Genomic DNA, 92006 nt, shown 5'->3' with positions numbered 1-92006 from the left:
GAATTTAGTTTTTCATTCAAAGTTGGTTAATATTACAGATAGGATTGTATTGAATACAACACCACCTATGCTATAATCTGTTAGTGACTTCATTGCAATCTTAATTATTGACATTTTAAATATAAATATGTTAAACTGAATTCTGTACTAATAAGATGGAGAGGTGTCCGAGGGGTTTAAGGAGCTGGTCTTGAAAACCAGTGACTCCGAAAGGGGCCGTGGGTTCGAATCCCACCCTCTCCGCCAGTTAGAAGTTAGAGGATAAAATCAGATTGCCGGAAAACATAAAAATGAGTTGAATTTCTTTACGAATTCACACCTTGAAATCAGGCAAGCTGACCTCCGATATCCGACATCCAATATGGAGAAGTACTCAAGTAGGCTGAAGAGGACGGTTTGCTAAACCGTTAGATCGCGCAAGCGGTGCGCGGGTTCGAATCCCGCCTTCTCCGCCATTTAGAAGTTAGAGGTTAGAGTTGGCAGTGGCTTAAAAAGACATGGGTAGATTTAGCTGTGAAACTTCTTAGATATCATGTAACCCTATATATAAGGGCCTTTAGCTCAGTTGGTCAGAGCGTCCGGCTCATAACCGGCAGGTCCGGGGTTCGAGTCCCTGAAGGCCCACCATTTAATTTTATGATATCTAAGTACATGGTTCCTGATGAAGCTAACGCCAGTCTAGAACCATTTGTTTATTGGATACTATTGATGAGGGCTCATAGCTCAGCAGGTTAGAGCGCACGCCTGATAAGCGTGAGGTCGGTGGTTCGAGTCCACTTGAGCCCACCAGAAACATGCCCAGATAGCTCAGTCGGTAGAGCAGGAGACTGAAAATCTCCGTGTCGGTGGTTCGATTCCGCCTCTGGGCACCAAAAAAAGAAGGATTAGCCTTAATTAGGGCTAATCTTTTTTTGTGTTCTCTGAAGCCTTTAAAGCTTTATCTATAAGCATCATCACAATTTCTTTTATCACATTCTCGGAAACTATCAAATATCGATCATTATAGAGGCATTTAGATAAATTAGAAGGTAAACAGCCGTAAGGGATCCTTAAGGCATTTAAGTCCAAGTAGTTCAGTTTATTATCATCAGGTAATTGGAGGGTTGAAAAAATTATTTCAAGCTGAAAGCTACCCTTTGATGGATTCCAATGGAGGGTATATTCACTGCTGAAGAATTTAACTGGTAGAAGGCCATTAATTATAGAAGTTCTTCCCTCAAGCTTTAGAATATTTTCTGTTCGTACCAACTGTTGTTGTGAAAAGGAAAACTCTATGTTGCAGCCTTGAAAATTTATTTCAAAATCAATCCTTTGCCACAGCTCTTCGGGAATTAAATTAAAGACCTCTAAGGTTTTGCCCAAATAGTAGATATCTTCATAATTGTGAAGTAGTATTTTATCTATTATAGAAGTGGATCTATTCTTTAGATACAAATGATATAGTAGGACACTTTCCCTTCCAGATATAGTGTCTTTTCTATGAATGCCTAAGAGCTTTTCTATGGATTTAAGCTTTAAATCGGGAGTATTAAAATAAGCCTTGTACTTTTTAATATGTCTTAGTATATCAATATGATTTTTATCATATAAAGAATAATGAACGCAATTAATCTCCGATCTAATTTTTAGGAAGGGTAGATCGAAGGAAGCACCATTATAGCTAATAAGATTGTTAAAGGTTGATAACTCAGTAAAAAATGCCTCCAAAAGGAGGGCTTCATCCTCTAAGGCTTCTGCAAAGAACTGTTTTATATGGATTTTGTGGTCCTTTTCATATAAATAACCAATTAGTATCACGGGGTGATGTTGTCGGCTTAAGCCAAGGGTTTCTATGTCGAATATTGCAGTATCTCCTCCATGCAAAAGGTTACCTACAAACATAGGAAGTAGGATCCTTTCATTTAGTACATATTCCTTGATTATCATAAGAAGCCTCCTTATCTTAATAATATGATAACAAAAACATTTCTTGAATCAAAGAAAGAACTTTTATTTAACTAGCCAGTGGGTATTAAATAAATGTCGTAATTGTAATTGTATTGTAAAAATTATCTGTTAATACTTGTGATATGATAGTAATAGAAAGATTTTACAGCATATGGAAGGGGGCTCATCCGTGAATATGAAAAAGTCGAGGGTTTTAATTCTCATACTGGCGGTTATATTGAGTGTACAGTTTACTTTTGCAATTACAATATACAAAGATACTGAAAATCACTGGAGTAACGATTACATACGGTGGGCAACAAATGAAGTGAAAATCCTCAGTGGATTTGAAGATGGTACCTTTAGACCCAATAATGTAATGACTAGAATAGAATATGTAACGGCACTGAACGATTTGATCGATAACCAGGGTCTTATGAACATTTTTGATTTAGAGACAGATGAAGCTACTATAGCATATAAGGATATTTCTGCGGATGACTGGCAGTATGATGAAATACAGCAACTAGAATCCTATATCCTGAATAACAAAAATAACAGTATCAGCATTAAAGATATTTTAGGCGAAGAGGACTTTCAACCTGAGAAAGCCATTAATAGATACGAGGCTTTACTCCTTTCAACAGCTATAAGCCTTCCTCCTGTTGATGAAATCGTTAATACCTTCACCGACTTAGATATGAATACACCTAATTACACTTATATATTAGAAGGAATTGGGAATGGTTTTCTGAAGGGTTATTCTGATAATACCATAAGATTAGAAAAGGAGTTAACTAGAGCAGAGGCGGCAACCCTTTTGATGCGTGTAGGTAAAGAACTAGAACAAGTAAATATAAGCTATCTTACCTATGCAAAATTTGAGCCTCAAGCCTTTGCTAGAAATCTGCCACAGTTTCAAAAACCTTCAGAAGAAGACTCTAATCAACTAGAACTTCATGATAGATTTATTAAGGCTATTGCTTCTTTGCAATACATTGAATTCGTGGGACATATCCCCTATAGTGAAAGACATCTTTATGATGAAAAACCTTTAGTCACCCTATGGCAACTAAAAAATGAGAGTTATCTAAACTTGATTGGAAATAACTACTATATCATCAAACATGATAAATCTTTGGATAATGAAGAAATCTTAGGGCTGGTTAATGAAGGAATCACCCATTTATTTCAGCATACAACCGTAGAAATAGAAGGCCTAAATAAGTTTCTATCAATAGCTATGGAGGTTCTGCCCTTAGATGAGGCTATTAATAGAATTGAGGGATATTTTGAAAAAGTGGGGAATGACCATATGAAGCTTTCTACAGGTATTCTATTAATTGATTATTATCATGCCAATGAAGATCATGAAAAGCTGATTAATATCTACAGAGCCATGGTAAACAATAGCGAAGGCCTTACTGAGGAATTGCAAGCCAATATCATTCAAAACTATATTTATCTAATATACGAGGTGGTAGGTAAGGATGAAGCATTGAAGGAGTCACAAAATATTTATGATCGTTTAGTTAATGAGAATGCAAGCAATAAAATGCACCTAGATTTTGTTATGAAGGGATTAATAAAGGAACTAATGCAGTTGTAACTGAAATCTTTTGTTGAAGATAAAACTTGTTAAAGACCCAGTAATCATGCATGCAATAGCTGACTTGATTGTTGGGTTCTTCTCAAGTACAAGAAGGGTGGACTAAGAAAATGGTCTGCCTTTGTTATTTGTCAGGAGAAATGAATTATGATACACTTTCTAAGTATAGAAATAAAGCAATCTTGAGGTGTGAAAAATGACAGGTATAGATAAAGGATTAAATGATCAACAAATGAAGGCGGTAAGCTATATAAAAGGTCCATGTATGGTTTATTCAGGTCCTGGTTCAGGTAAGACTACCATAATCGCCCATCGAATAAAGCATTTAGTAGAGGTGGCGGGAATAAGTCCATCCAAAATTTTGGTAATAACCTTTACCAGGTCTGCAGCAGAAGAAATGAAAAAACGTTATCATTCAATAGCTTCCCAAGGGAAGGGAAGGGATGTAGTTTTTGGTACCTTCCATTCTATATTTTTTAGGATCATAAGACGATATTATAACTATGAATTAAGTGATATTCTACAGGAGGGTGATAAATACAAGGTTATAAAAAATATTGTAAAGACTCTAGGGGTAGAAAATCACCTTGATGATGACCTTATAAAGAATATCCTTTTAGATATGAGCATGAGTTTGTATTCTATAGATAAGGCTTCGATTATTTCTAGTACAATAGCTCCCGAGACCTTGGAGGCCATTATAAGCTCCTATGAAAATTACAAGACTGATTGTAGAAAAATTGATTTTGATGATATGATTACGAAATGCTATGATTTGCTATTAAAGGAACCCAAAGTATTAGATAAGTTAAGAAAGCAGCATCAATACATTCTCATTGATGAATTTCAAGATATCAATGAAATACAGTTTGAAATCATCAAAATGATAGCCCATCCTCTAAATAATCTATTTGTTGTTGGTGATGATGATCAGGCTATATATAGCTTCAGGGGTTCAAATCCTGAGTTTATAGTAAATTTTCATAAGCTTTACCCTTCAGTTAATAAGATCTTTGTAAATATAAATTATCGATCTCAGGCTAGAATAATTGAGGCAGCCAATGGACTGATTGCAAATAATAAAATGAGGGTTGGTAAAGATATAGAAGCGGTATATCCTGCAACAGAGGCTATAGCCTATGAAACACCAGAGAATAGGTATAAGGAAAATGAATGGGTAGCTACTATCATAGAGGATAGTATAAAAAAAGGTTATAGCTATGGAGATATAGCTATTTTATTTAGAACCAATATACAGGCCAATAGCTTAGCAGATTATTTATTAACAAAAAAAATGCCCTTTTATAGTAAAGAGAAGCTAGAGGGAATCTATGACCATTGGGTAGCCAGAGACTTATTTTCTTACTTTAATGCAGCAGAGAACATGAAGGATTATAACTCAATCCTTTCTATTATAAATCGGCCCACAAGATACATTTCTAATAAGTCAATAGAGGCTGCAAAGGAATATCATAAGGACTTACTAACCTCTTTAAAGGTTAAAGGAAACCTGATGGCCTATCAGGTAAGGTTAATAGATAAGCTGGCTACTGACTTAAAAACTCTGAAACACCTTACACTAAGTGAAGCCATAGGATATATCAGAAGGGATATTGGTTATGAACAATATATTGAAGGCTATTGCATGGAGAAGGGTATTGCAAGTGATGGATACTTTAATATTTTAGATGAGCTAGAGGAACTTTCAAAAAATTATAAGGATTATCCTTCCCTTATTAAAGGGATAGAGAAACTTAAAAGGAACCAGAGGGGCAGTATTGAAGGAATAAATTCCGAATCAGATTGTGTAACACTACAAACGATTCATGGGGCTAAGGGTTTGGAATATAAGGTTGTCATCATTGTAGGAGCAGTTGAAGAGGTTTTACCCTACAAAAAATCCATAGACTCAATGGAATCAATTGAGGAAGAAAGAAGACTTTTTTATGTAGCAGCTACACGGGCTAAGGAAAAGTTGTATATCTCTTCTCCAAGATATTGGTACAATAAGAAATCCTATCCCTCTCGATTTATAATGGAAATGAAGAGCATTTCATCTGCATTAAAGTATTTTGAAAGGGGTAAGGAGATTTTCCATAGAATTTTTGGCAAGGGCAGGGTCTTGGAGGAAGGGGGAGGCTCTATTAAGGTGGCCTTCGATAGGGATGGAATAAAGGATTTGGATGTTGAAACCTGTATGAAAAATAATATAATCAAGTAAAGATAAAAGATAAAGGCGTCTTTCTAAGCCTTTATCTTCTTTCTTTTTATCTACGATATTGATTAAACTCCATAATATTTTTAATATCCTGTAGGTCTGTAGAAACGCTTAAGGCCAGCATCAGCTTAATTCGTAGCTTTTGCCCTGGTACATCGCCACCAAGAATTATCCCCATATTCCTTAAATGCTTACCGCCACCTTCATATCCATATGTATCTAGAACTCTACCGGTAGGACATCTGGATGTAATAACAACAGCAACGTTTTTATCTATTGCATATTGGATACCTTCAATCATGGTTGGTGGTACATTACCCCGACCCAATGCTTCAAGAACTAGGCCTTTTGCTCCGGAATCAACGCAAAATTTAATGATGCGAGAATCCATTCCAGCTGCACATTTAATTAAGTCCACCTCTGCCACAATACCTTCAGTATAGATTTGTTGTCGGTTAACGATATCCCGATGATAGATCACCTCATCATTGTCTACAATGCCTAAAGGTCCAAATTCTAAGGATTTAAAGGTATCAAGGCTTAGGGTATTAAACTTCGTTACTTCACTGGCAGCATTCACTTCGTTATTCATGACAACTAAAACCCCTTTACCCATAGACTGGGGTGATATAGCTGTACATACGGCTGCTGCTAGGTTACTGGGTCCATCATAGCCTAACTCTGAGCTGTTTCTCATGGCTCCAGCAATAATGATGGGTTTAGGTGAGTCTATGCTTAAATCTAAAAGGAAGGCAGTTTCCTCAAGGGTATCCGTTCCGTGGGTTATTACAACTGCTGAAATATCTTCCCTCTGTAGGTTATCCACCACTACCCTCCTAAGGTCCATCATCATCTTGGGATGTATATGGGGTCCAGGTAGTTTAGAGAAATTTACAGTTTCTATTTCAGCATACTTATCGATATTCGTTACCAGAGATAAAATTTCTTGGCTAGAAAGGGAAGGGATGGCTGCACCAATCCTTGGGTCCACCGTCATAGAAATTGTTCCTCCAGTAAAAATCACTACAACTTTGGGTTTATTCATAATAACCCTCCTTATAGATTATTTGGCTGCAACAATATTATATAGTATTACAAATTATTTGTGAATTAGAAGATTAAAAATTTTTTCGCAGGTTTTCCAGATTATTAATTAAATAGTATTAATATTCAGACAAAAAAGCATAAAAAAATGGCTAGGTCTCCGTCAACCTAGCCTCACATCAAAGGATGTGATTTTCAAAAGGGGTATTGGGAATAGAGATTATATAATCGAGGTTACCAGGGGGATAACCACGTATTTATTATAACAAATACCGACATAAAGTGCAACAAAATAAAATTGTTTATTTTATAACAATCGGAAATAGTACGTATAAATATACATGTTTTTATTGTTAATCAATTGATGTATAATTGATATATTAAGGAAACTCAATAAGGAGGAGCGGGTTGCATATGGAGCGGATAAAGAAACTAATTAACAACTTAAAAGGCAAAAGAATTGATGCTGAATACTTTGAAAGCGCTGAAGCTGTAAAGGCCAAGATAATATCAGAAATCACTAAGGAAGATACCGTTGGTATTGGAGGATCAATGACGATATTTGATCTTAAACTACATGAAGAGTTAATAAAAGCTGGCAATGAAGTATATTGGCACTGGTTGGTTGAGCCGGAAAAAAGGGGACAGGTTAGACAAAAAGCAGCAACAGCCGACATTTATCTAACCAGCACCAATGCCTTAACGGAAGCCGGTGAGCTTGTAAATATTGATGGTGTAGGCAATAGAGTAGCATCTATGTTCTATGGGCCTAAAAAAGTTATTGTAATCTGTGGTATTAATAAAATAACCACTGATATCATTTCTGCAATCGATCGAATAAAGGAAAAGGCCTGTCCTAGCAATGCAAGGAGATTAAACTTAAAGGTTCCTTGTGCCTTTACTGATTTATGTAATGATTGCACCAGTGAGGAAAGAATGTGTAACATTACAACAATCATTAATAACAAGCCAATGACAGTAGACTTAAAGGTTTATATAGTAGGGGAAGAATTGGGATATTAGAAGATCAATGAGTAATTATTAATGAGTAATGAGTAATGAGAACAGGAAATTTGCTGAAGTAAATTTCTTCGTCAATTCAACATTCAACATTTAACATTTAACATTAAGAAAAGATACATATATTCTTCATTCTACATTCTTCATTATTATTTTTTCATCATACACTACCAAACAGTTTAATAGGCTTCCTGGATATATAAAAACCTATAGAGTAGGGTATTTTAATATTGTACCTTGCTCTATTTCTATTTTTTAGATATGATAAAAACTGTAATCCCGTAAAAATGAGGTGAAATATATGGAGGTTTATTTAGATAATGCAGCCACCACTAGGGTAAAGCCCAAGGTAATACAGGCTGTTACAATGGCAATGAATGAAATGTACGGAAATCCATCATCTTTACATAAAAAAGGCGTTGAGATAGAAAGAAAGATCAAGGAAGCTAGAAAGCTTATATCCCGAAGCTTAGATTGTAGAGAGGAAGAATTGTTTTTTACTTCCGGAGGGACAGAAGGAAATAATATTATCATAAGGGGCTATGTAGAGGCCAACCAAAGAAGGGGTAAACATCTTATAACTACTAAAATTGAGCATCCATCGGTTCTTTCAACCTTTGAAGCCTTAGAAAAAAAGGGCTATAAGGTTACCTACTTAGATGTAGACAACAATGGCTTTATTTCTTTAAGGGAATTGGAAGATTCCCTACAGGAAGATACGATATTGGTAAGCATCATGCATGTGAACAATGAGGTTGGTTCTATACAGCCCATTGAAAAAATATCTAAAATTATCAAAAATAAAAATAAAGAGGTTTTTTTCCATGTGGATGGAGTACAATCCTTTGGTAAAATTCTTTTTTCTTTAACGGATTTAGCGGTGGATGGTTTTTCGATAAGTGGACATAAAATACACGGTCCAAAGGGGATTGGCTGCTTATATATTAAGAAGGGTTGGAAGGTTACTCCAATAGCCACAGGAGGAAGTCATGAGTTAGGGATCAGACCAGGCACCGAAAATACCCCTGGAATAATGGGTATGGCAGAAGCCGTTAAGTTGATTTTTTCTGATCAACAAAACTATATTCGTAAAATTGCTTCCTTAAAGGAATATTTTTATCAAATGCTGATGGCCAATGTGGAGGACATTAAAATCAATGGTGGGGATCCCCAAGGGACTTCCATTAACATATTAAATGTCTCCTTTAAAGGTGTTAAAAGTGAGGTTTTACTCCATAGTCTAGAAGAGGATGGTATATATGTATCCTCTGGTTCAGCCTGTTCCTCGAAAAAAAGAGGCTACAGTCATGTATTAATGGCTATGGGTTTAAAGGATGAATACATAGACAGTGCTATACGCTTTAGCTTTAGTGATTTTAATACCAAAGAGGAATTAGACTACGGGATAGAGAAGATTCAAAAACAGGTGAATTACCTGCGTAAAATAATGAAGAGGTGAAGAGGTTGGAAAGAATAATCATAGTCCGCTACGGTGAAATCATGATGAAGGGCTTGAATAAGAGATTTTTTGAGGATAAGCTGGTTAAGCATATACGTCATGCTTTGAAGGATTTGGGCAACATTAGGGTATATAAAAAAGAGAGTCGGATTTTAATTGACTTTGAGGATTATAATGAGAATCTAATAATTAAAAGACTAAAGAAGATTTTTGGTATTGTACTAATTAGTGGAGCATATCGATTTCCCGTGGATTTAGATAAAATCAAAGAGGTTGCCCTGAATGAAATCAAAAGAAGAATAGAAAATGAGGGCATTAAAACCTTCAAGGTTGATAGCAAAAGAGTAGATAAAAAGTTCCCATTAAAATCCCTAGAAATTAGCAGTGAAATAGGTGCCCATATACTAAGAAATGTACAAGATATTAAAGTGGATGTCCATAACCCAGATGCAGTGGTATATGTTGAGGTAAGGGATGAGGCCTATGTCTTTTCTGACAAAATATATGGTCATGGAGGTTTGCCTGTTGGTACCGGTGGGAAAGCCTTACTACTATTATCCGGAGGAATTGATAGCCCTGTTGCTGGGTGGCTTATGGCTAAAAGGGGATTAGAACTTGATGCTGTACACTTCCATAGCTATCCCTTTACAAGTGAAAGGGCAAAGGAAAAGGTTATGGATTTAGCTAAAATCCTATCCATATATGTAGGAAGGTTTAGATTATACTCAATAAATCTTTTGCCAATACAAAAGGAAATTAATGAAAAATGCCCTGAAGATGAGATGACCATATTGTCAAGACGGTTTATGATGAAGCTGGCCCAAAGGGTAGCAAAGCTCTCTGGATCCAGTGCCTTAGTAACTGGTGAAAGCTTAGGGCAGGTGGCCAGTCAGACGATAGAAAGTCTTCATACCACCAATTCAGCTGTGGAGCTACCGGTTTTTCGCCCCTTAATTGCCACCGATAAGGTAGATATTATCAATATGGCAAAGGAAATAGAGACCTATGAAACCTCAATTCTTCCCTATGAGGATTGCTGTACAGTTTTTCTTCCTAAAAGGCCTGTAACCAAGCCCAGGTTAGACAAAATTCTTAAGTCTGAGGAAAAGCTGGATGTAGAGGCCTTGATTGAAGAAGCATTGGGAAATATGGAAGTTGAGGATATTATATTAGATTAGCGGTAGTAAAGGAGGAAGGATTATGGATGAAAAGGTTTTAACGCATTTCGATGAGGAAGGCAGAGCAAAAATGGTAGAGGTGGGAGAGAAACTAAACACCAGAAGAGAAGCAGTAGCAAGGGGTTCAATCTATATGAAGGAGGAAACCCTTTTAAGGATAGTCGATCGAAATATAGAAAAGGGTGATGTGCTGGCAGTTTCCCAGGTGGCAGGTATTATGGCGGCCAAGAAAACCAGTGATATGATTCCAATGTGTCATAATATAGTCCTAACTGGAGCAGATATCAGCTTTCATATAGATGAAAAAAACAATAAAATAGATATAGAAGCCACAGTAAGAACAACAGGAAAAACTGGTGTGGAGATTGAAGCCCTAAGTGCAGTTTCTGTTGCAGCCCTTACGATTTATGACATGTGTAAGGCCATTGATAGAGGTATGGAAATTACAGATATCCGCCTAGTCAAAAAGACCGGTGGAAAATCTGGGGATTATATACGGGAGAAATAGAGAAGACTACATTTACTATTCAAACAGGTGCAGATTGAAGTGACCAATTAAATCATTTTAAGCTGCACCTTATTTTTATAACCCTTTGGATAAATTTTAAAAAGATCAAAATGGATGATATAATAACTGTATAAGCTAAGAAAAAGCAAATTTTAGGAAATTTATCCCTAGACGGGTTTTTGTAAATTTTCTTTTATAACCTGAAAGGTTTTTACCGTTAAATCCGTTGCTTTATCTAAGTCCTCAGTTTCAATTGGGTTTGAGAAGATGATCTTAACCTTTGCTGGCTTAATTTTATTGTTGTTGGCCTCCATAATTTTATAGGAATCTATAATCGTTACTGGAACAATTTTAACTCCAGCTCTGGCTGCCATCTTTAAGCTACCAGGCTTAAAGGGCTGTATCTCACTGGATTTGCTACGGGTACCTTCAGGGAATATAACCATTGACTGTCCAGACTTTAGTATTTCAATGGCAGATCCAATGGTCCTTAAGGATTGCCGCATATCCTTTCTATCGATAAAAACACACTCCATATACTCCATCCAACTACTAACCAGAGGAAGTTTTTTTAATTCTATTTTGGCAACAAAGGCCACTGGCTTAGGAATGTTGGCAAGTAGTAAGGGAATATCAAAGTTTCCCTGATGATTACTGGCAAAAAGAACTGGACCCCTTGGGATATTTTCAAGGCCTTCAACCTCAATAGTACTACCTGTAAGCCCAATAAGCTTCCTTGACCAGTTATAGGCAATTTTTTGAACTAACCTTCGTCTTTCATCTATAGCACCCTTTTTCATCAGCCTCTTTACTGAGGGTATGTAAATGGATACATATATTAAATGTAACCAAAAATAAACAAACCAAATAATCGTTCTCATGATTTTTGCCCCCTTAATTGAATTATATTATATATTTTAATGGGTATATCAAAAATAATCAAATAAACCTATAAATATAAGGAAGGATGATTTCTGTGAAAAAGCTTACCCTTTCGGTGTGTCAAATGATGGTGTCTGATAAAAAGGAAGATAACCTTAAAAAAGCAGAAGATATGATTAGAAGGGCTGTTAACGATGATGGAGCTAATTTGGTTGTCCTACCAGAAATGTTTAATTGCCCCTACAATAATTCCTATTTTCCTGGATTTGCTGAGGAATATCCAGGGCCAACAGCTGGAATGCTGTCGAGTTTGGCAAAGGAGCTGGGAGTCTACATAATAGGTGGGTCGATTTCTGAAAGGGAAGGGGATAAAATATACAATACCTCTTACATTTTCAATCAGGAAGGGAAGCTTCTAGGCAGTCATAGAAAGATGCATTTATTTGATATTGATATAGAGGGAGAAATAACCTTTAAGGAGTCTGAGACATTGGGTCGAGGTAATATACCCACAGTGATAGAAACAGATTTCTGTAAAATTGGGGTGGCTATATGCTACGATATGAGATTTCCAGAATTGATGAGATTAATGGTACTGGAGGGGGCAGAAATCATAGTGATTCCAGCAGCCTTTAATATGACCACCGGGCCAGCCCACTGGAAGGATTTAATTAAGGTTAGGGCAATAGATAATCAAGTATATTTTGTAGCAGCATCACCGGCAAGGAATATGAAGGCCAGCTACCAGCCCTATGGTCATTCTGCTATAGCCAACCCATGGGGGGATTTTATTGCTATGGCAGGTGAAGGGGAAGAAATCATAACTGGTGAAATTGACTTAGATTACCTAGAAAAAATAAGACAACAGCTACCCTTATTAAAGCATAGGCGTACAGATGTTTATCATATTACTTACTAATTTCTAAAAACCAATACAAGTATCATGGACAAAGAAAACAATTGTAAGGAGGCAGCTTATGAAAAGAGGGATAATCGATAGGTTTGAGGGTGTATACGCTATAGTAGAAATAGATGGAGCTTTCGAAAGAATAGATATGAAAAAATTACCTTCCAATGCAAAGGAAGGAGATGTAATTATTATAAATCCAATAAGCATTACCCTAGACAAGGCCGAGACCCTAAAGAGACGAATAAAAATTAAGAAATTGATGGAGGGTTTATTTAAATAAACCAATAGTGGTAAAAGTTACAACCCTTGAAAATATGTACACTGCACCCCTTTGTATGCTAAAATCTTAGGATAGAAGGGGGGCTTATAATTGAATAAATATTTAAAAGGAACAAATAAATATATTATTTATGCCATCGTAACAGTATTTTTAGTATCACTTTCTTCCTATGCTCTAATGGTGGGTACTACTATCCATTCTCAAAATTATGAAGATACATTGAAGGAAGACCTCATCATTGAAGAAAAGGACCATTCCCAGGGATCTAATTCATCAGATAACAATGAAGATCGTGAAGTGGATGTAAAGGAGCCTAATACATATCCTCCGTTTACTCAGGAGGAGGATAAGAAAGATGAATTGGTGGAAGAGTCTAAAGATGAAAAAGTAATTGAACCAGAGAAAAAAGAGATAAAACCAGAGAATAAAGAGCTAGAGCCAATTACAGGAAGTGAATATACAGTTAAGGCAAATGATACCCTTTATTTTATTGCTATAAGGTCGGGCTTATCTATTGAAACCCTTAAGCAATATAACAGTCTTTACAATGATTCAATAAAGGTTGGTCAGGTATTGGCTTTAACGGACCAAAGACAGCCATCTAGGGGTGGAAACCGTGACAGTGAGGACTTATATTGGCTAAGTAGAATCATTCATGCCGAAGCCCAAGGAGAGCCTTACATCGGAAAGGTAGCAGTAGGGAATGTAGTTTTAAATAGAGTAAAGAGCAGTATCTTTCCCAATACCATAAAGGGTGTAGTTTTTGACAAACAGCATGGCTATACTCAATTTTCACCTGTAATTGATGGAACAATCTATAATAACCCAAGTCAAGAAAGCATAGAGGCAGCTAAAGCGGCATTAAAGGGTGAAAGACCAGTGGGAGATGCTTTGTATTTTCTAAACCCAACAAAATCTACAAACTTTTGGATTTTGGAAAATCGAAAATATTCTATGACCATCGGAGATCATGATTTTTATCATTAAGATATTTAAGACCATTTTATGAGGTTATTCTCATAGGATGGTCTTTTTTAAGAATAGATAATAGGTATTTAAGTCAAAATAATATAAGGAATTAACAATATATTAGGAAAGGATGGTTGAATGATTGAGGCTTATTTTAATAATTTAAAGGCAGCCAATGATACAATTTATAAGCTTAGGGTTATGGGTATCGATGCAACGTTGGATTTAAAGGATGATCACATGGAAAATTATAATGCTAGGCAAAATGTTGCTGGAACAGCTACTGGAGCTACCCTTTCTGATTTAGTCCTAAAATCAGGAGCATCGGCTGTGGAAAGCCATCAATCCCCCCTAATGGCTGCAAATCCAATGGTTAGCGGTATGGCTGGATTTGAGGAAACTGTCAGTTTGGATTACAAAATAGCAATTACTGCTGGTCCAAGGGATAACAATCGTATTGCAAAAATCGTTGAAGAGGCAGGGGGAGCAATATTATAGAATTATGGGTATTGATGGAAGGGTTAAACTAAAAACAATCAATGAAGGGAGCATATGAATGGTAGATTTAATCATTAAAAATGCTAAAATTCCAAAGGGTGAAAATGACACAGTAACAACAAACATCCTGGTAAAGAATGAGAAAATAGAAGGGTTTATCCAGGATGCAAGTAATATTGAAGCAAAGGATGTTATAGATGCAGAAGGGAATTTAGTAATCCCAGGAGGCTTCGACTCCCATACCCATTTTATGGATCCAGGATTTACCCATAGGGAGGATTTTTTTACAGGTACTTCCTCGGCGGCTGCTGGTGGAATCACAACAATCATGGATATGCCCTGCTGCTCAAAGCCTTCTGTAAGAAGCGTTGATCAATTACACAATAAAATTAATGCTATCAAGGATAACGCCATAGTAGATTATGCCCTTTGGGGTGGAGTTACCGGAGAAGATGTAAAGAATGATGATCTTCAAGTGGTTCAGGAGCAAGCTGATGAAGGGGTATGCGGATTTAAGGTATATATGACACCCTCTGTACCTACCTATCCAAGGGTTACAGACCCAGAAATGCTTGAGTGCTTTAGGGCAGTAGCTAAAACCGGACTGCCAATAGGTGTTCATGCTGAAAATTTCGCATTAGCTGATTTTTATACTAAGAAGTTTGCAAGGGAAGGAAGAACAGATGCTCCTGCTTGGGCTGAGGCTAGGAACCAGCTTGTAGAGAAGGTTGCTATCGAACTTGTTATTAGCTATGCTGAGGATACTGGTGCAAGAGCCCACATCGTCCATATGGGTAGCGGTGTTGGTGCAAAATTAATAGGGGAGGCTAAAAAGAGGGGGATTGATGTAACCTCTGAAACCTGTCCACATTATCTAATCTTAGATTATCAGGATGCCATGACTGAGCACGGGGCCTTTGCAAAAATAGCCCCTCCTTTAAAATCTAAAAGAGATAATCAAGAGCTTTGGGAGGGCTTAGCCAACGGAAGTGTAGACTTTATCGGTACAGACCATGCTCCCTATGAAATCATCACAGAAAAGGCTAAGGAAGGAATGACTATATGGGATGCTTTCCCCGGAATCCCTGGAGTAGAAACCATGATGCCTATTATGATTAGTGAAGGATACAATAAGGGAAGACTGACTCTAAGACAGCTGGTAAATGTAACTAGCACCAATGCTGCCATTCATTATGGATTATATCCTAAGAAGGGTGCCCTAGAGGTTGGTTCAGATGCGGACTTTACTATAGTAGATCTTGAGCATGAGTGGACCATTGATCAGGAGCAAACCTTCTCAAAGGCAAAGTACAATCCATTACATGGTACTAAGGTGAAGGGTCGCCCCATTAAAACCATCCTTAGAGGAAAAGTAATCTTTGATTTAGATAAAGGTGTAGTGGGTAATAAAGGGTATGGACAGTTTGTTAAGAGACAAAACATTGCCATGCTACCAAAAGATTTACGATATTCCTCAAGGGGTGTTAAAAACTTTATGAATGAGCCCCACCTATGGATAAATACTAAATAAAAATCATCCGATACATTCAAAATCCCCGTCAAATTATTGGCGGGGTTTTGATATTATAAGAAAATACTTTCAGCCAAGCAAAAGTATTATTACGGTATTCAGTAAAAGCCATTGACAAATTTAGCATTATATACTATACTACATTACATAGGTAATGTAGTATAGTAGAAAGGGTGAAGGACCGTGCAGGTTAATTTTGATAGCATAAAGCCCATATATGTTCAAATAGCTGAAGCTATTGAAGATGATATAATCGCTGAAAGCTTAAAGGAAGGGGAAGAATGCTATTCCCAGCTGATCATTGCTAGAGAACTAAATGTGAATCCTGCTACTGCGGCCAAAGGTATAAACCTTCTTGTTTCTGAGGGAATTTTGCATAAACAAAGGGGTTTAGCAATGACTGTAGCCGAAGGGGCAAGGGAGAGGATCTTAAGAAAGAGAAAAAGTGAGGGCTTTGAAGTGATGGTTAAGGAGTTGATTTTTGAAGCCAATAAGCTTGGTATTACAAAGGATCATATATTTGAAATCATAAATAAATATTTTTAGTATAGGAGGGAGTGAGTATAATGGATGATTTTATAATAAGGGCGAAGGAACTAACAAAATCCTATGGAAAGGTTAGAGCAATAGACAACTTATCAATTAATATAAATAAAGGCGGATTAATTGGTCTAATTGGTAGAAATGGTTCTGGAAAAACAACATTTATGAAGCTTTGTGCTGGGTTGCTTGATAAGAATGAAGGAGAATTAATGGTTTTGAATGGGGAGCCAATGAATAACCTAGAGGTTTCTGAAAAGCTTGTCTACACATATCATAACATTGAATATTCAAAGAAAATCAAGCTTATCGATATTATATATAGCTTTAAGATAATGTATAAAAACTTTGATGAGTATTTTGCACTAAAGCTTCTGAAGTTTTTTGATATCAATTCAAAGGATAAATACATACAGCTTTCTCAGGGTATGATGAGTACATTTAACTTTATATGTGCATTAGCCACTAGAGCAGAGTTAACAATGCTGGATGAACCGGTTTTAGGAATGGATATAACGGTGCGAAAGGCCGCCTATGAAGTTTTACTACGGGATTACAGTGAGTATCCTCGTACAATAATCATCTCAAGTCATATTCTTTCAGAGCTAGAAGGGATGTTGTCAGAAATCCTTCTGATTAACAAAGGTAAGCTTTTGTTCTATAAGGATATTGAAGAAATTCAACAAATTGCCTATCGTGCTGATGGTAGAGGAGATGTTCTGAAGGATTATTGTAGGGATAAAAAAGTTCTCTATTCAAAAATTGGTGAATTCGACAGCTTTAGCATTATTTATGGTAAATTAACAGAAGAATTAATTGATATGACAAAGGCAAGGAACATAGCCCTTTCAAAGGTTAGGCCAGAGGATTTATGTGGATATTTGACCCAAGACCATAAGGAGGATGAGCTTAAATGTTTATGGAAAAAATAGAAAGAGAGCATACAATTAATCTAACAAAAGTTAAATTAAGGATGCAGAAAAGGGACATGATAAGACCATTTTTTATATTGGCTTTTCTGTTGCTGCTAAATATAATTCTTACCTTTAGTGTAGTATTTAATAGAATGGATAGTGTCCAGACAATAGATGGATTAAATTTCTCCTACCTGATATTCTTAGTAGGGGTTATTATGTCCTTATATATGACAGTATCCTATACAACAAATAATCACTTTTATTCAGTTTACCCCCAAAATAATACCAGCAGGTTTTTATCATCTCAGCTAATAAACTATTTCTACTTACTACTTTTAAGTATTGCCTCATTAGTAATCTATTTTTTACAACATGGAATCTATGGTATTTTAGCTAATATGAAGGATAATTTAGTGATTGTATATGGCTTTGATATTGAATATACCCTAGTAGGTTTTTTAGTTTATTTTATGTATTTATCACTAATTACCTCAGTAATAACCTTTATAGCTGTGATTCTTCGCAGGTTTAAAATATATGGTTTTATTATTTTGACTACTGCCCTTTCTTTTTTTGTATACAATGATTATGCTAAAAGTTTCTTGATAGAAGTTGTTAAGCTTATAACCCATGAAAACAAAATTCTGTTCTTTTTTCTTAAGGGAATTGTAATTTGACTTTCATTAATGTTAATATCCTTTACAATTAATAAAGATACCCTCTACCATAAATCAGAAAACCCTTTTTCAAAGGCCATTGTTGTAGTGGTGATGGTTATTGCCATATTTACCTTCATAATCATACCTTCCCAAAGGGTATCAAAAAATTATTCTAGTAATATAAGTATCAAAGAAGAATCGGTAGTAATAGACGATTATATTAAAACAGAAATTGATATATCCCACCTACAAGCAGATGAAAGGATTGAAGTTCATGCTCTTGATGAGGATAAACTAAGAAATTCTAGCTTAAGCATTTTTGGTGTTGACTTTGAGAATTCTCCTGAAGGAAAAATAATCATAGAAACACGGTTACCCATTAATAATTATAATGGATATGATCTAAATGAATATATTAATCCAAAGGTTTTGGGGAGACTAGAGGGGAATAAGCTTTATATTGATTATAGCTATAAGGAAAACGTAAAGGTAATTTTTACATCTTCATGGATAAACATGTGGCAGTTTGATCGATATCAGGACAGAGGCTTAACCAAGGATAAAGCCGGCAGTGCTATGGCAAAGGGTAGTGGACATATTAAAATTTCAGCCCCTGAGGGGATAACTCTAGACTTTAAAACTAAATAAAATAAAACAAGGTGCCGAAGACGTGGCACCTTGTCTTGTACTATAATTTATTCTATTACTCTTTTAATTCTTCAGGAATTTGCTTTGATTTCTAAGATATTTTAAATTTTCTGTTTTCCACCTCATTATCTTACCTTTCATTATAATCTATCTTATTCATAGTTTTTAATCCTTCATTCTTAATCCCTAATCCTTAATCCTTCATTCTGAATTCTTCATTCTTCATTCTTAATTTGATTTTCCCTAGCTTGCCATTACACCCTCAAAATAGCTTAATAACAGCTTGCGAACACCTCCGATAAGATATAAAGACCCAGTAAATATCGTTACCTCATTCTCTTTAACTGACTGTAGGACAGTAGCCACAGCCTCCTCAAGGGTGTTGGTGATAAGTACCTCCCTTTGGTAGGGTAGGGCTTCCATTGCCAATAGAGAAGGGTCGGTGGCTTTACGGTTATTTGGTTTTGTAAAGATCACCCTATTGCAGAGGGGTAAAAGAGTATGTAAGACTCCAGTTACATCTTTGTTATAAAGAATTCCTATGACTAAGGTGATGGACTTATTAGGAAAATACCTTTTAATAGCTGCTGATAGAATTTCACTACCCGGTAAATTATGGGCTCCATCTATTAGCATAAGGGGATTAAAGGATAAGATCTCAAGTCTACCTGGCCAAAAGTTAGTTGAAATCCCCCTTAATATGGCCTCCTTTGATACCTTCATTAGGCCATGATGATTGAGTGCCAGTATGGTTTCTATTGCTACAGCAGCATTATACAGCTGATGTTTACCCAGCATCCTTGTTTTCACTTCCGGTAAAATGGCAAAGCTTCCCTCAAAGAAGAAACTCTGACCACTAAAATCCTCCTCTAGTAGCTGTAGCATCTCCTGATTAATTTTATAGGCTTTAGCATTTTGATCCTTTGCAGTTTGCTGAATAACCTCTTCCACAGCTGGTTCTTGCCAATGATAAATCACTATACCTTCCTTTTTAATGATACCGGCTTTATGGGCTGCAATTTCTTCAATGGTTGAGCCTAAGATGTCTACATGATCTATACCGATGGGAGTTATAACAGAAGCTAAAGATTTTTCAATCACATTGGTGGCATCATTCAGGCCCCCTAAGCCAACCTCAAAGACTACATAATCCACTCTTTTTCTATGGTAATAAACGAAGGCTACTAGAGTAATCAGGTCAAACATGGCAGGGTATGGCAGCCCAGCCTCCAGCATTGGTTGAAGAGTTCTTTTGATTTGGTATAGGATATCTGCAAACTCCTCTTGGCTAATGTTGACTCCATTAATTCTAATTCTGTCGGTATAGCAGTGGAGGTGGGGGGAGGTATATAACCCTACCTGATAGCCTTCACTGGATAAAATACTATGAATAAAGGAAGAAGTAGAACCCTTGCCATTGGTGCCTGCTACATGAATAAATTTCAGTTGATTGTGGGGGTTCCCTAAAAGAGATAAAACCAGACGGATGTTCTCAATGGTTAGTCTAGTACTATGGGATTGACAAGTTTCAATAAATTGAATGGCATCAAGATAGTTCAAAATAATTCCTCCTATTTACTAAAATATGTTTCATATCTAAGTAGGCTAATTATACTATCAAAGCCATCAATGCTACAATAGCGAAAAAGGTCGAAAGCCAGTATTTTAAACGACATTATTATACAAGTCACTATTAAATTAAATCCTCATACTCTAGTAATATAGGCTTTTTTATAGGGGAAATTTAGAAGATAATTTAGTTGACAGGGTATTTTAACTTATGATAAACTACCTACAATGAAGAATTACATAACCATTAATAAATAGAGGCGCACCGAAGATGAGTATATATCAGGTGATCAGGAGGAAGGTCTCCAAAACTGATGTAGAAAGGCTGACGTGCCGAAACAGTCATGCTACCTTGCGGTATGATTGTTGGGTGCTCTGGTGAATAACTAGGCAACTGTCATGGAATAATTTCTATGGAGTGCTATTTGTTAATTTCGATATTGCTACGATAAAATAATACATTTTATTCGTCTGCTTTTATTGTGTTAACAAAGCTCCTGAAGTTATTTAGGAGCTTTTTATTGTACCAAATGTTCTTATAGCATTTTTTGCAATGTAATTAGCATTATATACAATATTATTTGCAAATAATTATAATATAATAGAATGAAGATGAAGATAATGATTTTATAAAATATTTTAATTAAGGAAGGAGATTATACATGGGTTTAACAGTAGGAGTAGTTGGTGCAACAGGAGCAGTAGGAAGTAAAATGATTGAAATATTAGAAGAAAGAAAGCTAACCATCGACAAGCTACGCTTATTTGCATCTCAAAAATCAGTAGGAAATACCGTGGATTTTAGAGGAGAAAAAATTGAAGTAGAGCTTTTGACAGAAGATGCTATGAAGGAAAAGTTTGATTATCTGTTGTTCTCAGCTGGTGGTGGGGTATCAGAGAAATATGCACCTATAGCAGCAGAAGCGGGAAATACAGTAGTAGACAATTCCTCCCAATGGCGGATGACAGAGGGTATTCCATTGGTGGTTCCAGAGGTTAACCCCCATGTTTTAAAGGGATATCAAGGTATAGTTGCCAACCCCAATTGCTCAACCATTCAAATGGTGGTGGCCTTAGCCCCTCTACACAAAAGATATGGAATTAAAAGAGTTGTGGTATCCACCTATCAAGCTGTTTCAGGCAGTGGACACAAGGCAATAGTGGAGCTTCAAAACCAGGTTCAGGATGAAAACTATCCCAATAAGGTTTATACAAAGCAGATATTTGCCAACTGCATACCCCATATCGATGTATTCTATGATAATGGGTATACTAAAGAGGAGCTAAAGATGGTTTATGAAACCCACAAAATCCTCGAGGATGACAAGATTCAGGTTAACGCTACGACTGTAAGAATTCCAGTTTATTATGGTCATAGCGAGTCGGTTTACTTGGAATTTAACGAAGCTCCAGAGATCAATGAGATTAAAGAGATTTTAAGGAACTCTCCAGGGGTGGTTTTAATGGATAATCCTGCGGAAAACTGTTATCCAACGCCAAGGGAGGTTGCAAACACCGATGAAACCTATGTTGGAAGGATTAGAAAGGACTTATATAATCCCAACGCAGTATCATTATGGGTGGTGGCAGACAATTTAAGAAAGGGTGCAGCCACCAATGCAATTCAAATTATAGAGGTAATGGAAAATTATAAAAGGTAAGAGAGGAGAGGTATGAATGTTTAATGGATCTGGAGTAGCAATAGTAACACCCTTTAAGGAGGGTCAGGTGGATTTTCAGGCCTTTGACAGACTACTAGACCTTCATCTAGAGAATGATACCCAAGCAATTATCGTTCTAGGTACTACTGGTGAAGCAACAACAGTAAATCATGAGGAAAGGGTAGCTTTGATTCAGGCAGCGGTAAAAAAGGTTGCAGGAAGAATACCCATAGTAGTTGGAACAGGCTCTAATAGTACAGAAATTGCAATTAACTATACGAAGGAAGCAGAAGAGCTAGGGGCAGATGCAGTATTGGTGGTTACTCCATATTACAATAAGGCCACCCAAAAGGGCTTAATTACCCACTTTACAGCCATAGCCAATGCAACAAAGCTTCCAGTAATTTTATATAACGTACCAAGTAGAACCGGAGTAAACATCAATGCAGAAACGGTGGCTGCTTTATCAGAGATTGAAAACATCATAGCTGTTAAGGAGGCCAGTGGCAACATTTCTCAGATTTTAGAGATCAGAAGACTGGTTCCAGCGGACTTTAAAATATATTCAGGCAATGATGATCAAGTGGTTCCAATCTATAGCTGTGGAGGAAATGGAGTAATTTCAGTATCCGCCAATGTAGTACCAAGGGCGATGCAGAGGATGTGTAGAGCCTTTGAAGAGGGCAATGTAGGGGAAGCTCTAGAATTACAGCTTAAATATAAAAAGTTCATTGATTTACTCTTCTGTGAAGTGAACCCTATACCTGTAAAGGCTGCCGTAAGCATAATGGGTTATATAGAAAATGAATTAAGACTTCCTTTAACTCAGATGGAGGTAGCCAACTTAGAAAAGCTTAAGAAGGAAATGGAGCTACAACAAATTATTTAAGGGGGGAGTTTGATGAATCTATTAATTTGGGGAATATCAGGGAAGATGGGTCAGCACATTTTTCATCTGGCTAAGGAAGACCCAAGCTGGACAAATATTGATGGAATCAACTCTAAAAAAAATCCTGAGGAGCTGGAAGTGAAGCCCCATGTAGTGATTGATTTTTCCCACCCAACAGCTCTAAAGAAGGCATTGGATTACTGCTTAAAAAACAGTCTACCCTTGGTTATTGGAACAACCGGCTATAATGCTGAAGAAATCAACCTGATAAAGGAGGCTGCCACCAGAATTCCAATACTTCAGGCAACCAATATGTCTATGGGTATGAATCTAATGTTTTCCCTGGTGGAAAAGATTGCAGCAGCTCTAAAGGATAAGGTTGATATAGAGGTTATAGAAGCCCATCACAATCGCAAAAAGGACGCTCCATCCGGTAGTGCTGTTACAATTATTCAGTCAATTGAAAAGGGCTTAGGTCATACAGCTAAAAAGCAGTACGGTAGAGAAGGCCAATGCCCAAGGGATAAGGGAGAAATTGGCGTTCATGCCATTAGAGGAGGAAACATCGTTGGCCTCCATGAAGCTCATTTTATAAATGAACTAGAAACCATAAAGCTGATACACGAAGCCCATGATCGATCGGTATTTGCCCAAGGAGCTTTAACAGCGGCGAAATTCATCGCAGATAAGGGTATTGGCTTATACAGTATGAGGGACGTATTAGGATTAGACTAAGGAGGAAACTAACAATGGATGCAAAAATGATTATAGAGTACATAGGAAATAGTGTGAAAAAGACCCCTGTTAAGGTATATTTGAAGGGTGAAATTAACAGGATTGATTTTTCTCAATACCAAGTGAAGGACTTTGTAACAGGTGGCACTGCCATACTATTTGGTGAATGGAAGGAAATTTCCCGCCTGTTGGAGGATCATAAGGCTTTTATTGAGGATCTAGAGATCGAAAATGATAGAAGGAATTCTGCAATCCCGATGCTGGATTTAAAGGATATAAATGCCCGGATCGAGCCAGGAGCCATTATTAGAGAAAAGGTTGAAATTGGTAATAATGCAGTCATTATGATGGGTGCTGTAATCAACATTGGAGCAATTATTGGAGAAGGCACCATGATTGATATGAATGTGGTTGTTGGCGGTAGAGGAACAATAGGTAAGAATTGTCATATTGGAGCAGGGTCGGTTATTGCAGGAGTTATTGAACCACCATCGGCCACCCCTGTAATCGTGGAGGATAACGTTGTAATAGGTGCCAATGCAGTTGTTTTGGAGGGTGTAAAAATTGGAAAGGGCTCTGTTGTAGCTGCTGGAGCAGTTGTAACTGAAGATGTTCCGGAAAATGTTGTGGTGGCAGGAACCCCAGCCAGAATCATAAAGGCCATAGACGAGAAGACCAAATCTAAAACAGAGATTGTTGAAATTCTTCGAAATCTTAAGGAAGCATAATATGAAAATTGTTGTTCAAAAATACGGAGGAACCTCAGTAGGTTCCATTGAAAAAATTAAAAGGGTTGCAGATAAGATCATCCAGAAAAAAAATGAAGGCTATCAGGTAGTTGTAATAGTGTCTGCTATGGGTAAATCCACCGATGAGCTTATTGATTTAGCCAAGGCAATTACTGACAATCCAGAGCCAAGAGAGATGGATATGCTACTGACAACGGGGGAACAGGTTTCTATTTCCCTGTTGTCAATGGCTCTAATTTCTAAGGGTTATCCTGCAATTTCCTATACTGGCCCTCAACTCAATATACAAACCACCTCATTACACCAAAAAGCAAAGATCAAGGATATAGATGTGACAAAGGTCTTGAAGGCCTTTGATGACGATAAGATTGTGGTAGTTGCTGGTTTCCAAGGAGTATCAGAAAATCATGAATATACCACCCTTGGAAGGGGCGGAAGCGATACCTCGGCAGTAGCCCTGGCGGCAAAGCTAGATGCCAGGTGTGAAATCTATACCGATGTTGAAGGGATCTATACAATGGATCCTAGAAAACTAAAGGGTGCAAGAAAAATTGATAAAATCAGCTATGAAGAAATGATGGAAATGGCCAGCCTAGGTGCGGGAGTAATGCATTACCGTGCTGTAGAGCTGGCTAATAAGTATAAAATACCTTTGTACGTGGCATCTACCTTCTCGGAGGAAAATGGCACCATGATTGAATTTAAGGGGGAAGATGGGATGGAAGAAACCTTAGTAACAGGGATGGCCACAAGCCTAGATGATATACAAATTACAGTGATAAACCTGACAGCCACTACCGGGAATCTTTCTAGGCTCTTTGGACAATTGGCAGAAGAGGAAGTAAATGTAGATATGATTTCCCATATGATTACCCTCGATGGCAAAATGTATGTAAGCTTTACCATTCCTAAGGAGGATCTGGCTATTGCTGAAAGAATTTTCAAGGAATGGCAGATAGAACTTCCAGACATTAGATGGGAAATCAATAGAAATATCGCAAAAATTTCAGTGGTGGGTTTGGGTATGCGAACCCATTCTGGTGTAGCGGCTAAGGTTTTTAAAATTATGGATGATCATAATATTGAAATTAAAATGGTTACAACCTCAGAAATTAAAATTTCATGGGTGGTTGAAGACCATTTAGAAGAAAAGGTGGTGACCCTTATGGGTAAGGCCTTTGGGTTGGTGATGGAGGAATGAAAAGGGATTGGATGGAGCTAGATAAAGAATATCTGTTGCCAACCTATGGCAGAATGCCTGTGGTAGTTAAGCAGGCAGAGGGAATGTATATAACCGACGAAGAGGACAATCGGTATCTAGATATGTTTTCAGGCTTAGCTGTAAATATATTAGGCCATTGTCATCCACTGCTGGTGGAGGAAATTAAAGGTCAAGCCCAGCTATTTTCTCATATTTCTAATTTTTTTTATAATAAGCCTGCAATCCTATTGGCTGAAAAGCTTGTTCACTATACCTTTCCTGGAAAGATATTCTTTACCAACTCTGGAGCAGAAAGCACAGAGGCGGCTATTAAATATATCCATAAGTATGGTAAGGCTCATGATAGAAAAGGCATGATGGTTTTTAAGAACAGCTTCCATGGTAGAACCTCCGGAGCTCTTAAGCTCACCAGAATGGCCAGCGTTCAGCAGGATTTTGACACCATAGAAGCTCCAGTTTATCAATTGGATGGCCAGGATATTGATCAACTAAAGGATTTTATTCAGAAACATAAACCTGCTGCCTTTATATTTGAGCCCATTTCAGGATCTGGAGGAATTCAAGTAATTACTAAAGATTTTATGGAAGCTGCGGAAAGGCTGTGTAAAGAGAATCAAGTTTTATTCTGTGTAGACGAAATTCAAACCGGAATGGGCAGAACCGGTAAACTTTTTGCCTATCAGCACACTGATGTAAAGCCTGACATACTATTGTTTGCTAAGGGTATTGGTGGAGGACTGCCCCTTGGAGGAATTCTAGTGGCAGAGGAATTTTCCCACTATTTTAAAAGTGGCGATCATGGAACCACCTTTGCACCAAATCCCATCAGCTCTGCCTTAGGGCTTAAAACTCTGGAAATCCTAGAGGGTGGCCTGTTAGAGCATGTAGTTGAGATGGAGGCCTATCTTATGGAGGGCCTAAGGAAGGTTAGAGAATCTTTTCCTACTCTTATAGGGGATATTAGAGGCCTAGGGATGATGATGGGTATGGATATCCTAGGAGATGTTACCACTTTGAAGGATGACTTTATGAAGAAAAATATCCTAATTAATATAACCAATGGCAACATCTTGAGGTTATTGCCACCATTAATTATTGAAAAGGGAGATATCGATATTTTTATAAAGGCTCTGACAGAAATTTTAACAGAATGGAAGGATTAAAATGCTAGAATATATAAATCATCAATTAACTGTAGAAGGGATTCCCTTAGAGGAGATTACCAAAGGAAGGCCAACACCCTTTTATCTCTACTCCTGGAGACAGATTGAGAGGAATATTGAAAGGATTGAATCGGTTTTTGAGGGATTAAATTATCATATTTCCTTTGCTGCAAAGGCCAACAACAATCTCCATTTAATAAAGGGCTTAAAGGATTTGGGAGTAGGGATAGATGTGGTTTCCTTAGGGGAGTTTTACTCGGCTAAAAGGGTGGGCTATAATCCCCATAACGTAATTGTTAATGGCAATGGTAAGTCCCTGGATTTTTTAAGGGAGATGCTGGTATATCAGCCTAGGGCATTAAATATCGATTCCTGGGAAGAATTGGAGCGGCTGGTTGAACTGGCTGAAGCAGAAAAAAAGGAAATAACCGTTGCCTTAAGGGTAAACCCCGATGTGGACCCCATTACTCACCCTTATATATCTACAGGTCTTAAAAAGAGCAAATTTGGTATGGATCTGGATATGGCTAAAAAGTTGATTGGGATTTATTATAAGCATCCCTATATTAAAATAGAAGGTCTTCATCTTCATATAGGATCCCAAATTCTAAAGGTTAGTCCCTATGAGGATGCCTATAGCAAGGTGGATAATTTTATAAAAGGCCTAGAGGAGCATCAATTGACCTTTATGAATATAGGTGGAGGCTGGGGAATTGATTACTATAAAGATGGCAATGAGTTTCCCTTAGAGGAATATAAGAAGAAGGTTATACCAATATTGAAGCAGATGAATATGGAGATTATTTTGGAGCTTGGTCGATTTATCGTGGGTAATGCCGGTATGCTGGTGGGACAGGTGGAATATATTAAGAAAACCCCCCATAAAACCTTTGTAGTTACCGATGCCTCCATGGCAGATTTAATTCGACCCAGTCTTTATAATAGCTATCATCATATTTATCCTCAATTTAATCAAGGCCAGGAGAAGGAATTTGATATCGTTGGACCCATTTGCGAAACCGGGGACCGTTTTGCAGAGGGGAGAAGCCTAAAGTCTCCTATGCCTGGAGATTATATAGTGATTGCCGACACCGGAGCCTATGGAAGGGTAATGAGTTCAAATTATAATTTTTCTCTAAGGTCTGCTGAGTATTTGGTTAAAGATCAGGAAGTAGTGGAGATTAGGCCAAGGGAAGACTTCGAGGAGATAACTTCATATTTTAAGTAACTGAAAAGCTACTGAACTATAGTTTGTATATAGTTCAGTAGCTTTTGTTTGTTCCAGCAGGTTCAGTTATGAACTTTTGGCTTTACAATATTATAGTTTCCCTTTTATAATCTTCAATTTAATTAATCAAACTTATCATAGTAAATCCTATCCTCTGGAATCCCTTTGGCCTTTAAGGCTTTGATGGTAGATTCGATCATTGGAGCACTACCACACAGATAGGCCTCCTTATTTTCACCTTCACTAAGGTATTCAGCAATTGCATCGGTAACCCTACCTACATCCCCTTCCCAATTGTCGGTTTCCAAAGGTCTCGAAAGGCTTGGTATATACATGAAATCCAGCAAGTTATTCTGAAGCATTTCCATTTCCTCTAGCATAAAGAGATCCTCTTTACAACGGGCACCAAAGAAGTAGGTTGCCTTTCTATTAATACCCTTATCCAGCATTTCATATAAAATACTTCGTATTGGAGCCATACCTGTTCCAACAGCCACCATTACCATTTCTCGATCACTTTCTTCATCCAGATAGAAATCTCCATAGGGGCCATTGAAGGATACCTCGTCTCCTTGGGAAAGGTGCTTGTGGACATAGGTGGTTAGTATTCCACCTTCAACATAACCAATGATCAGGTCTACAAAATTATTGTTTTTTGTTGAGGATGCAACTGAATAGGCCCTATAGACCTCCTCTTGATTACCTGGATAGGGAGGGGCCAGCAATTGAATGTATTGACCAGCCTTAAAGGAAATCTGCTGACCATCAGTAATTCGAAGACGTAGATATTTGATTTTAGGGGTTAAATCCTTAGCGATTTCCACCACTGCTTTGTATTGTTTTACATTAAATAATTCTTCAGGAATTGTAATGTCCATATCCTCTTTAACCTTTACCTGGCAGGAGAGTCTTACATTATTGGCAATATCATCCTCTGTAAGATAGGAAAGCTCTGTTGCCAGCACCGGACCGCCACCACTATTAATGGTACATTTGCAATAGCCGCAGCTGCCCTTACCTCCACAGGCAGAAGGAATGAAGATATCATTACTAATCAGGGAGGATAGAAGGCTATTACCACCATCCACCACCAGCTCCTTATCCTTGTTTATAATGATTTTTTTCTCACCATAGTCTGCAATATAAACATCGGCTAAGGATAAGATTATTGCAAGGATCGTAGCTATACCTGAAATTACTGCGATTGTTATGATTATATTTAACATTTTGCCACCTCCAGGGCTACTGAATTTTTACTATACCAGAAAAACCAATAAAGGCAAGGGCCATTAAGCCAGTTATAATAAGGGTAATTCCTGGCCCCTGTAACCCCTTAGGTATAGGAGAATTCTTAAGCCTTTGTCGTATGCCTGCCATGGCTACTATAGCCAATGCCCAACCTAAACCTGAACCAAAACCAAAGACCACTGATTGAATAAAGCTGTAGCTACGGATAACCATAAAGAGGGAAACCCCTAGTATGGCACAGTTTACAGTAATCAATGGCAGAAAGATTCCCAATGAGTAGTATAGTGTTGGCATGTATCTTTCTACAATCATCTCAACCAGCTGAACAAAGGCAGCTATTGTAATAATAAAGACGATAAACCTTAGATACTCTAATCCAAGGGGCATTAATATATAATGATATACTAAGAAATTAATAATGGTGGTTCCTGTAGTAACAAAGATTACTGCCTGGCCTAGACCCAGGGAGGTTCTGATCTCCTTTGATACTGCTATAAAGGAACACATACCAAGGAAATTACTTAAAATCATATTGCTGGTGAATATTGAAGCAAACAATATAACAAAGGGATGTACTGTCATTATTCTACACCTCCTGCTTTAGCTGTTGCTGGTACTTGCAGCTGATCCTCTTCAGATTTTGCTGATAATGTGTTGGCAACCCAAATGACAATGGCTAGCATGAAGAAGGCTCCTGGGGGCATAATCATAAAAATCCATCTTGGCCACCAACCCCCTAATACCTGATAGCCAAATAAGCTACCAAAGCCTAATAATTCTCTAAAGAAGGCTATTATTAACAAGATCATGGTATATCCTACTCCTGAAGCAACACCATCCATAAAGGCTGGGAGGGGAGGATTATTCTGAGCATAGGATTCGCAGCGGCCCATAATAATACAATTGGTTATAATTAAGCCTACATAGGGTCCTAAGGCTTCGCTTATGGTTGGGTAATAGGCCTTAAGTACGATGTCAACGATAATAACATATGCAGATATAATCAGAGTTTGGACCATCATTCTAATATGCCTAGGTGTATATTGACGGATAATGGATACCGTCAAGCTTGAAAAGGATGTTACGAATATTAAACCCAAGCCCATTACGAAGGAGTTTAGCATAAGGTTGGTCACCGCAAGGGCAGAGCATATACCTAGTATTTGTCTAAATATAGGGTTATCTTTAAAAACTCCCATTGAAAAGATATTTTTATATTCCTTTAGTTTTAACATTCTATAGACCCTCCTTTGCTTCATCTAAGATTTCCCTTAGATTGTCATTGATGATTCTCTTAACAGCATTGGAGGTTCCGGTAGCCCCTGATATGGCATCCACCTGACCTCCTGGATTGGGTCGATATTTGATGAATTCTTGAAGATCCTCTGTATTTAAAACAACCCCTCTAAATTGCTCCTTGAAGCCTTCTTCATCAATTCTACCTCCAAGTCCAGGTGTTTCACTATGGGATAAGAAGTCTATTCCTATAATCTTTGTTAAAGAAGGATCTAATGCAATAAAGCCCTTCAAGAAGCCCCAAACTGCATCTCCCCCAAAGGGAAAGACATATCCAACTAAAGAGTCATCCCTATAGCCTAAATAATAAGTTATATCTTCACTCTCTTTTACTTCGATGGCTTCATTATACAAATTACTAACCTCTACTGCCGTTTGATTCTCAACGGAAAAACCTAATACATATAATAGCGATTTTTGTTGCTTCATTTCTAAATTCATTTCTATTTTGTTAGCTGTTAACTCATTGATAATTGCTAAGCTACCAGTAAATATAACTGAAATAATTAACATAAACATAATGGATTTATAATTAAAGGCCTTCATGCTGTCTTCACCTGCCTTCTTTTTTTCAATTCCTTAAAGGCTACATCTATGATTGGAGCAAAGGAATTCATAATGAGAACTGAGAACATGACTCCCTCTACAAATATTCCAAAGACCCTTATTAATATGGTTATCATACCAATTAAAAGCCCGTAGAGGATCTTTGCACTGGAGTTTTTAGGAGCGGTGATGGGCTCAGTTATAAAGTAAACTGAGGCAAAAAGAAATCCTCCAGAAAGCAATCCAAATACTGGGCTAGGAGCATTGTTGACCCCAATAAGGGTTAGTATGCTGCTGGTTGCAACAAAACCAACAGTTGGGGATAGCATCAGCTTCCAGTCAATTGTTTTAGTAAGGATAAGAATAATTGCACCAAGAAGGATCAATGCACCACTGGTTTCACCCATGGAACCTGAAGCATTGCCAAATAAAAGCTGCTGCAATGAAGTAATGATTCCAGACTGCCTTAAGGATAAAAGGGGAGTAGAGCCAGAAACTGCATCAACTGCAGGTGTGATATATCTAGTAAAGCCTCCGGGAAAACTACTAGCAGCAATGTTCCATCTCACCGTTAGATATTCTGGGAAGCAAACATAGATAAAGGTTCTAGCTGCAAGGGCTGGATTAAAAATATTATGACCAAAGCCGCCAAAAACCTCCTTAGCAAAAGCAACACCAAAAATGATTCCAATAATTGCTACCCAAAAGGGTGTAGCAACAGGAAGGGTGAGGGAAAACAATACTGATGTAACGATTACCGCTTCACTTATTTTCTTGTTTTGTCTTCTCTTAAAGATTGCTTCTGTTAAGATACCAGCAACTGTTACTACCAGCATTAAGAGAAGAGTTCTCCATCCGAAAAAGAAAACAGCTCCTACAATTATAGGAATGAGACTAAGCAAAACCTTTCTCATCATCAGCTGTTTCATAAATAATTGGTTGTATTTTGACACACATAGTCCCCCTTACGTTTCAATGATAATACTTTTTTACCCACATTACTCTAATCAAAACATATTCACATACAGTTATATATATGAGGGAACCTTTACCAATATTTAAAGAGACCTTCTTATCAGTCCCTCTTCACCAGCAATTTCTTGTCACCTTACAATAAATGGAAGGAAAATTCCTTCGTGTTTACTATGGTAGTGGTCTAGATCTGTTATTTCAATTATCTTGGCATTAAAAAGAAGTTGCTTTTTCTCTATTTTGATGCTATTATATCTTCAATAGAGAACTTAACATTCAACATTGTGTTTAATATTTGGGCAATTAACTCAGCTGGTAGAGTGTCTCCTTGACGTGGAGGAAGTCAGGGGTTCGAGTCCCTTATTGCCCACCAACGAAATAAAAAAGACCATCTATTACTTCAATAGATGGTCTTTATCTATTAACCTTATTCTATCCCATATTTCCCATGGGTTTCTTCCTGTACATTTTTTCTGGATATATATAAATTATTGGATGTATCTAAGCCTGCATAAAATACATCCTTAATATTTTCAATTCCATAACCATTAAGCTGTTTCATTAGCCATTTTTCATTTAATTTTGCGTCAGCTAGGTTTTCCTTCATAACCTTCCCATCAAGAATAATTTCCTTTGTTAAGCCTTGATAGGGTGGATATATGTGCTCCTTTACTATGTATTATATTTTTATCATTTTATAGGAGCATTATTTCTATCCTTTAAATCTCGATTTCCTTCAGTACAACCCTTGAATTATTATAAACATCATATTTTTTATATAGATAGAAGCTTAATAAAAACCTAAAAATAAGATCGATACTCATGACCATCCAAATTGCTGTTACAGAGGTATTAAAATAGCGATATAGTATATAAGAGACAGGAATACGAATGGCCCATAACCCTGTTCCAGCAACAATCATGGGAACTTTAGTATATCCAGCACCCCTTAGGGCGCCATTTAAGACCCCAGACATGCTTTGGGGTATTTGAACCAGCCCCATTAAAATTAGGTATTTAACCCCTAAATCAATTACCTCCTGTTGATCAGTTAACAGTCTTAATACAATAGCTGGCATAAATAGTAGGATTGCAGATGCCAAGGCGGTAACCAACAAAGAGCCCTTTACAATCTCTTTGATATATTTCCTGCCCAATTGGGGGTTATTGGCACCAATGGTTTGGCCAATAAAGGCCGTGGCTGCAATACCAAAGCCCATAGCAGGCATATAGGATATGGATTCAGTTTGTAAGCCCAACTGATAGGAGGCTAGAGCCAGCTCTCCAAAGGACAGGATCATCATCGTAATCAGTAAGGAGGATAGTTGCCAAAAAATCGATTCAGCTGCTGAAGGTGAGCCTACACGGTATACCTCTAACACTTGCTTGATATCTAGCTTGAAGAAGTCTAGATTAAATAATGATCCTAAGACGCCGTTTCTATTAAAAAGCACATAAAGACCCAGAAGGGCAGCCACAAACTGAGAAGAAACCATAGCTATTCCAGCTCCCTTTAATCCTATGGAAGGAAGGCCGAGGGGTCCAAATATTAGGATATAGCCTAAGGAAATATTAATAAGATTCATGATTAGGGCGATTTTTGCTGGAGTTTTTGCATTTCCCATTCCTTGAGATATCCCTGTAACCACCAGTATAATTGCCATAAAGGGTAATCCCCAAGATACTGTTCTTAAGTAAAGGGTTCCATCTATTAAGATGTTTCCTTTAGCTCCAAAAATTTTTAAAATATCAGGTGCAAACCAATATATGATTTGTTGAAGAGCCAAAACTAAAAGGATAGAAGATAATAGGGTTTGCTGTACTACTTTTTTTAATCTAATAGTATCATTGGCACCATAGGCTTGGGCGACAAAAACCGTTGCACCGGTGGTTACGCCTTTAAACAAAGCCCAAATAATTCCCACGATTCTTTGGCTTAAGCCAACAGCACCGATTGAGGCAGCACTGATTCTTCCAATCATGGCCATAGCAACAAAGCCTGCCGTCATCTGCAATATGTTCTCAATGGTTATAGGAAGAATCATTGAAAGGATCTTTTTTCGAATTTCTTTCTGGGATGGTTCACTGATCTCAAGGTTCATTTTATTCGCCTCACTAATATTTCGTTATAGGATTTTTTCCTATTTAATTATACACTATATCCCTATTAAAAATAATTACATATTTTTTATAAATATCGTGTTTTTTTAGTAGGGTTTAACGGAATTTTACTTGATTATTATCAACAATTGAGTTAATATATCGCTATAGTCAATATAATTCTCCAGTTGAAGGGGAGTAGCTATCCATATGGATTGATAAAGTCAACATACATGGCAGGATTTTCTGTCTGGCTTTATCCTTTAGCAATAAAGAAGCAAGACCTTTAACATGATTTTATCTTTTGGGATAAATTTATGTTAAAGGTCTTTTTTTGTTAACATAAATGCTTTTTGATCCTAAATATTTGGTTACAATTATAAAAAGACTATTAATCTATTCACACAGGAGGAGTTCATTTTGATGTATTTATTTTTAATCTTGGGCTTAGTGATACTTGTGAAGGGAGCGGATTATTTTGTAGAGGGTGCATCAAAGATTGCAACCTATTTAAGAATACCTCCCATTCTGATAGGTTTAACCATTGTTGCCTTTGGAACCAGTGCACCTGAAGCTGCTGTAAGTATATCAGCAGCACTAAAGGGGAGTGGAAGCATCGCGCTAGGAAATGTGGTGGGAAGTAATATTTTTAACATCACCTTCATTTTAGGTTTAGCTGCTTTTATATATCCATTAAAGGTTGAAAGGGAAACCATAAGAAAGGAAATTCCCTTTGCTTTGTTGGCCAGTGTGTTAATGATCATTCTCATAAATGATATAAGACTTCAAGGTTTTAGCACCAATCTAATAACAAGGGCTGATGGCCTTGTTCTGTTATCCTTCTTTATGATATTTCTTTATTATATATTTGAAGTAGCAAGGAATAGCAGGGAAAAATCCATGGTGGAGGATATAGAATTAGATACTAAGTCTCTAGGAAAAAATATCTTATTCACCATCGGTGGTTTGATGGCTATTATTTTTGGAGGAGATCAGGTGGTAAGGAGTAGTATCAAAATAGCATACTCTTTAGGCATGAGTGAAACCCTAGTGGGACTAACAATTGTGGCTGTTGGTACATCTTTACCTGAACTTATTACTTCCGTTACAGCTGCCATTAAGAAGAAAAGTGAAATTGCATTGGGAAATGTTGTGGGGAGTAATATATTTAATGTTTTCTTCATTTTAGGTATTTCAGCAGTGATAACCCCACTATCAGTTGATAGTAAAATGTTTGTTGATGCCCTAGTGATGGTTCTATCGACGGTGGTAGTACTTGTTTTCTCTAAAACCCATTTGAAACTGTCTAAGCTAGAGGGGTCTTTATTAGCAATTGCGTTTATTGCCTATATGATATTTATAATTATCAGAAATTAACCATTGAATCAGAACGTATGTTCTGGTATAATAATTTTAAAAGAGAGGTGATGCTGGTGGAAAGAATATTTCAATACTCCTTAATTAATCAATTACCCATTATCATAATTTATCATAAGGGCTTAGAGATCAGTCAACGAAAAATACTGGTAAAGGAAATAAATAATCGTAACATTAAGGCATACTGCTATTTGAGGAGGTCTATAAGAAATTTTAGCTATGATAATATTTTATCTGTAGCCCAAATTAACAGTACTGAGGTGGGTTTATATTCAGATCAGCATAGAGAGGCCTCTAACCATCGGTATAATTAATAAGTTATATAAACAAAGCCAAAGGGTGTATACAAATGACCCTTTAGCACAATAAAAAACTGAGTAGTCAATAAAAAAATCCTATTTGATTATTGGTTACTCAGTTCTTTTTTATATTCAGTTCTTTTTTATCAATAAATGATGTTTTATCTAACACTAGCAAGGATCTACTTTTTCTTAACGCTACTTTTAAGTATCACTATACAATCCTCTATGCTGGCTGAGCCTAAAACAATATCCTCAGCTAAGGCTCTGCAATTTGGTGCGCCACAGGCCCCGCAATCGATATTGGGTAGGGTAGGTAAAATCCTCTGAATTTCTTCCATTTTTTTAATGGCAGTGAGAAGGTCATCATCCAGCTTAGTAACCTGTATGGGTGCTAAATCTTCTTGTAAAAGAAAATCCTCAAAGGGCACATCTGGTTTTGATTCATAGTTATAATATTTTTCTGCTAGTCTCCTAATCCTATTTCTGGCAACAAAGGAATTTTCAATGGTTAAACTACCACCAACACATCCATTGGTACAGGCGCAGCACTCTAAAAATTTTAAATCCTTCATCTTATGATTTTCAATTTCTTCCAAAACACTAATAACATTTTTGATACCATCAATAGCTAAATAATCTTTAATTCCAAGGGCCTGGCTTTGGCCTCCGCTTCGTGCCCAACCAATTCCCTTTCCTGAGGGATAAAAACTCTTGGGATGATTTTGGTTTTTGTTTAGGTTTTTACTGACTTCTATAAAGGCTGATTTGATAGATAATGTCCCACTTATATGGGATTTTTTAATTCCTACAGGCTTTTTAAAGCTAAATATCCTTGCTGGACAAGGAGTAATGTAGAATACTCCTACCTCATCTTCAGATAAATTGTGCTCTTCATAGGCATCTTTTCTTGCCATAAATGCTGATACTTCAACTGGAGAATCGATCGGTAGAATATTGTCAATTAAGCTGGGAAATCTTATTTGTATAAGCCTTACGATTGTAGGACAGGCAGATGAGATTACTGGTTTGTTAAAATCATTGTTCATAAGGGATTTAGTAAATTCCGTTATCACATCTGCTCCTCTAGAAGTTTCAAAATAGTTATCAAAGCCAAGATTTAATATACCGTTGATTACCTCTGGTGGGGAGATTACTTCGTTAAATTGTCCGTATAGAACAGGGTCAATAAGGGCAATTTTATATTTATAGGAATTGATTAATTCTAAACCATCGGTGGTTCCAAATCTGGCATGTCTAGGGCAGGCCAATATACACTGCCCACAGTTAATACACCGTTCCTTTATAGTATAGGAGTGGCCATTTTTTACTCTTATGGCTTCAGTGGGACAGCTCTTTATACAGTTGGTACAGCCGACACATTTATCGGGATCTAATATTATCGCATAAATTAATGCCTGCATAGGGGTTCCTCCATAAAAATAGTGTTTATAAATATTACAATAAAAGTAAATAATAATCATAAAAATTATTTAAAAATATAAAATTGTTTAACAATTTAATTATACACTTAAATGAAAAAAAACAAAATAGTATAAAGGTTTTTTATGACATTGTTATTTTAATGTCAAAGAGGTGATTCAGTAAAATTAATGAACTAGAAGGAGGAAGAAATATGAAAAATTTAGGCTTGCTACCAAGATTGGTTATAGGCATCATTCTTGGTATATTAATTGGAATTACTAAAATTGAGTTTTTAACAAAAATTCTAGTAACCTTTACTGGGATCTTTGGAAATTTCTTAGGATTTATAATTCCACTATTAATCATTGCTTTTGTTGCACCAGGAATTGCTGAATTAGGAGATAGGGCTGGTAAACTACTTGGTATAACTGCGGGGATTGCTTACTTATCCACTATACTAGCAGGAATTCTAGCTTTTTTCGTAGCTTCGATGATATTGCCATCTATCATTACAGCAGGAGGAGAGGTTGGTGAAGGAGCGAAGGTTGCTGGGTATTTTCAAATTGAAATTCCTGCTATTATGGGAGTTATGACAGCTTTGGTTACTGCATTTTTACTGGGTTTAGGAATGGCTGCAATTAAAGGAAAAGCTATATTTAACTTTATGAATGAATTTCAAGAAATCATCAATAAGGTGATTAAGAACATCATAATTCCACTATTACCTGTTCATATAGCAGGAGTATTTGCTAGAATGGCATTTTCTGGACAAGTTGCCAGAACCCTTTCGGTCTTCAGCCGTGTAATCGTAATGGTTTTTATTCTACATGTAGCTTATATCCTATTACAATATTTATTGGCAGGGGCCTATACAGGAATGAATCCATTTAGAGCAATTAAAAATATGCTGCCTGCTTACTTTACAGCAATAGGAACTCAATCTTCAGCTGCAACTATCCCCGTTACTGTAAGGTCTACAAAGGCCAATGGAATCACAGATGAGGTGGTGGAATTTGTAATCCCCTTATGTGCAACTATTCATCTTGCAGGAAGTACTATAACTCTTACCACCTGCGCAATAGCAGTAATGGCCTTAGAGGGTATGGGAGTAAATTTTGGACAATTCTTACCCTTTATCCTAATGCTGGGTGTAACAATGGTTGCTGCTCCGGGAGTGCCAGGGGGAGCTATTATGGCAGCACTAGGTTTATTAGAAACGATGTTGGGCTTTGGAGAACCACAGCTAGCTTTAATGATGGCAATATATATTGCTCAAGATAGCTTTGGAACTGCAGCAAATGTAACCGGTGATGGAGCAATAGCCATCTTTGTAAATAAGATTGCAAAAGGCATAAAGGTATAAAGCCATTGATTTAATATTAGATGATCTAAAGAAATGGAAGGCAGAAATACCTTCTCAGACCATCGAAAAAGTATAAAACTACATTAAAACCCTATATTCTTAAATAATGAGAAATCTGCGGAGATAAGAATAAAAGAAGGAGAAAATTACAGATGAGTGTTTTCAATGTATGAGCCAAAGGTGAGTTTTGAAAACACCTGTGATTTTTGAGTTCATCCTGCCTTTTGACCGAGAGCCAATTTCTCAGTTTTAAAATATAGTGGTTTTTCGATAACCTCGGAAGGCAGAAATGCCTTCTTTTCGTTTAAATAAAATATAAAAAATTTACTGAATAACCTACAATAAAAAGGAGTTTATTAATTTTTGCTTAATATAGTAATAGTAAAATGCAACTGATCGTAAAAGGATAACTTAGAAAAGGAATATTAAATGTTGAATGTTGAATATTGAATTAATGGTGCTACGATTAGAAAAAGCTGTTTACTGATGGATTAAACAGCTGAACTTATTTCTATAATTACAATAATTTTAGAACACATTATGTATCTGTTTTATACTATAAATACAAATATGATCTGTTTTCCACACTAGAAAGGAATGATCTATATGGATTTTATCTATAATGCCCTTGAAAAAAGTGACTTAGAGGATATTTTCCCCATTGATATGGAGGGCCAAGGATGGATTTGGATTAATGAGGATATCTATTTTGATATATTGAATAATGCAGTAGGAAATGATGGGGATTTAGAGGATTATCTCACAGACCAAGAACCCGTTGTGTATGAATCGGTTATTCTGGATGTTTTAAGGCAAAAGATGAGGGACAAAGGTTGGATGGAAGTAAATCAAATATTGTTTCATGAAATCTATAGAGACTTTATACCAACCTCTGATATAAAGACCTATATTTTCACTGATAAAAGATTCTTTTTAAAAAATGTTAACCGCATCTCAAGGGATATGGAATGGATTTATAAAGCAATGGCTATAGATGCCTATCAACATTTGATTCCTGAGGAAGGAACCCTTGAACAGATTTTTGATAGATATTTCAATGATAATTTTATTATTTTAGAAGGACTAATAGTCGGGGGTAGTTATAGTTTAAACCAAGGAGAATGGAAATATAATAAGAAAGAAAATTCTCTTATATTCAGAAAAAAAGGCAAAGAATATAGACGATGGGCAGAAGGCAATACAAATTCCGTTTTCAGAGAGCTCACCATGAATGAAGGGTAGGGTGAGAGCCTTTGAAAGAAATGAATTCAACCATTAAGAAAATAATACTCATTTGTTTTGTCACTACCTTTATGGGTCAAATTTATTTGAATCCCTTTAATAGTGAGTTTAGATTTTCATTGAGTGTAGTGGCATTTTCATTGTTCTTATATTTTTATAAGGATCTTAATATCATAACTGTGTCCTTTATTACGGGTATATTTGTATTTGCCTTTAGGATGCTGATGCAATTCCTTCAAGCTCCAGAACTTCAAATTTTAGAGCTTGTACACATCCATTATCCGGCCATAGGCTATTATATATTCTTTGGTATCTTCCTAAGGATATCAAACTTTAGAGGCCTTCATGATAAGAAATATATGTTTATTGTCATGGTAACCCTTTCTGATGGATTTGCTAATATTATTGAATTGCTGATACGGATGGATAACATTGAAAAATTTACAGGCTTTTCGGTAATCTTTTTTGTGGCCTTTTTAAGAAGCTTTATTACCATCCTTGTAATAGAAGTAATCAACTACTATGAAATGCTTTTAATGAAGGAGCAGCATGAGGAACGATATAAGCAGTTGATATTATTAACCTCTAATCTTAAATCCGAAATGTTTTTCATAAAGAAGTCTATGGATGATATTGAAAATGCTATGGAAAAAAGCTATCAGTTATATTATAATCTTAAAGATTGCAACAAAGATCAGGATGATCAGCTATCCTTTGCAGCCCTTTCTTTATCAAAGGATATACATGAAATTAAAAAGGATTATTTAAGACTCACGGCAGGCTTAGAAAAAATATTACCAGAGATTGAAACCCATGATAATATGCAGATTAAAGATATCTTTAATATCCTTAAATCCAGCTATGAAAAAAACCCTACGGTGATTGATAAGAACATTCAGATGGATTTTAATTATACTGAAGATTTTATGATAAAGCATGCCTACCAAATGATATCCATTATAAATAACCTCCTAATAAATTCAATCGAAGCCATTGATGATCATGGTAGGATTTTGGTAAACTGCAGAAAAATTCATGAAGATTTTCAGCTTAAGGTTATTGATAATGGCATTGGTATAAAGTCGGAGGACATGAACATTATTTTTGAACCGGGATTCACCACTAAGTTTGATGAAGATACCGGTAAGATGAATTCTGGAATAGGATTAACCCATGTAGCTCATTTGGTACATAACTATTTCAAGGGAAGTATTCATGTAGATACTGTACAAGCTATGGATGAGGGCACGACTGTGTTTATCATCAAAATTCCACTTATGAATATTTGATGGGAGGAAGTAATATGGATTTAAATATTTATATCATTGATGATGACATAAGTATCAGGCAGATTATAAAAAATATCATTCAAACTCAAAAACTAGGCAATGTTATTGGTGAAAGTGACAATGGTGAAGAAGGTTTGAAAAATATATTTCTTTTTAAACCAGATATCGTAATTGTAGATTTGCTCCTTCCCAATATAGATGGTATTGAGTTGGTGGAAAAAGCTAAAAGCATTAACAACCAAATGCTATTTATTATGATCTCTCAAGTGAGCTCTAAGGATATGATGGCTAAAGCTTATGAGGGAGGGATTGAATACTTTATCAGTAAGCCAGTGAATGTGAAGGAAGTTGTCTCGGTTATTAAAAAGGTAATCGAGAAATATAAGTTAACAGAAACCTTAAGGCATATAGAATCAGCCTTTAAACTTCTAAAGGATATTAATAGCAAGGACAATAATTGCATAAGAGAGGTTAAAGGAATAAAGGAACCGATTAAGCTGATACTATCGCAGCTGGGAATATTAGGTGAGGCTGGTAGTAAGGATCTTATTGAAATTATAAATATTCTAACCAGTAATCGAATAGAGAACAACGAAACCCTTACCAGATATAAGACATCTGATATTTATAAGCTTCTTTGCGACTATTATAATAGTATGGAGGAGGGCTTAGAAACAAATGAAAAGGCTATAGAGCAAAGGGTTCGACGAGCCATAGCCAAAGCTATAAGAAACATTGCCAGCATAGGCATAGAAGATTACGGAGACATTACCTTTACAACCTACTCAAATACTCTATTCGATTTCCAAGAGGTTCGAATGGAAATGGATTATATAAAGGGTAAAAGCAAGTATCGGGGAAAAATAAATGTAAAGAAATTTTTAGAAGGAATCATCTTATTTGCAAATCAAGGCTATTTGTAAAAAAACTCAACCCAGAAGGGTTAAGTTTTTAGATTGAACTAATTGTTGTTGTTTATTAATGCTTATAGAAATTTATCAATAACCTTACTCCAAAATTCTGAGCCCTTTAATCGAAGCATTCTAATGTTTAGCTCTGATAATCTTAAGGATATTTCTATAATGCTATCATGCCTATGTTCTGCACCATCGCTTACGATAACAATTGAATCCTCAAAACGGTACTCTGGATTCACCTTTAGTGTGGCATAGGAGGGTAATATTACGCTGGATGTAAAGGATCTATAGGCATTGGTATTAATGGGGGCCAATGGGGTTACTTGTATTACATTTAATCTGGGGTCAACGATGCTGCCTCCTACTGAATAGTTATAGGCTGTACTGCCTGTGGAGGTTGATATTAAGATGCCATCTCCACTAAAACGCTGTATTAAATGATCATCTACAGAGATATCAAGATGGATAGTTCTAGATTTATCGCCCTTAATAACAATCTCATTTAAACCCATTGCGTTTATACAATTGGTTCTGGTACAAATAACTGCTTCTATGGGGTTCATTTCATCTATGAAGTATTCTTTATTAATATATCGATTTAAAAACTCATCAATTTCATCAGGATTAATTTCTGTGAAGAAGCCTAAGTGACCAGTGTTGATACCAACTATAGGAATATCAGCGAAATCATAAGTATGTAGAGCCCGTAGAAATGAACCATCCCCACCAATACAAATAACAAGCTCGGCAGTAAAATCAAATACCTCACTTACATAATAACCCAGTTTTTCAAGCTTTCCTCTTAGATAATTGGCAGTATCAATAGAGAATTTTGTATCACTATGTACAATATTTATAATTTTATTAAATTCCATAATATTCTCCTTTATGTTGTTTCATATTAATAGTATTTAAAGTTCATACTTGCATTAGTACAGACTATGGGTATAATAACATATAAGTGTCGCTATATGAAATAAATCCAAAATAATAGTAAAGAAAAAAACTACCACATTACACTATTATTATAACAATGGGAATTATATTAATGCAATAAATATCCATTAAATTAAGAAACAGGTGATTAATATGCTTATAAAAGAAAATCAAACAGAGACAATAATGGTTTACAAAACAGAAAGGGAGGACGATGGTAAAACCATTAAGTCTGTCCTTAGAAGCAAACTGGACTTTTCCAGCCGTTTGCTGACCAAGCTTAAGCATGGGGAAGGGGTTTATTTAAACCAGCAATATGTAAAATATCATACCCTTGTTAAGGAAGGGGATATCATACAAGTAGATATGGAGGAGCCCCCTAATCAATTTGAGCCTCAGGATATTCCCTTAAATATTGTATATGAGGACGTTGACTTAATTATTATTAATAAACAGCCTGGCATTGTATCCCACCCAACAAAAAGTCATCCCAACTCCACAATTGCCAATGCAGCTGCCTATTATTTGCAAAGTCAAGGAAAAACCTGTAGGATACGATTTGTGAATCGCTTAGATATGGATACCTCTGGCCTACTAATTATTGCAAAAAATCCTTATTCCCATCATGTTTTATCTCAAATGATGCAGGAGGATAAGATTCAGAAAAAATACATTGCCTTTGTAGAGGGCGTGGTTGAGGATGAAGAAGGAACCATCGATGCTCCCATATATAGACCATCGGATGATAGTATAAGAAGAATAGTTGATGATAGGGGGCAGACCTCTATCAGTAAGTACAAGGTTCTTCGACGATATAAAAACTCCACCGTTGTTCTGGTAGAACTTTTAACGGGTAGAACCCATCAAATAAGGGTACATATGGCCTATTTAGGACATCCACTGATTGGTGATAGCTTATATAATGAAGGCGGCACCATTAAATTTAGTAGGCAGGCCCTACATGCCGCCTATTTAAAGCTTTTCCAGCCCCGTTTTAGAGAAAAAATAGAGGTTGAAGCACAGCTGCCAGAGGATTTGAAAAAATTGGGACTCCACTTAGAAAACTTATAAAGCTATAATTTAATTGACATAAAAAAATAGGACTATCATTTTAGTCCTATTTTTTATTCACTGGTGGAGACGAGGGGACTTGAACCCCTGACCTCTTGACTGCCAGTCAAGCGTTCTCCCAGCTGAACTACGCCCCCGGGTACCAATTAATTATATACAATATCTCTAACAATATCAAGTAGTAATTTTTGATAATGAGCTATATTTTAAGACTTTTTTGAGGAGGAATTTCCCATTTTATGTAGAAGTAGTTATTTGCTCAGGGCGGATAATCTTATAACACAAGAATATTTTTGATAAACATGGAATAAAATATAAAATACTTGTCTATATTTCATATAAGCATTACTTTACGAAGGGGGAAAAAAAATGACTAATGGTCGGTTGCCAGAGGAAGATAAGCTCATAATGGAAGTGGAAGAAGAGCTTAAAGAGGTTACTAAGACCTTTATAAAACTTCTTAAAGACTTTCAAGAGAAGGGGATAATTACCAATACTCAATATAATGAGATGATCAAGGAAAAAAAGAAATTCTTAGAGGGTTAGTTGGAACAATTGTTATTGATAATCATACAATGGATATATGGGATTGGAGTGTATGATTATGAATGAAATCAATTATATTTCAATTGAGTTTCTTAATAGCTTTACGGGTGGAGTCTTTATAACCAATCTTATTACTCATTTTATTAAGGACTACTTTCCAAAAAGCCTAGATAAAAAAATAAGCACCTTAATTGTAGCGTTTATTGTCACCCTTACCAGCAACATCATTATGAAGGGTATTAGCTTTTCTTTAGTTTACTTAAGTACCATCAATAGTTTTTTAGTGGCAGCTGCTGCCATGGGGAATTATGACCTTTTAACAAAGAGAATGAGAAAGGGGAATGGGGACAACTATATTAAGAATTAGAGTATTCATTAATCAGCTGGATATTATTGCATAAGGAGAATATGGCCATCAGGCTTTATTTTTTTTGTTTTTTATGGTATCATATTTTATGTAAACCCCTGGCCTTCAGAGGATTAATCATATACATAGCCTGCCCTATGGGTTAGGTCTATTTTTTTAGTGAATGATTAACAAAGGGGGATATAACATTGATAAAGAAAAGAAAAAAGCAAATAATTGGACTAATGATAGCTTTGTTAATTGTTGGTATGATAGCTACTCTGTATTATTTTAAATACATGAAGGTAGAAACCATTAACTTAAGCTATAATGATTTTTTAATGAATATAGAAGGTAGTAATATCAAAAAAGTTTATCTTTCAGATGGTGCAAATATTGAAGGGATTTTAGCCAATGGACAAGCCTTTATAACAGATAATCCAAGGAAAGAAGATTTAAAGGAAGTCCTCCTGAAACACTCCATTGAAGTGGAGGAGGTAAATCAGGAATTCTCTGCACCACAACTTATTTCCTTTGTGGTTTTCATAACGGTTTTGTCTATTTTAGCGATTTATCTGTCAAAGAAAAATACCAATCAAGCATCTAAAGAATATGATAAAATGTCTTCAGTAGATTACTCTACAAAACGAGAAAAGCAAATTGCCTTCTCTTCAGTAGCAGGTAATCAAGAAGCCAAGGAAAGTCTTTTAGAGCTGGTGGACTTTTTGAAACATCCAGACAAATATAGACGTTATGGAGCAAGGATGCCAAGGGGAGTTATTCTTTATGGACCTCCCGGTACTGGTAAAACTCTAATGGCAAAGGCCCTAGCCAGTGAGGCAGGAGTAGATTTTATGGCTGTTTCCGGATCCGACTTTGTACAAATCTACGTAGGAGTTGGTGCAGCCAGAATAAGAAGTTTATTTAAGAAGGCTAGTGAAAAAAAGAAATGCGTCATATTTATAGATGAAATTGATGCCCTAGGTAAAAAAAGGGATCGTGGTATGGGGGGCAGTGATGAATCTGATAGAACCCTAAATGCCCTCTTAACCGAGATGTCTGGCTTTAAGGATAACGATGGGATCATCGTATTGGCTGCCACCAATAGGCTAGATACTTTAGATGATGCCCTATTAAGACCCGGGAGATTTGATAGACAAATTGAAGTGGGTCTACCAGATTTACAGGCAAGAAGGGAAATATTAGAGCTATATACGCAAAACAGACCTGTCTCAACTACCGTAGATATAGGGCAGTTGGCTCAACAGACGGTTTATTTTAGCGGTGCTAAGCTAGAGAATCTTATGAATGAAGCGGCCATATATGCCGCTAGAGAAAATACCCAATCTATTATGCAGAATCATATAGATAAGGCCTTTTATAAGGTTATTGCAGGAGAAGAGAAAAAGGATAGGGGACAGATTTCTATACAAGAAAGAAAAATAACTGCATATCATGAGGCTGGTCATACCGTTGCAACAAAGCTTCTGTGCCCATTAAATAAGGTTACTAAGGTTACAATCATACCAAGTACCAATGGGGCTGGAGGTTTCAGCATGAATATCCCTCCTGATAGAATGTTTCATACCAAAAAAGATATGCTGGATAATATTAAAATTGCATTGGCAGGTAGAGCAGTTGAAGAGCTTATCTTTGGGAAGGACAATATAACAACGGGAGCCAGTAACGATATCCAAAAAGCAACAGAAACCTTAGTCGTTATGATGAAGCGATTTGGTATGAGTGAAAAGCTAGGGATGTTAAATTATGATATTCTAATGGGACAACAAGGTGCAGACCAAGGATTTGTGAAGGAATGCAACGAGACTATGGATCAGTTATATAGAGAAACAAGAGAAATGTTAAAAAAAAATATGCATCTGGTGGAGGGAATTACAATAGGCCTTCTTGAGAGGGAAACCTTAAATGAAGGAGATATAGACCAAATTATCCAGGAGACTCATTAGAGTCTCCTCAGACTGGTGAAAAGCCGCCATATTCTTCGTTGCTGCAAAAAAACAGCATTCTTACGTATTGATGTATACGCGGCAATCGCTGTCTTTCCTTGCGCCTCGACTCTAACGACTTTTGAACAGTCTGCATTATATAGAGGAGACTCATTAGAGTCTCCTTATTCATATATATAACATACAATATCATAAATAGTATAGCACAATAAATAGATTGTTACTTTTATAACTTTTTTTACTAAAAGACTATGAATTATTTTTTTAGTATGATATACTATTACATAATATAATCCATACTTATTAATCCTTTTAGTTAGTTATTAGAAAGCAGCACTCCCCAATATCCCCGCTGACTTAATTGTCAGATATGCAGTCTCCTCGCTGCATTAAAAGCTGCTTTTTAAACTACAAATAAAAGATAATTTCCCAATGTTATCTTCATGAAGAGGGAGTGGCCTAGGCTACTCCCTCTTCATTTTAGACTGATGAAAAGCCGTCATACCTCTAAGGACTTTACAACTCTAGGATATTATTGAACTATTTACTGAATTATGGTAAGATTATGATTAGATTCATAGAAAATTTCCGAGTGCATAAATCTAAGGCCTAAGCTACGATTTATCACCTATGGGTAAAAGAAGAAATTCCTTTACCTCCCACCCTTGGAAAGGAAATTTATTAGCATAGAATATAAAGCTACTGTTAAAAAGCTAATCCATAGGGTTGGCTTTTATTTTTTATATTTTGATCTCCAATACATATAATAACAATGAATTCAACTTGAAATTCACCAATTTACCAATTAAACATAAAGGGGAGGATTTTTAATGGAGCTATTAAAGACCCTATCGATGAAGGAAGCAAAGGTATTAACTAAGGAGAATTTTAACAATTGGAGGATGGATATAGAATACATATCTCTATATGAAGCCTCCGGTCGAATACTAGCAGAAGATATTTTATCTCCAATAAATGTTCCAGACTTTAACAGATCTACAGTGGATGGCTATGCAGTTAAGTCAAAATCAACTATAGGCTGCAGTGAAGGACTTCCTGGCTTCTTTAACGTAGTGGGGGAGGTTGAGATGGGTAAGTCTACTAGCTTGAGGGTTGAAGATGGTGAATGCTGCTATGTCCCAACCGGTGGTATGCTTCCAGAAGGAAGTGACGGTGTAGTGATGGTTGAATATACCGAAGCTCTAGATGATGCTACAATATGTATATATAAAGGTGTGGCCCCTCATGAAAACTGTCTTTTAAAGGGTGAGGATATTAAAGAGGGTGAGATGGTTTTAAAAAAGGGCTTGATATTAAGGGGTCAAGATATTGGTGTTTTAGGGGGTATGGGATTTAATGAAATACCTGTCTTTAAGAAGTTGAGGGTTGGAATAATCTCCACCGGAGACGAAATTGTTGGCCCTCAGGATAAAATGAAAAGGGGACAAATTCGGGATATGAACACCTACAGCTTGGCTGCTGCCCTTATAAAGGATGGCTGCCAAGTAACAGCCACAGCAGTGGTAAAGGATCAATTACAGTTGTTAAAAACTAAGATTAGTGAGTTTTTACAAATTAGTGATATGGTCTTAGTTTCTGGTGGAAGCTCAATGGGAACTCGGGATGTTACAAAGGATGCCATTAATCAACTGGGTGAACCGGGGGTTTTCATTCATGGAATTGCAGTAAAACCAGGAAAACCTACAATAGTAGGAAAGGTGCATGACAAAGCAGTTTTTGGGCTGCCGGGCCAGCCGGTTTCTGCTTTGGTTGTTTATAATGTTCTAGTAAGGAGCTTTATAGAAGCTATTCAAGGAGTAACATCAGCTAAACCTTATATATTGGGAGAAATGACAGTGAACATTCCATCAGCTGATGGAAGGGAGCATTATGTAATGGTGAATATTAAAGAGGAGGAAAACAAAAAGCTGGTTTACCCCCTCCATGGAAAATCTGGGATGTTAACTATGATGACAAATTCCCTAGGCTACGTCATTATAGAGCAAAATCAAGAGGGAGTTCATAAGGGACAACCAGTAAAGGTTTACCTATTCTAACCGAGGAGGAAGTTGTATGAAAGAGGATAGAAATATATACTTAACCAATGTTCCTTTAGAAGAGGCAAAGGAAAGGTTTATAAATAGAGTACTAATGGACAAAGTCTTTAAAGCTACAGAAATCATCCCTGTAGATGAAGCTTTAGATCGGGTAACGGTTTCTCCGATATTTGCCCAAAAATCCTCCCCTAATTACAGTGCTGCTGCAATGGATGGTGTTGCAGTGGTTGCTTCTAGTACCTATGGGGCCAGTGAAGCTAATCCAGTAAGGCTTAAAAGAGCTAAGGATTTTATCTACATTAATACGGGGGGAATCATAAAGGACCCCTTTGATGCCGTTATCATGATTGAGGATATTGTGGAAATCGACGGAGACTGGATAGAAATCTATAGTGGAGCAGGAGTTTGGCAGCACATAAGGCCCATTGGAGAGGATATTGTAGAGGGTGAACTAATCATATCTGCTAAACACAGAATCAGGCCTGTGGATATTGGTGCATTATTGGCTGGACAGATTCGAGAGGTTGAAGTGTATAAAGAGCCCACTGTAGGGATTATTCCGACGGGGTCTGAAATCATTCATGTTGATGCTCCCCTTGAGGATGGGAAAATAATCGAATCTAATTCTAGTATGTTTGCTGCCATGATTAAGGAATATAAAGGTTTGCCCAAACGTTATCCTGTAGTTCCAGATGAATATCAGCTTATTAAGGACAGTATATTAAAGGCAGTGGATGAAAATGATGTGGTGGTGATAAATGCAGGATCATCGGCAGGGTCTAAGGATTATACAGCCAATGTATTAAGGGAAATTGGAGAAGTGATAATCCATGGTGTGGCTACGAAGCCAGGAAAGCCCGTTATATTGGCTATGGTAAAGAATAAGCCTGTTGTAGGAATACCTGGTTACCCTGTTTCTGCCTACTTCACCATGGAGTTTTTTATAAAGCCCCTGTTGGCTATCTATACTCATCATAGATTTATGAAAACCGCCACTATAACTGCTACCCTATCCCGTAGAGTGGTATCGTCCATTAAATACGAAGAATACATTCGTGTTAAGCTGGGAAGTGTGCAGGGTAAACTAATCGCAACTCCCCTTGAAAGGGGAGCTGGGGTAACCATGTCCTTGGTTAGAGCTGATGGGGTATTGGTGGTTCCTCAAAGGCTTGAAGGCTATGAGGCTGGTAGTCAGGTTGAAATTAGATTGTTTAAAGCCGCTGATGAAATCGAAAACACTATTGTATCGATTGGAAGTCACGATTTAGTAATGGACTTATTGGGTAATCAACTGCATAAAAATAAAAGTAGTTTGTTTTTGTCCTCCGCCCATGTAGGTAGTCTTGGAGGTATCATGGCCATGAGAAAGGGTGAGTGTCATATTGCTCCCATTCACTTAATGGATACAACCTCTGGGGAATACAATACAAGCTATGTAAAACAGTATATTAAAGGTGAAAAAATGGCCTTAATGAAATTTGTTGGCAGAAGCCAAGGCTTAATGATAAAAGGGGGAAATCCCAAGGGTATTAAAGGTATTGAAGATTTGAAAAGACAGGATGTACTTTTTGTGAATCGTCAAAGGGGGGCTGGAACTAGAATTCTTTTGGATTATTATCTGCAAAGGGAGAAAATTAAAGCAGAAGAAATTCAAGGCTATGAGAGAGAAATGACCACCCATATGGCTGTTGCTGCTGCCATAGCAGGGGGGACGGCTGATTGTGGTATGGGAGTTTACTCCGCTGCCAAAACAATGGGTTTAGATTTTATCCCAATTGCTTGGGAGGATTATGATCTGCTTTTACCTCAGGCTTTACTAAAGGATGAAAAGATTGAAGACTTAATAGCTGCAATGAAGAATCATGAGTTTATTCATTCCATTGAAGCATTGGGAGGATATAATACGGAAAATATAGGAAAGATTATTTTGATTTAGGAGGGCTATAAATGGCAAAGGTATTATCAATAAATATCAGTAGTAAAAAGGGAATACCGAAGGATCCGATTGAAATAGGAGAATTTATGGAGAACTTTGGACTAAAGAATGATTCCCATGGTGGAGATTGGCATAGGCAAGTAAGTTTATTGGGCCAAGAGAGCATTGAAAAAATCAAGGCTATGGGGGTGGAGGATCTAACCCCAGGGAGATTTGCAGAAAATATTACTACCGAAGGAATTAAACTGTATGAGCTACCTATTGGAACCAGACTTCAGATAGGGGACACAGTTCAAGAGGTTACCCAAATTGGTAAGGAATGTCACTCTAGATGTGCCATTTTCCATACGGTTGGCGATTGTGTAATGCCAAAGGAAGGAATCTTTACAAAGGTTTTAAAGGGCGGAATTGTAAAGGCTGGAGACAAGATTGAGATAATTAAGTAGATAACCCAATCTCTGATTGGAGTTAGTCACTTAGCTATAAGCAGATAGCCGAAACTTGTTTAGTGTTAGTCGCTTAGCTAGATATTTTCTGGAAAACCACATCATTAATATAATTATAGTTTTGAGGAAAATAATCTAGCAACAAATCAAAACTTCATTAGCCTATTATAGAGTTTTTTTGATAAATTAACTAGCTACCTAATGTTAAATGTTGAATGTTGAATGTTGAATTAAGGACGCTTCGAATAGTCGAAGCAAATAAATAAAGCATTTCAAAAAGAACAAAGATAAGATCATTTTAACTTTCAATTTTTCATTTTAATTTTAATTATTCAATTTTACCCCCTCTTTCCATATAGAGGGGTTTTTCTTTTCTCTTTGTTAGAGAGGATGTAAATGGGATATAATCTATTATAACAGCCTTAATGGGAGGGTATTTTATGGATAAAAATGAGATCAGTAGAATTTTTGAAGAAATTGGAGTTTTGATGGAGCTAAAAGGTGAAAATCCCTTCAAGGTAAGGGCTTATTATAATGGAGCTAGAATCATTGAACTGATGGAGGAGGATTTACATCAGCTGGTGGAGGAGAATCGCCTCCATGAAATCGAGGGGATTGGCAAGGCTCTAGAGGAAAAAATTATTGAGCTTGTTAAGACGGGGGAGTTAGAATTTTATCGAAGACTAAAGGAAGAATTTCCTGAAGGTTTATTGGAATTGCTAAAAATACAGGGTCTTGGTCCTAAAAAGGTTAGGGTTCTATATGATAAGCTGAACATAACCTCTGTGGAGGAACTGGAGAGGGCCTGTCTTGAAGATAAATTATCCAACCTTAAAGGTTTTGGAGAAAAAACCACTAAGAAAATTTTAGAAGGAATAGAGAACTATAAAAACTTCAGCGGTCAATATCTTATTTCAACGGGTTTAGCCTATGGTAATGAGATGGTTAAGGTCTTAAAAACCAATCCCCTGATTAAAAGGGTGAGTCTGGCAGGAAGCATAAGACGCCACAAGGAAACCATTAAGGATATTGATATTATTGCCAGCTGTGATGAAGACAATAGACTGGCTGTAATGGATTTTTTTACATCTTTGGAGGGTATTAAAGATGTGAAGGAAAAGGGGATCACCAAAAGCAGCCTTCGCTTACCCATGGGAATTAACGTGGACCTAAGGCTTGTTGGTGATGGGGAGTATCCCAATGCTCTGCAGCATTTTACAGGCAGTAAGGAGCATAATACTGCCCTAAGACAGAGGGCCAAGGAGATGGGCTATAAGGTTAATGAATATGGAATTTTTAAAGGTGATAACCCTCAACCTGTAAAAACAGAGGAAGATCTATACAAGCTGTTACAACTAGATTATATTCCCCCTGAGATTAGAGAGAATAATGGAGAAATTGAAGCTGCAGAGAAGGGTAATCTACCCAATCTGATTAAGACTTCTGACATAAAGGGCGTCATGCATATCCATAGCAATTATAGTGATGGACATAACACCATTGAAGAGTTGGTTCAGAAGGGGATTTCCTTAGGCTTCAAATATATCGGAATTTCTGATCATAGTAGGAGTGCCATCTACGCAGGTGGTTTAAAGGAGGAGGACATTAAAAGGCAGCATGAGGAAATTGGTATACTGCAGGAAAAATATAAGGATATTGTTATCCTAAAGGGTATTGAATCAGATATCCTTGCTGATGGTTCCTTAGATTACAGTGATGAAGTTCTAGAGTCCTTTGATTATATAATTGGTTCAATTCATTCCAATTTTAGTATGGATATAAATACCATGACCAAACGGCTGATAAAGGCCATTAATAATCGCTACCTAACCATTCTTGGCCATGCGACGGGAAGACTATTATTATCAAGACCATCTTACACCTTAGATATAGAGGCGGTTATTGAAGCCTGTGGAAAAAATCAAGTTGCTATAGAAATCAATAGCAATCCCCATCGACTTGAGCTTGATTGGAGAATGTGCAGATTTGCGAAAGAAAGGGGAGTTTTCATTGCTATAGAACCCGATGCCCATAGAGTAGAGGGAATTGATGATATCCAATATGGTGTTGGTGTGGCTAGAAAGGGCTGGCTGGAGGAGGCCAATGTTTTAAATAGCTGGGAAACAGATAAAGTATTGGAGTTTTTGCGGAAAAGAAAATCAAATATATGAAATATTTCCATATACTTTTTCAAACCCCTATACTTTAAAACAGAGAACTTCTTAGTTTTAAAATGTAGGGGTCTTTAAGATAGTAGCATAAGTTATATAAATTATAGTCTTAAATTAATACAACCTTCATTTAATATTTTTAATTATGGACCTAGCATCTACTGCCTTCGTCATAACTAATATGGCTAGGTATAGAAAACCACCAAAAATAAAGACCATTGCAGAATATAGATTTGGTGAGAAACTTAAAATTGGATGGTAATATAGGTAAAACATAGTTCCTACCGCCATTAGTGCTGCAGTGATGGGTTTGATTAATGTGTTTACAATGGATAATCTTATGGGCATATAACGTCTTAAGGATATCAAATTCAATGTGAATATCACAAAGGAGGATAAGGTAAAGCCAATAATAAATCCATAGATACCATAACGGGGATTGGGTACTAAATAATAGGTGCAGTACAATTGAATTGTCATACCCAATAGGAAATTGATAGTTGTGATTACCTGCTTACCCAAGCCATGGAGGATTCCCGATAGGGTATGTTGCATGCAAAGGAATAATGTAGAATAACTAATGAGAGAAAGATAGAGGCCCACATCTCTTTGATGGAAAACTAACGATGCCAGCTCTTTACCCATAATAGTAAATATAAGGGTTGTAGGTATTGCCACCAAAAGGGTGATTCTTATGGCTTGATTACCCTTTGTTTCTATATCCTTTATATTCTTTACTGCCATTTGCTCCGATATATTGGGGATGATGTTTATGACGAGAGCAGAAGTCACAGTAAAGGGAAGAAATAGGAGGGGCATGGCCATCCCGGATATCTTTCCGAATAATTCTACCGCAGCCACCTGAGAGTATCCTGAAATAATCAGTCTATGGGGGATGAGTATTGCATTAATCGTTTGCATAAACACTGATAAAAGCCTGCTAATTGTTATGGGCACTGAGATATATAGGATGTCCTTCAGTTGTTTGATGTTTGAGGATAATACTCTATTATAGGGTATAATCTTAAAGATCCGTCTAACACCAAAGCTGAGGATTAAACAGATTAAGCCAAAGAGTTCGCCAATAGACAGACCTATAATAGCGATGGTTGCCATTGTGATGGGGTGATCAGGCTTTTTCATATATAATACCGCAAGGACAAAGGTAATTCTGCTGAGCTGTTCAATGATTTGGGCTAATGCCGCTGGCTTAATGTCCTTGATTCCATAGAAGAAGCCCCTAAGGATGCTTGAAAAGGTTATTAAGCTTATAGCGGGAATAATCCATAGAATAAGCAAATATAAATCATTATTTTTTAAGACCCTTTCTGTGATAAAGTCTATTTTAAAGGATACAAATAATGTTAATATTAAAGACAAAATACCTCCTATGGATAGAGCTAAAAGTAGGATTTGGAACATACCTCTTCTATTTTTAAGGGAGTTCTCTTTAGCTACAAGCTTTGAAACAGCTATGGGTATTCCGGCTGTTGGAATTGTAATTAAAACCATTAAAAAGGGGAAAACCATCTGATATAAACCTATGGCTTGGGGGCCTATCATCCTAGATAGTAGAATTCGATAAATAAAACCCATAGATCTTACTATAAAATTAATTGTGGTAAGTAATACTACTCCCATGATAAAGGACGTTTTTTTCTCCATATAATCACCTCAAAGATTTAGATATTCAATAGATATTCTAGTGAATGTAGCTTTATTACTTAGCTAATCAAAATAAACCTTTAGAAGACTTTATATTTGGGTATGAATAATAGAAAAAGATGGGTACATATAAATAACACGAGGAACCATTTGAAACAGAGGGGGATTGAAATGATTGGTAAAATCTTAGGAATATTAGATAAAGAGGATTTCATAAACAGGATAGAGGATATGGTTTCGGGGTGCTCGGAAGTTTTTACTTTGGCTTCGATAGATATTGATGATTTTGAAACGGTTAATAGCTATTACGGTGAATCCGTAGGAGATGATGTGATTAAAAAAATTGCGTCCATATTAAAGCAAAACATTAAAAACCACGATCTTGTATGTCGTAGTAATAAGGATGAGTTTAATGTCCTCTTTACAAGCACTTCAGCTGAAACTGGGTTAATTATTGTGGAGGAAATCAGAAGATATTTAGATAAAAACACCTTTCAGCTGGGAGGTAGGAAAAAGGAAATCGCCATTAAAATCAGTGGAGGAATAGCCAGCTATCCAAGGGATGCCAAAACAGTAGTAGAACTTTTAAGGGCAGCTGATAGTGCTTTGTTTAGGGCCAAAAGAGAGGGGAAGAATCGTATTTGCCTTGCCGAAAATGAAAGTATGGTGCAGAAAACCAATTATTTTACAAAAACTCAATTAGAAAGGCTGGCAGACCTTTCTAAGAAAACCGATAAAACAGAAGCATTTCTTTTAAGGGAAGCCTTGGATGATTTGTTTGATAAATATAGTAAGTGAAATATAAATGTTAAATTGTTCAACATTCAACATTCAACATTCAACATTGTACTAATACATAATTCCCCCCAGCAAACAAATACTAACCATATCAATATTAAAGGAGGAAAAAATGGCTAGAAAAGCTTTAGTGTTAAAACAAAAGAAGCGTCAAAAATATAAAACCAAGGAATATAATAGATGTAACATATGTGGTAGGCCCCATGGATATCTTCGGAAATTTGGAGTTTGCAGAATCTGCTTTAGAGAGCTGGCCTATAAAGGACAAATTCCAGGAATCAAAAAAGCCAGCTGGTAAGGAGGATGAAAATGGACTTAGTTTGCCCAGTTTGCAATTGTATGGCAAGTTATCTGATAAGTTGTCCTGATTGTGGAGGTCCTATGGAGGATTCAGGGGTGGTTCAGGATTTTTATGATGATTATAGTCCTTACTTAGACAGGAGTATTACCGATAAAGTAGATGGAGCTGCAGAGGATGAATGTATGCATCTATTTTATTGTCCCAGTTGCGACTCTAAACAAAGGCTACCAATTAAAAGGGTTAAAATATAAAAGCAGATAAATACAGGAGGCCATCGGCCTCCTGTATTTCTGTGGATATTATAAGATTTCATCAATCTTATGATAGATAGGCTTCATTTTCTCGAAGGTACATATGTACTGAAAGCCAATTTCCTTCAAGGCCCTCAATGCATTATTAAAGTCGAAGGCTAAATGATGGGTGGAATGAGCATCAGATCCAAGGCTGATAATTTCTCCACCTAAGCTATGGTATAGCTTAAATACCTCTAGGGAAGGATGATAATCTCCCACTTGATAACGAATTCCAGAGGTGTTTAATTCAATTCCCTTACCTTTTTCTATAATTTTATTTAATATCAGGGAGGTCACCTCCCTAAAATCCTCCAAGGGCAGGGGGACGTCGTATGCTCCATATCTTTTTATTACATCTAGATGGCCTAGAACAGTAAAACTATCAAAAAGATTTACAACCTCATATAGCTCTTTAAAGTATATGTGATAGGCCTCCTGTTGGGTCTTTTTTTGAAAATAGTTCCCCATATACAAATCTGTTTTCTCAACTGAATGAATGGAAGCAATGGCAAAATCAAAGGGATGGCTGTTTATAACCCTTCTATAAGCCTCAGTAAGGTGGGGTTGCAAACCCAATTCAATGCCAGTCTTTATTTTGATTACCGACTTAAATTCCTCCTGATAATTGGCTATGGCTTTAAAATAATCCTCAATAACAAATTCAATATGACTCCCCTTACCATTATAATCAAAATCTAAATGATCTGTTATGGTGATTTCATTTAATCCCTTATCTATGGCGGCAATAATTGCCTCCTTCATTGACATGGCTGAATCCGGTGAGAAATGAGTATGGATGTGATAGTCAAACATATTGTACCCCCTAGTAAGAATGATCAATCTAAGAACTATTTTATAACTAAAGCATCTCTAGGTCAAAGGATAAATTCAGTAAGTTTAAATAGCTAAAGATTTTCACGAATAAGGGGCATACTCATACATCGGGGACCTCCTCGTCCCCGTGAAAGCTCATAGGAATCAAATTCTAACACCTCAACTCCATGATTTCTGAGGGCTTCGTTTGTTACATAATTCCTGTTATAGCATACAACCTTTCCGGGGGATATAGCAAGGGTATTGCTACCATCACTCCATTGCTCCCTTCCGGCAGCGATAATATCATTGTTACCACATCGGATTAATGTGACGGAGGACAGCTTAAGATACTCCTTCAATATATTTGAAAGCTTATTTTCTTCATAGGTAATGTCTATGCTATGATTTTTACCCCTTTTTAGGCTATAAACGTCCAGTGGCATTTCAATTCCAGGGTATATAGTAAACTTGTCGTAGTCAACCATTGTAAACACTGTATCTAGATGCATGTAGGCTCTGGTTTTGGGAATATCAAAGGCTAAAATGGTTTCGAAGGTTTCCTGAGATTTAAAAAGCTTCTCAGCCAGCATTTCAATGGCCACAGCATCTGTCCGTTGGCTAATGCCTATGGCAACCACCTTATCGGATAGAACCAAAATATCTCCCCCTTCTATAGAATGACTCATATCCCGATTGTACCACCTTGGAATATCTTTATAGTGGGGGTGATGGTCGAAAATATATTTTGCAAAGAGGGTTTCTCTATTCCTTGTTCTCGAGAACATTACATTTAAAGATATACCCCTTCCTATGGATGCAAAGGGATCTCTTTGGAAATAAAGATTTGGAATGGGATCAAGATAAAAGGGGTAGGGGTTCTTCACCATATCCGCCAGCTGCTTAACCTTGATTTCCTTTAGCTCTTCCTTTCTAACTCCCCCCATGGATTTTCTCACCACTTCCATGGGGGATTTATCTGAGAAGTATTCTAAAAGCCCTTCCTTTAATCCCTGAGAAGCAACCTTGCCCTCCATTAAGAAATCCTCTAAAAAGCTCTTTCTTACCTCAGGGTCTTGGAGAATTTCTGCCATCAGCTCTGTCAAATACAAAACCTCCACACCTTCATTTCTGAGGATGTCTGAAAACTGCTGGTGCTCTTTTTTTGCCTGCTTCAAAAATGCAATTTCATCAAAAAGAAGCCTTGTAAGATAATCGGGAACAATGTTTTCGATTTCTTCGCCTGGACAATGAAGGAGAACCCTTTTTAATTTACCAATTTCATTATATACCTGTATGTTATTCAAATTAACCCTCCTAACTACCCTAATGATCATTTTGATATATAATATTATGGCTTTCTACTGAGGGGATTAGTCAAAAATATCATAATTGTTGTAATACTTTTACAGCAATATGCATAATATAAAATATACAATTGCAATTGACAAACAATTGAATGAGTGATATAATTATCTTACAGTTTGTAAAGTGAAATTTTTTAAGGAGGTATAGGTGATGTCAAATAATAATAAGGAATTTGAAAAGGCTGAAGTTACTAGAGAATGTGGGGTGTACACCTGTATACATTGTGTGGTTAACACCTGTACTTTAGATGAATGCGAGATGTATGAAAGAAGATATATGCAGGAAGGCTAACATATATACTGCAAAACCTTTTGCACAAAGGTAAGACTCCTAATTTGGGGGTCTTTTTAATTATTTTTATTTAGTAGCTTGTTACGTAGTATAATAATAGTGATTAGGTGGGTAAAGGGTGATTTTATGAAGAAGTTATTAAAAATCTTAATGATAGGTATTATAGGGATTTATTATACTGGAGAGGTTTTGGTCTATATAAAGGATTTTGTAATGGTAAGATAAAAATTTAATTAAAAGTGAAGGGTGAAGGATTGATTCCTTCACCCTTCATATTGTGTTTTTTTAAGCAAAACTTTCTTTATATTGAAGCTGATATAGCTTATAATAAATACCCTCCTTATCCAACAGCTCCTGGTGAGTACCTATTTCTCGAATTTTTCCCTTGTGGAGAACGATAATTTTATTACAGGTTTGAATGGTGGATAATCTATGGGCAATGGCTATTGTAGTTCTACCTTTAATAAGCTTTAGTATGGCATCCTGTATTAAGTGCTCAGTTTCAGTGTCTATATTGGAGGTTGCCTCATCTAGAATCAAGATAGATGGGTTATATACCAGTGCTCTGGTAAAGGCTATAAGCTGACGCTGACCTGTAGATAAATTTGCCCCTCGTTCCATCACTGCCTCATCATATTTCTGTGGCAGCTTATCAATAAAGGGATGGGCATTTACATACTTAGACATTTCCAATACTGTAGCATGATCTATTCCTGAATTATTTAACACAATGTTGTCTTTAACGGAGCCAGTAAACATAAATACATCCTGTAAAACTATACCGATCCTGCTTCTTAGCTCCTTGAGGGGATAATCCTTAATATCAACTCCGTCTATTAATATCTGACCCTTTTGTATGTCATAAAATCGTCCAATAAGGTTAATGATAGAGGATTTACCTGCTCCTGTTGCCCCTACGAAGGCCACCGATTCACCAGGCTTAATGGTAAAGCTAATATCCCTTAATACCCAATCCTCCTCTTTATAGGCAAACCACACATTTTTAAATTCTATTTCTCCACTAAAGGCTTTGGGAATAACAGGGTTTATAGGTTCCTGGATATCTGTCTCCTTATCAATCAACTGAAAAATCCTCTCTGAGGATGCCATGGCCGATTGAAGAATGTTGTACTTTTCTGTAAGGTCATTAATGGGTTGAAAGAACCTTTTGAGATAGCTTATAAAGGCGAATAGAACTCCAAACTCTATACCCTGTCTAAGAAGCTGGCCCCCTCCATACCAAATTAATAGAGCTGTACCTAAGGAACGAATAACCTCCATTGAAGGTCTAAATATTGAAAAAATAAAAATCTCCCTTTGATTAGCCTTCATTAGCTGGTGATTGCTCTCATTAAAGACCTTAAATTGCTGATCTTCCCGACTAAAGGAATGGATGGTCTTCATACCGGTGAAGTTTTCATTGAGGGTTGCATTGATTTTAGCAAGCTTTACTCGAACATCTCTATAGGCATCCCTTATTTTAAGTCTAAAGATGGCAGCTGAGATTAAAATTAAGGGAATGACTAAAAAGGATACTAATGCAAGCTTTACATTCAACCTAAGCATAACAATGACAATTCCCAGTAAAAGAAATAGATCCTTAAACAGATTGACCAAAACTCCTGTGTACATTTCATAAAGGGTTTCTGTATCATTGGTGACTCTTGTTACAAGCCTCCCAATGGGATTTCTATCGAAAAAGCTTAGAGACATCCTTTGTAAATGAGAAAAGAGCTCTTGCCTAATATTGTAAACAATTTTGTTGCTGGTACGGTTTAAAAGGTATACCTGTACATAATTCAGTCCGAAGCCTATGGCGATAATAATGAGATAGATGATAGATAACCTCTGTAGTTGATTTACGTCCTTTTCTCTAAAGACCTTTATATCACTAGAGGATAAATGCTGTAGTGATACCCTATCACCATTGATCTTCAGGGTATACTCCCCTATAGGTTCTTTTATTACTTCATAGTCTTCTAAGCTGATATCACTACCTACAAGAAAATCCTGCTTTTGATGACGTAATAGCTGATGGATGCCTATACTACCAGCCCTTCCATCATAGTCCTGGTCCTTAACGTAATAACGGTCATTAAAGGCTATATGGGGTAAATCCTCTGGTGGTTCTTCAAATACATAAAGGGGCTTCTCGTAAACATTGATATAATCATCTATGGCAATTTTAATAATATAGGGCTGGGCTAGGTCTATAACAGCAATAATAATTAGTAGTATTATAGAAAGGGCCATGGCCTTCCAGTAGGGTTTCGCATACTTTAAAAGTCTAGCCATCAGCTTCGAATCGTAGGCCTTCCCCAGCTTTTCTTCCTGTTGTATATTTTCCATAGTCACCACCTCCTAATCCTTAGCTATTCTTTCTTCTAATAATTGCTTTTGATAAATGTCGTAATACAGCTTTTGATTCGATAAAAGCTGATTGTGGGTTCCTTGTTCAACAATTCTACCCTCATCTAAAACAATAATTTCATCACAATCCTTTATGGTAGAAATCCTATGGGCAATAATGATGCTTGTCTTATCCCTTAAATCTCCCTTTAGGGCCCCAAGAATTTTTTCTTCTGTGTCGGTGTCTACAGCAGATAGGGAATCGTCCAGAATCAATATTTTAGGTTTCTTAATTAAAGCTCTGGCGATGGATACTCTCTGTTTTTGTCCACCTGAAAGGGTTACGCCCCTTTCCCCAACATAGGTTTGATACCCTTGGGGAAAATCCATTATATTGTCATGAACCTCGGCAATTTTGGCTACCCCTTTTATTTCTTCAGCTGTAGCTTCATCTACACCAAAGGCGATATTTTCTGCTATGGTTGTGGAGAATAAAAAGCTATCTTGATCAACATAACCAATTTGATGCCTTAAAGATTTTAGCTTTATTTTATTAATATCATGACCATCAATTTCTATGGTGCCTTCATGAACCGGATAAAGCCTTAATAGCAAAGTGGCGATGGTGCTCTTTCCACTTCCGGTTCTACCAATAAGTCCGATGCTTTTTCCTGAGGCAATATGTAAAGAAAAATCCTTAATGGCATATTCATTGCTACCTGGATATTTGAAGGATACCTTCTCAAAGCTGATTTCTCCCTTCATGGCAGGTAGCTCCTTTGTATCCTCAGCATCTACAATTTCTGGGTTTTCATTAAAAATCCTATTCAATCTTTCCATAGAAGCTGAGCCCCTTTGCAGCACGTTAATTACCCAGCCAATGGCCATCATGGGCCATACCAATAAAGCTAGATAGGCTTCGAAGGCTATAAAATCCCCTAAGGAAATATCTCCATAAATAACCAGGGTACCGCCATAGCCAATCACTATTAAAAAGCTTATGGCAGATACGAAATGAACTAATGGAAAAAACATCCCATAAAGCTTAACTAGCTTCATGTTTTTTTCATAAACTAGGGTATTTTTCTTGCTAAATTTCTTAATTTCTGCATCCTCTTGTAAAAAGGATTTCACAACCCTAATCCCTGAAAAGCTCTCCTGCACTGTATCGGTTAATACCGAAAAGGCTTCCTGTACTGCCTTAAATCGCTTGTTTATCACCTTACCAAATTTACTAATGGTAAAGGCTAAAAAGGGTAGAGGTATAAGGGCTAAGAGGGTGAGCTTCCAGTCTGTTGTTAAAACCATCATAGCAATGGCAATAACCGTAATGAAAATTGCATCAGTAAGCATTACGATACCCGGTCCTAGAGCCATTCTTACAGCGTTTATATCATTGGTGGCATGGGCCATTAAATCTCCAGTTTTATGATGGGTATAATAATTGGTAGATAAATCTAGTAAATGAGAAAATAGCTTATTTCTAAGCTCATATTCCAATCTACGTGAGGTGCCTATTATAAAAATTCTCCACAAAAAACGGAATAGGGCAATACCAAAGCCAATGGCAACAATATATAGGCTGTAGATTAGAATCTCTGAGGCAGATAAAAGGTTAGCCTGCAGCTGATCCGTGAAGCGTCTTAGTATTTCTGGAACCAGTAGCTGGAGAATATCTACCAATAATAGCCATACAATACCGAAGAAATAATACCATTTGTTACGGATAAAGAAGTCCTTAAGAACTCTAAAGTTTCTCATGCTGTCACCTCGAATCAAATTATTTTGCATATCTAAATATTTATTATTCTATAAAAAGGAATTAAACCCTTTTATTAATTCTAGTCCTCTATTGGATAAATAACAAGGCAATGGTAAAAGAATATAAAATAGGCACATGGTTATAATACCCTAGAAAATATTCTTTAAAGGCTAGGAGACGATATTATGGAGGAAACCAGGCCTCAAAAGATCTTACAAATTAAAAATTTAGCCCAATGTATAGGGTGTTATTCCTGTATGATCGCCTGTTCAACCTTAGTCCATAGGGATTTTTCCCTCCTAAAAAGTGCCATTCGAGTTAAGGCCAGTGGAGGGTACCAAGGGAGGGTTGTAATAGACATCTGTAGAGGCTGTCAGGACGGACAATGCGTAGAAGCATGCCCTACCAATGCCCTCACCAGCAGGGATGGTGGTGGTGTCCTATTTCATCAGGATAAATGCAATGGCTGTAAAAAATGCATTGATGCATGTCTAATATCGGCAATAGCCTATGATAAAGATCATAAAAGGGCCATACCCTGTCTACAGTGTGGTTTATGTGTGGAGAGCTGCCCCCACCAGGTGATCAAGATGGAGGTGAGATGATGGATCCTGAAATTATGTATATAGACTTGGAAAAGGGTACTCATAAAATTGATCGTAGAGGGGATTTATCCTCTTATCTTGGAGGCGTTGCCCTAGCAACAGAATTGTTGAAGGAAAACTGTCTTATAGAGGAGGACCCCCTTGTCAATAATCAACCAGTTATATTTACTAAGGGACCACTGAACACAATATTTCCTGTTGTCACCAAGGTTTGCAGTATGTTTACATCCCCCTTAACTGGTGAGCTGGGAGAAAGCTATGGAGGTATGCGTTTAGCCATGGCTATGGCACTGGCTGGTTTAGATGGAATTGTGATTAAGGGAAGGAGAGGGGCCCCCTGTATCCTTCACATTGACGATAAAGGTGTAAGATTTTTAGATGCTAAGTCTCTTTGGGGCCTTGATACCGATGAGACCACTCGGCTTTTGCATGATCAAGAGGGGAAGCGGGGTTTGCGATCTATTATGGTTATTGGAGATGGCGGTGAAAAGGGAGTTAAATTTGCCAATGTAACCATCGATAGCTATAGACATTTTGGGCGATTGGGTCTTGGATGTCTGCTGGGAAGCAAAAATATAAAAGCCATCATTGTAGAAGGTGCTAGGGGTAGGGAAGTTGATAATCTTAAGGAGTACAAAAGGGTGTATAAAGAAATTGCAAAAAGGGTCATAGACACTGATGTAATGGAAAAGTATCATGGTATAGGAACCTCCATAAACATCAAGGCCCTAAACGAAATGGGAGGATTACCAACCTTTAACTTTCAAAAAAGTCAATTCAACAGGTGTAGTAGAATTACTGGAGAGTATTTTGCTAAAAAGCATTTGATAAAGAAGCTTGCCTGCAGTGGTTGTCCCATCGGATGTATCCATATAGCCATAAGAAGAAAGAAATTTGGTGAGCCCCATGAATATCACTCAACAGCTGTAGCCTATGATCATGAGCTTATATACTCCCTTGGTTCAATGCTGGGAATAGCAAGGGGTGAGGAAGTTTTAGAATTAATAGAGGCTGTTGAGAAGAAGGGTTTAGATGCTATTACTTCGGGAGTATTAATGGCATGGATAACTGAGGCCTATCAAAGGGGACTATTGGATGCTAAGATGCTATTGACCACTCCAGCCTTTGGGAAAAAGGAAGGCTACTTAAAAATCATTGAGAATATTGTTATCCAACCAAATGAGTTTTACAAAAGGGCGGCAGAGGGTACCCATAGCCTTACTTCCCACTATGGTGGACAGGATTACGGAATGGTGCTAGCTAAAAATGAAGTGGCTGGTTATCATACTGGATATGGCAATCTATTGGGCCAAGCGGTAGGGGCCCGTCATTCTCATCTAGACAATGGTGGCTATAGCATAGACCAAGAAATAAATTCCTTAGATTCAAAGGAAATTGTTAAAAAGCTGATACAAGAGGAAATTGAAAGAAATCTTCTAAATAGCTTGGTTATATGTTTGTTCGCCAGGAAGGTATATGACTTTGATACAATAAAGAATGCTCTTAATTCAATTGGTATAAAGATATCTAAAGAGGAATTACATGAAATTGGCTTAAGAACCTTTTTAGAAAAGATGATATTAAAGGAAAGAATGGGATTTTCCTATAAGGACATAACCTTTCCTAAGAGGTTCTTTGAAACAGAAGCATTGTTTAAGGCCCTAGATGAAGAAAATGCTTATGAAATCCTTAATGAGTATATTGAGGAAATTCATAGAATAAAACTGAGTAGAATCTCACCCTTGGATTAATATAGATTACGTGAAAATTGACATACAGCGGTATATTTAGAAATATGTTAGGGAAAATATTATTAAAGCAAAGGAGGTGTTGGATGTGAATATGGACACTAGAGATATGATTACTAAGAAGCTATTGGATGCACAGGAGATGGTTAGAGATTTTGAGATGTTCTCTAAAAATACCGATGATCAGGAGGTAGCTAAATACTTTAAAGAATTTGCAGAACTCAGTGGAGAGCAGGCTAGACAGCTACAAAGATTATCAGACAAATATAGAAGACAATAAAATGGGGCACAGAACGTGCCTCTTTCTTATTTCGATTTATTTTTCAAGGATTCTTTGGTATAATTAAGTGGATGACCCGAAACTTGTTTTGGTGTCAGCCACTTAGTTAGGAATTTGATGTAAAATTTCAAATATTTAATTTCGTATTTTATATCAAATTAGCTAACTTCATCTAAAATAATTTTTTTATGACCCGAAACTTGTTTTGGTGTCAGCCACTTAGTTAGGAATTTGATATAAGAAAATTCTAGTGAATAGTGAATAACTAATAGAGAATAAGTACTGTGGAAATTTGCTTCAGTCAAATTTCTTCATCAATTCAACATTCAACATTCAACATTGCGCTATATACTTTTATCTCTAATTTCTAATTAGTCTTTTGAAATTACTAATTAATAATTACTCATTAAGCTTCTATTTGAGGTGAAACCGATGAAATCCTTTAAGGACATTGTTATCGATAAAGATAAGGATCAACATTTATACATACAACTATATAAAGAGATTAAAAACATGATTCTTAGAGGACAGTTAGGTGAAGAAGATCGGTTACCTCCAGTTAGGAAAATGGCAAACCTATTAGCTGTTAACAATATAACTGTTGTGAAGGCTTATGAAATTCTAGAGCAGGAGGGATTGGTTTACAAAAAGATTGGCAGTGGTACCTTTATATCAAAAGAGTATATTAAGGATTTTATTGATAGAAGGCCTTCCCAGCTTTACAAAGAAATAGAATATCAGACGGTTACAGTTGGCCAGAGTCGTGTAAAAATTGATGAAAATATGATTAATTTTGCCAGTGGTACTCCATCGGCTGAGCTATTTCCCATAGACGAGTTTAAGGAAGTATTAAACGAGGTTTTGGATAGGGATAAGGGCTTTGCCTTTGATTATCAAGAGGGAAAGGGCTATTATCCATTAAGGCAAATATTGGTAGAATATATAAAGCATTATGGGATTTATGCAGATGCCGAAAATATTCAAGTCATTTCAGGTGCTCAACAGGGAATTGATATTATTTCTAAGGCCCTCTTAAATTATGGTGACTATGTTTTTGTAGAAAGTCCATCCTACACTGGAGCAATGGCAGCCTTTCACTCCAGAGGGGCCAGAATGATTGATATACCCTTGCAGCAGGACGGCTTGGACTTGAAGACCTTAGAAAAGAAAATCAGACTCTATCATCCGAAGCTGATTTATTTAATGCCGAATTTTCAAAATCCTACAGGAATATCCTATAGCATGGAGAAAAAGGAAGGCCTATTAAAGCTTTGCAAAGAGGAGGGTGTGTATATAGTTGAGGACGACTATCTTAGTGAGTTAAATTTTAACGATGAGAATAATATAACCTTAAAGGCCCTTGATCTTCATCAACAGGTGATCTATGTAAAAAGCTTTTCAAAGATATTTATGCCAGGCTTAAGGTTGGGTTTTTTGGTTATTCCTTCTATTTTTAACGAAAATCTGCTAATTGCAAAGCATGCAACAGATATATCTACCTCGGGACTATTGCAAAGGGCCTTTGAATTATATCTAAGGAGGGGAATATGGCAACAACACCTCCTTTATATGGAAGGAAAGTATCAAGAAAGATTTAAAACAATGGTAAAGGCTATTGAAAAATATCTTTCAAAGGACGTTGGAGTAAATATTCCAAGTGGGGGAGTTAATTTTTGGTTTAAGCTTCCCAAGGGATTTAGTGCTATTGAGCTACACAGCAGGGCAGAGACAGAAAACATTGCCCTGGCACCAGGGAGTTTGTTTTTTATAAACAATAAAGATGATGGTTATTTTCGCCTCAGTATTGCTTCCGTCAATCAAAGTCAAATAGAAGCTGGGATAAAGAGACTGAGTAGAATCATAGATGAATATTTAGATAACCAAGCTCCTAAAAGAAAAGAGCCTATTATTAAACCGATTTTATAATTGAGTATATGGGGTGGGGACAATGAAAAGAGTGAAGATTATTTATAACCCAGATTCGGGTAGAAGGGCACTGCGAAAAACGATACCAGAACTTGAGGATATCCTTACAAATGAATTCAAGTTTATTGTTGATAAGGAAGCAACAGAAGGAAAGAATCATGGTAGAGAAATCGCTTATAAAACTGCTATGGGAAATTACGATCTAATAGTTGCTGCTGGTGGAGATGGTACCGTCAATGAGGTTGTTAATGGCATAATGGAGAGTGGCCAAAAAATTCAGTTGGCAATATATCCTGCTGGTACAGTGAATGATTTTGGCTGCCATTTAAATATCCCAAGGAATATCAGACGTTTTGCAGAGATGATTTATGAGGGTAGAGTAATTGATGTAGATATTGGTTTGGCAGGAGATCGATATTTTCTAAATGTAGCCGCAGGAGGGTTACTAACAGATGTAGCCCATTATGTTTCTTCTGATGCAAAGACTGTTCTTGGAAAATTTGCTTATTATTTTGAAGGTATTAAGGTTTTTCCTAAGCAAATGTTTAAATCCCTAAAGATACAATTGAAGGTTGGTGGGCTAACGGAAGAAAAGGATATTCTATTCTTTCTGCTGGCCAACAGTACCCATGTTGGGGGCTTTAAAAGAATTGCCTCAGAAGCCAAGATTAATGATGGATTCATGGACTTAATACTTGTTGAAAACAGCCATATTATTGATGCTGCTAATCTTTTCTTTTTGATGCTACAGGGTAATCATGTAAGTCATAATAATATTACCTACTTACACGTTAAGGAGTTCAGAATTATGAGCAAAGAGAAGATTAATATAGATATTGATGGAGAAATGGGAGGAACCCTTCCTATGACCTTTAAGGTTATTCAAGAAGCCATCCCAATGATTGTTCCTATGGATTTTAAAAATATATAGCATATAAAAAAAGACACTAATAGTGTCTTTTCTTAGTCTCTTATTTCTTCCTTAGCAGGAATACCATTTCTTTTCATTTTACAGCTTCCTTCAAAAATAGCATCTTCATCAAGAATAAAATTGCTGATATCTACATCACCGAAAAGCTTCCCTTTGGAGGCAATCCTCAGTTGGCCTGAAGCATTTACGTTGCCCTCTACAGTTCCGGCTACGAAGACATTGGTGCTATTGATGTTCCCTATTATTCTTCCAGACTCGCCAATATAAAGGTTCCCATCAATATTTATTTCCCCTTTAAATTCTCCTTCTACACGAATTGTGCCCTTAATATTTAGTCGTCCTTCGAAGCTACACTCAGCTCCTATTAGTGTATTAAATTTGGTATATTGAACCTCCTGCTTTTTTCCCAACATTTACATCCTCCTTTATAAATCTTCTAATAAAGTTACGGGGTTTAAAGTAACGCCGTTTTCTCTTATTTCAAAATGAAGGTGAGGGCCGGTACTCCTACCGGTACTTCCCATTTTAGCAATCGTATCACCCTTAATAACCTTATCTCCAACCTTAACAAGAATGGAAGAATTGTGGGCATAAACGGAGGTGTAACCATATCCGTGGGATATAATAACCATTCTGCCGTAGGCTCCATTATATCCTGCGAAGGTTACTATTCCACTTCCTGCTGCAAGAATCTCTGTGTTGGTTTTATTGGCAATATCTACTCCTGAATGGAACTCTCTTCTTCGGTTTATTGGAGATATTCTATACCCATATCCTGAAGAAATCTTCCCCTTTGTAGGCACCAGGTTGGGTAAAGAGTCAATATATTTTAATTGTTCTTCTACATCAACGATAAGCTTTTGCATATTTTTCTTCTGTTTTTCTATTAAATCATCTAGAATGATATTTTCGTCATCATTGCTGGTATTAAATATTGGATCTCTAGTGGCTGATCGTGAAGCAAGAATAAAAGATTCAGTTCCTTCATTATCTTTAGATGAATCTGTTGCTTCAGAGGCTTCAGCTTCTAAACCAACCAAATTGTAAACTCTACTTTGAAGATCATAAAGCTCCACCAAATTAGATTCTATTTCAGCAGTACGATTCTTTAAAAAATGTATTTCGTTTTCTTGATTGTTGTTTTCCATCTTTAAATTTAATATGGTATTATTGGCTAAAGTTAATTGTTGATTCGTCTCATTAAAATTTCTATAGTAGAAGATTGTCCCGGCGGTTAAAGATAAGATTAATATAATTGAGAAAATTGGTAGCCAATAAGGGAGGTTAAATTGTATAATATTTTTAGATTCACTGGGGATTACTGTAATAGATAGTAGTTTCTTTTCCTTCCCCACTATATGGCGAAACTTATTCATATGATCTATCCTCCTTACCCTAGCTTGATGGGTTTAAGTGAAATATATTCTACATCTAATCAAAAAAACCTTTTAAAAAACATAAAATATTTCATAAATAGGAAATCTAACTCATATCGGTATAGGGATAATTTAATGGATTTAAGTAAAGTTTATAAAAATTTTGTAATAAAAAAAAAGGATTTTTAACATGATACTTAGAATTTTAATCTAAGGATAAATATTTTCGAATAGTGATATAGGAGGTCTTTATGAAGGATATAAAATATGATGAAACCGTAATTGAGCTTGAGAAGGAGCTTCGACATTTATGTACCATGATTAAGCAAAAGGGAAGGGAAATCTTAACAGATTTTGAAATTACCCCACCTCAATTTATGGCCCTTCAGTATTTAATTCTTGAGGAAAATCTTACAATAGGTGAACTTAGCAATAAGATGTTCTTGGCCTGCAGTACAATTACTGACCTGGTTGATAGAATGGAAAAAAATGATTTGGTAAAGAGAAAACGGGATGAAAAGGATAGAAGAGTGGTAAGGATTCAGGTGTTAGAAAAGGGCCACGAGATTATAAATGAGGTTTTACATGTTAGAAGGAATTATCTTGCTGAACTATTAAAGGACCTTAATAGCCAGCAAAAGGATTTTATTCTAAAGGGAGTAGAGATGATATACGGAAAAACCCTTTAAAATATATAGAAATAGGGAAGTGGCGACATGGATTTAATTAATAATAGATATAAGATTGAAGAGTCATTGGAGCAAGAAAACTTATATAATAAGTTCGTTGCTTTGGACTTAATGCAAAAAAACAAGAAAATCACCTTATATGTTATTAATTACTCAAGTCATACAATGGATTTTGTGGATTATTGCAGTAAAAACTTCTATGAATTTTCAGCCTATCATCATGATAATATTCTTAGGGTATTTAGTTATGGGATTATTGAAACCATTGATGATAAAAAAATTAGTGAAAGAAAGTATTTTTACACTACTGAATATATTGAAGATCAAAATATACTAGGTAGAAAGAAAAGCTTTACTAAGGAAGAAATTCTTGAAATTTACGAGCAACTGGCTAATATACTAGACTATTTACATTTTAAAGGAATTATCTATAAATACCTGTCTATAGACACCATTCATATTTACTATATAAATGGTAAATTAGCTGTTAAGCTACAGGATTTAATAACCGTTAAAAAACATGAAATCAGCAAAAGGTATCATGAACATTTAACGGTAAATTGTCGTGCGCCAGAAATTACCTATGGAATTGAATTGGGCTATTATACAGATATTTATTCCCTTGGCGCATTTATTTTTTATCTGTATTCCCATGAGGATCATCAATACCATAAACTCATGGCAAAGAAGGATAAAGGAATAGATCAGCTAAAATGGGAAAATGCTTTTTTTGAAACCCTTATGAAAATGACAAGCCTTGATTTTACAGAAAGATATCAATCTATACATGAGTTAAATGCTAGGATAAAGGAAATATACCAATTAGATTATAACATCGAAAAGAAAGAATCTTTAGAAAAGCTCAATTTTAAAATACCTATAATCGGTAGAGATTTAGAAATAAGAAAGGTATTGAATTTAACCGGGGATACCAACAGGAATCTTGTATTGATTCATGGGGATAAAGGTATTGGAAAGACCAGAATTCAAAATGAAATAAAATATAAGATGAAATGGATGGGTTGTTCATTATTTAACGCCTCAATCTCAAATCAGGAAGAGGATTTTTATAAGGTTGCTGCAAGGATCCTGAAAGAAGTTTTGCGTATAGCTCCCAATGCCATTATAGATAAATATTGTGATGAATTGGTTAAAATATTACCAGAGATAGGACTCAATAGAAGGATTACTCCTTCAAGACCTTTACCTGAGGATAAAGAGCTCCTTAAGCTCTTTGATCGTGTGTCTAATTTTATTATAGAATCAGTAGGGACTCAACTAGCTGTTCTTACGATGGATGATGTACATTATGGTGACAATACTGTATATGAGTTTATAGATTATTTTATTAAAACCTGCAGACTGAAAAAAGCTACTATTATTACAGCTTTAACCTTTAATAGAGATGAGATAGAGAACAGCCTTATCAAGAATTATCTTTCAACTTGGCTTATGCAGGATACTACTTTAGAAATAAAGCTGGGGAGACTCACAATTGAAGAAACCGCCAAGGTTATTAAACATATCTTAGGATGGAATCAAGAGCCATTAAACTTTACTACAAGGATTATGAAGGAAGCCGATGGTGTTCCTGCCTTTATTGAGGGTGCCATAAAGGAGCTATACTCCCAAAAAGCCATTATTGTGGATTATAGTGATAGGCATAAGGGCTTCTCATGGCATAAAACCACTGATGATTGTTCAAATTTGAAGTTGCCAGAAAATCTAGATGAGGCAGCTATTAAACAGCTGAATAATTTTGATGAAATTACTAGAAACATCCTAGAGGTTATCTCAATTTTTAATACAGCTGTTTCAAAGGAAATTATCTCTTATATCATTAGAGAGGAAGAAGATTACACCTCCCATTTAGGACTTCTAACTCAGTTAAAAATATTAAATGAAAAGCTAGAAGATTGGGGATACACCTATGGCTTTTATAATAAAAACATAAAAACCTACATTTACCACAACATCGAAAATGAACGAAAAGTTAAGCTCCATAATGATGCCAGCGATATCCTAGAGTACTTATATAAAAAAGAAGGCAGAGAGAATAAGGATGAGTTAATTTTTCACTTGCTGCAGTCGGATCAAAGGGATAAAGCAATTGACTATTGCATAGCTGCAGGAGATAGTATGAGTAATTTAAAAATTTATTCTCAGGCTATGGTTTTTTATGATCGTGGCTATAAGTTGTTAGGGGTAAATGACCAGATTAAAAGATACAAGCTACTGATTAAAATAGCAGATGCCAATCAAAGTCAAGGTAAAAACACTGAGGCATTAAAATACTATATTCAGGCAGTGAAAATTGCTGAAAAGTATGACCCCTTCGTAGTGGTTGATACTAAAAACAAAATGGGAAATATCCATTTAAATAGAAATGAAATCAATGCAGCAGAGGACTTATTTAAAGTTTGCCTTGAAAAAGCCAAAAAACTGAGGTATGAGGATGGAATTTTAAAGGCTGCCTATTTATTAAGTAGAGCCTATATGTTTGCAGGGAGAATTGACGATTTGGGTAAGGTTGTTGAAGAATACTTGGAATATGCAAAAAAGGTAGGATTGGATGATTATTACGGGTTAATGATGAGCCAAAAGGGAGTTTTTAATGTTTATAAAGGCAATGTTGAAATGGGGATGGCATGCTTTAAAAATAGTGTTATCCACCTTGAAAAAGGAAACAAGCCCCAGGATACAGTACGTCCCATCAACAACATCGGTGCAATCTTACAGGATTATTATCAGGATTCTGTTAAAGCAAGGGAATATTTTAACAAATCCCTAAATATTGCCATAAAGTTTAATCGTATTGATGACATTTTAACGGCATCTAATAACATTGCCGACTCTTTAATGCAGGACCATGAGTTTGATAGAGCAATTGAAGTTTTAAGCAAGAATATAACACTAGCCCAAGAATATGAAGAGAAGACCATCAGCATAATCGGATATACCAACCTTATTGAATGCTATATTCATACTGGAAACTATAAGCTTGCCTATAATTGCTTAATGAAGACAAAGGATCTACTTAAAACCTATCCTGAGGGTGGGTTATATAAAGAAAACTATCTAATGATCTCTGCTCAATTTTATCTGAAAATGGGGGACTATAAAAAGGCAAAGGAATCCTTGGAAGGCTATTTCCAAGAGGCCAGCCAGAAGGATGAAAGGAATAGGCTATTAATGGAGAAAACCGCATTTTATGTAGATTATCATATGGATAACTCTACTAGCTTGAAGGTTCTCTTAGATATTATTGGTAAGTATGAAAATAAAACCTATATTAGGGATTATAGAGCCGCCCTAATAGAAGCCTCCTTCTTCTTCTATGATTTAAATGACCTTGAAAAGGCAAAGGAATTATTAACTGAAGATGAGGGATTGGTTGATAAATATGATAATAAATCATTACATATTCAAAGAATCTTTTTAGATGCAATGATTAACCAACCCAATAATATCATATCCATATTTGAGGAAACCTTAATACCTTTACTTAAGACAAATAACAAGGAAGTAAAATGGAAGGTTTATAAGAGACTTGCAGAAGCCTATTTAGAAAGAAAGGATTACTATAGAGCCGCCAGTTGCTATTTTACTGTGTTGGAAATCATACAGCTATTATTAAATAGAACCCCTGATGAGTTTAGAGAAAGCTATATTTTAAGGGAAGATAAGTATAAAATAAAGCATCAGCTTCTGATTATGGAGAAGGCTATATCAAAGGGGGCTATTGATATTAAGGCCTTGCCGGAAATCATTGCAGAAGGCTTTGATTTTAATGATTTCTTTGATGTTACTAGATTTCAAGATTTATTCCAAAATCCTGCCTTTTATCAACTGGCCTTTGAGCAATATAAAAGTTTATTCCCAATAGAGGTTGAAGATATAGAACAGCTAATGGAGGCATTAACCAACGATGTCACCTATAACCTTGATATGCTAACGAAATTGGCCGGTAAACATGTGCTGGCTACAGGCGGAGTTCTTTTGGGGGTAAATGAAACAGGGCTTGATGTTATTGCTTCCTTTGGCAATAAGATTCTACCTGAAGATATTCAGCATCTACTAGAAAAATCTACTATGCATTCAGGTGGTCTGTTAATTGAAAACAATGTTCTTCAGCCAATGGATGGTGGCGAAAGCCATAAGGATATAAGAGCCCTCATTGTTTTACCGATTGTTAGTAAGATTAGAAGTAGTCAGGTTAAGTCAAACCTGCGAAGGGATTCAAGGCTTGATCAAGAGAAGATTATTGGATATCTATACATGGAAACCGATAAAATCTTTAATAATTTTTCCCAGGAAACCTTAAGGGAATGTGCTAAATTAGTTCCCTTAGCCGGGGTTATGATAAATAATTACTATTTAAGAATATCTTCTTCCATCGATAAATTAACTGGTGTCTATGTTAGAAAACATTTTGAAAAGGTGTTTAATGATGAATTGGAATATGCTATAGAAGGAGATCTGCAATTTTCAATAATCATGTGTGATATTGATCACTTTAAGGTAGTCAATGATACCTATGGCCATCAAAAAGGTGATATGGTTCTTGCTAAGCTAGGTAAGATTATTCTCAGTAATATCCGGGAAACGGATTATCCAGCAAGATATGGTGGTGAAGAGTTTATCATTTTGTTGACGGGGGCTACTAAAGAGGACGCATATAATGTTGCTGAGAAGATTAGAACCAGCATTCATGAGGCAAAGCTTTTAGGGGATGATGAAGACTTAACCATTAGCTGTGGCATTTCCAGCTTCCCCCATGATGGTATGAATAAGGACTCATTAATAGAAAGGGCAGATCAAGCCCTCTATGCAGCTAAGGAAAAGGGACGAAATCAGTCGGTTCTATGGGAAGAGGGAATCAGCTTTGTAGATAAAAGGATTGATAAATTGGCAGGAATTGTAACGGGAAATACCGTACAAGATCAGAGGAACGTTCTTGTTATAGCAGAAGCCATAGAACTGGTTACCGAATACGGAACCACTGAGGAGAAATTTTTCACCATTTTGGGAAGACTCATTGAAATACTTGAGGCAGAGGAAGGCATTCTATTTACTTTAAAGGAAGGTGTTATTACCGGAGAATATGGTAGAAAACGCTTTATAGATACATGGTTAAATGAAATGAACTATAATAGTAAGCTCATTGAAAGGGTAATTCAAACCAAACAGGGTGAACATCTAATCGATTGGGAGGATGCCAGTCAAATAGATATTTTCACTGGCACACCCAATTGGAAGTCTGTAATCGTTACACCGATACTATATAATGGTGAGCTGAAGGGAATTGTGTATTTATCATCTTCCGTTAAGGAAAAGGAATTTGATTTTAATGCATACAACCTTGCTAAAATTACAAGCAATATCCTTGGTCCTGTAATAGAATAATATGAACTAAAACACCAAATAATAATCATGAATCTTTATTAGGAGGTGTTGAATTGAAGGATAATTTAATAGGAGTAGAAGGCTCCTTAACAAATGTAAGGGACTATCTACAGCAAAAGGGCTTTAAAGTAGAGGCCTTGGGTAGTAACAATAATCTAAATAAGTATGCAGCAATTGTAATCACAGGTCAAGACTCTAACATGATGGGTATTGAAGATACCTATACAAAGGCACCTATTATTGATGCCAGAGGTCAAACAGCTGAGGCAATACATGATGAAATTCGTAGGCGTTTAAGCTAATAAACTGATTCATAATAAAAACTGGAGCCAACAGCTCCAGTTTTTATTATGTAGTATCCCTTCCCTTTTTCATAATAGTACTTTAATTCATTAAACTACTAAAATTTTTGGAAGGCTTATAAAAAAATTGTAAATAATGAAGGAAAAGGCTTTTATCTGTAGAACCTTTTATATATGATTATAATAAGAATAAAGGATTATAAAATAGGATTTCAGGAGGAATGAAGATATGAATAAAATCATCATCGATGGTAATAGTCTGACATTAGAGGTAGTGGCTAGCGTGGCTAGAGACTTTGTAGCTGTTGAAATCAGTAATGAAGCCATTGAGAAAATGCAAGAGAGTAGAAGATTGGTTGATGAATTTGTTAATGAGGAAAGGGTAGTGTATGGTATAACCACAGGCTTTGGAAAATTCAGTGATGTAGCAATCTCTAAGGATGAAACAGAGGATCTTCAAAAAAACCTTATTACCAGTCATGCTTGTGGAGTAGGGGAGCCTTTGCCAGAGGATGTCGTAAGGGCTATTATGCTTTTAAGGGCCAATGCCTTGGCAAAGGGCTACTCAGGTGTGCGGCTATCCACTGTTAATACCCTTTTAGATATGTTAAATAAGGGTGTCCATCCCATCATTCCTGAAAAGGGCTCCCTAGGTGCAAGTGGGGATCTAGCTCCGCTAGCCCATATGGTCCTTGTAATGATTGGCTTAGGTGAAGCCACTTATAAGGGTGAAAGAATGAGGGGAAGGGATGCTATGGATAAGGCTGGCATACCCATCATTCGATTAACCGCTAAAGAGGGTTTGGCCTTAATAAATGGTACTCAGGTAATGACAGCCATAGGGGCTTTAACGGTTTTTGACTGTAAGAAGTTGTTAAAGCTAGCGGATATTGCTGGAGCTATGACAGTAGAAGCCCAAAGAGGAATTGTAGATGCCTTTAGTCCTTTAGTCCATGGGGTAAGGCCTCATAAAGGTCAGTTAGAAACAGCAGAAAACCTTTTGAAACTACTGGAGAATAGTACATATACTACAAGACAGGGAGAAATAAGAGTTCAAGACGCCTACACCTTAAGATGTATTCCACAAATTCACGGAGGAAGCAGAGATGCTATAGGCTATGTAGAATCAAAACTGATGATTGAAATGAATGCAGCAACTGACAACCCACTGATCTTTACAGAAGATCAAAGGGTTATATCAGGAGGAAACTTCCATGGTCAACCAATGGCCTTGGCCTTTGACTTTTTAGGAATTGCAATTTCGGAGCTTGCCAATGTATCTGAAAGGAGAACAGAAAGATTGGTTAATCCACAGCTTAGTAGTCTTCCAGCCTTTTTAACAGCTAAGGGGGGGTTAAACTCAGGATTTATGATAGCTCAATACGCTGCTGCGGCACTGGTATCAGAAAATAAGGTATTGGCCCATCCAGCCAGTGTAGACTCTATTCCATCCTCAGCCAACCAAGAGGACCATGTATCCATGGGAACAATAGCAGCAAGAAAGGCTAGGGAAATCTATAAGAATGCCGTTAATGTATTGGCTATAGAGCTATTGGCAGCTGCACAAGCAATAGACTTCTATGAAGGCCATAAGCTTGGAAAGGGAACTGAAATTGCCTATAGGGTAATAAGGGATCATGTGGATAGGCTTCAAGAAGATAGAGAATTTTACATTGATATAAACAAATGTAGCAAATTAATTTTTAACCATGAGATCGTAAATAAAGTTGATGAGGTGATAAGCCTATACTAAAAAGTCTCCACCATTCATTTAGAATGGTGGATCTTTTTTACTCTTGTTGATTTAAATATTCCATGATTTTTTGCAGTTTAACCTTCTGATCATCAGTTAAGAAGGGTTGTATTTGTTGAATTATGGCTTCCTTGTTGGGTATATTCCCTTGCAATCTAGACAATTCCTTTAGAATTTCACCCTCTGACTTTCCCTTGTATTGCTGAAAAAGATTTAGGACCTTCTGATAATCCTCTTCAGAAATTAAATCCTTTACTTCCTCTAGCTTAGAATAATCTCCAGCTTTAGCAGCTTTTATTAACTCATTTAGTTTGGCTTCATCCATCCATATCCCTCCTGATATTATAGGTTGATTTTTTCTATATCTATATAAGGTATGCAATAGAATCTCCTTTGTTACAAGTTTTTATTTAATTTAAACAAATAAATAAAGTTTTAATAATTCTATGAGTAATGAAATATATATTAATATTGATACAAATTGTAAGAGGGGGAAAACAATGGGATCAATAGAGGGTAATGAGAATAGAATGGATCATATCATTAATATAAGTGTCATTAAAAAAAACTGGTTCTTATTTGTACCTGTGTTAGTGATGCTGTTCCAAAAAATGCCAGATCTAATTAGGATAAGCGAGATAGAAGAAGATAAGCTGTCAAAAAAAATAAAGCTTTTGAACAGGATCAAGGGCTATATGCTAGAGGAAGAGCAGGGAATTGTCCATAGGGCTGAAATGGTATTACATATTATACTAAAGCTAAAGGGTCTATTTGAGATTTCTCAATTGCAGAAGGTTGAAACCAAGTACCATGCCTTATCCTTTGAGGATAAAAAGAGATATATGCTCATGGATATAGCAGAATTTGTAGAGGATGAAAAAAGAGAAGTAATTCATAGGGCGATAGAGTTAAATCTTAAGACCAATATGATGGGTAGCAAGCTAAAGGAAATACAAGAATTGGGTACTGAGGGGATAACCATCGAAGCAGTGGAGAAATACATTGAGCTATTCGAACCATTATTGGAGGGTGAAATAAAAGCTAAGTCCCATGAGATGAAAACCCTAATGGGGATGTTGAAGTTGGTTAAATCCATGGAGAAAAAGAAAAAAATAGATGAGATGGATATCATTCAGATTTTACAACCCTTTGTTAGTGAGGAGCAAAAAGAATCCTTAACAAAGATGGTACAGATATTAAAGGTTATAAGCAGTATGGGAAATGAAGAAGAAAAGTCATTGCTTGGAGCTGCAGAAACTCCTATAGATGAGAATAACATGGATACTAGTTCTACTGAAGAAGATAATCAACTGAAAATGGAATAAGACCCTTTATCAATTTTTAATACTATGGTATATTGTATTAAGTAATAGATTAAGGAGTGTTGAAAATGCTAACTAAAGAAAAGTTAAATAGAATTAATGAATTGGTTAAAATATCTAAAACCAGGGAGTTAACAGGGGAAGAAAAGCTTGAACAAAAGAAATTACGGGAAGAATATATTAAAAACTTTAGAAAATCCTTCAAGGATCAATTGGATAGAATTGAGATTGTTGATTAATATGCCACTCTTCTACATTTTTTGACATGAATAAAAGGAGTTTTCTTTTTTATAGCGAATTAGTAATATAATACAAGTCAAGAAATTAGGAGGGATAACATGAGTGAAAGACAATATGTAATTTTTAAACTAGATAAAGAAGAATATGGTGTAGATATAATGCATGTTAAAGAAATTAGTGAGTTTAAAGAAAGTGTTAAGATTCCTAATGCTCCAAATTTTGTGGATGGAATTATTAACTATCGTGGCGTGATAACTCCCATAATCAATCTAAGAAGAAAGTTTCATCTAGAAATTAAGGAAATAACCTCCAATACAAGAATTATTATCATCAATCTTAAAGAGAAACAAGTAGGCTTCCTAGTAGATGATGCATCCCAAGTATTAACTATTGAGAATAAGGATGTAGACCCAGCACCCGACCTAATTACAGATATAGACCAAAAGTTTATTAGCGGAATTGCAAAGGTTGTTGAGAGAATGGTAATTTTGTTGGATCTAGAAAAGGTCCTTAGTGATGATGAAAAGAAAAAAATAGAAAACATGGATCAATAACAAAAAAATGCCACACTCTGTTGTTGAAAAGTTTTTTATACAAGTCAAAAAAGAGCAAATTATTCTCCCTCTTTTGTTTATAATGTATAGACAAAGGGGGATTTTATATGAAGAAGATTATAATGCCACTGCTATTAATCCTACTATTAATGGCTAACCATCTTAATATTTTTGCTATTCTTAATCCTACCAATACTGATTTATTGGAAAGGGAAATATATATTAGAGTTAAAGAAGGATTACATATTCGGGTTGAATTGTTTAATCAAATACTTGAAGGAACTGAAATAGATACTTCTGAAGTGAAAAAGAAGCTACGATACTATCTTGAGGATCCATTACTTACAGCAGATATTGAGACCTTTAAAGAACTAAGGACTGATGGTATAGATCATGAGTTTATTGAGGATTTTAAGATAGAGGAATTAAATGTTGTAGAGCAAGAGGGTGACACAGTTCAACTGGAGGTTGCTATTACTTGGTTTTTGCAGGGGATGGAAGAATTTAGGCAAGAGAAAACCCTCTATCATATGGTGATGGTCAGGAAGGGTGAAGATTGGTTTTTAAAGGATTATTATCCAATATCATAATGTTTAAAAAAAGGGAGAAGTGGCCTCCCTTTTTTATTTCATAGGAAAGTTCGTTTTAAGGCCTATGAAATGGGAGGTTGTTAAGGGGGGCGTTCCCCCCTTATTAAAGTAAGGAGAGGTGAGTTGTGTCACGAATAAGTGACACTATGCTACGAACGGCGTCGAGACGGTGAGACGACCGAAAGTGAAACGTCCTAGGGAACACATGGGTTCCCTGGAAAACAAACGTGGCGCTAGCTACTTTTGTTCAGTGTATTTTTTTTGGATGTATTTAGGTTAAAAGTCCTATTCCTTTTATAGAAGCCAATTTTATGGATAAAAATAGAGGAAATCCTTATTTAATAAAGAAATAAATTGATAAATGATACAGAGGTGATATTATGGTCAATGGCTCCTATGATATTGAGGAGATGAATTCAATACTTAATAAGACAGTTGCTGCTATTGAAGAGAGTAAAGAGGCGATCTTCGACATTGCAGAGAATGCTCGTAAGGCATGTAATAGCATAAAAAAGCAATTGGAAGAAACAAAGCAAAAAATGAAGACCCTGTTGCAGGAAGTTGAACTGGTGGAGGCCCTTGAAAAAAATGGACGAAAGAGACTGCTGCAGGTTAGTAAAGACTTTTCAAAGTACTCGGAGGAAGATATAAAAAAGGCTTATCAACAGGCAAATGAGCTGCAGATTAAGTTAATCCTCAAAAGACAAGAAGAAAATGATTTGTTTAGATATAGAACAGAATTAGAAATGAGGTTCAAACAATCGGAAGATACACTTAAGAAAGCTGAGGAGCTTGTATCTAAGATTGGGGTAGCAATGGAATACTTAACAGGAAATCTACAGGATTTAACTACTACCTTAGAAGATATACAAGTGAAGCAGAACATAGGTAGAAGAATCATTCGTGCACAAGAAGAGGAAAGACAGCGGGTGGCAAGAGATATTCATGATGGTCCAGCCCAAACCTTTGCAAATGTAATTATTAAGGCTGAGATTTGTGAGAAACTTATGGATATAGATAAGGAAAAATCCAAAATTGAGCTGCAGGTATTAAGGAATATACTAAGAGAAGGAGTCAAGGACATTCGAAAAATCATATACAACCTTAGGCCTATGGCTATAGACGATTTAGGCTTTATACCTATGGTACAAAGATACATTGAGGTTTTTCAAAAGGATACTGGTATCGCTGTTGACTTCATCATATTATCCCAATCACAAATGGAGGACCAGGTAAAGAACCTTTCAATTTTTAGAGTAATACAAGAATCACTAAATAATATTAAGAAACACTCAGGGGCTAAAAACGTTAAGATTAAGCTTGAAATGAATAAAAAAGGCATCAGTCTTTATATTATAGATGATGGCATCGGTTTTGAATTGAATGAAAATGAGATGGAAATCCGTGATGATGGGGGATTTGGAATAACCAACATGAAGGAAAGGGTAGAGTTGTTGAATGGTAGTCTGCAAATAAGAAGTGAAGTTAATAAAGGTACAAAAATAAATGTAAATATACCATATGAATAAGGGGGTAACTTAATGAAAAAAATTCATATACTTTTGGTTGACGATCACTCTATGGTAAGACAAGGCTTAAAGCAAATTCTGGAGCTGGAAGAAGACTTAGCAATAGTAGGACAAGCAGGAAATGGTGAAGATGCAATAAAGCTGGTACAAACACTAAAGCCAGATATTGTATTATTAGACATTAATATGCCACTTTTGAATGGTATTCAAACCCTTAGGAGATTAAAGGATATCAACAAAACTACCAAAATTATTATGCTAACCTTCCATGGTGATCAGGAATATCTTTTTGAAACCATTAATCTAGGTGCAAATGGATACGTTTTAAAGGACGCTGAAAGCGAGAGCTTGGTAAAGGCCATAAGAGAAGTTTACAGAGGCGGTTCCTATATCCATCCAACTCTAGCCTATAATTTAGCTTCAGACAATAATAAAGTAAACAATAATAAGATTTTATCGGATATTAAGCTTACAAGAAGAGAATATGAGGTACTAACCCTAATCGCTGATGGATTAAACAACAAAGAAATAGCCAGCAGTCTTTACATAAGTGAGAAAACTGTAAAAAATCATGTTTCCAATATATTTAAAAAAATTAATGTAAACGACCGTACCCAAGCGGCTATATATGCTTACAAGCACAATATTAAGAAAATATAGTAAAGGCAAATTGAGAATTGAGAACAAAACATAAAAACCATTGAATAGTGAATATCTAATAGTGAATAATTCTTGTGGAAATTTGTCTAAGTCAAATTTCTTCATCAATTCAACATTCAACATTCAACATTCAACATTCAACATTCAACATTCAACATTTATGAATGTGTTTTGCTCTTGGGGCAAAGGAAGAGGTAATTAAACAGACACATATTATAATATAGAAATTTTTAAAGGGACGATTTCATAGTAAATACGTCCCTTTAGTATTTACAATTTTTTTAGAATTGTTTAAAATTATTGACAAATAAAAAATGCATATATAAAATTAGATTAACATATAAATTTTATATTATAACAGGGAGGCTAATGACATGACCACTGGAAATGGTAAAGAGCTACAGGAGTTATTAACCAAGAGCTTTAAAAGTGCTTGGGAGCAATTGAAGGATGGAGAAATGGAAAAAGTTTTTGCCTTTGGTGAAACCTATAAGGGATTTCTAGATAGGGGAAAAACCGAAAGGGAATGCGTTACTGAAATATTAGATAGAGCTAAGAAAAAGGGTTACATATCCCTAGAGGATGCTATAGAAAAGGGTTCAATTCAAGCTGGAGATAAGATTTATTCAGTTAACAGAGATAAGGCTATAGCCCTTTTTGTTGTAGGTAAAGATGGAATAGAGAAGGGTATGAAGATCGTGGGTTCCCATCTTGATGCGCCAAGATTGGATTTAAAGGCATTTCCTTTATATGAGGATGAAGGATTGGCAATGCTTAAAACCCATTACTACGGTGGAATTAAAAAATACCAGTGGGTTTCCATACCTCTGGCTATACATGGTGTTATCATTGATAGAAAGGGAAATAAGATTAATATTTCCATAGGAGAAGAGGATCAAGATCCTGTTTTTTATATTTCAGATTTACTACCTCATTTAGCTTCAGATCAAATGGCAAAAAAGATGGGGGAAGGTATTACGGGAGAAGGTTTGAACATCTTGATTGGTAATATTCCCTACAACAGTAAAGACGCTAAAGATAAGGTGAAGCTTAATGTTCTAAATCTTCTAAATAAGAAATATGGTATTGTTGAAGAGGATTTTACTGTTGCTGAGATTGAAGTGGTTCCAGCAGGTAAGGCTAGAGATGTTGGCCTAGATGGAAGTATGATAGCTGCCCATGGACATGACGATAGAGTTTGCTCCTATGCAGCCTTAGAAGCAGTATTGGAAATTGAAAACCCTGAAACAACTGTTGTTGGCCTCTTTGTGGATAAAGAAGAGGTTGGAAGCATGGGTAATACAGGTATGGAGTCGATGTTCTTCGAGAATGTTGTGGCAGAGCTATTGGTATTACAGGGGAATACCAGCCATCTAGCAATTAGAAGGGCCTTTAAAAATACAAAAGTTCTTTCAGGTGATGTTACAGCTGGATATGATCCCAACTATCCTGAGGTTCTTGACAAAAGGAATGCGTCATTTATTGGTAAGGGCGTAACCATCACCAAATATACAGGCGTTAGGGGTAAAGGTGGTTGTAATGATGCTAATGCAGAGTTCATCGCTGAAATAAGAAGAATATTTAATAACAACGAAGTAGTATGGCAGGTTGGAGAACTTGGCAAGGTAGACCAAGGAGGTGGCGGAACGATAGCCTATATATTAGCTAATTATGGAGCTGAGGTTATCGATTGCGGAACTCCAATGCTCAGTATGCATGCTCCACTGGAATTGGTGAGTAAGGTTGACCTTTATATGACTTATAAAGCCTATAAAGCCTTCTATATTGCGTAGTTAAGCTTTAATGGAATAAAAGTTCACTTGAATTCTTCGCCTACTATAAATGATTGATTGATTTTATGGAGGCGAAGAATTTTTGTTTATAGCCTCTTAAGCGATAATTAGGTAATAATAATTTAAAAAAACCATATAAATATGCAGGGAAAATTCGTTATTTGTAGAAGATAACCTAAAAGAAATTAAGGAGGTATAGTATGCAGATAATCACTGATAGCTCTTGTGATTTGCCTAAGGACATAATCGATAAGTATAAGATTATGGTTGTGCCATTGAGTATTGAAATCGATGACAAAAATTATGTAGATGGCATAGAATTAAGTCACCAGGAGTTCTTTAATAAAATGGCAGCATCTAAGAACCTACCCAAAACAGCACAGCCTTCACCCCATAGCTTTATAGAGGCATTTAAGGAAGGAGCTAAGAGGGCAAAGGAAACCCTAAGCATCCACCTATCTTCTAAGCTTAGTGGGACCTTCGATTGTGCAAATATGGCAAAGGATATGGCTGGAGAGGATGTAGAAATATTTGATTCCTTAAATGGGTCCTTAGGTCTTGGACTTCAGGTCCTTAAGGCGTGTCAGATGCTGGAGGAAGGCTTTGATAAAAGTAAAATCATCGAAAAGTTAAGGGAATATAGAGAGCAAATGCGTGTATTTGTATATCTTGAAACTTTAGAAAATGCCGTTAAGGGTGGTAGAGTAAGTAAAACCAAAGAAATGATGGCTAGTATGCTGAATTTAAAGTTTGTTGTCCATGTAGAAGAAGGCTATGTAAAGCTTCTAAAAACCTTAAGGGGTAAGAAAAAGGCCATTAGCTTTATGATTGATAAGCTTGCAGAGGAGAATGTGAACTTTAAAGAACGGATCATTGGAATTACCCACTGTGATTGTATAGAGGACGCAATAGCCTTAAAGAATGAAATTATAAAGCGATTTAACCCCAGTGAAGTTATCGTAACAACCATGGGTCCAGTTATTGGTACTCATGCGGGGATTGGTGGTCTTCTAGTCTGCTATTAGACCTTTAGAGTAGGCTGATGAAAATCATCCATCTTCTTCGTTACTGCAAAAAAACAGCATCCTCACTTATGCTTGTATAAGCTCCGGTGCTGTTTTTTCTTGCGTCTTGAACCTGAATAATTTTGATCAGCCTTGGTATGTTTTCACTGCTAAGCTAATCACTTTTCAATAAATAAAACTGACCCCAAAAGGTCAGTTTTGTTATTTATTAAAATAAGTGGAAACAAAGGTCTGGAAGGTGGCTTCTAAAGGGGAAGGGTTTCGATACTTATGATAAACGAAATAGAACTTCCGAGCTAGGTTAAGCTCCTTCACCTTTAGTGCTCTGAGGACATTTAGTTGTATTTCATCAACAACAGCTCTTTTAGATAAAAAGGATAATCCTAAACCGTGCCTAATACATTCTTTAATGGCCTCGGTATTTTCAATATAGGCTATAACATTAAGGGTGGCAGTATCTAGCTTTAACTCCCGGAGGGCTGAATCTACTAATTTTCTTGTGCCTGACCCCATCTCTCTAAATATAAACCGTTCATCAAGGATATCCTGCAGAGATACTGGCTCCTTTAGATTAGCATAGCTACCGGTGGCTGGTGTAATTAAAAATACCTCATCATGAATAAGTTCTACATAGTTTAACTGGTTGTTGGGAACTTTTGCCCCAACTATACCAAAATCTATTTGATTTTGAAGAATTCCCTCCACCACCTGTTGAGAATCATAATGAAGCATCCTAAAGGTAACATCTGGATATTCCTTATTAAATTCAGACATAAGCTGTGGTAATATATATTGTTCTGGAATGGTGCTGGCGGCAATTTCTATACTACCAACAATCTTTCCTTTGTATTGATTAAGCTTATAAACTGCATCTTCCTTTAAATTTAAAAGATTAACAGCATACTCATAAAGAATCTCACCAGCCTTTGTTAGGGAGATTTTCCTATTAGATCGATTAATCAAAATGGTGTTCATGTCCTTCTCCAAATTTAATATGTGACTACTAATGGTGGGCTGAGTTAAGTATAAATAATCCGCTGCCTTTGAAAAACTTTTATGTTTGGCCACCATCACAAAGCTTTCTAATTGTCTAAAATCCATTCATTATTCCCCCTAAAGAACATTTATTCATCCCTATATTTTTTCATAAGATTAGGACAAGGATTCACATGTATTAATACATCTAAAATATCCTCACGATTCTTCATAATATTTTCCTTTGCCCTAGCAGCGGCACCATGACCCTCTTCTACAGTAATTTTTGGATCAACACAAATCTTCATATCCACATGATACTTAGCTCCATATTGTCTTACCTTCACATCCTGTACAGATATTACACCTTCAGCTTCATTGGCTAATTTTGCAATATCCTCTATAACAGAACCCTCGGGAGCAGTATCCATCAGGCCCTTTATTGCATCAATATAAATTGAGACACCGGTTTTCAAAATCATTAATGAAACGAAAATTCCTGCCAAGGGATCCATAAAAGGGTACCCAGCTATGGATCCACCAACACCGATAAGGGTTGCCACCGATGAAAAGGCATCGGATCTATTTTGCCAAGCATCAGCAATAACCGCTTGACTCTTTATCCGCTTTCCAACCCCCATAACATACCTATACATGCCTTCCTTTATCACTATCGAGACTATGGCAGTGTATACTGCAATGATCCCTGGGGGAGATATATCCTGTGATCGTAATACTTTTATTGCTTCGTTACCGATACCCAAAGCAGTTACTACCAAAATAATTGCCAAAAGTTTTGATGTAATGGACTCTGCCTTATGATGACCATAGGGATGGGATTCATCAGGAGGCATATGAGCTATTCTTAAACCCTGTAAAAGAACAATTGTACCAAATACGTCTGAAGCAGAATGTATGGAATCGGCAAAGAGGGCCGTGGACCCAGAAATAATACCAATTACGGCTTTTATGATGGTAAGCACTACATTACCGATAATGCTTACGATTGAAACCCGCTTTACTTCTTGATATCGTTGTTGATCTTGCATAATAACCTTCCTTCCCAAAACTATTGAATGTGTTTATTATCTGAATACAATAGCAATCATATGCAAATACTTATAATCAGAAGATTAAGGAGGAAAAAGGCATGTCAAAGGTGATAGATTTAAGGGATTATAAAACTACTAAACAAAGAGAGTTTTTTATAAATTTTTATCATTTCCTAAATCGTAATCTAAAGGGAAGGTTTGAAAATCTTCTGCAAAAATGCAATCACGAGATTATCAATCTCTTGGTAAAAAACGATTACGACCCTATGCATATTAGCTACTTTCAAATTCCCATCGTCACCTTTATGGTTACTGTTTTCATAAGAAATAGTGATCTAGCAGGTTATTTCCCTGAAATTAAAGAATTAGATAATGACACAAATAAAAGGCTTTTCAGAGATAATATGATAAAATTAATGAAAACAATATCCATAGAATATCCCTTAGATAATACATCTCAAACAGAATCCTTAAAGGAAATCGATGAAACCATTGATGTTATTTATAACGACATCTTGAAATGTATCCCTAAAAAAATTCTACTAGTTTAGTATTCAATCATCACTACCTTTATATATTAGCAGATATACCCATAGAAAACAAAACATCACATGGATAGAAAGGAAGGATTCTTCTATTATGTAAAATACCTAGAAGGAGGGTCTCTTTATCTGGAGTGGTTATGAATACTAGGACTTGTATCAGTTTTGATATTCACTGCCTTAGAAAACTTTATAGTTTAATGTAATTTTTCAACAGCATAATAATATAAAAAATAGACCTAATTCTAGGTCTATTTTTTATATGTTTGGTGCCGCGGAAGGGAATCGAACCCCCACGATGTTGCCATCGGCAGATTTTGAGTCTGCTGCGTCTGCCAGTTCCGCCACCGCGGCATGAGAACTACAAAACATATATTAGCATACTGTAGGTTGGTTTGTCAAGAAAAAGCTGTGGGGTTAAATCCTTTGATTAATCATCCCTCAAAGATAGTTAAAATCTTCAACTAGGTTATACCTGGTTTTTTTGATATAATTTTATGTAAACCAATATAGGGGGAAAAGAAAATGGATCCAATATCTCATGGGATAATAGGCGGAGCTGTCTATGCCCTATTAAATAATACATCCCTAGATAATCCAGCCTTTATCGGAATAATTATTGGCTCCATTGTTCCAGATTTAGATATTATCACAAAACTAAAGGGAGATTACGTTTATTTAAAACACCACAGAGTCGAAAGTCATAGCATAGCTGGAATCATTCCAACTGCAATGGCAATAACCCTTGTCTTATCGGTTTTGTTCTCGGCTTTTATATTTAAAGAGGTTTTTTTATGGACAATGATCGGGGTTCTATCCCATATTCTGTTGGATTATATGAACTCCTACGGTGTGGCATTATTGTATCCGATGGTGAGAAAAAAATACTCAGTTAATCTAATTACAATATACGACCCAGTTATTACGCTAGTGTGTGGTTATATTTTACTACTATATAAAAGGCGTGTTAGTGAATTATTAGCTATTGTGGTAATAATTACAATCTATCTGCTACTCAAGTATATAGATCGTAAAAGACTATCTAAGGTTGTTAAAAATTATCATTCGGGTATGGAGGGTGTAAAGGAAGTAACCTTAATGCCTTCTGAATATAATCCTATTAGCTGGAACTATTTACTATCAACAAAGAATGTTTGGATCATAGGCGATATTAGCAGCATTAAAAGAAGACCCTATCCCCTTCAAATCCTTGAAAAGGAGTTTGATCCCATGATTGAGAAATCCTTAGAGGAGGAGCTGGGGGTATACTTTAAAGATTTCACACCTTATTTCCATGCTTCAGTATTAAGGGATAAAGAAAATATTTGTATTAAGCTTACCGATATAAGATATCGAATAAAGAAGGGCTTTAAGCATCATGCTACAATTCATTATAACAGAGAAGCTCAGCTAATAAAGAGTTTCTTTCATCCCTTTAAACTAGACAATCAGATCAAAATAAAAAAATAAGAACAATCGGCGGTAGTTTACCGATTGTTTTTTGTTTTATTAAATCCTCTATAAAATGGTATATAATTAAATAGAGTTTATTATATATGGAACAAATTTTATTTTTCGTCGTCAAAGATAATAGGAGGGCAGGGAAAGGAGTGAAGCAATTGAGTCCAGAAGAAATCTCCTTAGTTGAAAGAACTAAGCAGGGGGATGTGGATAGCTTTGAAAGGCTAATCCAGCCTTATCAGAAGAAGGCATATAATATTGCCTATAGAATGCTTGGGAATGTTGAAGACGCCAGTGATGCTACACAAGAGGCTCTTATCAAGATTTATAAATCTATTGGAAACTTTCAAGGTAATAGTAAATTTTCAACATGGTTATACGCAATTGTTACCAATACTTGTATTGATTTTATAAGAAAGAATAGAAGGGCAAAAATTATCTATCTTGATCGAGAAAAGGAAAATGAGGAAGGAACATATCAAATGGAGATTGCTGACGATATTAACACTCCTGAAGAAATCTTAGAAAAGAAGGAAACCCGATTTATGATCCATGACGCTATTAATCAGTTAAATCATGAACACCGTGAAATAATTGTACTTAGAGATATTCAAGGCTTCACCTATCAGGAAATTGCTGATATTCTTAAATGCTCTGAGGGAACTGTTAAATCAAGAATAAGCCGAGCAAGGGGCAATTTAAGACAGCTGCTGGGCGAAAGAATGAAAGCATGAAGGGAGGGGTAGAAATGGATTGCAAAAATTTTGATTATTACAGCTCATTATATATTGATGATATGCTTTCTGAAAATGAAAGGGAAGATTTTTTACAGCATATTGAAGAATGTAGTATTTGTAAAATGGCGCTTAAGAATCTTCAAACGGTGGTTGAATGCTTAAAGGATATTGAGGATATTGAATTACCACCGGATTTTAATACTACCCTTCGTCAAAGGCTAACCTCTATTGAACAGCCTCAAATAACGAAAACTAAGAAAACCTTACAATGGGCTTCTAAGCATTGGAAGGGATTGGCCGCCAGCTTGATGATCGTTGTTTTTTCTGCAGCCGCCTTTAATGCTATAAATGGGCCTCTACAATACAAAGCTTCAGAGGAGCTTGCCTACGATTCGGCCCCTGCCGAGGCTCCCGAGGAGGGCGGAATGAATCTGTTTACCACTTCTATGGATCAAAAAACAGCAGAGGCAGAAGAGTATGGAAATATGGAAGATTCATCAAATGATGTGGTTGTTACTGGTGTAAGAGGGCGACGGGAGGTATCCCTGCAGTTCAGTGAAGCAATGGAAGCCCAAGAGCCTCAAGAAGCCCAATCCCCTATGAAGCTTATTCATCAGGGTAGGCTTAGAATTGAAAGCAGCAATTTTGACGGTGTCTATGATAATATTATAAACCTTGTTGATGAGTATCGGGGCTATTTCCAGCATTCTGAAATTTATTACCGACAAATTGTTAGAGATCATCCAGAGAACTCTATAAGGGTTGCCAACTTATCGATAAGAATCCCCGGAGATGATTTTATGGAGGTATTTCAGAAGCTAAGGGACTTAGGTGTGGTATTAAACCATAATATATCCACTGTAAATATCACCGATCAATATAGAGATATTGAAAATGAAGCTAAAAACCTAGAAATCCAAGAGGAACGCCTAAGGGAAATTCTAGGGAAGGCTGATAAGGTTGAGGATTTACTTCGTATAGAAAATGAATTATCTAGGGTAAGAAATCAAATAAACAGCTTAAGGGGCACCTTGGATAACTATGACAAGCTGGTTTCTATGGCTACCATAGATTTAGAGCTTCAAGAAATAAAAGACCCCACTATTAGAATCCAGCCTGTTGATGAAGGAATATGGAGTAAAGCAAAGGCCAACTTTGTAAACTCAGTTAACAGCATCATAGTTATAACGGAAAAGGTTTTTATAAAGGCCTTCGCAATCTTACCAGTGATTATTTTGTTGGCAGCCTTGTCAATTATTTTAATCGTAGTTTATTGGATGATTAAGAGGTAGTGTAAAGTAGGTTATG

Annotated in this window: 84 protein-coding genes, 8 tRNA genes and 2 riboswitches; of the genes, 67 read left to right on the top strand and 25 right to left on the bottom strand. The window is 36.3% G+C overall.

Annotated elements, in window-relative coordinates; all coding sequences use genetic code 11:
* Window positions 1–157: 157 nt before the first annotated feature.
* The 5 genes from F8153_RS10580 (at window position 158) to F8153_RS10560 (ending at window position 872) form a co-directional block, all read left to right on the top strand.
* A tRNA-Ser gene (locus F8153_RS10580) sits at window positions 158–246 on the top strand.
* Between the two features lie 117 nt (window positions 247–363).
* Window positions 364–455 (top strand) — tRNA-Ser (locus F8153_RS10575).
* A 95-nt stretch (window positions 456–550) separates the two neighbouring features.
* Window positions 551–627 (top strand) — tRNA-Ile (locus F8153_RS10570).
* 85 nt (window positions 628–712) lie between these two features.
* Window positions 713–789: transfer RNA gene (locus F8153_RS10565), tRNA-Ile, on the top strand.
* A gap of 7 nt (window positions 790–796) precedes the next feature.
* Window positions 797–872 (top strand) — tRNA-Phe (locus tag F8153_RS10560).
* A gap of 28 nt (window positions 873–900) precedes the next feature.
* On the opposite strand, the gene F8153_RS10555 is transcribed toward F8153_RS10560, so the two are convergent.
* Window positions 901–1926: a ribonuclease H-like domain-containing protein gene (locus tag F8153_RS10555; protein ID WP_151866326.1), complete on the bottom strand. Its 1026-nt coding sequence runs from the start codon at window positions 1924–1926 to the stop codon at window positions 901–903.
* Between the two features lie 196 nt (window positions 1927–2122).
* On the opposite strand from F8153_RS10555, the gene F8153_RS10550 reads away from it, so the two are divergent.
* Complete coding sequence (locus F8153_RS10550; RefSeq protein WP_243136954.1) at window positions 2123–3535, top strand: S-layer homology domain-containing protein; 1413 nt, start codon at window positions 2123–2125, stop codon at window positions 3533–3535.
* 196 nt (window positions 3536–3731) lie between these two features.
* The gene (locus F8153_RS10545) at window positions 3732–5756 is read left to right on the top strand and encodes an ATP-dependent helicase (RefSeq protein WP_151866324.1); all 2025 of its coding nucleotides are present in this window, start codon (window positions 3732–3734) and stop codon (window positions 5754–5756) included.
* A gap of 46 nt (window positions 5757–5802) precedes the next feature.
* Here F8153_RS10545 and F8153_RS10540 read toward each other — a convergent pair whose 3' ends face one another.
* The gene (locus F8153_RS10540; RefSeq protein WP_151866323.1) at window positions 5803–6798 is read right to left on the bottom strand and encodes an asparaginase; all 996 of its coding nucleotides are present in this window, start codon (window positions 6796–6798) and stop codon (window positions 5803–5805) included.
* 413 nt (window positions 6799–7211) lie between these two features.
* Between F8153_RS10540 and F8153_RS10535 the strand changes: the two genes are divergently transcribed.
* The 4 genes from F8153_RS10535 to moaC all read left to right on the top strand — a co-directional run bounded on the left by F8153_RS10535 (window position 7212) and on the right by moaC (window position 10962).
* The gene (locus F8153_RS10535; protein ID WP_151866322.1) at window positions 7212–7820 is read left to right on the top strand and encodes a lactate utilization protein; all 609 of its coding nucleotides are present in this window, start codon (window positions 7212–7214) and stop codon (window positions 7818–7820) included.
* Window positions 7821–8118: 298 nt separating this feature from the next.
* Entirely contained in the window at window positions 8119–9276 is a 1158-nt protein-coding gene (locus F8153_RS10530) for a cysteine desulfurase family protein (protein ID WP_151866321.1), read from the top strand.
* 5 nt (window positions 9277–9281) lie between these two features.
* Window positions 9282–10454, top strand: a complete 1173-nt coding sequence (thiI, locus tag F8153_RS10525) for a tRNA uracil 4-sulfurtransferase ThiI (RefSeq protein WP_151866320.1) — start codon at window positions 9282–9284, stop codon at window positions 10452–10454.
* A gap of 22 nt (window positions 10455–10476) precedes the next feature.
* On the top strand, window positions 10477–10962 hold the full coding sequence (moaC, locus tag F8153_RS10520; protein ID WP_151866319.1) for a cyclic pyranopterin monophosphate synthase MoaC: 486 nt from the start codon (window positions 10477–10479) through the stop codon (window positions 10960–10962).
* Window positions 10963–11129: 167 nt separating this feature from the next.
* Here the strand turns inward: moaC and F8153_RS10515 are convergent, their stop codons facing one another.
* A complete protein-coding gene (locus tag F8153_RS10515) occupies window positions 11130–11843 on the bottom strand; it encodes a lysophospholipid acyltransferase family protein (protein WP_243136952.1) in 714 nt (237 codons plus the stop codon).
* A gap of 95 nt (window positions 11844–11938) precedes the next feature.
* On the opposite strand from F8153_RS10515, the gene F8153_RS10510 reads away from it, so the two are divergent.
* The 9 genes from F8153_RS10510 (at window position 11939) to F8153_RS10470 (ending at window position 18796) form a co-directional block, all read left to right on the top strand.
* Window positions 11939–12763, top strand: a complete 825-nt coding sequence (locus tag F8153_RS10510) for a carbon-nitrogen hydrolase family protein (protein ID WP_330577777.1) — start codon at window positions 11939–11941, stop codon at window positions 12761–12763.
* A 58-nt stretch (window positions 12764–12821) separates the two neighbouring features.
* Entirely contained in the window at window positions 12822–13034 is a 213-nt protein-coding gene (locus F8153_RS10505) for a DUF3006 domain-containing protein (RefSeq protein WP_151866316.1), read from the top strand.
* Window positions 13035–13124: 90 nt separating this feature from the next.
* Entirely contained in the window at window positions 13125–14021 is an 897-nt protein-coding gene (locus F8153_RS16320) for a cell wall hydrolase (protein ID WP_207707723.1), read from the top strand.
* Between the two features lie 120 nt (window positions 14022–14141).
* Window positions 14142–14501, top strand: a complete 360-nt coding sequence (locus F8153_RS10495) for a hypothetical protein (protein WP_151866315.1) — start codon at window positions 14142–14144, stop codon at window positions 14499–14501.
* A gap of 58 nt (window positions 14502–14559) precedes the next feature.
* Complete coding sequence (locus F8153_RS10490; protein WP_151866314.1) at window positions 14560–16032, top strand: dihydroorotase; 1473 nt, start codon at window positions 14560–14562, stop codon at window positions 16030–16032.
* Between the two features lie 183 nt (window positions 16033–16215).
* Entirely contained in the window at window positions 16216–16578 is a 363-nt protein-coding gene (locus tag F8153_RS10485) for a GntR family transcriptional regulator (protein ID WP_151866313.1), read from the top strand.
* 20 nt (window positions 16579–16598) lie between these two features.
* A complete protein-coding gene (locus F8153_RS10480; protein WP_151866312.1) occupies window positions 16599–17504 on the top strand; it encodes an ATP-binding cassette domain-containing protein in 906 nt (301 codons plus the stop codon).
* Window positions 17486–18166 carry a hypothetical protein gene (locus F8153_RS10475; protein ID WP_151866311.1) on the top strand — a complete coding sequence of 227 codons (681 nt, stop codon included), beginning with the start codon at window positions 17486–17488 and terminating at the stop codon, window positions 18164–18166. Before F8153_RS10480 ends, F8153_RS10475 begins: the two co-directional genes overlap by 19 nt.
* A gap of 9 nt (window positions 18167–18175) precedes the next feature.
* The gene (locus tag F8153_RS10470) at window positions 18176–18796 is read left to right on the top strand and encodes a hypothetical protein (protein ID WP_151866310.1); all 621 of its coding nucleotides are present in this window, start codon (window positions 18176–18178) and stop codon (window positions 18794–18796) included.
* A gap of 243 nt (window positions 18797–19039) precedes the next feature.
* Here the strand turns inward: F8153_RS10470 and F8153_RS10465 are convergent, their stop codons facing one another.
* On the bottom strand, window positions 19040–20356 hold the full coding sequence (locus tag F8153_RS10465; RefSeq protein ID WP_192929770.1) for a bifunctional folylpolyglutamate synthase/dihydrofolate synthase: 1317 nt from the start codon (window positions 20354–20356) through the stop codon (window positions 19040–19042).
* A 256-nt stretch (window positions 20357–20612) separates the two neighbouring features.
* Window positions 20613–20797, top strand: a riboswitch (Lysine riboswitch).
* Between the two features lie 230 nt (window positions 20798–21027).
* Between F8153_RS10465 and F8153_RS10460 the strand changes: the two genes are divergently transcribed.
* The 7 genes from F8153_RS10460 to lysA are packed head-to-tail and all read left to right on the top strand — an operon-like array spanning window position 21028 to window position 28012.
* Window positions 21028–22026, top strand: coding sequence for an aspartate-semialdehyde dehydrogenase (locus F8153_RS10460; RefSeq protein WP_151866308.1), 999 nt, complete (start codon window positions 21028–21030; stop codon window positions 22024–22026).
* Window positions 22027–22042: 16 nt separating this feature from the next.
* Window positions 22043–22915 (top strand): 4-hydroxy-tetrahydrodipicolinate synthase, encoded by an 873-nt coding sequence (gene dapA, locus F8153_RS10455; protein ID WP_151866307.1) that lies wholly within the window; start codon window positions 22043–22045, stop codon window positions 22913–22915.
* Window positions 22916–22927: 12 nt separating this feature from the next.
* Window positions 22928–23650 carry a 4-hydroxy-tetrahydrodipicolinate reductase gene (gene dapB, locus F8153_RS10450; protein WP_151866306.1) on the top strand — a complete coding sequence of 241 codons (723 nt, stop codon included), beginning with the start codon at window positions 22928–22930 and terminating at the stop codon, window positions 23648–23650.
* Window positions 23651–23664: 14 nt separating this feature from the next.
* Complete coding sequence (gene dapD, locus F8153_RS10445; protein ID WP_151866305.1) at window positions 23665–24378, top strand: 2,3,4,5-tetrahydropyridine-2,6-dicarboxylate N-acetyltransferase; 714 nt, start codon at window positions 23665–23667, stop codon at window positions 24376–24378.
* A gap of 1 nt (window position 24379) precedes the next feature.
* Window positions 24380–25600: an aspartate kinase gene (locus F8153_RS10440; RefSeq protein ID WP_151866304.1), complete on the top strand. Its 1221-nt coding sequence runs from the start codon at window positions 24380–24382 to the stop codon at window positions 25598–25600.
* Entirely contained in the window at window positions 25597–26784 is a 1188-nt protein-coding gene (locus F8153_RS10435) for an aspartate aminotransferase family protein (protein WP_151866303.1), read from the top strand. Before F8153_RS10440 ends, F8153_RS10435 begins: the two co-directional genes overlap by 4 nt.
* Before the next feature lies 1 nt (window position 26785).
* A complete protein-coding gene (lysA, locus tag F8153_RS10430; protein ID WP_151866302.1) occupies window positions 26786–28012 on the top strand; it encodes a diaminopimelate decarboxylase in 1227 nt (408 codons plus the stop codon).
* Window positions 28013–28134: 122 nt separating this feature from the next.
* Here the strand turns inward: lysA and F8153_RS10425 are convergent, their stop codons facing one another.
* From F8153_RS10425 to F8153_RS10405, 5 genes are read right to left on the bottom strand one after another with little or no spacing between them, the layout of a single operon-like run.
* Window positions 28135–29238, bottom strand: a complete 1104-nt coding sequence (locus tag F8153_RS10425; RefSeq protein WP_151866301.1) for an NADH:ubiquinone reductase (Na(+)-transporting) subunit F — start codon at window positions 29236–29238, stop codon at window positions 28135–28137.
* A 16-nt stretch (window positions 29239–29254) separates the two neighbouring features.
* Window positions 29255–29842 carry an NADH:ubiquinone reductase (Na(+)-transporting) subunit E gene (locus F8153_RS10420; protein ID WP_151866300.1) on the bottom strand — a complete coding sequence of 196 codons (588 nt, stop codon included), beginning with the start codon at window positions 29840–29842 and terminating at the stop codon, window positions 29255–29257.
* Window positions 29842–30495 (bottom strand): NADH:ubiquinone reductase (Na(+)-transporting) subunit D, encoded by a 654-nt coding sequence (locus F8153_RS10415; RefSeq protein ID WP_151866299.1) that lies wholly within the window; start codon window positions 30493–30495, stop codon window positions 29842–29844. The genes F8153_RS10420 and F8153_RS10415 overlap by 1 nt, the downstream gene beginning before the upstream one ends.
* A 1-nt stretch (window position 30496) precedes the next feature.
* The gene (locus F8153_RS10410) at window positions 30497–31102 is read right to left on the bottom strand and encodes an FMN-binding protein (protein ID WP_151866298.1); all 606 of its coding nucleotides are present in this window, start codon (window positions 31100–31102) and stop codon (window positions 30497–30499) included.
* Entirely contained in the window at window positions 31099–32055 is a 957-nt protein-coding gene (locus tag F8153_RS10405; RefSeq protein ID WP_243136951.1) for an RnfABCDGE type electron transport complex subunit D, read from the bottom strand. Before F8153_RS10405 ends, F8153_RS10410 begins: the two co-directional genes overlap by 4 nt.
* Before the next feature lie 316 nt (window positions 32056–32371).
* Here F8153_RS10405 and F8153_RS10400 point away from each other — a divergent pair.
* Window positions 32372–32447: transfer RNA gene (locus tag F8153_RS10400), tRNA-Val, on the top strand.
* A 54-nt stretch (window positions 32448–32501) separates the two neighbouring features.
* Here F8153_RS10400 and F8153_RS10395 read toward each other — a convergent pair.
* Complete coding sequence (locus F8153_RS10395) at window positions 32502–32735, bottom strand: YetF domain-containing protein (protein WP_279237133.1); 234 nt, start codon at window positions 32733–32735, stop codon at window positions 32502–32504.
* A gap of 58 nt (window positions 32736–32793) precedes the next feature.
* Entirely contained in the window at window positions 32794–34176 is a 1383-nt protein-coding gene (locus tag F8153_RS10390; RefSeq protein ID WP_151866296.1) for an MATE family efflux transporter, read from the bottom strand.
* Window positions 34177–34597: 421 nt separating this feature from the next.
* Here F8153_RS10390 and F8153_RS10385 point away from each other — a divergent pair, with 421 nt between their 5' ends.
* Window positions 34598–35551, top strand: coding sequence for a calcium/sodium antiporter (locus tag F8153_RS10385; protein WP_243136950.1), 954 nt, complete (start codon window positions 34598–34600; stop codon window positions 35549–35551).
* A 56-nt stretch (window positions 35552–35607) separates the two neighbouring features.
* Window positions 35608–35865, top strand: coding sequence for a hypothetical protein (locus tag F8153_RS10380; RefSeq protein WP_192929769.1), 258 nt, complete (start codon window positions 35608–35610; stop codon window positions 35863–35865).
* A gap of 167 nt (window positions 35866–36032) precedes the next feature.
* Here the strand turns inward: F8153_RS10380 and F8153_RS10375 are convergent, their stop codons facing one another.
* A complete protein-coding gene (locus F8153_RS10375; RefSeq protein WP_192929768.1) occupies window positions 36033–37274 on the bottom strand; it encodes a [Fe-Fe] hydrogenase large subunit C-terminal domain-containing protein in 1242 nt (413 codons plus the stop codon).
* A gap of 212 nt (window positions 37275–37486) precedes the next feature.
* Here F8153_RS10375 and F8153_RS10370 point away from each other — a divergent pair, with 212 nt between their 5' ends.
* From F8153_RS10370 to F8153_RS10355, 4 genes are all read left to right on the top strand, one after another.
* Window positions 37487–38638, top strand: a complete 1152-nt coding sequence (locus F8153_RS10370) for a dicarboxylate/amino acid:cation symporter (RefSeq protein ID WP_151866293.1) — start codon at window positions 37487–37489, stop codon at window positions 38636–38638.
* Window positions 38639–39244: 606 nt separating this feature from the next.
* Window positions 39245–39880: a hypothetical protein gene (locus tag F8153_RS10365; RefSeq protein ID WP_151866292.1), complete on the top strand. Its 636-nt coding sequence runs from the start codon at window positions 39245–39247 to the stop codon at window positions 39878–39880.
* A gap of 20 nt (window positions 39881–39900) precedes the next feature.
* Window positions 39901–41169: an ATP-binding protein gene (locus F8153_RS10360; RefSeq protein ID WP_243136953.1), complete on the top strand. Its 1269-nt coding sequence runs from the start codon at window positions 39901–39903 to the stop codon at window positions 41167–41169.
* Window positions 41170–41183: 14 nt separating this feature from the next.
* Window positions 41184–42092 carry a response regulator gene (locus tag F8153_RS10355; protein WP_151866290.1) on the top strand — a complete coding sequence of 303 codons (909 nt, stop codon included), beginning with the start codon at window positions 41184–41186 and terminating at the stop codon, window positions 42090–42092.
* A gap of 62 nt (window positions 42093–42154) precedes the next feature.
* Here the strand turns inward: F8153_RS10355 and F8153_RS10350 are convergent, their stop codons facing one another.
* On the bottom strand, window positions 42155–42961 hold the full coding sequence (locus F8153_RS10350) for an NAD(+)/NADH kinase (protein WP_151866289.1): 807 nt from the start codon (window positions 42959–42961) through the stop codon (window positions 42155–42157).
* Window positions 42962–43175: 214 nt separating this feature from the next.
* Here F8153_RS10350 and F8153_RS10345 point away from each other — a divergent pair, with 214 nt between their 5' ends.
* Complete coding sequence (locus tag F8153_RS10345; RefSeq protein ID WP_151866288.1) at window positions 43176–44093, top strand: RluA family pseudouridine synthase; 918 nt, start codon at window positions 43176–43178, stop codon at window positions 44091–44093.
* A gap of 61 nt (window positions 44094–44154) precedes the next feature.
* On the opposite strand, the gene F8153_RS10340 is transcribed toward F8153_RS10345, so the two are convergent.
* Window positions 44155–44230, bottom strand: a tRNA-Ala gene (locus F8153_RS10340).
* 232 nt (window positions 44231–44462) lie between these two features.
* Here F8153_RS10340 and F8153_RS16140 point away from each other — a divergent pair.
* The 7 genes from F8153_RS16140 (at window position 44463) to polX (ending at window position 53562) form a co-directional block, all read left to right on the top strand.
* On the top strand, window positions 44463–44639 hold the full coding sequence (locus F8153_RS16140; protein WP_192929767.1) for a hypothetical protein: 177 nt from the start codon (window positions 44463–44465) through the stop codon (window positions 44637–44639).
* Window positions 44640–44697: 58 nt separating this feature from the next.
* The gene (locus tag F8153_RS10335; protein WP_151866287.1) at window positions 44698–45006 is read left to right on the top strand and encodes a hypothetical protein; all 309 of its coding nucleotides are present in this window, start codon (window positions 44698–44700) and stop codon (window positions 45004–45006) included.
* Between the two features lie 188 nt (window positions 45007–45194).
* Window positions 45195–46952 carry an ATP-dependent metallopeptidase FtsH/Yme1/Tma family protein gene (locus F8153_RS10330; RefSeq protein ID WP_243136949.1) on the top strand — a complete coding sequence of 586 codons (1758 nt, stop codon included), beginning with the start codon at window positions 45195–45197 and terminating at the stop codon, window positions 46950–46952.
* Window positions 46953–47526: 574 nt separating this feature from the next.
* Window positions 47527–47644: riboswitch (molybdenum cofactor riboswitch) on the top strand.
* A gap of 138 nt (window positions 47645–47782) precedes the next feature.
* Window positions 47783–49009 (top strand): molybdopterin molybdotransferase MoeA, encoded by a 1227-nt coding sequence (locus F8153_RS10325; protein ID WP_151866286.1) that lies wholly within the window; start codon window positions 47783–47785, stop codon window positions 49007–49009.
* Between the two features lie 16 nt (window positions 49010–49025).
* The gene (locus F8153_RS10320; protein WP_151866285.1) at window positions 49026–50945 is read left to right on the top strand and encodes a molybdopterin biosynthesis protein; all 1920 of its coding nucleotides are present in this window, start codon (window positions 49026–49028) and stop codon (window positions 50943–50945) included.
* An 11-nt stretch (window positions 50946–50956) separates the two neighbouring features.
* A complete protein-coding gene (locus F8153_RS10315; protein ID WP_151866284.1) occupies window positions 50957–51391 on the top strand; it encodes an MOSC domain-containing protein in 435 nt (144 codons plus the stop codon).
* 440 nt (window positions 51392–51831) lie between these two features.
* Window positions 51832–53562: a DNA polymerase/3'-5' exonuclease PolX gene (gene polX, locus F8153_RS10310; RefSeq protein WP_151866283.1), complete on the top strand. Its 1731-nt coding sequence runs from the start codon at window positions 51832–51834 to the stop codon at window positions 53560–53562.
* Between the two features lie 126 nt (window positions 53563–53688).
* On the opposite strand, the gene F8153_RS10305 is transcribed toward polX, so the two are convergent.
* The gene (locus F8153_RS10305; RefSeq protein WP_151866282.1) at window positions 53689–55227 is read right to left on the bottom strand and encodes a putative polysaccharide biosynthesis protein; all 1539 of its coding nucleotides are present in this window, start codon (window positions 55225–55227) and stop codon (window positions 53689–53691) included.
* 171 nt (window positions 55228–55398) lie between these two features.
* Between F8153_RS10305 and F8153_RS10300 the strand changes: the two genes are divergently transcribed.
* The 3 genes from F8153_RS10300 to F8153_RS10290 all read left to right on the top strand — a co-directional run bounded on the left by F8153_RS10300 (window position 55399) and on the right by F8153_RS10290 (window position 56577).
* A complete protein-coding gene (locus tag F8153_RS10300) occupies window positions 55399–56025 on the top strand; it encodes a diguanylate cyclase (protein ID WP_151866281.1) in 627 nt (208 codons plus the stop codon).
* 94 nt (window positions 56026–56119) lie between these two features.
* Window positions 56120–56323: a type Z 30S ribosomal protein S14 gene (locus tag F8153_RS10295; RefSeq protein WP_279237132.1), complete on the top strand. Its 204-nt coding sequence runs from the start codon at window positions 56120–56122 to the stop codon at window positions 56321–56323.
* Window positions 56324–56334: 11 nt separating this feature from the next.
* Window positions 56335–56577, top strand: coding sequence for a hypothetical protein (locus tag F8153_RS10290; RefSeq protein WP_151866279.1), 243 nt, complete (start codon window positions 56335–56337; stop codon window positions 56575–56577).
* A gap of 48 nt (window positions 56578–56625) precedes the next feature.
* On the opposite strand, the gene F8153_RS10285 is transcribed toward F8153_RS10290, so the two are convergent.
* The gene (locus F8153_RS10285; RefSeq protein ID WP_151866278.1) at window positions 56626–57432 is read right to left on the bottom strand and encodes a histidinol-phosphatase HisJ family protein; all 807 of its coding nucleotides are present in this window, start codon (window positions 57430–57432) and stop codon (window positions 56626–56628) included.
* Window positions 57433–57524: 92 nt separating this feature from the next.
* Window positions 57525–58739: an arginine deiminase gene (arcA, locus tag F8153_RS10280; protein ID WP_279237131.1), complete on the bottom strand. Its 1215-nt coding sequence runs from the start codon at window positions 58737–58739 to the stop codon at window positions 57525–57527.
* Window positions 58740–58950: 211 nt separating this feature from the next.
* On the opposite strand from arcA, the gene F8153_RS16135 reads away from it, so the two are divergent.
* Window positions 58951–59091, top strand: a complete 141-nt coding sequence (locus F8153_RS16135; RefSeq protein ID WP_192929766.1) for a hypothetical protein — start codon at window positions 58951–58953, stop codon at window positions 59089–59091.
* Window positions 59092–59376: 285 nt separating this feature from the next.
* Here the strand turns inward: F8153_RS16135 and F8153_RS10275 are convergent, their stop codons facing one another.
* Window positions 59377–61440, bottom strand: a complete 2064-nt coding sequence (locus F8153_RS10275; protein WP_151866276.1) for an ABC transporter ATP-binding protein — start codon at window positions 61438–61440, stop codon at window positions 59377–59379.
* Between the two features lie 12 nt (window positions 61441–61452).
* A complete protein-coding gene (locus F8153_RS10270; protein ID WP_151866275.1) occupies window positions 61453–63201 on the bottom strand; it encodes an ABC transporter ATP-binding protein in 1749 nt (582 codons plus the stop codon).
* A gap of 186 nt (window positions 63202–63387) precedes the next feature.
* On the opposite strand from F8153_RS10270, the gene F8153_RS10265 reads away from it, so the two are divergent.
* From F8153_RS10265 to F8153_RS10245, 5 genes are all read left to right on the top strand, one after another.
* Window positions 63388–63807, top strand: a complete 420-nt coding sequence (locus tag F8153_RS10265) for a 4Fe-4S dicluster domain-containing protein (RefSeq protein ID WP_151866274.1) — start codon at window positions 63388–63390, stop codon at window positions 63805–63807.
* Window positions 63807–65558: an aldehyde ferredoxin oxidoreductase C-terminal domain-containing protein gene (locus F8153_RS10260; protein WP_243136948.1), complete on the top strand. Its 1752-nt coding sequence runs from the start codon at window positions 63807–63809 to the stop codon at window positions 65556–65558. The genes F8153_RS10265 and F8153_RS10260 overlap by 1 nt, the downstream gene beginning before the upstream one ends.
* Before the next feature lie 91 nt (window positions 65559–65649).
* Window positions 65650–65835 carry a hypothetical protein gene (locus F8153_RS10255; RefSeq protein ID WP_334296304.1) on the top strand — a complete coding sequence of 62 codons (186 nt, stop codon included), beginning with the start codon at window positions 65650–65652 and terminating at the stop codon, window positions 65833–65835.
* A 432-nt stretch (window positions 65836–66267) separates the two neighbouring features.
* Window positions 66268–67761, top strand: a complete 1494-nt coding sequence (gene pdxR / locus F8153_RS10250) for a MocR-like pyridoxine biosynthesis transcription factor PdxR (protein ID WP_151866271.1) — start codon at window positions 66268–66270, stop codon at window positions 67759–67761.
* Between the two features lie 22 nt (window positions 67762–67783).
* Window positions 67784–68692, top strand: coding sequence for a diacylglycerol/lipid kinase family protein (locus tag F8153_RS10245; protein WP_151866270.1), 909 nt, complete (start codon window positions 67784–67786; stop codon window positions 68690–68692).
* Between the two features lie 32 nt (window positions 68693–68724).
* Here the strand turns inward: F8153_RS10245 and F8153_RS10240 are convergent, their stop codons facing one another.
* Together F8153_RS10240 and F8153_RS16580 are read right to left on the bottom strand one after the other, a co-directional pair.
* Window positions 68725–69105, bottom strand: a complete 381-nt coding sequence (locus tag F8153_RS10240; RefSeq protein ID WP_151866269.1) for a bactofilin family protein — start codon at window positions 69103–69105, stop codon at window positions 68725–68727.
* 12 nt (window positions 69106–69117) lie between these two features.
* A complete protein-coding gene (locus F8153_RS16580) occupies window positions 69118–70068 on the bottom strand; it encodes a M23 family metallopeptidase (protein ID WP_151866268.1) in 951 nt (316 codons plus the stop codon).
* Window positions 70069–70319: 251 nt separating this feature from the next.
* Here F8153_RS16580 and F8153_RS10230 point away from each other — a divergent pair, with 251 nt between their 5' ends.
* The 4 genes from F8153_RS10230 to hutH all read left to right on the top strand — a co-directional run bounded on the left by F8153_RS10230 (window position 70320) and on the right by hutH (window position 78218).
* Complete coding sequence (locus tag F8153_RS10230; protein ID WP_151866267.1) at window positions 70320–70757, top strand: MarR family winged helix-turn-helix transcriptional regulator; 438 nt, start codon at window positions 70320–70322, stop codon at window positions 70755–70757.
* Between the two features lie 27 nt (window positions 70758–70784).
* Window positions 70785–76163, top strand: coding sequence for a diguanylate cyclase (locus F8153_RS10225; protein ID WP_151866266.1), 5379 nt, complete (start codon window positions 70785–70787; stop codon window positions 76161–76163).
* 53 nt (window positions 76164–76216) lie between these two features.
* The gene (locus F8153_RS10220) at window positions 76217–76465 is read left to right on the top strand and encodes a YkuS family protein (RefSeq protein ID WP_243136947.1); all 249 of its coding nucleotides are present in this window, start codon (window positions 76217–76219) and stop codon (window positions 76463–76465) included.
* Window positions 76466–76694: 229 nt separating this feature from the next.
* Window positions 76695–78218, top strand: a complete 1524-nt coding sequence (gene hutH, locus F8153_RS10215; protein WP_151866265.1) for a histidine ammonia-lyase — start codon at window positions 76695–76697, stop codon at window positions 78216–78218.
* 37 nt (window positions 78219–78255) lie between these two features.
* Here hutH and F8153_RS10210 read toward each other — a convergent pair whose 3' ends face one another.
* Window positions 78256–78543 (bottom strand): hypothetical protein, encoded by a 288-nt coding sequence (locus F8153_RS10210; RefSeq protein WP_151866264.1) that lies wholly within the window; start codon window positions 78541–78543, stop codon window positions 78256–78258.
* 175 nt (window positions 78544–78718) lie between these two features.
* On the opposite strand from F8153_RS10210, the gene F8153_RS10205 reads away from it, so the two are divergent.
* The 8 genes from F8153_RS10205 (at window position 78719) to F8153_RS10170 (ending at window position 85931) form a co-directional block, all read left to right on the top strand.
* Complete coding sequence (locus tag F8153_RS10205) at window positions 78719–79543, top strand: hypothetical protein (RefSeq protein ID WP_151866263.1); 825 nt, start codon at window positions 78719–78721, stop codon at window positions 79541–79543.
* Window positions 79544–79608: 65 nt separating this feature from the next.
* Window positions 79609–79779: a DUF896 domain-containing protein gene (locus F8153_RS10200; protein WP_151866262.1), complete on the top strand. Its 171-nt coding sequence runs from the start codon at window positions 79609–79611 to the stop codon at window positions 79777–79779.
* 99 nt (window positions 79780–79878) lie between these two features.
* On the top strand, window positions 79879–80334 hold the full coding sequence (locus tag F8153_RS10195; RefSeq protein ID WP_151866261.1) for a chemotaxis protein CheW: 456 nt from the start codon (window positions 79879–79881) through the stop codon (window positions 80332–80334).
* A gap of 107 nt (window positions 80335–80441) precedes the next feature.
* Window positions 80442–80924: a hypothetical protein gene (locus tag F8153_RS10190; protein WP_151866260.1), complete on the top strand. Its 483-nt coding sequence runs from the start codon at window positions 80442–80444 to the stop codon at window positions 80922–80924.
* 380 nt (window positions 80925–81304) lie between these two features.
* Window positions 81305–82453 carry a sensor histidine kinase gene (locus tag F8153_RS10185; RefSeq protein ID WP_151866259.1) on the top strand — a complete coding sequence of 383 codons (1149 nt, stop codon included), beginning with the start codon at window positions 81305–81307 and terminating at the stop codon, window positions 82451–82453.
* A gap of 12 nt (window positions 82454–82465) precedes the next feature.
* Window positions 82466–83113, top strand: a complete 648-nt coding sequence (locus F8153_RS10180) for a response regulator (RefSeq protein ID WP_151866258.1) — start codon at window positions 82466–82468, stop codon at window positions 83111–83113.
* Window positions 83114–83487: 374 nt separating this feature from the next.
* On the top strand, window positions 83488–84906 hold the full coding sequence (locus tag F8153_RS10175) for an aminopeptidase (protein ID WP_151866257.1): 1419 nt from the start codon (window positions 83488–83490) through the stop codon (window positions 84904–84906).
* A 200-nt stretch (window positions 84907–85106) separates the two neighbouring features.
* Entirely contained in the window at window positions 85107–85931 is an 825-nt protein-coding gene (locus tag F8153_RS10170) for a DegV family protein (protein WP_151866256.1), read from the top strand.
* A gap of 201 nt (window positions 85932–86132) precedes the next feature.
* Here F8153_RS10170 and F8153_RS10165 read toward each other — a convergent pair whose 3' ends face one another.
* Window positions 86133–87032 carry a selenium metabolism-associated LysR family transcriptional regulator gene (locus F8153_RS10165; RefSeq protein WP_151866255.1) on the bottom strand — a complete coding sequence of 300 codons (900 nt, stop codon included), beginning with the start codon at window positions 87030–87032 and terminating at the stop codon, window positions 86133–86135.
* A gap of 23 nt (window positions 87033–87055) precedes the next feature.
* The gene (locus F8153_RS10160; protein ID WP_151866254.1) at window positions 87056–87955 is read right to left on the bottom strand and encodes a cation diffusion facilitator family transporter; all 900 of its coding nucleotides are present in this window, start codon (window positions 87953–87955) and stop codon (window positions 87056–87058) included.
* A 101-nt stretch (window positions 87956–88056) separates the two neighbouring features.
* Here F8153_RS10160 and F8153_RS10155 point away from each other — a divergent pair, with 101 nt between their 5' ends.
* Window positions 88057–88509: a hypothetical protein gene (locus F8153_RS10155; protein ID WP_151866253.1), complete on the top strand. Its 453-nt coding sequence runs from the start codon at window positions 88057–88059 to the stop codon at window positions 88507–88509.
* A 258-nt stretch (window positions 88510–88767) separates the two neighbouring features.
* On the opposite strand, the gene F8153_RS10150 is transcribed toward F8153_RS10155, so the two are convergent.
* Window positions 88768–88854, bottom strand: a tRNA-Leu gene (locus F8153_RS10150).
* A 171-nt stretch (window positions 88855–89025) separates the two neighbouring features.
* On the opposite strand from F8153_RS10150, the gene F8153_RS10145 reads away from it, so the two are divergent.
* The 3 genes from F8153_RS10145 to F8153_RS10135 all read left to right on the top strand — a co-directional run bounded on the left by F8153_RS10145 (window position 89026) and on the right by F8153_RS10135 (window position 91990).
* On the top strand, window positions 89026–89970 hold the full coding sequence (locus F8153_RS10145) for a metal-dependent hydrolase (protein WP_151866252.1): 945 nt from the start codon (window positions 89026–89028) through the stop codon (window positions 89968–89970).
* Between the two features lie 140 nt (window positions 89971–90110).
* On the top strand, window positions 90111–90695 hold the full coding sequence (locus F8153_RS10140) for an RNA polymerase sigma factor (protein ID WP_243136946.1): 585 nt from the start codon (window positions 90111–90113) through the stop codon (window positions 90693–90695).
* Between the two features lie 14 nt (window positions 90696–90709).
* The gene (locus tag F8153_RS10135; protein ID WP_192929772.1) at window positions 90710–91990 is read left to right on the top strand and encodes a DUF4349 domain-containing protein; all 1281 of its coding nucleotides are present in this window, start codon (window positions 90710–90712) and stop codon (window positions 91988–91990) included.
* The last annotated feature ends 16 nt before the right edge of the window (window positions 91991–92006 follow it).

It is taken from the genome of Alkaliphilus serpentinus, from assembly GCF_009017255.1.
In the GTDB taxonomy this organism is placed as follows: domain Bacteria; phylum Bacillota; class Clostridia; order Peptostreptococcales; family Natronincolaceae; genus Alkaliphilus_D; species Alkaliphilus_D serpentinus.
This window is presented reverse-complemented; position numbering and strand designations above follow the sequence as displayed.

What these genes read in the sequence shown, in the direction of transcription:
- F8153_RS10460 (WP_151866308.1), top strand. Translation starts at nt 21,028, where the DNA reads ATGGGTTTAACAGTAGGAGTAGTTGGTGCAACAGGAGCAGTAGGAAGT.
- F8153_RS10180 (WP_151866258.1), top strand. Translation starts at nt 82,466, where the DNA reads ATGAAAAAAATTCATATACTTTTGGTTGACGATCACTCTATGGTAAGA.
- F8153_RS10270 (WP_151866275.1), bottom strand. Translation starts at nt 63,201, where the DNA reads ATGAGAAACTTTAGAGTTCTTAAGGACTTCTTTATCCGTAACAAATGG.
- F8153_RS10435 (WP_151866303.1), top strand. Translation starts at nt 25,597, where the DNA reads ATGAAAAGGGATTGGATGGAGCTAGATAAAGAATATCTGTTGCCAACC.
- lysA (WP_151866302.1), top strand. Translation starts at nt 26,786, where the DNA reads ATGCTAGAATATATAAATCATCAATTAACTGTAGAAGGGATTCCCTTA.
- F8153_RS10285 (WP_151866278.1), bottom strand. Translation starts at nt 57,432, where the DNA reads ATGTTTGACTATCACATCCATACTCATTTCTCACCGGATTCAGCCATG.
- dapA (WP_151866307.1), top strand. Translation starts at nt 22,043, where the DNA reads ATGTTTAATGGATCTGGAGTAGCAATAGTAACACCCTTTAAGGAGGGT.
- F8153_RS10345 (WP_151866288.1), top strand. Translation starts at nt 43,176, where the DNA reads ATGCTTATAAAAGAAAATCAAACAGAGACAATAATGGTTTACAAAACA.
- F8153_RS16580 (WP_151866268.1), bottom strand. Translation starts at nt 70,068, where the DNA reads ATGAATAAGTTTCGCCATATAGTGGGGAAGGAAAAGAAACTACTATCT.
- F8153_RS10185 (WP_151866259.1), top strand. Translation starts at nt 81,305, where the DNA reads ATGGTCAATGGCTCCTATGATATTGAGGAGATGAATTCAATACTTAAT.
- F8153_RS10370 (WP_151866293.1), top strand. Translation starts at nt 37,487, where the DNA reads ATGAAAAATTTAGGCTTGCTACCAAGATTGGTTATAGGCATCATTCTT.
- F8153_RS10555 (WP_151866326.1), bottom strand. Translation starts at nt 1,926, where the DNA reads ATGATAATCAAGGAATATGTACTAAATGAAAGGATCCTACTTCCTATG.
- F8153_RS10200 (WP_151866262.1), top strand. Translation starts at nt 79,609, where the DNA reads ATGCTAACTAAAGAAAAGTTAAATAGAATTAATGAATTGGTTAAAATA.
- F8153_RS10390 (WP_151866296.1), bottom strand. Translation starts at nt 34,176, where the DNA reads ATGAACCTTGAGATCAGTGAACCATCCCAGAAAGAAATTCGAAAAAAG.
- F8153_RS10210 (WP_151866264.1), bottom strand. Translation starts at nt 78,543, where the DNA reads ATGGATGAAGCCAAACTAAATGAGTTAATAAAAGCTGCTAAAGCTGGA.
- F8153_RS10530 (WP_151866321.1), top strand. Translation starts at nt 8,119, where the DNA reads ATGGAGGTTTATTTAGATAATGCAGCCACCACTAGGGTAAAGCCCAAG.
- F8153_RS10260 (WP_243136948.1), top strand. Translation starts at nt 63,807, where the DNA reads ATGGATCCTGAAATTATGTATATAGACTTGGAAAAGGGTACTCATAAA.
- F8153_RS10145 (WP_151866252.1), top strand. Translation starts at nt 89,026, where the DNA reads ATGGATCCAATATCTCATGGGATAATAGGCGGAGCTGTCTATGCCCTA.
- F8153_RS10160 (WP_151866254.1), bottom strand. Translation starts at nt 87,955, where the DNA reads ATGCAAGATCAACAACGATATCAAGAAGTAAAGCGGGTTTCAATCGTA.
- F8153_RS10425 (WP_151866301.1), bottom strand. Translation starts at nt 29,238, where the DNA reads ATGTTAAATATAATCATAACAATCGCAGTAATTTCAGGTATAGCTACG.
- pdxR (WP_151866271.1), top strand. Translation starts at nt 66,268, where the DNA reads ATGAAATCCTTTAAGGACATTGTTATCGATAAAGATAAGGATCAACAT.
- F8153_RS10535 (WP_151866322.1), top strand. Translation starts at nt 7,212, where the DNA reads ATGGAGCGGATAAAGAAACTAATTAACAACTTAAAAGGCAAAAGAATT.
- F8153_RS16140 (WP_192929767.1), top strand. Translation starts at nt 44,463, where the DNA reads ATGACTAATGGTCGGTTGCCAGAGGAAGATAAGCTCATAATGGAAGTG.
- F8153_RS10290 (WP_151866279.1), top strand. Translation starts at nt 56,335, where the DNA reads ATGGACTTAGTTTGCCCAGTTTGCAATTGTATGGCAAGTTATCTGATA.
- F8153_RS10165 (WP_151866255.1), bottom strand. Translation starts at nt 87,032, where the DNA reads ATGGATTTTAGACAATTAGAAAGCTTTGTGATGGTGGCCAAACATAAA.
- F8153_RS10155 (WP_151866253.1), top strand. Translation starts at nt 88,057, where the DNA reads ATGTCAAAGGTGATAGATTTAAGGGATTATAAAACTACTAAACAAAGA.
- dapD (WP_151866305.1), top strand. Translation starts at nt 23,665, where the DNA reads ATGGATGCAAAAATGATTATAGAGTACATAGGAAATAGTGTGAAAAAG.
- F8153_RS16135 (WP_192929766.1), top strand. Translation starts at nt 58,951, where the DNA reads ATGTCAAATAATAATAAGGAATTTGAAAAGGCTGAAGTTACTAGAGAA.
- F8153_RS10135 (WP_192929772.1), top strand. Translation starts at nt 90,710, where the DNA reads ATGGATTGCAAAAATTTTGATTATTACAGCTCATTATATATTGATGAT.
- F8153_RS10170 (WP_151866256.1), top strand. Translation starts at nt 85,107, where the DNA reads ATGCAGATAATCACTGATAGCTCTTGTGATTTGCCTAAGGACATAATC.
- F8153_RS10225 (WP_151866266.1), top strand. Translation starts at nt 70,785, where the DNA reads ATGGATTTAATTAATAATAGATATAAGATTGAAGAGTCATTGGAGCAA.
- F8153_RS10475 (WP_151866311.1), top strand. Translation starts at nt 17,486, where the DNA reads ATGTTTATGGAAAAAATAGAAAGAGAGCATACAATTAATCTAACAAAA.
- F8153_RS10255 (WP_334296304.1), top strand. Translation starts at nt 65,650, where the DNA reads ATGGACACTAGAGATATGATTACTAAGAAGCTATTGGATGCACAGGAG.
- F8153_RS10515 (WP_243136952.1), bottom strand. Translation starts at nt 11,843, where the DNA reads ATGAGAACGATTATTTGGTTTGTTTATTTTTGGTTACATTTAATATAT.
- F8153_RS10360 (WP_243136953.1), top strand. Translation starts at nt 39,901, where the DNA reads ATGAATTCAACCATTAAGAAAATAATACTCATTTGTTTTGTCACTACC.
- moaC (WP_151866319.1), top strand. Translation starts at nt 10,477, where the DNA reads ATGGATGAAAAGGTTTTAACGCATTTCGATGAGGAAGGCAGAGCAAAA.
- F8153_RS10490 (WP_151866314.1), top strand. Translation starts at nt 14,560, where the DNA reads ATGGTAGATTTAATCATTAAAAATGCTAAAATTCCAAAGGGTGAAAAT.
- dapB (WP_151866306.1), top strand. Translation starts at nt 22,928, where the DNA reads ATGAATCTATTAATTTGGGGAATATCAGGGAAGATGGGTCAGCACATT.
- F8153_RS10545 (WP_151866324.1), top strand. Translation starts at nt 3,732, where the DNA reads ATGACAGGTATAGATAAAGGATTAAATGATCAACAAATGAAGGCGGTA.
- F8153_RS10365 (WP_151866292.1), top strand. Translation starts at nt 39,245, where the DNA reads ATGGATTTTATCTATAATGCCCTTGAAAAAAGTGACTTAGAGGATATT.
- F8153_RS10320 (WP_151866285.1), top strand. Translation starts at nt 49,026, where the DNA reads ATGAAAGAGGATAGAAATATATACTTAACCAATGTTCCTTTAGAAGAG.
- F8153_RS10495 (WP_151866315.1), top strand. Translation starts at nt 14,142, where the DNA reads ATGATTGAGGCTTATTTTAATAATTTAAAGGCAGCCAATGATACAATT.
- F8153_RS10305 (WP_151866282.1), bottom strand. Translation starts at nt 55,227, where the DNA reads ATGGAGAAAAAAACGTCCTTTATCATGGGAGTAGTATTACTTACCACA.
- F8153_RS10240 (WP_151866269.1), bottom strand. Translation starts at nt 69,105, where the DNA reads ATGTTGGGAAAAAAGCAGGAGGTTCAATATACCAAATTTAATACACTA.
- F8153_RS10350 (WP_151866289.1), bottom strand. Translation starts at nt 42,961, where the DNA reads ATGGAATTTAATAAAATTATAAATATTGTACATAGTGATACAAAATTC.
- F8153_RS10440 (WP_151866304.1), top strand. Translation starts at nt 24,380, where the DNA reads ATGAAAATTGTTGTTCAAAAATACGGAGGAACCTCAGTAGGTTCCATT.
- F8153_RS10315 (WP_151866284.1), top strand. Translation starts at nt 50,957, where the DNA reads ATGGCAAAGGTATTATCAATAAATATCAGTAGTAAAAAGGGAATACCG.
- F8153_RS10470 (WP_151866310.1), top strand. Translation starts at nt 18,176, where the DNA reads ATGTTAATATCCTTTACAATTAATAAAGATACCCTCTACCATAAATCA.
- F8153_RS10420 (WP_151866300.1), bottom strand. Translation starts at nt 29,842, where the DNA reads ATGACAGTACATCCCTTTGTTATATTGTTTGCTTCAATATTCACCAGC.
- polX (WP_151866283.1), top strand. Translation starts at nt 51,832, where the DNA reads ATGGATAAAAATGAGATCAGTAGAATTTTTGAAGAAATTGGAGTTTTG.
- F8153_RS10335 (WP_151866287.1), top strand. Translation starts at nt 44,698, where the DNA reads ATGAATGAAATCAATTATATTTCAATTGAGTTTCTTAATAGCTTTACG.
- F8153_RS10355 (WP_151866290.1), top strand. Translation starts at nt 41,184, where the DNA reads ATGGATTTAAATATTTATATCATTGATGATGACATAAGTATCAGGCAG.
- F8153_RS10550 (WP_243136954.1), top strand. Translation starts at nt 2,123, where the DNA reads ATGAAAAAGTCGAGGGTTTTAATTCTCATACTGGCGGTTATATTGAGT.
- F8153_RS10505 (WP_151866316.1), top strand. Translation starts at nt 12,822, where the DNA reads ATGAAAAGAGGGATAATCGATAGGTTTGAGGGTGTATACGCTATAGTA.
- F8153_RS10205 (WP_151866263.1), top strand. Translation starts at nt 78,719, where the DNA reads ATGGGATCAATAGAGGGTAATGAGAATAGAATGGATCATATCATTAAT.
- F8153_RS10275 (WP_151866276.1), bottom strand. Translation starts at nt 61,440, where the DNA reads ATGGAAAATATACAACAGGAAGAAAAGCTGGGGAAGGCCTACGATTCG.
- F8153_RS10410 (WP_151866298.1), bottom strand. Translation starts at nt 31,102, where the DNA reads ATGAAGGCCTTTAATTATAAATCCATTATGTTTATGTTAATTATTTCA.
- F8153_RS10265 (WP_151866274.1), top strand. Translation starts at nt 63,388, where the DNA reads ATGGAGGAAACCAGGCCTCAAAAGATCTTACAAATTAAAAATTTAGCC.
- F8153_RS10415 (WP_151866299.1), bottom strand. Translation starts at nt 30,495, where the DNA reads ATGTTAAAACTAAAGGAATATAAAAATATCTTTTCAATGGGAGTTTTT.
- F8153_RS10300 (WP_151866281.1), top strand. Translation starts at nt 55,399, where the DNA reads ATGATTGGTAAAATCTTAGGAATATTAGATAAAGAGGATTTCATAAAC.
- F8153_RS10190 (WP_151866260.1), top strand. Translation starts at nt 80,442, where the DNA reads ATGAAGAAGATTATAATGCCACTGCTATTAATCCTACTATTAATGGCT.
- F8153_RS10480 (WP_151866312.1), top strand. Translation starts at nt 16,599, where the DNA reads ATGGATGATTTTATAATAAGGGCGAAGGAACTAACAAAATCCTATGGA.
- F8153_RS10540 (WP_151866323.1), bottom strand. Translation starts at nt 6,798, where the DNA reads ATGAATAAACCCAAAGTTGTAGTGATTTTTACTGGAGGAACAATTTCT.
- F8153_RS10385 (WP_243136950.1), top strand. Translation starts at nt 34,598, where the DNA reads ATGTATTTATTTTTAATCTTGGGCTTAGTGATACTTGTGAAGGGAGCG.
- F8153_RS10325 (WP_151866286.1), top strand. Translation starts at nt 47,783, where the DNA reads ATGGAGCTATTAAAGACCCTATCGATGAAGGAAGCAAAGGTATTAACT.
- F8153_RS10245 (WP_151866270.1), top strand. Translation starts at nt 67,784, where the DNA reads ATGAAAAGAGTGAAGATTATTTATAACCCAGATTCGGGTAGAAGGGCA.
- F8153_RS10230 (WP_151866267.1), top strand. Translation starts at nt 70,320, where the DNA reads ATGAAGGATATAAAATATGATGAAACCGTAATTGAGCTTGAGAAGGAG.
- F8153_RS10175 (WP_151866257.1), top strand. Translation starts at nt 83,488, where the DNA reads ATGACCACTGGAAATGGTAAAGAGCTACAGGAGTTATTAACCAAGAGC.
- F8153_RS10195 (WP_151866261.1), top strand. Translation starts at nt 79,879, where the DNA reads ATGAGTGAAAGACAATATGTAATTTTTAAACTAGATAAAGAAGAATAT.
- F8153_RS10375 (WP_192929768.1), bottom strand. Translation starts at nt 37,274, where the DNA reads ATGCAGGCATTAATTTATGCGATAATATTAGATCCCGATAAATGTGTC.
- hutH (WP_151866265.1), top strand. Translation starts at nt 76,695, where the DNA reads ATGAATAAAATCATCATCGATGGTAATAGTCTGACATTAGAGGTAGTG.